The sequence below is a fragment of the Bifidobacterium hapali genome, from assembly GCF_002259755.1.
GTDB lineage: Bacteria > Actinomycetota > Actinomycetes > Actinomycetales > Bifidobacteriaceae > Bifidobacterium > Bifidobacterium hapali.
Genome location: NZ_MWWY01000020.1, coordinates 1 through 105,858, shown reverse-complemented (window position 1 = coordinate 105,858; position 105,858 = coordinate 1). Strand labels below are relative to the sequence as shown.

The window sequence follows — 105,858 nt, the reverse complement described above, 5'->3', positions numbered from 1 at the left end:
CCTGATCGCGTGGCTGCACGAGCGCGACATCGAGCAGACCAGAAGCCGCCCGTACAGGAAGAACGACCAGGCCACCGTCGAGTCCAGGAACAACCACGTCGTGCGCCGCCACGCGTTCTACTACCGGTACACCGCCGACGAGCTCGACCTGCTCAACGAGCTGTGGGAACTGGTGCGTGTCAAGGCCAACCTGTTCACCCCGTCCAAGAAACCCATCGCGCGCGAAAGCACACGGGACGGACGCCCCCGCCGCGTCTACGACAGGCCGCGCACACCATGGGAGCGGCTCAAGGAGTTCGACGACCAAGATAGGGCCGCGGGCGGCCCCGGCTTCATCCCCGACGACAAGCGCGAGGAGATCGAACGCACGCTCGCGACCGTGAACCCCGCCGAACTCGTCCGCCGCATCCACGACATCCAAGACCGGCTCGAGGACATGGCCGCCCCGCGCACCGCGCGGCTGGCCAGACGCTCGGGCCCGGACATGGCATACTTGAACAAGACGCTCGCCCGGATCGCGGGCGTCGAACCGGAAGACAACGAAACCCCACCAGCCGATAAGGACTAGGATTTCGCGCTCACCCTAAGTGAGGCACCACTCCGGATTACGCGCTCACTTTCAAATGAGGCACCTCGCCGGAGAGCTTATTGATAAGCTTCGGATCTCGTGCCGAACCGTGAAACGGACAGTCCGGTGGACTGTCCGTAGGTGAGGGGAGCGGCTTGCCGCGACGGCTACGCGAGGCCGGAGAGCTTATTGATAAGCTCCGGATCTCGTGTAGCACCCTTATCGGCAGAACGTGCAAACGCAGCATACGCCTTCAGTGCTTGGCTCACCTTACGGTCACGATGTGCCACATAGCCGTCGCCAGCCTCCAGCTCAGCGCGGCGCTCAGCCAACTGCTCGTCGGTCAGCTCCACATTTACCGAACGGTTCTCAATATCAATGTTGATGATATCGCCGTTCTTGATCAAAGCAATCGGACCCTTATTCGCAGCCTCAGGCGCAATATGACCAATTGCCAAACCAGACGAACCACCCGAGTAGCGTCCATCGGTCAGCATGGCAACCTGCTTGCCGATGCCCTTACCCTTGACGAACGATGTCGGATACAGCATCTCCTGCATGCCCGGGCCGCCCTTTGGGCCCTCATAACGAATCACCAACGCCATGCCGGGCTTCAACGTGTCGTCAAGAATAACCTTGATAGCCTCTTCCTGTGATTCAACCACCAGAGCAGGGCCACGGAACTTCCAAATCTCCTGTGGCACACCAGCGGTCTTCACCACGCATCCGTCAGGGGCGAGATTGCCGCGCAGCACAGCCAGACCACCCTCATGAATCTCCGGATGATCGATATCATGAATCGCGCCATTCACACGATCCGTATCCAGCGAATCAAACAGCGTCTCATGCGTCCACGGTTCCGGCGACATAATATGACCCGGTGCCGCATGATACATCGTCTTCGCTTCTTCCGTGCAGGTGGAGCGCATGATATCCCAATCATCCAGCTTCGCTTCAAGCGACGGATAATCGACCGAATGCACGTCCTTATGCAACTTGCCCGCACGGTCAAGCTCACCGAGAATACCGCAAATGCCACCCGCGCGATGCACGTCGGAAATCTCCCACTTACCGGAAGGAGCAGCCTTGCAAATGCACGGAACGGTGTGCGAAATACGCTCAATGTCATCCAGCGTAAAGTCCACGTCAGCAGACTGTGCCATCGCCAGAATGTGCAGCACCGTGTTCGTCGAACCACCCATCGCAACATCCATCGTCATCGCGTTCTCAAACGCGTGCTTCGTCGCGATCGAACGAGGCAGAACCGAGTCATCATCCTCGTGATAGTAACGGTTCGCAATATGCACGATCTCACGAGCGGCCTTGCGGAATAGTTCCTTACGGAAACCGTGAGAAGCGAGAATCGTACCGTTGCCCGGCAGAGCCAGACCAATCGCCTCAGTCAAGCAGTTCATCGAGTTTGCGGTGAACATGCCAGCGCACGAACCGCAGGTCGGACACACGGTTTTCTCGTAGTTGAGCAGATCCTCTTCCGACACGTTGTCGTCGGCGGATGCGTACATTACGGAGATCAGATCGGTGTTCTTTTTCACCGTGCCGTCCGCGAGTACCGTCGTACCAGCCTCCATCGGGCCGCCGGAGACGAAGATCGTCGGGATGTTCAGGCGCAACGCGGCCATCAGCATACCCGGAACGACCTTATCGCAGTTCGGGATGCAGATAAGTGCGTCGGCGCAGTGCGCGTTCACCTGATATTCGACCGTATCAGCAATAATGTCACGCGACGGCAGCGAGTACAGCATGCCAGTGTGGCCCATTGCGATACCGTCATCCACAGCCATCGTGTTGAACTCGCGCGGGATGCCGCCGGCTTCCTTAATCGCTTCGGAAACAATACGACCAACCTTGTTGAGGTGTACGTGGCCGGGAAGGAATTCGTCAAACGAGTTAGCGATGGCGATAATCGGCTTTCCGAAATCCTTGCCGTCGACGCCAGCGGCACGGTAGAGGGCTCGGGCGCCCGCGAATACGCGCCCATTCATCAGTTTCGCGGATCTCATTTCTGCCATGTCTCTATTCAAGCCCCTAATCGAGACACGCATGTTGTCAATAGTCGGATAGTGGAATTCACATATCGTTTACGTTCGATTGGGTACTCGATAGGGCAGTGACATCCGCCGCATGATCGCGCATCCACTCAAAGCACATGCGAGTCTGCTCGGCATCGGCCAACGCTCGGTGTTCTTCGACATCTGCAATATCGAATCGCTGGATCAGATCGACCAGCCGATGGTGCCGTTCAGCAGGAAACATTGCGCGACTCATATCGAGCGTATCAATGACACGGTTCGGCACATGCCGATTGAGTAGTCGAGCCGCCGCAATGTCGATGAATTTGATATCGAAGCGGTTGATATTGTGTCCGATCAGCGTATCGTCGCCACACCAGTCAAGAAACGCAGGTAGAACGTCGTCGAGATCAGGCGCGGGGGAGAGCATGTCGTTGGTGATACCGGTTAATTGCGTGATACGCCAATGCAGTGGCCGCATCGGATTAACTAGTTGCTGGAAAGTGGCAACCGGCTTACGATCGCGCACGCGAACTGCGCCGAATTCGATAATCGTGTCACGATACCAGCTAATACCAGTCGTTTCCAAATCAAGTACCACATAGTCGTTTGGTAGTTGCTGCATGGTTATCGTCACCTCGTTATGCGTTCTGGCAAGCTGCGTTCTGACAGGTTCAATCGATCGCGTTGATTGGTCGTTGTATCGTGTGCGAGCGAGCATCTATCATACAGGCACATGCCGATGGGTATGCTAGAGGGATGACGATCGGCCAGTCCCGTCTCGATGCGGGTGTCGAGCTGCACAGCAAGGAGTCGAACACAGGAATGAAACATATCGTTGCAGGTATTCTCGCGCATGTAGATGCGGGCAAAACGACGCTATCTGAGGCGTTATTATATGCCACTGGAACGATTCGTACGCTCGGTCGAGTGGACCACGGCGACGCATTTCTTGATACGAATGCAATGGAGCGTGCTCGCGGCATCACGATTTTTAGTGAACCGGCAGTAATTGAAACCGGCGATCTTGAACTCACGCTGCTCGATACACCGGGACACGTTGATTTTGCAGCGGAAACTGAGCGTACGCTACGTGTGCTGGACTATGCTATTCTCGTAGTTTCTGGCGCGGACGGCGTGCAGGGGCATACGGAAACGCTGTGGCGACTGCTCGCGCAATATAAGGTGCCCACATTCCTGTTTGTCAACAAAATGGATGCGCCGGGCGCGGACCGTACGGCGTTGCTCACGCAGCTTAAGCATCGCTTCGGTGATGGCGTAGTTGATTTTGAGAATCCTGACGTTGCGCCTGAAACAAACGAAGATGTTGCCATGCAAGATGAGCGTGCGATGAACGCGTTCCTTGAGCAGGGGACGATTCCATGTGATGAACTTCGCCGTATGATCGCAGAACGCACGTTGTTCCCCTGTTTTTGGGGTTCAGCATTGCGTATGGATGGAATCAACGAGTTTCTGGCTGGATTTGAAACGTACGCTCGTGAGCCTCTATACGATAGCTCGTCTGCATCGTTCGGCGCGCGCGTATATAAGATTTCGCATGATGCGCAAGGCAACCGGTTGACGTGGCTGAAAGTGACCGGCGGCCAGCTGCGTGCGAAGATGATGTTGACGAATACGCACGATAATGCTGCGAATAAGCCGATGCATCAGGCTGACCAGACTGACCAGCCTGATACCGGGATCTGGAACGAGAAAGCTGATCAGGTCCGTGTATATTCGGGCGCAAAGTTCACGACTGTTGAAACGGTGCCCGCCGGCGCTGTGTGCGCGGTCACTGGTTTGACGCGCACGTTTCCGGGTGAAGGATTAGGTTGCGAGCATAATGCCGAAACGCCGCATCTGATGCCGGTACTCACGTATACGCTACTTCCGGGCGATAATGATGTGCACAAGTGCTTGACTGCGTTACGCCAGCTCGGCGATGAAGACCCGCTGCTGCATGTAGTGTGGGTGCCGCGATTGAGTGAAATCCATGTGCAGCTGATGGGTGCGGTGCAGTTGGAAATCATTCAGCAAATGATGCACGATCGGTTTTCGCTTGACGTTACGTTTGGTCCGGGCGGTATTTTGTACCGTGAGACGATCACGCACGCGGTTGAAGGCGTGGGTCATTTTGAACCGTTGCGTCATTATGCGGAGGCACATATTCTGCTGGAGCCGACCGAGCCGGGCAGCGGCTTGAGTTTTGCGAGCACGGTAAGTGAGGATGTGCTGGCGCGCAATTGGCAGCGGTTGATTGTGACGCATCTGGCCGAGAAGGAACATCTTGGTGTGCTCACTGGCTCGCCGATCACTGACATGCGGTTGACGTTAGTCGCAGGGCGTGCGCACGAGAAGCATACGGAGGGTGGTGATTTTCGTCAGGCTACGTATCGTGCGGTACGGCAGGGGCTGATGATGGCGCAGGCCGAAGGCGACGTGTCCGGCTATGGGGTTGATGACGATGGTGGTGACAACGTTGGAGCTGTCGGTGGTTGTAATACGGGTGTGAACGATGACACGGGGGAGAGTGATACTGCAACCCATCCGGTCAAGCAAGGTTGGTGCGTGCTGTTGGAGCCGTGGTATCGGTTCCGTCTTGAGATTCCGCAGGATATGCTTGGCCGTGCGATGGCTGACGTTCAGCGGATGGCTGGTAGTTTTGAGCCGGCTGAGATTGACGGCGAATATGCGACGTTGACGGGGGATTGCCCGGTCAGTGAGATGCGTGATTATGCGATGGATGTGAACGCGTACACGCACGGACTGGGACGACTGTCGTGCACATTTGGCGGGTACCGTCCGTGTCACAACGCGGATGAAGTGATCCGCGAAGCCGCGTATGATCCTGAATCCGACCTTGATAACACCCCTGATTCAGTGTTCTGCGCCCACGGTGCCGGATATCCAGTCAAATGGTACAAAGTGCCGGATTTCATGCACCTCGACTACGCCACACAGACCGTGGTGAACCGATAACGGCTACTATTAGGAATCTCGGACGTTGGAGAATGCCGCACGTAATCATATGAGTGTGAGTGCATGGACGCGAGCCGTGATGGCTGATCGGCTTTCTAGCCGTGTTGATGCCTGACGCCGGTCGTGTCGCCCAAGAGGAACCGCATGGACCCGGAAAATACGACAGGTTCGATGCCGGTTTCCTTGCCAACCTCCAGCTCGTCCTCATTGCCATCCAACGCAAAACACCATCGAAAACCAACTAGCGTACACACACCCTAGTTTCCTTGTGATGTGTGTTTGGTCGGGTATGCTTTTGGTTTGTTGTAAATGTTTCTGCCGGATATGGGAGACGATCGTGGACATGAGGGCTGACGAGGCAACGCTGTTCGCTCGTATGAACGAGGGACAGTACTTCGATCGTAAGAGTGCGCGCATCAAACCGGAGGATGTGTCTCGACATCTCATCGCGTTTGCGAATGCTTCGGGTGGACAGTTGGTTATCGGCATCGAGGACGATGGAAAGATCACTGGGTTCAAACGGGACAATGCTAAACCAGTCGAGTTGTTTGAACAGATATCGATCACGCAGTGCGTTCCCACGCCTCAGGTGAGTGTGCGTCGTGTTCCCTGTGTGAACGCGGATGGCGAGAGTGATGTGATCCTCGTGTTAGACGTGGCCCCGTCATCGAACCACGTGGTAGCAAAACGGTCAAACGGTGACGTGTATTTGCGCGAGGCAGATCGTAGCGTGCTATTGGATCGCGAGCAGGTGCGCGCTTTAGAGTACGATAAGGGGCAACGCTGGTTTGAGGACGAGCTTGAAAACCGGTCAGGCATCGACGATATCGATCGTGATGTGTTCGACCGGTATAAGAGTGCCATCGGTGCGACGGACATTCCCGATGAGCGGGTGTTGCGCAGTCGTGGTTTTCTCATTGACGGGCATCTGACGAACGCTGGCGTGCTCCTGTTCTCGCAGTATCCGGTCGCGTTCCTGCCATCGGCTCGAGTGCGTGTCATTAAGGTCGATGGTATTGAACTACATACTGGTCGTAGTCTGAACATCGTCAAGGATGTGGAGTTCGACGGACCTTTACCCACGGTTGTGGAACAGTCTAGTCAGCTTATTGGTTCGTTGCTGCGTGAGTTTCAAGTGCTCGGTGATGACGGTCGGTTCCGCACGGTACCAGAGTATCCGCGGTTCGCGTGGTTTGAGGGGCTGGTGAACGCGGTTGCTCACCGTGACTATTCGATCCGCGGCGAGTACACGCGGGTGATGATCTTTGATGACCGGCTGGAGGTCACCAGTCCAGGCGCGTTGCCGAACCGGGTGACGGTGGAGAACATGCGTACTACCCGGTATGCGCGTAACCCGAAAATCTGTCATGTGCTCACCGCGTTCGAGCTGGTGCGTGAGCTTAACGAGGGCGTGCACCGCATGTACGAGGAGATGGAGGAACTTGGCTTGCCTGACCCTGAGTACAGCGAGCCGAACGATTTCAGTGTCCGTCTCGTGCTACGCAATAACATCAGGCAGCGCATCCCCTACCTGAATGGGCGGCATGACGGGCCCATCACTGTCATCAACCAAGCAGAGATCCCTGCTGAGGGTCTGACTCCGACAGAACGTAGGGCCCTTACTCTCGCCATCGACAACGGGAAAGTGACAGTCAGACAGCTCGCGGTCGATGCTGGAGTGCATTCGCGTACGGCGTCGCGGGTACTGAAGCATCTCGTGGAGGAACGGCTGTTGTATTGGCATGGTTCAGGGTCGCATGATCCTAAGCAGTATTATGCGAGGGACTGAGCTTGCTGCGACACAGCATGGACGGAAATGTCGGAGTTCTGTCGGAGTATGTCGGACCTTTGTCAGAGTATGTCGGAGTTCTGTCGGACCTTTGTTGGAGTAACTCCGACATGGTGACACCAGATTATGGTATTTCGTTAATGATGGTGGACGAGAGGGATTTTCATATGGGTATTTTGGAGTTCTGTCGGCGGAGTTATGCCAGATGGGTTGATTAGTTCCTAGTGTTTGGTATTTGCTAGTTGCGTTCCAGTGACGAATCGTCGTTATGGATGTTTTCCAGTGGGTGTGGTCATTTGGCGTGTATTCGAGTGTGAAGTTGAGGATTGTTTCCCAATCGTCGTAACGTAATTCGTGTCCGTCTTCGCGACAGTGTAATCCGATATTGTTTTCAGCGTGGAGGAAGCGCCATACTTGTGCTGCGGCTATCCATGTGACTTGTGTGCCGTACATGTTGCATGGACGCGAGTCGCGATGGCTGATCGGCTTTCTAGCCGTGTTGATGCCTGACGCCGGTCGTGCCGCCCAAGAGGAACCGCACGGACCCGGAAAATACGACAGGCTCGATGCCGGTTTCCTTGCCAACCTCCAGCTCATCCTCATCGCCATTCAACGCAAAACACCATCGAAAACCAACTAGCGTACACACCCTAAGCTTGATGCTAAGTGGATCGTGGAGATCCGGCGTCTTTATGAGTCGAAGACGGTGACCGTCAATCAGATTGCTGCCATGATGGGGGTTGGCGGGGTGAGCGTCTATCGGGTGTTGGAAAGGCATGGCGGCCAGTGACGTACCTTGCCGCAGCCGACGTCCAATTCACGCTGGAGTAGGACTCAGATGCCGCCGGCCAACCCGCGACTACGCGGCAAGGAAAAACCAAAGGTGCCTCATGACCATTCCTACCGAGAACGACGTTACTGCCAGATCCGCCTTCGCCCTTGACGTGCATCCCGTTCCCCGTTGCGACGCCGTCATAGCCGGAGACAAATGGCGCATCACCATGCTCACCGAATCGCTTGTCCGGTTCGAATGGTCCGATGCCGGCCGGTTCGAGGACTATGCCACGCAAACCATCCTCAACCGCGATCTCGGCCGGACGCCGTCGTACCGTGTGACGCATAGCAGGGGATTGACGATTGTCGACACGGCAGCTCTGCATATCGTCTATGACGGCCGACCGTTCAGCAAGGAGGGATTGAGCGTGGTCGTCGGCGGCATGGCCAATAGTCAGAACAACACTTGGCATTACGGCGACGTTCAGCGTGGCAATCTCAAGGGTACCGCGCGCACGCTCGACGAGGCGGATGGGTGCATCCCCTTGGGCGACGGTGTGATCTCCCGCGACGGGTGGGCGGTACTGGACGATTCCCGTTCCAATCTGATCATCGAGACGAACGTGGTCAACGGCACGCCGAACCCGTTTGGGACATGGGTTTCGCTAGGGACCATGATGAGACCGACCTGTACTTCTTCGGCTACGGGCACTGTTATATCGAAGCGGTGCGTGATTTCTACCGACTGACCGGGCCGACGCCGCTGTTGCTGCGGTTCGCGCTGGGCAATTGGTGGAGCTGCTACTACCGTTATTCGCAGGACGAATACTTGCAGCTCATGGATCGATTCAAACGTGAAGGCATCCCGTTCACCACGTCCGTGATCGACATGGATTGGCATCGTGTTGACGACGTTGATCCGAAATACGGATCCGGATGGACCGGTTACTCGTGGAACCGTACGCTGTTCCCCGACCCGGCCGCGTTCCTTCGCGGACTGCACGAGCGCGCCTGAAGACCACGCTCAACGTGCATCCACTGCCTACGAGGTTCCGGACGAGTACCGTTTCGGCACGGAACTGATCGTGTCCCCGATCGTCGCGCCCAACGATAGGGCTGTGCAACGCGGCCGGACGAACGTCTGGCTTCCGCAAGGCGATTGGTTTGATCTGTTTTCGGGCAGGCATTACGAATCCCGGCCGACAGGCGGTCGCCGCATGGAGGTATGGCGACCGATCGACCGGATTCCCGTTTTTGCCAAGGCAGGCGGCATCGTTCCGCTGCAGCCGGTTGCGGAGCGTAGGGAATCGATCAATGACATCGCCAATCCGAGTGCACTGTCGTTGCTCGTTTTCCCCGGTGCTTCGGGCGAATTCACCCTGCGTGAGGATAACGGCCGGTTCGGCTCGCGCAGCATGGACACGTCGATCGAGTTCGCGTGGAAGCCGGACGGCATGAGTTGTCTCACCATACTGGGCGTTAGCTGACTGAGGGGTAGTAACACCGTTGGAACGTTCTGCAGGTGCTGCTACCCCTAGACCGCTTCGCGGATTCGGCTTGCGATTGCCGTAACATCATTCGTTCCATTGCGGCAAATGACGCCGTGGTGTGTCCTGATGTACATGATCTCGTTCTGATGGATTTGGTAAGGCCTGTGGTTGCAAGTGGTGTACAGCGATGATTGTCAGGTGGCGACACACCGCGACAACAGATAATGATAACGAATCTCATTATGGTGTATAGTGTGTGGTTGGTTGAACGAACACCACAAGATATGGCGATTCGTACCAAAGAATGTCAGACGGTTCATGCGCAATCGCCCTAAAGAGGAACATCATACGCGTTTTCCGGAAAAAAGAACAGTCTTGTTCTTCATGAAATGGGTCAATACCATGACTGGTGCGTAGCCATGAATCGCGGCGCAGTCTTGCATGCCAATCGCCATGGCTGGCGGAGAAAGGGGAGCATAATGACGGATACAGGCCCGGCCGCAGAACAAGTGACGGCAAACAAGAAAAACAAAACCAAACAGCGATCCTCGATTGCGCAGCTGCTGGACTACGCAGGTTCATACAAAGCGTTGACCATATTCGGCTGCGCGCTGTCCGCAGTGCATGCGGTGCTGGACATGCTGGTGCTCATCTGCATCTGGTTCGTGGTGCGTGACCTGCTGGCCGTGGCCCCCGACTGGAGCCGCGCAGACAACGTAGGCCGCTACGCTTGGTGGGCCATGGGATTCGCCGCCACGGCGCTCGTCATCTACTTCTTTGCTCTGGCCTGCACCCACTTGAGCGCGTTCCGCACCACCTCGAACATTCGCAAGGCATGTATGCGCCACGTGATGAGCCTGCCGCTCGGCTGGTTCGACTCGCATCCCAGCGGCGAGACTCGCCGCATCATCGACGGCTCGGTCGAGGAGACGCATGCCGTGATGGCGCATCGATTGCCGGACCTGGCCGCCGCAATCACCACGCCGGTGGCGTTCATCGTCGTCTCCTTCATTTTCGACTGGCGCATGGGGATCGCCTGCATCATCCCGATCATCCTCTCCGCCGTGCTCATGGGCATCATGATGGGCACCGGTGCCGGCGCGAATTTCATGGAACGTTACCAGAAAGCGCTTGACACCATGAACAAGTCGGCCGTCGAATACGTGCGCGGCATCCCCGTGGTCAAAACCTTCCAGCAAACCGTGTATTCCTTCCGCGCTTTCAACCAGACCATCAACGAATACCGGCAGATGGCGTTCCGCTATTCGAAGTTCTGCCAACCGGCGCAGGTCGCGCAGCTGGTGGCCATCAACGGCACCTTCGCGTTGCTGGTGCCGTTGTCGATCGTCATCGCCTCGAACGCCGGCGATTTTCGCGGATTCCTGGCCGACTTCCTGTTCTACTGCCTGTTCAGCACCATCACGGTGCCGATGATGACCAAGGTCATGTACTCCACGCAGTCCTTCATGCAAGCCGACGATGCGATGCGCCGCCTGAACGGCATCCTCTCCGCCAAGCCACTGCCGCAGCCCGACGCCGCGCACGCCGGCAAGTCCCAAGACAACAGCGTGGAATTCCGCGACGTGACCTTCTCCTATGACGGTGCCGATCGTCCCGCCCTCAACCGCCTGAACTTCACTGTGCCGCAAGGTTCCACCGTGGCAATGGTAGGCCCCTCGGGCTCCGGCAAGACCACGGCCGCCAGCTTGGTGCCTAGGTTTTGGGATCCGCAATCCGGTGCGGTGCTCATCGGCGGCGCGGACGTGCGCAGCATCCCCGAAAAAGAACTCATGAAACACGTGGCGTTCGTCTTCCAGAACGATCACCTGTTCGCCGAATCGCTGATGGATAACATCCGCCACGCCCGGCCCGAAGCCACGCGCGAGGAGGTGCTGGCCGCCGCGCACGCCGCTCAATGCGACGACATCATCGCCAAGTTCCCCGACGGACTGGACACGATGATCGGTACCGGCGGCGTATATCTGTCCGGCGGTGAGACGCAGCGCATCGCCTTGGCCCGGGCCATCTGCAAGGACGCGCCGATCATCGTGCTCGACGAGGCCACCGCATTCGCCGACCCGGACAACGAGGTGCGCATCCAGAAAGCCTTCGAGCAGCTCGCCAAAGGACGTACCGTGCTGATGATCGCTCACAGGCTTACCACCGTGCGCGATGCCGACAACATCATCGTGCTCGACCGCGGGCAGGTGGTCCAGCAAGGCACCCACGACCAGTTGATTTCCACGAACGGACTGTACGCGCGCATGTGGCGCGACTATGAGACTTCGGTGACGTGGACCGTCGCGGCGGGCGATGCCGCGAACGCCGTCACCGAGACCAGCAAGGAGGCGCAGCGATGAGCACGCGCGACACGAAAACCGCCATTGACCGGTCTATCGACGAAGCGATCAAAACCGCCGCATCGAACGGCACCGATACAGTGACGCCGACCATCGACTACCGACAATTGGTCGGTAGGCCCGCGAAACCGGGCAGCTTCCGCGACCGATTCGCCCTGACCGAAACCGGTGGCAAGGCACTGGTTTCCGGCGCCATCGCCTGCGCGGTCGGCAACTTCAGTCTCATGCTGTCCATGGGCGTGATCTATCTGGCTGTGAACCACTACGTGAACCATCTGAGCGACCCCGGCGCGCCATTGCCTGAATTCTGGCCATTCGTAGCCATGAGCATCGCAGTGCTCATCGTCATGTTCCTTGCGCAATGGTGGCAATACGATTCCACCTATAACGAAATCTACGGCGAATCCGCGCGCACTAGATTGTCGTTGGCCGAAAAACTGCGCATGCTGCCGATGTCGTTCTTCTCCCGACGCAGCATCGCAGACCTGACCACCGCCGTGCTCACCGACTGCGCGTCGCTTGAGCAGCTATTCTCGCACGTCATGCCGGAACTGTTCGGCACCACGGTCTCCACCATCGTGGTATCGGTCGTGCTGTTCATCTACGACTGGCGCATGGCGCTCGCCATGATCTGGGTACTGCCCATCGCCGTTCTGCTGCTGCTGCTCAGCCGCAAGCTGCAGCAATCGCTGACCCGCGCGTTTACCAAGGCGCGCCTGTCCGTGGCCTCCGGCATCCAGGAAAGCCTGGAATGTGCGGCCCAGCTACGCGCCAGCGGGCAGACGGACCGCTATCTGGAAGGCCTGGATCGCAAGATCGATGCCGCCGAACACGCGCAGGTCCGCAGCGAACTGATTCCGGGAACCATCGTCTCCGGCGCACAGATCCTGCTCACGGTCGGCAAGGCTTCGATCATTCTGGTCGGTGCGAACCTCATCGCTGCAGGCGAGACTGACTTCGTGACCTACATGATGTTCCTGCTGTGCGCGGCCCTGATCTACGCGCCCATCGCCGTGATCTTCGAATCGATCGCCGAACTCATGGAAGTGGATATGCACGCCGCACGTCTGCGTGAAATCCACCGCGAACCGGTGCAGCAAGGCAGTGAGCGGTTCGAACCGAACGGCCACGATGTCGTCTTCGCGCACGTCACGTTTTCCTACAAGGGCGATGCGGTTGGGGCAGTCAAGGTCAGCGCGGATGCCGTTGATTCCTCGACCGATGAGGACACCGTACTGTCTGACGTGTCGTTCACCGCGCGTCAAGGCGAGGTCACCGCACTCGTCGGCCCGTCCGGCGGCGGCAAGTCCACGGTGACGAAACTCGCTGCACGCTTCTGGGACGCCGATTCCGGCACGGTTACGGTCGGCGGCGTGGACGTATCCGGTGTGGCGCCGGAAACCCTGCTTACCGATTACGCGATCGTCTTCCAGGATGTGGTGCTCTTCAACGACACGATCCGCGAGAACATCCGACTGGGTCGCCGCGGTGCCAGTGACGCCGAGGTGCTCGCCGCAGCGCAGGCAGCGAATTGCGACGAATTCGTCTCGCTGTTGCCCGACGGATACGACACGGTCATTGGTGAGAACGGTTCGACCTTGTCCGGCGGTGAACGCCAACGCATCTCCATCGCCCGCGCGTTGCTCAAGAACGCGCCGATCGTTCTTTTGGACGAAGCCACCGCTTCGCTGGACGTAGAGAACGAAACCAAGGTGCAGGGCGCGCTCTCCCGCCTGCTGCGTAACAAAACCGTGCTGGTCATCGCCCATCGTATGCGCACGGTGATGAACGCCGACAAGATCGTGGTGCTCGACGGAGGCCATGTTGTGGAGGAAGGTACGCCGACCCAGCTCATCGCTGCCGGAGGCGAATTCGCCCACATGGTCGCCCTCCAATCCGACGCCCAATCCTGGACCCTGCGCAAGCAGTGAATTCAGCCAATAGAAAGGAAACAACACAATGACTCAGTCCTCAACCCCAACCACCTCCCAACAACCATCCTCGCCCAAGCGCAGCCTCGGCCTCAAGCCCAAGGATTGGATTTCCGTCGGCGTGTACGCCGTGATCTATATGGTGCTCAGCTTTGCCGTCGCCATGCTCGGCTACATTCCGGTGCTTATGCCGTTCTCCGGTGTGTTCATCGGCATCGTGTGCCAGACCCCGGTGATGCTGATGGCGCTCAAAGTACGTCACGCCGGCGTATTCACCGTGTTCGGCATCATCACCGCCCTGCTCATGGGCCCCGGCCAGATTCCCACGATGGTATGCTCCGTGGTCGTCGGCATCCTTGCCGACCTGATCTGCCACTTTGGCGGTTTCACGAACAGGAACCTGCTGATTGTGGCCGTTGGTGTGTTCAATATCTGGAGCTGCGGCAAGTACATCCCGTTCTTCTTCACCCGTGACGCATACCTCGCGCAGCTGGCCAAGGGCTACGGCCAAAGCTATGTGGACCAAGTCTCCGGCCTGTTCCCGATGTGGATGGCATGGCTGATGCCCGTCCTGCTGTTCGTTTCCGGTGTAATCGGCGGTTGGATCGCGTCGAAACTGCTTTCCAAGCACTTCGAAAAAGCCGGTCTGGTCTGAACCGATGTCTGGAACACAACTGGAATCCGCATCGGTTTCAGGCATCGGCAACCAACCATATCGAGGTTGGCTGCGATGCGATCCGCGCACCAAAATCGCGCTGGTGTTTACCATCGGCTGCTTCTGCGTGACGCTGATGGGCGGAGACTCGCCCTCGGTGTATGTGATGCGTCTACTGCTCTCCCTGACGCCGATACCGTTGCTACTGTTGACCCGGCATATCGGATCCGGCATCGGCTATGCGCTGTGCGTGGTCGGATTCACCGTGCTCGCGCGTTTTGTTCTGCCGCTGTTGACCGGTGCGGCCAGCTGGCTGCTCTACGCCAGCATCGGCATGATGACGCAGATTCTGCCCGGCGCGATGATCGCCTACTGGATGCTGGCCACCACCACGGCCAGCGAGCTGATTGCCGCCCTGCAACGGATGCACGTGCCGCTGGCCATCACCGTGCCGATCGCCGTGATGTTCCGGTTCTTCCCCGTGGTGGTGGATGAGCAGCGTTCGATTAATGACGCGATGCGCATGCGCGGCGTGCGGTTCGGCGGCGGCAAGATGTCGCGGATGCTCGAATATCGCGTGGTGCCGTTGATGACCAATTCGGTGCGTATCGCCGACGAGCTGACCCAATCCGCACTGACCCGTGGATTGGGATATGCCGACCGGCGGACCAGCATCGCGCAAGTCGGCTTTCGTTTGACCGATGCGGTGCTGCTTGCCCTGTGCGTGGCGTGTTTTGCGGTCTGGGTCCTAAGCGTAGTGGGAGTGCTGCCATGAGCATGATTCAGTTCAAAGACGTGACCTTTTCCTATGGCGGCGAGGAGGGCGATATTGCCGCTGGCAACGGAAACGGTAGGACCGCACCCGGTGTAAGTCATCTCGACCTCACTGTTGAACAGGGTCAGACTGTGTTGCTCTGCGGCGATTCGGGCTGCGGCAAGACCACGGTGACCCGTCTGATCAACGGCCTGATTCCACATTATTTCGAGGGTACGATGTCTGGGCATGTGGAGGTGGACGGGCTTGACATCGAGGCCGTCGAACTGGCCGAAATCGGCCGACATGTAGGCTCGGTGTTCCAGAACCCCAAAAGCCAGTTCTTCACCCTCGACGTGACCGGCGAACTGGCGTTCGGCTGCGAGAACTTCGTCATGCCGCCCGATGAGATTCGCGGCGACATCGCTCGTGAAGCCAGACGGTTCGGCATCGAACGACTGCTGGGCCGGCCGCTCGCCGACCTGTCCGGCGGCCAGAAGCAGAAGGTCGCCTGTGCGTCCGTATGCACCGCCGGACCCGACGTGCTCGTATTCGACGAACCATCCAGCAACCTTGATGCCTCGGCCATCAGTGAACTCGCCAAGGCCATCGGTCTGCTCAAAGCCCAAGGCAAGACCATCGTAATCGCCGAACATCGGCTGTATTGGCTGGCCGATCTGGTAGATCAGGTGTACTACATGCGTGAGGGGCGTATTGAGCGGACGATGGATGCCGCACAGTTCCGGACGTTGACTGACGCCAAGCGGCTGGGGATGGGATTGCGCCCGATCAACGTCGAACAAATCGCCGACGGCACGGATAGGCCGGAGTCCTCTGGCAAACAGTATGTCGTGTCCGGGTTTCGGTATCGGTACCGCCACCAGAGGCATGATTCGCTGGACGTTGAACAGGCCGTGATTCCCGCCGGTCGGGCCACGGCCGTGACCGGGCTCAATGGAGCTGGCAAATCCACGTTCGCTAGGTGTCTGCAAGGGCTGGACCGCCGGTGTGCGGGCGATCTGCTTACGCCGGATGGCACACGGCTGAACCACAAGGCGCGCCTAGGGGACTGCTTCACCGTGATGCAGGATGTCAATTGCGAGCTGTTCGCCGAATCCGTATTGGATGAAATCGAACTTGCTCAACCGGTCGAAAACAAGGACATTGCGCTGGATGTGCTCCGCCGACTTGACTTGGACCAGTTCGCCGACAGGCATCCGCTGTCCCTGTCTGGCGGACAGAAACAGCGCGTCGCCATCGCGGCCGCATTGGCTTCCGAACGGCGCATCGTTATCCTGGACGAGCCGACCAGCGGCCTTGACCTACGGCACATGCGGCAGGTCGCCGATATCGTGCGTTCGCTGACCGCTGCGGGCCGGACCGTTGTCATCGTCACGCACGACCCCGAATTCGCCATCGCCTCCTGCGATGCCAACATCGGCATCGAGCAGGGGCGGATGGTCGAATCCTATGCGTTGGACGCGGCCGGGCGCAGTCGGCTAGCGCGCAAGCTCACGGCATCCGTCTGAACCGTGAGCGAGCCTGCGATCGGCATTGATCGAAGTCCAAACGTCCGTAAGTACGCGGCCTGACGAATCCATCGCATATATAATCGTGTCATTCATCAAAGCCGGAAACATCGCCATAATCGGTACTCCTAACAAACCATGCTGGAGTGAAGCGGCTTGGCTCGCCCGCCAGCCTCTTGCAAGTTCGTCATGCGGATGAACTCGTAAGAGGATGACCGGCTATCGTGGCCGTTCCCAAGTTTTACCCACGGTAAAAACCTGAGCGCAGCAGACTCAAGTTTTTTTTGTCTTGCATTGCTTCGTCCATTGCATCCGTCGCGAGAATGATCTTAACGAGTGGTGTATTGCGATCGTCTGTTCTCAATGTCGTCTTTGGCATACGGACGCATCACATATTCGGTAAACGTTCAGTAAACGAACAGAAACGGTTCGGTGTACGGTTGTGGTACATTCGATCAGTGCTGCATATGTGATGACAATGGCAAAGTAATCGTGAATGTCAGCGATTATATGGTGTCTTTGTCAGCGACAGCGGGGACAATAAAAGCGATGTGCTCGGCATGTTGCTTGGGCTAAGGGCCGTGCAGTCGGCTAGAAAAACGAACCAACCGTGAAGTGCAAGGTATGACGAACGAGAACATCCGACACACTATGAACGATGATATTGAAGACATTGAGGAACTGAGGATCGTGCGCAAAGGCGAACGAGCCGATAATGTAGCGCGCTCACAAACTGATGTAGCCGACTTGTCTGATCCTGAGCATACAGGAAATACTGAGCTTACTGAGGCGAACGATGAGGCCGATAAGCGAGCGGAACGTAACGAACGCCGCTGGTTCAAATTCCGCAGCACGCCGTTTGCTGGATGGATGTACGCAATGTTCTTCGTACTGTTCGATCTTGCAGCGGTCGCCATCTTGCAGTGGGGTGTCTCACTGAAAAGTACGCGCGTCAAACTTTCGAGTCCAACCGTTGGTTGGGGATTCGTTACGAAAATGTGGACTGATCACAATTTCGTTCTTGTTCTCAACTTACTGCTGTGGGGTATTGTTTATCTTGCGCTGCTGATGCTGATTAACCGATTTTGGATTGCTACACCGATTTTTCTAGCGATTGCAATCATTATTGCTGTAGTTGAGCATTTCAAAGTGCAGATTCGCTACGAAGCTGTGTTACCGAGCGACCTCAACTTTCTTAAAGCAGATAAGAGTAATCTACTGAGCTTTATGCCACCGGGAGCCCACTGGACGATTATCTTAGCAAGCGCGATTTTTGTTGGTATCGTGATCATTTGTTATCTGCTGTATCGTATGGATGGTCGTAACGGTCGACTAATTCGATTCGACCATATTGGGCTTGGTATTACTGTTCGACTGTTACTTATCTTGGTGCCCGGCATGTTCTTCACCGTGTACACGATGCAGGTGAGCACGGTCGGCTCGTGGGCAAAATCATTCGCCACAGTAATGGGCGACAAGCCGAGTATGTGGGATTCCGTGTACGACGCGCAGCGTAACGGTCCGCTCGTCTCGTTCACGCGACAGTTGAACCCGCGTATTATGGACAAGCCTGCGAACTACAGTGAAGAGACGATGACCGCGCTTGCGCAAAAGTATGCGGCTGAAGCGGATACGATCAACGAGTCACGATCGGCGAATCTCACTGATTCGACGGTTATCTACGTACTGAGCGAATCATTCTCCGATCCGTCTCGCGTGCCGGGATTGACGGTCAACAAGGATTCTATGCCGAAGATTCGTGCAATTAAGAACAGTACGACATCTGGCCTGATGCTCTCATCTGGTTACGGTGGTGGTACCGCAAATCTCGAATACATGGGATTAACTGGTATGAGTATGGCGAATTTTGACTCGTCGTTGACCAGTCCGTACCAGCAGTTGGTGCCGAGTGAGCATTGGACGCCGACGATTAACCAAATGTGGGGTGCTGCGAGTTTCTCGGAAGCGTTCCATCCGTACGAGTCGTCCATGTATTCGCGTGAAACAAACTATCAGAAGTTTGGCTTCTCGCATTTTTACACGTTGACTGGTGACGGTAAAGGCAATGACATCATCAAGTATCAGGATAAGATTGATGAGTCTCCATATGTGTCTGATGAAGCAACGTATCGATCTGCGCTCGAAGCAATCTCTGCAACTGATGAGAATCAGTTCATCCAAATCATCACGATGCAGAACCATATGCCATATAACGACTGGTATGAGAATAACGACTTTACGGCTACGTCGAGCGATCCGGCGAATCCGCTGGATAGTGATGAAACCAAGTCGATTGAGACGTATCAGAAGGGTGCAAGCCTGACAGATGAGGCGACGGCTGCGTTCTTAGATAAGCTTGACAAACTCGATAAGCCGGTGACTGTCGTGTTTTATGGCGACCATTTGCCGGGCATTTATGAGACGGCGAGCGCGGATACGAATAATTCGTTGGCTTTGCATTTGACGGATTATTTTATTTGGTCGAATAAGGCGAGTACGTCGGCTGGTGAGAAGATTGACGATGCTGCGTATTCGTCACCGAACTTCTTTGTTGCGCAGGCTGCTGAGCATATGAATGCGAAGGTGTCGCCGTATTTGGCGTTTTTGACGCAGATGCATGCGAAAATTGCTGCGATGGAACCGCCAGTGGTGAATTCGATTCAGGGATGGGATCGTATTCCTGAGGGGCAGAATATCTACCTTGATGCCAATGGCCAGCCAATGGCTGAGGCGGATTTCGACGAGGAAACGAAACAACTGCTTGCTGATTACCGGTTGATTCAATACGACATTACTGCCGGTAAGAATTACCTGAAATCCACTGGTTTCATGGATCTGCCGTAGACTGCCAAGTTGCAGGTCGTGCTGTCAGCGAAACAAAGACGCGGCTCCCTGACAAGGGGAGCCGCGTCTCTGTCACTGACAGCACGTCGACCGAGGAGCAACGCAGAAGGCGCTCCGTGCTCACCCATTCAACGCTTTGGCGCCGATATCGTGGCGATAGAACAGTCCACGCGTGTCGAGCTGATCGAGGATTGCATAGACCTTATCCTGCGCGGCCTTGATCGATTCCGCGGAGGTTTCAACAAGGAGCACGCGGCCAGAGTCGGCAACGAGTCCGTGGTTTGCATCGCTGGCAACGCCGGCATAGTAGACATGTGATTCAGTGCCAACATTAATGGTAGGAACGGGTGCGCCCTTGATGACGTGCGTTGGATATCCCTTGGAGGCGAGCACGACGCCGAGGGTTGCGCCATCGGTTTTCCACGTAAAGGTTGGAGCCACGCCATTGAGGATATCGTTGATACCAGCGCCTAGGTCGGAGGTCAAGCGGGGGAGTACTACTTCCGTTTCCGGATCTCCGAAGCGGGCGTTGAACTCGATAACTTTTGGACCATCTTGAGTGGCGATAAGGCCAGCGTAGAGAATGCCGGTGAACGGCGTGCCTTCAGCCGCCATCGCTTCTACGGTGGGTCGCACGATCGTTTCGATAGCCGTGTTCACCACATCTTGCCCGATCTGTGGTACTGGACTGTACGCGCCCATACCACCAGTGTTCGGGCCTTCATCGTTGTCATACGCGCGCTTATGATCTTGCGAGATTGGCATTGGCCAAAATTCAGTGCCGTTGACGAAGCTCATGAGCGAGAATTCTTGGCCTTCGAGATAATCTTCAATCACAACTTTGGCACCAGCATTACCGAACCGGTGATCGATGAAAATATCGTCGAGCGCTTTGATCGCAGTATCTTCATCCATCGCAACGGTAACGCCTTTGCCAGCGGCCAAACCGTCAGCTTTAATAACGATCGGCGCACCATGTTCACGCACATACGCGACGGCCGGTTCTAACTCGCCGAACGTTTCATACTTGGCGGTTGGAATACCGTGACGAGCCATAAGCTGTTTGGCAAAGTCTTTAGAACCTTCGATTTGCGCGGCGGCTTTCGTCGGTCCGAATGCTTTGATACCAGCGGCTGCGAATGCGTCAACAATGCCTTCGATCAGTGGCACTTCTGGGCCGACAAACACCCAGTCGTACCCGTTGTCTTTGACAAAATCGATGAGCGCAGCATGGTTTGAAGCTCCGAGGGAAACAACGCGAATACCGTCAAGCGCCATGCCCGGATTGCCCGGAGCGACGGTGACTTCGTCAACACTGCCGCCGCGAAGTAGCGCGTGTGCAATCGCATGTTCACGCGCGCCCGAACCGATGACCAGAACTTTCTGTCCCATTGTTCGTTGTCCTTTCCGTCACATGTAGTGAAGATGAATGGAAGTGATCACAGGCCGCGATGCAGCTGCACACGCGTGCCATCTACATCCTTGACAATGCGACCAACCGTATAATGCGTCTCCTGCTCAGCGTCGAGAATACGTTCGACTTCGTCTACCTTGTCGGGGGAGACGACGAGTACCATGCCGATACCCATGTTGAAAATGTTGTACATTTCCAGTTCGTCCACATTGCCCAGTCGCTGCAGCACGCGGAAGATAGGCGGCACGCTCCAGCTCGTGATATCGAACGCGGCTGCAAGACCTTCCGGAATAATACGCGGCACTTTTTCAACGAATGCGCCACCGGTGATGTGTGCAACACCGTGCAGCAGATTGTCACCTGAGAACAGCGGCTTGAGCGCCTTGGCGTAGATACGGGTCGGCTTCAAAATTTCCTCGCCGAGCGTTTCGCCACCCAGCTCGTCCAGCTTGGTGTCCACACTCAAATTATTGTCCTTGAACAGGATCTTACGTACCAGCGAATAGCCGTTGGAATGAATGCCAGAAGATGGCAAACCGATGAGCACGTCGCCTTCAGCGATCGTCGTGCCATCAATAATCTTGGACTTTTCAACCACGCCAACCGTAAAGCCAGCCAGATCATACTCGTCAGGAGCATACATGTCTGGCATTTCAGCAGTTTCGCCACCGACCAGCGCTGCGCCAGCTTGCACGCAACCATCAGCTACACCCTTGACAACTTGCTCAAGCAATGCTGGGTCGTTTTTACCGCAGGCGATGTAATCGAGGAAGAACAGGGGTTCAGCACCCTGCGCGAGAATATCGTTGACACACATGGCCACGCAGTCCTGACCAATCGTGTCATGCTTGTGCATCATCTTGGCGACCATGAGCTTGGTACCGACACCATCGGTACCAGAAACCAGTACCGGCTCCTTATATCCGAGTGAAGCAAGATCGAACAGTCCGCCGAAACCGCCGATGCCACCGGCACCCGGGCGAGCGGTACGCGCAACGTGCGCCTTGATACGGTTGACAACCTCGTAGCCGGCTTCAACACTTACGCCAGCGTTCTCATAGGCTGTGGGCATGACGGTCCTTTCTGTACGTTCCGTACTATTTTTCTTAGGAAATTTCAGATACGTGTAATTGAATGCGGATTAATGCGGGTGCCGGCATCATTCGGCCGGCGTAACGGTCGCGTATTCGTTGCCCTCGTACTTGCTCTTGTAGAGCGCGAACTCAGGCAGTCGCACGCGATCTTCAGGCGTGAGCGACTTGAGGAAATCATCCTCATAGTCGTCAAGTGCAGTCGGATAGTCGCCGTTGAAATATGCAACGCACAGACCGCCGTACGGTGCATCAGCGCCCAATCCAATCGACTCAACAAGACCGTCAAGTGAGAGGAACGCAAGCGAGTCCGCACCAATATAGTCACGGATTTCTTCTACGGACTTCTTTGCGGCAATCAGCTCTTTCGTCGTGGAGATATCGATGCCGTAGAAGCACGGGTACTTGAGCGGCGGCGAACTGATACGCATATGTACTTCGGCCGCTCCCGCTTCTTTGAGCAGTTGGACGATACGTTTCGAGGTTGTGCCACGCACGATCGAATCGTCAATAACGATTACGCGCTTGCCTTTAACAACACCGCGCACAGCAGATAGTTTCATGCGTACGCCCTGCTCGCGCAACTCTTGCGTTGGCTGGATGAACGTACGAGCCACGTACTGATTCTTGATCAGACCCATTTCGTTAGGCAGATGCGCGGCTTCTGCATAACCGGACGCGGCCGACAGTGACGAGTTCGGCACGCCGATCACCATATCTGCGTCAACTGGAGACTCAGCGAAAAGACGCGCTCCCATGCGTTTGCGAGCCGAGTGAACGTTCACACCGTAAATATCAGAATCAGGACGTGCGAAATAAATAAACTCCATCGAGCAGATCGCCAGTTGCGTTTTATTCGTGTACTGGATGATCTTGTAGCCATGATCAGAGACGACAATGATCTCGCCAGGACGAATATTACGCACAAGGTCCGCACCGACCACGTCGAGTGCACACGTTTCCGAAGCGAGCACATACGCGCCGTTCTTCATGCGACCGAGCGAAAGCGGACGGAATCCGTTCGGGTCAAGCGCACCGATCATCGCGTTCTCGGTCATGAGTAGGTATGCGAAACCGCCATGCACGGTGTTCAGTGCTTCCTTGAGCTTATCCATGAAGGTTGGCTTGGAGGAACGACGAATGAGGTGCATGAGCACTTCGGTATCAGAGTTGGAGTGGAAAATTGCACCTTCGTCTTCGAGATGGCGACGCAGTGACGGGCAGTTGGTGAGGTTGCCGTTGTGACATAACGCCATGTCACCATCGTGGAAGCGGAAGATGAACGGTTGAATATTGTCGGTAGTGCCAGAGCCGGCCGTGGCGTAACGCACATGGCCGATAGCCTTGTCTCCCTTGAGTCGAGCGATTTCGCGTTCATCGCCAAAGACTTGGGTGAGCAGACCGAGCCCGCGGTGACCGATGAGATGACCGTTATCATTGGAAACGATGCCGGCACCTTCTTGACCGCGGTGCTGGAGTGCATGGAGACCAAAATACGTGAGTCGTGCGGCGTCGGGATGACCCCATACGCCGAAAATGCCGCATTCTTCGTGGATATCTTCGAGTTCAGCCGACAAGCCAAAGCTCCTTCCGAGGCATGGGAGAGAGGGGATTACACTAACGGTCCATCCTACCAATTGCCGGCTACATTGCTTTGGACTCGCATGCCATTTACTGCGCGGCGCTTTGCGCAACGTTTGCTGTTTGCCTCGTGGCAGTCGCAGAGCCGCGGTCAACAAGTTCAGGTGCAATCATGACCCGTTGTGGCGGACGTTCTGGATGCAAATAACGGGCAATCAGCAAATCAACGCAGGCGCGTCCTAACTCTTTATGTGCCGAACGCAGTGCAGTCAGTGGCCTCGAATTCGGCGTGATATAACCATCCACTGAAATGATTGATATATCATCAGGCACCTTCGCGCCATGTCGTTCGAGTGTTTGCGCGAGTGACATGGCCAGCCAATCAGAGTGTACAAGCATCGCTGTTGTACCGGTATCAAGTGCCTGTTTGGCAACAGATTCCACTCCAACTGAATCATATGGCGCAACATTGGTGCGTACGAATGTACCCTCAACGTAATCCAGCCGTCCGGTAATCGAACGCCAACAATCCTCAATGTAATTCGATACTGGCGTATGCGTGAGCGCAAGCGCAAGCCGACGATGACCGAGCGATACGAACAGTTCTACTGCTTGCCTCACACCGGTGCGATAGTCAGTCATCACCATGTCGAGTCCATCAATACCGAACGGTGGCTCACGCTCAGCAATTACCACGGGTACTGGCGCATCAGCAAGCCAATGCCAGATATCTGAACCTTGCATGCGTACGCTTGGCGCGAGAATCAGTCCGATCACTGATGAATCGTTGAGCAAATCTTCTACGATCGCGACTTCATCGCCGTTATCGTAGGTAGTTGAACGTGCTTCAGCCGCAAGATCGTGCACGGACGCTTCTTTCTCAATCGCTTGCGACGTAAGCGGCCAGTTGAAACTCGGTTCGGGGAACATAACGCCGATCGTGCCGCATAATGTTGGCGTTAGCTCGTGTGGTGCGGTTGCATCGTATCGAGAGGCGCGCGATGACGGTACGTTTTGTGTGGATGTCATATCGACCGGTATCGCGCGCAGATCAGGACGCATAATATGACGCGCTGTTGGTGACTGATTGCGCGGCTGACGAGCAATCGCGGGGGTGTGATCAATATAGGCACCGGTCGATATGGCTGATGCTGTCGATGTCACGTCGTCGCCGAGCGCGGTCGCACCTCCGCGTACGCGGCGGATAAGACCGGCATTGGCGAGCGTATTGAGATCGCGACGAACGGTGATCGGCGTCGTATCGAGCGTTCGAGCAAGCTCGTCAACGCGCACGACAATACCGCGTGAAAGCATGCCGAGAATGATATCTTGACGCTCGGCTGGTAAATACTTTTTATCATCAACACTGGTGCCGGCTTCGGGGACGCCAGTGGCGGATTCGGTGAGAACGGTCATCGCTTCTTCGCTTTCCTGCTGCTGCATTGCGCACGACGCACACTATCTTCAGCATGCGTCCATGAGTTAGAGCACACCATAGCACATCTGTGTTCGTTCATGATCGTTGTTGCACTTTTTTGCATTACACTTGATTATTACGAGTCGAGGAGGTTCAACATGGCTCAAGGACGAGTAACGATCAATGACGTCGCGCTCGCGGCTGGAGTGTCTGTGTCTACGGTGTCTCGAGCACTGTCGAAGCCGGGCAGGGTGAATGCTGAAACTGCCAAACGTATTCGTATGATCGCTGATGAGCTGGGATATCGTGCGGAAACAGTTGAGTCGTTTACTCGAGATCAGCCGAGTGGTTTGATTGCAGCGTTTGTGGCCGATTTACGTAACCCGTTGTTTTCTGATCTTGCACACAGTATCCAGCACGAGTGTTTGCGTAGTGGATACGGACTGATGATCGTAGACACGGAAGAAGCCAATGTGCTTGAACGTAAGCTCGCAAGTTTGACTCTGCCGCACGCTGATGGCTTTGTTTTCCTGTCTTCGCGTGTCTCTGATGCGACGATTCGCAAAGTGGCACAGTCGAAGCCGGTATTGATGGTGAACCGTACTGTGCGTGGTATTCAGTCGGTGATTGCTGATGGTGCTAAGGGTATTGGTGAAGCGGTTGATTTACTGGTTGGGCTTGGTCACCGTGAAATTACGTATTTGGCTGGCCCACAAGCTTCGTGGAGTGAGAGCACGAGATGGCAAGTGCTGTATACCAAGTGTGCGGCATCACGGGTGCGGTTACGTCGTATTGATGGGTCGGCTCCGACCGGTAAGGGTGGTGCGAATGCGGTTGAAGCGTTTCTTGCGAACCCGACAACGGCGGTGTTTGCGTACAACGATCTGATGGCGATTGGTTTTATCAATGAGCTGCGTGAGCGGGGTGTAGATGTGCCTGGTTCGGTGTCAGTAATCGGTTTTGACGGTATTGAACTTGGCTCGCTGATTTCGCCGTCGCTGACGTCGGTGGTAATTCCGTGGCGTGAGATGGGTCGGCAGTCAGCTCGACTGTTGATTGATCAAGTGCGCCATCGTAGCGTAGGTATCTCACGGCCGGTTGTGTTGCCTACGCGAATGCTGGTGCGTGAGACTTGTGCGGCGGCGAAATGATCACAGTACAGCAGAGTATTACAGAATAATTGTAACGGTACAGCTGAGCAATGCAGTCACTGTGAACGATCACTACGTTGCTGCTGATCAATGATGATCGATGATCAATACGATGGAAAAATATGGCAAACGCCTATCAGGAACGATCAATCAGTGAATAATCAAAATCAAGCACGGAATGCAAGAGTGATCACTAAGTGGTGATCAAACCAACAACGGTGATTCCGTGGGTTTTCGGCACAGATGCTGAAACGGAAGGAAAGGATACCCACCATGAGGAAAGTCTCTCCGATTTTCAAGGCCGCAGCATTCGCTGGTGCTGCAGTGATGATGCTGGCAGGCTGCGGTTCGAGCAACAACGCATCCGGCGGCAAGACTGAAGAACTTGACGAAAACGCCAAGACTGAGATCACCTTCGCTGGCTGGTCGCTCGACACCACACCGGAGTTCCAGACGCTGGCCGACGGATTCATGGCCGAGCATAAGAATATCACCGTCAAGATCAAGCAGTACTCCGCTGATGATTACGACAAGCAGTTGACTTCTGATATCTCCGGCAAGAGCCAGCCGGATGTCTTCCCGATCAAGAACCTGCAGAAGTACTACACGTATGCTGCAGAATCGGGCGGCCTTGCTGACCTTTCGGATATCGCAGCCAGCTACGACGGTGACAAGAACATTGATGTCTCCTCGTACAAGCTCGAAGATGGCAAGTATTACGCAATGCCATACCGTCAGGATTCTTGGGTGCTCTTCTACAACAAGGACATGTTCGACAAGGCTGGCGTGGCCGCTCCTGACGGTACGTGGACGTGGGATGACTACACCAAGGCTGCTGAAGAGCTCAAAGAGAAGCTGCCTGCAGCAGGCTATGACAAGAACTCGGTCTACCCGCTCTACCAGCACAACTGGCAGTCCGTCGTACAAGGCTTCGCGGTTGCACAGACCGATGGTGCGTACGACGACTTCTTCAAGGGAGACTACAGCTACCTGAAGCCTTACTATGAGCGCGCACTCAAGTGGCAGGAAGAGGGCCTGACCATCGACTGGAACACCTCCAACTCCACTAAGGTCCAGTATCAGGCACAGTTCGGCACCCAGAAGGCTGCTATGCTGCCGATGGGTACATGGTTTGCTGCAACGCTGGTAAGCCAGCAGAAGTCCGGCGATGCTGACAAGTTCACATGGGGTATGGCTCCAATCCCGCAGAACCCGGACGGCGCCACGTCTGACACTCCGGTAACCTTCGCTGATCCGACCGGCTTGGCTGTTTCCGCGAACATCTCCGGTCAGAAGCTCGCCGCCGCCAAGGAATTCGTCAAGTGGGCTTCCGGCGAGAAGGGCTCCGAAGCACTCGCCAAGATCGCTACGACTCCGGCCTACTTCTCTGATTCTGTCGCTGACACCTACTTCGGTACTGAAGGCATGGCCACCGATGACCTGTCCAAGAAGGCATGGACCGATCACAAGACCAACCCTGAGAACCCGGTTGGTAAGGGCACCGATGTTATTCAGGACGTGCTCAAGACCGCTAACTCTTCAATCATGACGAAGACCTCCAGCATTGACGATGCGCTCGCTAAGGCTACGCAGGATGTGAAGGATCAGGGCGTCGTCGAGTAATACGTACTCCTCGAAACTCGATATCGATCTCATTCATAAGCGACTGTACTGAAACGGGGGTCGGGCTGTACCCGCAAGGAAATAGCCTAGGCCCCCGTTCATCATGTCCTTTTTGTTCAACTCATCCGACTTGTTCCATATACGAACATATATATAAAGGAGCACTGCAGCTATGACACAGGCACAATCGGCTGCAACCATTGCGCCGCCAGACCACAGCAAAGCCAATAAAGCTATCGGCCGGCGCAACCTCATCAACGGCATCGCATTCATTGCCCCGAACTTCATTGGCTTCCTCGTACTCGTTCTTATTCCTGTTCTCCAGCTGTTCTACATCGGTTTCTCTAAGTGGAGCGCATTCGGTGACCCGAAGTTCAACGGTCTGACCAACTGGGCGAGACTGACCCGAGACTCAAACTTCCAAGCATCGTTCGTCAACACAATCGTCTACTCGGTTGTTCACATTCCGCTTACACTCGCTATCGCTTTCGCGCTGGCTGTACTACTCAACACGAAGCTCAAGGGCCGCGCGTTCTTCCGCACTGTCGCGTTCTTCCCATACATCACTTCGATCGTCGCAGCCGCACAGGTATGGAACATGTTGTTCGATGCCAAGTCCGGTGTGATCAACCAGATCATTAAAGTCTTCACCGGCGGCTGGGCTCCGGGCTGGATGGGTGACACCAAGTGGGCTATGGTCGCGGTGATCATCGTAGCCACGTGGCGTGAAGTCGGCTACTTTATGATCCTTATTCTCGCAGGTCTACAAACTATTCCAGGCGAACTCTACGAAGCTGCATCCATCGATGGTGCGAACAGCTGGCAGCAGTTCTGGAAGATCACCGTGCCGTGCATGCGACCGACTTTGTTCTTCGTCATGGTTACGTTGACGATTCAGTCCTTCAAGATCCTCGACTTAACACTCGTCATGACCGATGGTGGCCCTGGTACTGCAACCCTCATGCTCGCACAGTACGTCTACCGTGTCGCCTTCGACCGTAGCGACTTCGGCTACTCAGGCACTGTTTCGCTCGTACTATTCGCACTCTGCATGATCGTGACGCTTATCCAGTTCTGGTACAACAACAAGAAGGAGAAGTAAGATGACTGCTGCAAGCATCAGCCCGGTTGCGGGAGCCAAGTCTGCTTCCGCTGATATTCCGTTCAACAAGAAGCCCGTCAGCCCAGCTAAGATTGTCGGTACCATTATCGGCTATATTGCGATGATTGCGATTGCCGCGTTCACGCTGCTGCCGTTCGTTTGGATGCTTTTGGCATCCGTCAAACCGAACAACGAAGTGTTCATGGTGCCGTTCAAGTGGCTACCGAGCGTATGGCATTTCGAGAACTACATCAACATTTGGACCAAGTCTGACATGCTGCTGTGGGTCGGCAACACGGTGTTCTTCGCGATTATCGTGACCTTCCTACAGGTGTTCACCGGCTCGTTCGCCGCCTACGGCTTCTCTCGTATCAAGTTCGCTGGCCGCAACGTACTGTTCCTTATTTATATTGCAACGATGGCCGTACCGTGGCAGTCTTATATGATTCCGCAGTTTAAAATGCTGTCGAGTTGGGGATTGGTTGATACGCGTTGGTCGATCATACTGCTACAGGCATTCGGCGCGTTCGGCGTGTTCATGATGAAGCAGTTCTACGACACGATTCCAGAAGAGCTTGCCGAAGCGGCTCGCCTCGACGGATTAAGCGAGTTCGGTATTTACGCGCGTATTGTACTGCCGCTGTCTGGTCCGTCCATCGCAGCACTCGGTATCATCACCTTCACCAATACATGGAACGACTACATGGGTCCGCTCATCTACTTGCGCGCTCAGAACCTGCAGACCATTCAGCTTGGTTTGAAGACCTTCATCAGCCAGTTCAATGCAGACTATGCAATGATCATGACCGGTTCTGTGCTTTCGATCCTGCCGATTCTGGTGGTCTTCCTCCTCGGACAGAAGCAGTTCATTGAAGGTATTGCCACCTCCGGCATGAAGGGCTGATCTTCCTTCCGGTCGGCTCTTCCTTACACACTCGTTCGGTCGGGGTACCGTCTTGACTTCGGTCTGGCTTTGGCTTGGCTCCGACCTTGCTTCGGCCTAGCTTCGGCCTTGCTTCGGCCGAACGAGTTACTATTCGGTCCGCATGGTGTGCCTGTCACCATGCGGACCTTTTTCTATCGCGACTGTTTGCATCACATCAATATGACGCTGGCTCTCATTGAATCCGTCAGTACGAATCCGCAGTAAGGTAGATTGTATGAACAACGAAGATCGCAGTAATAACAACGCTTCCCCTGATGCGACCAATAAATGGTTTCAAGCTGATGCGTTCATGCATATCGTCAACTCGGTGACGGTCATGATTTTATCGGGCATCTGCTGCCTGATCGGCTCACTGCCGCTCGTGATAGTTATGCTTATGGTCAACGATCTGACATATTGGCCGCTATATTTCGCTGCTGCTGCGATTTCTTCGCCGTCTGTTGCAGCGCTCTATGCAATGTTTCGCGACCACCCGGCTTTACTCGCGCGTGGTTCGCGCGTACGCGTCAAGCGGTTTATGGAAGCTGAAAATGATGCGGAACATCACGGGTTTCCGCCAGACTGGATTGCGGGACTCTACGTGCGGCAGGATGTTGCCGTTGCAATGTTCCGCCCGTATTTTCAAGCATATGCGCGACTGTTTGCACGCGCATTGGCGGTAGGTGTGACGTGCTGCGTGATTGGTTTTGCGTTCACCTATAATATTTTGTTGTTCTCACAGTTGTCGTGGGGCGTGTACGTGACGCCTGCGTTGGCGGTGTGCCTTGTCTTCTTGTTTGCGGCGTTTTCGATCGCAATGGTATTGATTGTGGAATATCCGAAAGCAAAGTATTGGTCGGTGATGCGCAACGCTGTGCTGCTGTGTATTCGTCGCGTATATATTCTGCTTATTGCAGTAGTGGCAATCGTGGCGTACGGCTACGGCTTATTCCACTGGGCGTTGCCGATGATGGTGTTTGGCACCGGCGTGCTGTGGTATCTCATTTGGGGTGCGTCGCGTTGGCAAGCGCAACGTTTATTCACTAAGATGGCCACGGAATCAGGTGACCCGCGCATTGTTGAACTCTACGAAATAGCTCCGTCGTCCTCGTCTGCCGCTACGTCATCTTCATCGTTTGGTGGTTTCTTCTCCGGCACCACCGACTGGCGACAGTAGTTATCGTAGATATGTCTCGTGAGGTAGCTGCTATTCAGTAAAATCTAAAACGGATGCTAGCAGATGGAGTTGAGCGCGTCTTGCGATGATGGGGGAGCGGTGGCATATGCCTGCTCGAATTGCGTGAGCGCGTCGAGGAGTACTTGATCGTAACCAGTGAGCGCGGCGAACGGCATGAATTGGGCTGCTCGATTGTGATGTGACATTGGTGGATGAAATCGCGAAATATGGTGTGGCATATCGATGATGTCATCGTATCGGTGCGTAGTTTGCAGCGCTGACACAGATGTTGGCAATGCAGGCGAGGACTGTGAATCGCGATGATCTGTAGCCTTCTGAAAATCGTGGTTATCACCGCTGCCCCTGTATGCCGGACTACTGCTGCTAGTCTTGCTGGACTGCTGCTCGCGTTGATCTTTATGATCTGCATGATCTGGTTTTTGAGCTGTCTTGGTATCGTCATACCCAGCCGCATGACCGCCGATCTGATTGTTGCGATCGCGACCAGTCGCGTCCGGCTCAAGATTCATGCCCTTAAATACCGCATTTTTTCCGAACCGACGTTTAACTGCAAGCAATGTCTGTTGCATATCATGCTCGCGAAGCTGAGCTGTGTCTGCTTCGTCGCGCTGATATAGAGCATCAGATGACGCAGTATGAGCCGACTCATCTTCGATGGTAGAAAATAAGTCGAGTTGTTCGCCACGCATACTGTGTTTTACTGACGGTACGTCATGTGCAACAGTGAGATCATTCGTGGTATGTGTATACGGTCGCAATCGGCTTACCACGACGGTAATACGCCGCACCCGCATAGCTCGATCAATAATACGATCATACAGTCTCACCATCGCATCGGTAATAATCTTCGTTGACGACGTGTACTCACCTAGATCAGCGGAACCATTAGCTGGTCTCGGCACACGCTTGCCAAATCGATTTGTGGATGTTGGAAACGATCCTTCAAACCCTTCCACACCCTCGTATCCCACATATAATCCAATTTGACCAGCAACTAACCCTTTGTCGACCAGCTCCAACGATATGGCGTCTGCCATCTCACGCACCACCAACCGCGCCGATGCCCACGAATACGGTTGATGTAACACTTGCCCAGAGCTCAGCGAATGATCAGCAGGCTGATATGCCTTAATATCAGCAATGTTGCACGGTTCCCAACCCCATGCATGATCGATCAATAGTTCAGCGTTCACGCCGAACATGCGGTAGAGGAGTTCCTCATTGTAATAGTCATTCGCGCGACCCAGTGAACACCGTGCAATATCGCCCATTGTCAGTAATCCCGCTGATTCAAGTCGACGTACATATCCTCTACCAACCCGCCAAAAATCAGTGAGCGGCCGATGATTCCACAGCAGGCGGCGATATGACGTTTCGTCTAGTTCGGCAACCCGTACTCCATCGCGATCGGCTGGCATATGTTTGGCGACAATATCCATAGCAATCTTGGCAAGATACATATTCGACCCAATACCAGCAGTAGCGGTAATACCAGTTTCTGCAATGATATTCTGCACAATGAGGCGCGCTAACTCGTGCGCAGTGACATGATAGAGCTTGAGATATCGCGTGGCGTCAATAAATACCTCGTCAATCGAATAGACGTGGATATCTTCAGGAGCGGCATAACGCAAGTAAATGGAGTAAATCTGCCCGCTGACCTTGAGATAGTATGCCATGCGCGGCTTAGCGGCAATATAGTCTATCTTCAATTGCGGAGCGTGAGCAAGTTCGATGGCGTTCGATGATGCACCAACGAACTTGCGTCCGGGAGCGCGCAAGCGGCGTTCTTCGTTGGTACGGTTCAGTGTTTCAACAACCTCGAATAAACGAGCGCGACCGGGCAATCCATATGCTTTGAGCGATGGAGAGACGGCAAGGCAAATCGTTTTCTCGGTGCGGCTCGTATCGGCAACCACAAGGTTAGTGGTTAGCGGATCGAGGTCGCGTGCGGCACACTCGGCTGAGGCATAGAACGACTTGAGGTCTATGGCCAAATACGTACGGTTCGCGTCATCACTCATACCACCATTGTCGAACATATGTTCGACAAACGACATACTGAGATAAGATGTCTTGTTATTGCTTTGATGTGAATGTAGTCAAGACCAACGGTGTCTGCGGAATGATGTCGCTGATTGATTGAAATGCGCATAGTGTGTATTATTGAAAAATGAGATTCAAGGAAATTGAAAGAATCCTCCTCAAGGATGGGTGGCGACTGTATTCGCAAAGTGGTAGTCATTGTCAATACACGCATCCCGATAAGTCAGGGCGCGTGACTGTGCCGAAACATAACGGAGACCTTGCTCCTTTTACTGTTAAGTCGATATGGAAACAGGCTGGTATTAACGAAAGGAAAATCAAATGAAACTTGTTTACCCGGTCGTTCTCTACCCTTCTGGTATTCCGGGGGGATATACTGTGCTTTGCCCTGATATGCCGGGTCTCGTCACTGAAGGGCGTAATCTCGCTGAAGCGCTTGATATGGCTCAAGATGCAGCTAGTGGATGGGTGCTCGGTGAGCTTGAAGATGGTCATCATGAACCGCACGCCAGTAATATCGCCGATATCAAGCCTGATATTCCGGATGGTATTGTTACGCTTATTAGCCTTGATATGGACGCATATGCTGAAAAATACGGCAAGAAATCAGTGCGTAAAAATGTGACTATTCCAGCGTGGCTTGATGCCTTCGGTCAACAGCAAGGTATTAACTATTCGCAAGTGTTGCGTGAAGGACTTGAAGACCGTTATCGTTCACTTCAAAATGTGTGAATAAAATAAAGAATGGTGTTGAGTTATTTCAGCAGATAGCGAGATAACCCAACACCATGTCATCGTGTCATTGTGCGCACACCGTAACAACATACCTTAGTTCAGCGCGATCTTGTCGATGGCAGCGAGTTCGTCATCACTGAACTCGGTGTTCTTGAGCGCGCCGATGTTGTCGAGAATCTGCTGTGGTTTCGACGCTCCGGCGAGTACACTGGTCACCGCATCGTCGCGCAGCAGCCATGCGAGGCTCATCTCGGCAAGTGTCTGACCGCGCTGATAGGCGATGTCGTTCAGGGCCACAATCTTGCTGTGCACGCGTTCGACGCTGTCTTCGTGCAGGAAACGAGGATCGTGCGCCACGCGCGAATCGGCGGGGATGCCGTTAAGATAGCGATCGGTCAGCAGACCCTGATCGAGCGGGCAGAAGGTAATAAGTCCCTTGCCGAGGCGCTTGGCAGTGTCCTTCAGGCCATTGCGCTCCACCGTGCGATCGAGAATATTGTACTTGTTCTGATTAATCACGAACGGCACATGCAACTCGTCAAGAATCGCAGACGCACGCTCAAGGCGCTCTCCGTCATAGTTTGACAAGCCAACGTACAGTGCCTTGCCACTCGCTACGATCTGAGCAAGCGCGCCCATCGTCTCCTCGAGCGGGGTGTTGTCGTCCGGACGATGATGGTAGAAAATATCCACATAATCCAACCCGAGCCGCTCAAGGCTCTGATCAAGTGAGGCGATCAAATACTTGCGAGAGCCGCCGTCACCGTACGGTCCTGCCCACATTTCATAACCGGCCTTAGTAGAGATAATGAGCTCGTCGCGATGCTTAGCGAAGTACTGGTGAATGAGACGACCTGCGCTCTTTTCAGCGGCTCCTGGCTCCGGGCCATAGTTGTTGGCGAGATCGAAGTGGGTGATACCGTTGTCGAAGGCGGTGAATACGAGCGATTTCATCTGCTCATACGGCGTGATATCGCCAAAGTTATGCCAAAAACCAAGTGAAATTGCTGGCAATTTCAGTCCGCTGGTACCGCAACGGTTGTATCGCATCGTGTTGTATCGGGTCGTTGCTGGCTCGTAGTCGTGGGTTGGCTCAAACATGATCATCCTTCCTTGGGTTATGCGGCGCTGACTGTTGTCGACCGTCGGCGTCGAGCGGGGCGCAGCACACGCATACTGCTGTGTGCAACGTGCGTGAGATGGCCACTGGTACTATCATTGCGCTTCAAGTGCACTTGAATACAAATCAAGCATGATTGACTGTGCTGCAGCGTGTCGCAACGTTGCGTATTGTGTGTCATGAATGTGTTTGTAAGGAGAATGTGATGTCGGACCACGCAGAAGATGATCCTTGTGAGGAAACATACACAATTCGGCAAATAGCAGATCGGTTCGGTATGGAGCCTTCGACCTTGCGATACTATGAAGAGCAGGGTTTGCTGCCGCACGTTGAACGTAATGCGGCTGGACAACGCGTATATCGACGTGAGCATATTTGGCGACTTGGATCGATTTGTTGTTTCAAGGATGCGGGTATGACTATTGATGAGCTCAAACGGTTCTTTATATATGAAGCGGATGAAGCTGGCCATATTGATGAGATGATGGAGTTGCTTGAGCATCGTCGCGAAGCTATCGAAGCACAACGTCGCGCACTCGATGCGGCTTACGATCATGTGCTACGCAAACTCGATTTTTACAGTGATGTGCGTACGAGTATTCATGAGCATCAACCGCGCCCTGACTGGGGTGTGTATGCGCGTCGTCATTACGTGCAGTGAGCGTCGAATGATGACGAATAGTGGTGAATAGTAATGAAAACACGCAGAGTATGCTTGAAAACTGGCGCAGTGTGCTCAGTATTTCTGAAAATCGTAACGTTGCGATAAAATGCATAGCCAGACAGAGATGACGAAATAGGGACTAGGTAATGGGGCAGTTTGAAATCGTCGTTGGCCAGTTGGTCGGCTTCTTCATTATGCTGATGGTCGGTTACGGTTGCGTGCGAGTGCGGCTATACGGGCAGAAAGCGCTGGATGGCATGTGCTCGCTACTGTTGAGTGTACTTATTCCGCTACTCGTATTCTCCAATGCGGTCGACGGCACCACACGTGAACAGCTGATCAACAATCGTGGTGATATCGTGCTCACGATTATCATGTACGCACTGCTTATTGCCGTGTTTTTCGTTGTTGCCCGTGTGCTACGGTTACGCGGTAATCGCTCGCACATCTTCCAATGCTCGATGATCTTCGGCAACGCCGGCTTTATCGGCATTCCGATCTTGCTATCGCTGTTCGGCAAAGAGGCAGCGTTGTTCGTAGCATTAATGTCGTTTGTAGACCAGACAATTCTATGGACGTATGGTGTGTGGTTGTGTGATCCGGTGCCCGAAAACGGCACGCCTCGCAAATCGGTATCGGCTAGTGAAAAAGTGCCGTTGATCGAGCGGACTCTTGGTCTGTTGCGGCGGTTTATTAATCCTGCGTTCGTGGGCAATATGACCGCTCTCATATTGATTCTGCTTGGCGTGCAACTGCCGTCAATCGTATTAGCTCCGTTGCAGAAAATTGGCGCGATGGCAACACCAATGTCGCTGATCTATCTTGGCGGTCTGTTTGCGCTCACAAAATGGTGGACGGTGCTTAAACGGTACGAATTGTATGTCGGCATGCTCGTCAAGATGATCGCGTTCCCACTTGGATTTTACGCGCTATTGAACGCAATCGCTGGTTTCCTGCCCATGCCGGTTACGCACGACATGATTCTTATGATTACGTTGGTTTCTGCGCTGCCCACCATGACGACAATCGCCATGTTTACAGGACGCACGAACAACATGCCCGAATACGGTGTCGGATTCGTACTCGTCACCACGCTGTGTTCACTAATCACCCTGACAATCGTCTCTGCGGTGGTGCTGTAGTAGCGCGCGTAACAACGCGAAAGCCGATACCAGACGATACCAGACGAAAAAACGAGCATAAGTGCGCGCAATTACCAAGCCCGCGCGCAGTTACGCTCGTTTTCAACGCAAAAATCGAGCGTAACTGCGCGCGAGGCTCGTGATTGCGCGCACTTACGCTCGAATTATTGAGGTGGCATACGATTGCGGACTACTTTCATGACTCGATGAGATCGCCGTCTTCGATGTAGCTGCTAGAGTTGCTTGAACCATTACCAGACTGGCTGTTATCAGATCCGTTCGATGAACCGTTTGACTCACTATTGTCACCGCCGGGCAGGCTTGACGCGCCACCCGTCTGACCGTTGTTTGATTGTCCGTTACCAAACTGACCGCCCATACCGCCGCCCGGCATCTGCATGTACTGGCTGGAACGGTTGCCGCCATTATCGTCGCCTTCAACTGCGTTCACGATTGCAGCCCCTATCGCGCCACCGATCAGGCCGCACACGAGTGAGACGCCAGCGACGATAGCCCAGAACCGCACTTTCGGATTGCCTTGCTTAGGCATCGGTACTTGACCGTTCATCTGCTGGTTGGGCTGATATGGTTGAGCTGGTTGCTGCCCGTACGGCTGTTGATTGTGCTGCGCATATCCTTGCGTGTAAGGCTGACCATACGTTCCGTACTGTTGGTCACCTGCATACTGACCATTGGCAAACTGTCCATACTGATGAGCTTGACCGGCTTGGTTAGCTTGACTGTCCTGACCAGTATACGCTGATTGTGCAGTCTGCGCATGCGTGCTCTCGCTGACTGACTGTTGGGCCGACTGTTGCGTTTGCGCTGTTTCTTGTGCGACATCATAAGTCGGCTGAATCGGCTCAGTTGCCGCAGTATGCTCAACTGTTTGTTCAGTTGAAGTAGTCGATGAAGTTACGTCGGCCTTCGGGGTAGTGGTGTTGTTGCTCATGATCATTCCTTTCGTAGCGTTGCGATGCATGATTGAATATGGGGATAAAGGATGGTTGAAAACTGTGATAATAAATTGGTAATTGAATTGGTACTTGAACTTCTGGCGAGGAATGAAATATCAGGCCATCGTCCAGCTAGTGCTGGTGCCAAACTGACTATCAAACTCAGAACGGTCAATCATTTCATCTGCTAATTGCGTATCTGAGCCAGCATTCACTGTGGTTGAGTATTCGCCTGTCACGGTTACTGTCACGTCACTGTCTCCAGTGACAACAGTTGTACCGTTCGCAACAATCGTCACCGTGTCGCCGTTCTCATCAACAATACGGCCGCCAGATGCAACGTTGAGCGCGGAAATCGTCGTGTCTTCGGTGACCACCCATGTGGACGAACCATCCACGTTTACAGTGATCGGTGCGTCGCTGGTCGAACTGTTACTCGCCGCAGAGTTCTCAGTAATCGATGCTGCGCCCGTCCACGTCGTTCCGTCGAGCAAATACAGGTCGACTGAGGAAATAGTATCGGCAGTCACGTTGCCTTTCAACGTTTGGTTGCGGCCGGTGAATGTGACTGTCGCACCATTCGAGCCAGCTGAACCCCAGTTATTCGCATCGTTGCCGGACGCGTTAATCAGCGTCGCTTTGCTCGTATCAAAATCGAGCGTAGTGTTACTGAGCACTACGTCAGCGGTGGTGTTCGTAAAGTAAAACATAGACCCGGATTTGATTGCTGACTTCAGCGTTGAATCTTTAGCTTGGAATGTGGCATGCTCACCGGTGGATGATTCCGCATCGCCAGACGTGGACTGGTAAATGATCACGCCGTTAGCGATTGGATCGGAACCGGTACGATCGGTATTGGTACTTTCCAGCGTTGAATCGTTGATGAGAATCGTGTTATAGCCTTCCATACCAGCGATTTGCGCGCCAGTGGCAGTGCCAGTGACACCGCTGACTTGAACGTCACCAGTCGAGTACAACAGTGGCGAGCCGGAACCGGCAGTGGAGAGCGTGGAATCAACGACTGACACGTTACCGCCGCCGCGATCAGTTGCTACGGTTGCACTGTGATCGCCTTGCGTATCGGCTGTGACTTTGCCAGCGAGAATCGTACCGGAATAGGTAGCGTCAAGCGCACGCGAATTATCAGATGTGGTACTGATGGTCGTGTTGTACACGAGTGCGGTGCCAGAATCAGTGGCGAATACGCCGTTTGAACCGGAACTGGAAGCGCTGAGCGTGCTACCAGAAATAATAGTCTTGGAATCGTCTCCGACGGCAAGAGCGACCGAATTGGTGCCGTAGAAATTATTGTTATCGGCATTATCGGAATCGCCAGATTTGATGAGTTTACTGTTTGTAATGGTCAGTGTGCCACCGTTCGTGGCGAGCGCTGTGTTCTGATCGGCTGTGGTGGATTCGATAGTTTCGTCATCGGAGGTTTGCTCGGTGGCGTCGGCGGTGAGTGTGGCGGTGTATGAGCCGGTGTAGTCGTAGCTCATGGTGTTAGCGCCGCCGCCCATGCCCATGTTGCTGTTGCCGTTCATGATAATGCCAGTGTTGGTTATCGCGCGAGAGGAGCGATGGATGATATACGCGCTACCAGCTCCTGCCGCGGCGCCGGCTGCGAGTGAGACGGTTGCAGCGATGGCGATGAGACGATAAGTGGCGTCGGTCGGTCGCATAGCAAGAGTGTTGCGAGCTGCTGCCTTGGATTGGTTGCGTCGTGCTGTGGAACGTTGTGTTCTAGTCATGATCGTCATCCTTTCGTTTGGATGACTTCATTACACGTCGTCTTGCGTGGGATGTGCTGGAGTGTTGCGCAAGGTCGGCTGGCGAGTGCGGCAACGGTTTCTGGAACTTGTCTGAACGTCTGCTGGATGCGATAGTGCGTGGCGTACGTGCAACAGTGAACGTACACGGGGTGGATTTGGACGGTTAGTTGGCGAGATTTTCGCGGATACGAGCGATGATCTGGTCGACGGTTAATCCGTATCGTTCGTTGAGCTCAGTGAGTGGCACGCGGTCAGTGAATTCTTTCGTCGCGCCGAAGTTGAGTACGCGCAAAGCGGCGATCGTGGGGTCGCAATGGTTCGCGTACCATGCGGTGACTTTCTCACCCCAGCCGCCTTCGAGTTGACCATCTTCGAGCGTGACGACAAGCTCGTGGCGTTCGGCAAGTGACGCAAGAGTTGTTGCATCGAGTGTAGAGAACTGTTGCGGGTCAATAAGTGTTGCGTCAATTGCTAGCTCAGACGAACCATGAACGGACGCGTTTGTACCATCTGCGGTGTGGTTGGCGAGGGTCGTAATCACACGCAGTCCGAGTGGTAGTTCGTTGCCGAGTGCAAGAATAGCGACTCGTGAACCGGCATGGACGATATGGTAACGTGACCACGGTTGATCGTCGGATATGGTCGATGGCGTATCGGAAACAGGTTGTGATGCTGCTGTGACAGGTTGAGCGACAGTCTGTTTGCGATCACACGGCAGTAGTCCTGTGCGTTCAGCATTGAGAATCGTATCGCCGGGTACGCGAATAACCACAGGTCCCTGATTAGCTGAACTTGTTGACCATGCGAGCATATCGAGGAACATGGTTTGCGATGTTGGTGCAAGACAAGTCAGTCCCGGAATATTGCCGAACATGGCAATATCAAACGCGCCAGAATGCGTGTTGTCACTGCCAGATAATCCACCGCCAAAGTCGAGCAGTGTGGCTGGAGTATGGTTGAGTGACAGTTCTTGCTGAAGTTGATCAAAAGTACGTTGGAAGAATGTGGCAGACGTGGCGAGTACTGGTCTGCCGCCGGCGCGCGCGATACCGGATGCGAACGCAACTGCGTGCTCCTCCGTAATACCAGTATCTACATAATGTTTGCCAGCACGGTCACGAAATGCTCGAGTAATACCGTTCGAGCCGGGAGTTGCGGGGGAGATAACTACGAGTCCAGGCTCGTGATCGAATCGTGACTCAAGTTGAGCCATTGCTAACTGTCCGTAATATTTACGCGCGCCAAGCGGACGGTGAGCGGCACTATCTGGATTAATCCAGTGATTCGCTTCGCAACGGCCTGACGTAGCCACAGACTCATCAACAGGCTGTGCAATATCGTCAGAAGCAGGCAAACCAAGTCCCTTGCACGTATGAATATGCACCACAACCGGATGATCTGTATCACGCACCTCAGTGAACGCGGCGACGAGCGCAGTCACATCGTTACCGTCTTCCACATACCGGTAATCCAAACCGAACGCAGTGAACAAATTCGGTTCCGCAGTCCCGCCCGACGCGCGCAACCGGGCAAGCGAGGCATACATGCCACCCTGATCTTCCGCGATCGACATCTCATTATCATTGACCACAATAATAAGATTGCCACCCTGCGCAGCCGCATTATTCAAACCCTCAAACGCGATAGCCGAGCTGAGTGAACCATCACCAATCACCGCAATAACATGCTCGTGCCCGCCGGCCATATCGCGCATTTTCGCCAGCCCACAAGCCAGAGAAATCGACGTACCCGTATGACCCAGCACAAACTGATCATGCTCAGACTCATCTGGATTCGTAAAACCAGTCACCGTATCCGCTAACGCCGGGTCAAGATACGCGTCCGCGCGCCCAGTCAGCATCTTATGTACGTAACTTTGATGTGACACGTCAAACACAATGCGATCGCGCGGCGAATCAAACACACGATGCAAGGCGACTGTAGCTTCGATCATGCCTAGGTTCGATCCAATATGACCGCCGTGTCGATGACCGTAATCAACTAGCGTGCGACGAATCTCCTCACACAAGGCAGGCAGTTGCGTCGCATCGAGAGCATGCAAATCAGCGGGTCCGTGAATCGTGCGTAACATCCCACCGTTCATAACCCGCGTATCCTTTCCCTTGTCACTTCCAAAGGCGACATCCTAGCGCACTGGGTTCCGTACAACAGTGTTCGCAAGCAAAATACCCGCAACATCTCCGTAAATCAGCATGATGACACGCCGCCGACACAACCGAGACATACCCGCTTTACTTCAAGTACTTACAGTTCGTACGGTAGAAGACGTCAACGATTCCGCTCGCCGGTTATGAGAAACCGACTAGTTCGCATAACCAACAATCGATTGAAGGAGCATACATGAGCGCAACAATGAAAGCTGCAATATTCGTCAAACCGGGCACTATCGCCGTCGAGGAAGTAGCAAAAGCAACCATTGAACGCGACGATGACATTGTTATTCGCGTTGTACGCACCTGCGTATGCGGTTCGGACCTGTGGTTTTTCCGCGGCCTATCTGAACAAACACCGCATTCACAAATTGGACACGAAGCAATCGGCGTAGTTGAGGAAGTCGGTTCCGCAGTTGCTTCGGTCAAACCCGACGATTTCGTGGTCGTACCATTCCCGTACAGCTGCGGAACGTGCCCGGTTTGCAAGGCTGGATTTGAATCAGTCTGCCCTCACGGCGGCTATTTCTCTGCTTGCCAAGCCGAATACTTGCGCGTGCCTGAAGCCGACGGCACAGTGGTCGTGGTGCCCGGTTCGCCAGACGACTACGATGATGCGACACTCGCCTCACTGCTGACGATTTCCGACGTGATGTCGACTGGATATCATGCCGCAGTATCCGCCGAAGTCAAGTCGGGAGATACGGCTGTTGTGATGGGCGACGGTGCAGTCGGCCTGTGCGGTGTGATTGCGGCCAAGATGCGCGGTGCGACACGCATTATTGCCATGAGCCGACATGAAGATCGCGCTGCGCTCGCCCGCGAATTCGGCGCGACCGACATTGTTCCGGAACGCGATCAAGCTGCAATCGACAAAGTACTGTCGATGACTGATGGCTACGGTGCAGACGCGGTACTTGAGTGTGTTGGCTCGAAACAGTCGTTCGACACGGCACTCGGACTTGTTCGTCGCGGCGGTGTGATTGGCCGCGTCGGCTTGCCTCACGATGTGACGATCAGCGCGGAAGGCACGTTCTATGCCAACATTGGTATTAAGGGTGGTCCGGCACCGGTACGTCACTATGACATTGCCGGCGGTCTGCTTGACGCGGTGCTCTCGCATCAGATCAATCCGGGACGCGTGTTCACTGGCGTTTACGATCTTGACCATATTCAAGACGCCTACGAGGCAATGGACCAGCGCAACGTCATCAAAGCCCTCATCACACTGTAATGGCGATGTGAAGTGATGATTGTGGTGGCTCAGGATAAGGCTGAGCCACCACAATCAGCCACCAAAATCAGGAAAGAACCCGCCATGTTCCACGTTTATCTGAACCATCTCGTTCGATGATTCCCGACGTTCGCAGTGTTCGGAGTATTCGTTTTATGGTGGATTCAGATACTAATAATGCTTGTGCGGCTTGCTGATAGGTAATTGACGGGTTCTTTCGAATCACGTTTAGTAGAAGTTGTTCCCGCACTGATAGGTCATTTACTGGGTCATTCACTAGGTCATTTACTGGGTCATGATGAGCTGGTGTATCACTTGCAATGGCAGTACCTTTCAGCCAGCGAACAGGCACGAATGCTTTGAAAATATCTCCATCGTCGAGTTCAGGATCTTTCCCTGAATATGGCTTTGAGTACTTGTTTGTGCTAATAATGTGCTATGCGCATTTATGCGATCATTCAGTACGAGGCAGAACTATCGAAAAGCAATATATACTGAGGATATGGCCACTAATCGCAGCGTAATGCGACGCACCGTATCGCGCGCATTGTCGCTCATCATTGCGCTGACAATGTCAGTCATCATGACAGCCGGTTGCGGTAGTGCGGTACAACCTAACTCGACATCACCAGCTGCGCCGTCCGATACGACGTCGTCGCACAGTATGCCGCCAAACAATAACACCGGCGAAGAAACAATGGCAAAGATCGCACCGTGGAATGTTACTACAGGGCGTAATGACGGTGTCGTGCCGCAGGTCACCGACGATTATGCTGACACTCGCGATGAGAGCGAGGTCACACCATCAACGAGTCTCAGTCATGAACATGACCTGTCAATCAACAGTTACGCAGTCGTCTCAGATGCGACGTTGCGACTGTACTTTATGGGCGGTACCGACAGCTGTTATGGATATCGCGTTGACATACAGGAAACGGATACGCAAGTAGCTGTGCGATTAGTTGAGGGACTCATACCAAGTGCTCCAGAAGCATGTACGATGCAAGCGGTGTACTATACGATGATCGTTACATTGCAACAACCGCTGGGTAATCGTACGGTGATTGATCAATCGGTTCGTAACTAGCTGAGCGATTGCGCTGATTTGTTGGTCTACGATGGCGTGACAAGCAAAAGAGGATGTCTAGCGGTTGATGAGGACCGTTTGGCATCCCCTTATTGTTTGCTATTAGGCTTGGCTTTATATGTTTTCGCGTCGTCTGACAGACTTCGCGATCTTGCAACTGCAACCAGTCACCAGTTCGGGCAATATTTGTTAACGAATAATCGAATTGGCTTGTTATGAAGTGTATCTTGCAGTTCTAGGTTAATCAGCGGGATATCGTGCCGATATTCACTATGATGCGAATAGTAGAAAGCGTGGAATTCCGGGCTTTTCACTATTTCAGTTTTGCTCACAACAAGCGTCATACATGGCTCAGTAACCTAGAACTGCAAGATATACCCCACAACAAGCCACAATCCTCACCGACCATCCCCAATTACACCACAGAAGAGCCTGAACCATACTCAAGTCTCACTAAACACCAGTCTTTACCCATTAACCGATTTTCTTCGACTGTTCTTAGCGGTATGCCTCATTTCAATATATTCAGATAACTTTCAGCTACTATCTACGTAATGTACCGAAACGGGTGGTTATATGACTGTTAGCAGCTGAACAACTGCGAACAACTGAACTTCCTTTCTTCTTCTTCCTTCTCCTCGCTGATGAAGCCCGACCACCTACTGGTCGGGCTTCATTGCGTTAAGCAAGTTTTGCTATTGCTGGGGGTATAGGTTGGTGATGGTTATTGAGGGCTGTCGGCTTGCTTGAAAGGGGCGCCCCCTATTATGATGTCGTACGAATAGGCAGTAGACGACAAGCAAGGGGCCGACGATGCTGAATGACGATTGGACTGCGCAGACCCGTGGAACACAGGATGACGGGCTGCCAGACGTGCCACTTGACGATCTGTCATTCGACGTGGCTCATGAGTCAGAAGCCGAAACAAAACCTATTGACTTTAGTTTCCCACCCATTGAAACAGATTCGCAGCCTACCGTTACGCCCAGTGTCACCGGTGCTAGTCTGCCGAACCCTGACGCTGACGTTCCAGTACCGGATATCGCTGTTACGCCGATTAATGCATCGCCTGTGCCTCAGTCTGTTCCTGTGACTGATGGTGAGACTACACAAGTACTGCCGAGTATGGCTGCGCCCAATCCGGCAGAGCCAGTAGAAACAGGCGCTACGCAAGTATTGCCGGCTACCAAACCAGAGACTGAGTCGGTAGATAGTGGCGCGACACAAGTATTATCGCCTGCTCCACCGGTGCCACCATCACTGAATGCTCTGCCGCTTAACCCGACGATTGCAGCTGAAACTGACCATAGTGCTGGCAAGAGTGCCATTCCAGAGATCAGCGGTAGCAGCAATGTGGTGAGCGCTGATATGGAAGATTTCTCAGAGATCTCACAAACTGGTCCGATCGCACCAATCGGTGCACTTGGTACTGCACCCGCGTCAGTTCCGCCTACGAATGGGGCAGCCCCAGCTGTTGGACGAACTACTGCGTTCAATCCAAAGTTTGTAATTGGTGGAATCGCTGTAGTTGCTGCCGTAGCCGTGCTATCCGCGGGCGGCGCGTTCATGTGGAACAATCGCCAAAGTGATACCATGCGTGCTGACAAACTTATAGCTTGCCAAGCCGCATACAAGAGTTATCAAGATGCGGCTGACGCGTTAAAGACTGCGGTCAGCAAGAGCGCAAGTGCACAGAAAGTGACTACTGATCAGGTCGCTGATGCTGCGACTATTGCTGCGCTGAAGAAAGCGGTGAGCAACGCTAACTCACTCAATGAAGTGAGCGCTTGTGGCGAATCTGCCGGTGTTGACACGCTCACCAAGCAAACTGCTGATGCGAACACTGGTGCTGATCAAGCCAAAGAACTCGCCTCGTCGCTGACTCAAGCTGCGGATGCGGTGACTGCTAGCCAGACGAAGAAAACTGATGCAGACCGTGACAAGGTGAAGCAGCAGCTGACTACTGCTGTGGCCGATGCGCAGACTCGTCTTGACAATACGCTCGGTGCAGTAGCTGATGATGCAACTCGTCAAGCATTGCAGTCTGCGATTGATAAAGCAAACGAATTGCTCGGCCAGTCAAAGCCGGATGTTAAAGCTTTGCAGGATGCGTCCTCTGCATTGCAGACAGCACTTGATGACGTGAACAATTCTGCACAGGAACTCGCTGATCAGAATGCTGCAGCGGCTCAGCAAGCTGAAGCTCAGCGGCTAGCACAGCAACAAGCTGCGGCAGCGGCAGCGGCCGCAGCTGCCCAGCAGAAAGCTGCTGAGGAAGCTGCCGCAAAGGCTGCCGCTGATGCTGCTGCGAAGGCTGAAGCTGAGAAGAAAGCTCAGGAAGAAGCCCAGCAACAGCAGCAACAGCAGCAACAGCAGCAACAGCAGCCACCTACACCGGAAAGATAATACTGATCAGGAGTCAACTGATTCACCTTCTCCTAATACATCCGATCAGCCGGCGCAGTGAGTAACCAGTTGTTGCCGCGACGGCTCATCGCCGGCGATTACGCACCGCACGGATGAGCAGTCGCGGCAGCAGTACCGCAAGATACCCGAGATATCCAGCGACGAGAAACACCACGCCAAACCAGCGCACCTCGTCTACTAGCGATGACCAATCAATGAACCAACTGCCCACTTGCGTACAGATTCCATTGCTTGGACATTCATCGAGATACAGACCAATCGCCGCAAAGGTCTGTACGACACCTATGAGTGCGCTCACCAACGGGAACAATGCAGAGCGTAACGCCAAGCCGATGGACATCGTGGTGGTACTGGCATTGAGCGACTGTTCGCCGAGCGCCGCCGGACGCAACGCGTACAGACCGCACGTCACCAGCATCACTGGCGGTACGACGAAATTGAACATCAATGCTAATGCCATAATGAATTCGCCGCGCAACAGATTCAATACCAGCATCAGTCCATACATGATTGTCATGGTCAGCCAGCAGCCGAAACGCAATGTGTCCCGTTGAACCCACGCCACCATGCGACTGCTCACGCTCCCCGGTTGCGGCGCGAGGAACAGGCGACGAAGCCCGTACCGGCCGATCGCATAACAGGCAAACGCAATCGCTCCGTACAACAGCACTTGCAGCGCACAAGCAACAAGCGTGTTCCCGATCAGTGGCAAACCGTTTGATCGCATAAGATTCAGCCATTCACCCCAATCACGGTAGACATGCCAAGGGGTGAACCGGATATTACACCAGCCGAATCCTAGCGGGCCGATCATCGTACTCACGAGTGGAAACGACAGACTACCGGAGTGTGTTGCGCCGAGTGCAAGATTTGCCGCAGCAAGACCAATCGGCCAGAACGTCACCATACTGTACAGCCATATGAAGTCGGTAGGAGTGGTGAACTTGTCGTCAGGACCGCCGGTGAGCGGCATGAACGCGCCTGTGCCGAGCCCGAGTACAAGCATGAGCACAGCGAGCGTGATGGTGCCAATCCAATGTGCGCGATTCCACGTGAACAGTGGAAGCGATCGGCCATTGTCTCCATTGACTTGGCTTGGACGTGTTGTCGAGGTCATGTCGAACTCCTTTCCTTGAGTGATTCCTTGCTCGCTGTCGTTGAGCTAGTCGCTGATCGTTGCGATTGGGGAGACTAGCTGTGTTAACAGTTAGCGTGTTGCTGATAGTTTCAGCATAGAACGTGTGTGATTGGTGGGATGATAGTTGTCATAGTCACTATGACGTGGCTGTGTGGTGAACGTGATGCCATGATGGAATCGTGATTGATTGGAAGGTCGTGAAATGAGTAGTGTAGCGGAAGACGCGGCGAGTCAATTAGATGGTGCGCGCAGTATGAGTATGCATGATGGCGATGGTGATCGTATTCGTATCGGTATTGTGGACAACGATCCATATGCGGTGGGCGTGTTGGCGACGATGATTCGGCGCATGGATGTGCGATTTGATGTGATCTGGACGTGTACGCTTGGTGCGGTGGCGATCAGTCGATGCTTAGGGCGTGAGCTGAGACCTGATGTGTTGGTGACTGATATGTCGATGAATGATGCGCCTGGTACTGAAGTGTGTCGTGCAATTCGAGTCAAACGAGCGGATGTTGGTGTGGTTGGTGTGACGTCGTATGCGGTGGGCGCGTTTCGTGACGAAGCGGTGCGTTGCGGTATGCAAGCGCTGGTTGGTAAAACTGATTTAGCTGGTATGGTGGTTGCGATTCGACGTGCCGCACAAGGATTGTCGACTGATGGTGACGAGGATGACGATGATCGTGCGGGAGAGGAATCGCAAGTATCGCCACGATTTCTTGACGCTGCCAGTGCGCACGCGCTGTTAGAAGATTGCTCATATGATGCTGCTCGGGGCGCGCTTTCGCCCAAGGAATGCGATGTGTTGCGGCTGTACGCGGAAGGATTGACCACTAAAGAGATTGCTACTCAGCTCAATGTGGGCACGCCTACCGTTGCAACATTTGAACGTCGCGCGCTTACAAAACTCGGCGCTCGCAGCCGCGCTCACGCAATCTCACTATGCGTGCGACGACACATGTTCTAGTGGTCTGCGGCCTTACCAGTCTGCAGACGGAAGTGTAAGGTATGCGATATGGGTGCGATGATCTACCGATGGCGGCAACGTCTCGCTGATGCTGATCAACAGACTAATAATGCATGGCTGCTGATCGCTATACTAATCGTCGCATTAGCATGCACGATGGAAACAATGATATCGGTAGCTTCCAGCAGCATGTCGGTCGTCGACGCACTCTGCGCCTGCGCAAATGTGGCTACACTCATCTACATGGCGTTCCGCCCGGCGAGCGGAGCCCTAATCGCAAGTGCGCTATGGATTGCGCTGTGCTGTGCACCGGTCAAACAACCATCCGCCACATTACTAGCAATACTGGTTGCAATCGGCATACTCGGCTACGCATTCCGTCGCATATCAATACTCGTAACAGTAATCGCACTATCGGTCTGGCTCGTTACACAGGGCAACATCGCCAGCAGCAACATGATGTCCGATCCCAGTGATCACACGTTGTTTGGAACCGTCTCTATGACTGGCGTTACTCCAGTGATCGTACTATTTGCAGCGGCTTTATTCGCCGGCATGGCTGCACGATGGAATCATGAACGGCACACTACGCGCATGGAACTAGCCTATCGACGTAAACAAGCACGCACTGCGCGAGACATCCACGATTATGTATCGAACGATCTCGCATATTTGATCTTGCGACTCGACAAAGCAATCGCTGACGGTCGCAATCCGAGCATCGCCGAACTGCACGAGCTGCGCGACGTGGCATCCGGCGCGCTCGAACGCACGCATGAGGTCATCAACCTGATCGAAGATCGAACCAACAGAACTCGCAATGACGATACGCGCGGCATTCGCAATACTATCGTCCCTAACAGTTCAACAGTCCAGAACAGTAGCCCAGCATCACCAACAGTATCAGTCGACTGTCCTCTCGCAGCACGCGCGCGTATCATCGCGCACAACGGCGACCATCGCCTCGCCGAACTCGGTTTCAACGGACAAACAATCATCTCAAACACGAATACAGACGCCAAACCTGATGATCTCGTATTCGGTCTGTTAGAGGAACTCTACGGTAACATCGCCAAACATGCCGACCCACAAGCCGACTACATCCTCACCATCAGCATCGGCAACGATACCGTAACCATTGCGCTCGCCGACACCGCACTGACATCCGCAACCACGGAATCACCATCCGTTGTATCACACTCTCTTGGCACTGGACTGAGCCGATACCGCAATCTACTCGCCGAACGCGGCGGCACACTAATCATCAACAACCAGTCCGACCGCGAATGGTCCATGCTCGCGCAACTGCCAATCTGATCAAACTATAGATATTTGTCTATACACTCGCCCAATCGCAGCAGCCATTACGCTCAACACATTATGGTGAATGACAATACACAGAACGTAGGTGAGTCGGCGAAGGAGCACATCATGGAACAGCTGAATTTCAAACGCATTATCGCAGCCGCAGCGGCGCTCGCAGTAATCGCGGCAGGCATAGTATGGATGAATCGCGACAGATTAATACTCGCGAATCGGCCGCTGGTCATCGCATATAAACATGATACGGATCGGCAGAATGCGGCCGGTAGCGCATGGGCAAAAACCGTCGCCGAGGCATGCGGTTGCGAGATTGAATGGCATGACGTAACCCCCGACACTACGGAAGGTAAATACGCCTATCACATGGACAGCTACTCGTCGGACGTCCTGCCCGGCGTCAACAAGCCGGATGTGTTCATCAGCTTCGACGGCATTACCGACCGATATTCGACGATTACGCAAGGTACGAAAAACTATTTGAATCTGCGCGATTATCTTGACCAAATGCCGAACGTGAGCGAATACTTCCATGAAGTTCCAGCCGCGTTCGTCGCAGCTCAAGAAGCTGATGGGCATATTCTGTCGATTCCCGGCGATTCTGGTGCGGATTTCGACGGAGCGAGCGCGTACATGTTTATCAACCGAGCATGGCTTGATCGGCTTGGATTGGCAGTGCCTACAACGTGGGATGAGCTGAAGCATACGCTTATCGCGTTCCGTGATCAAGACCCGAATGGTAACGGTAAAGCCGATGAAATACCGTTCGCGATTCGACCTACCATTGCAGACTCCACGCAGTTTGACGATGTGCTCACATCGAGACCGGATAGCTGGCAGCTGCTACTCAATTCGACGGGTATTGTTACGCAACTGAACGAATATCTTGGGCAAATGGGATATACCGTGCACGATGGAACGGTTGATAGTTATTATGATTCCGACAATCTGCGCCGTGTGGCCGCGTATCTGGCTGATCTGGCTAGCGAAAGGTTGATTACGAAGGACTCATTCCTCGCTACGTATACGCGTAAGCAGAGAAACGATCAACTGTCTGAGGAAGCACAGTCGGGCGGGAGTATTGACGATATTGCGTATATGCCGCACGTGACTGATGCTTCTGTTGCGAGTACGAACCGTGACGGTACGCTGCCGGGCGATTCCGGTGCTGCTACTGCTGCGGTGACTTCGCCAGTATCGGCTTCTGTTCGTCTTGCTGATCAAAAGAAGCCGATAGGACTTACTGACGTTGCGTATTACCAACTATTGGCTGGCACAACGCCGACCGTGGGCGTAGCGTTTGCTGCGGATGCGTCAGCGTTCGGCACCAACGCTGACCAGTACGAGGCGATACCAGTGCCGGCTGAAAAGCCCGGAACCACAGTGACCTGGGATCGCAGTAGCCGTGCTCGCTTCAACCTAACTGGCGTCTCAGTGCGTGTCGATACGCGCAAGCGTGAGCAGGCGTTGAAGGCAGTGGATGCGCTATTTCGTGAGGACGTATCGCTCGCGCAATACTATGGTGATCGCAACGTTGATATTAAAAACGCGGGTGATCATTATGAGGTTACGGTTCGCGATGATGATACCAACGGACATGGCTACGCTTTCGCCGGCTGGATTCGACCGGGAACAGTGATTACCGGCGAGACACGTCGCGACTTGCATCGTGCGGCTGACGAACAGTATCACAGCCTGTATCGCAATGTCGCCGATAACGATCTCATGCCGTTGGGATTCAATTTCCGCGCGGAGGATTACTACCGTTCGAGCTATACTTCATCGGACTCGTTAAGCGACGAATATGCTGCAACGGCGATTTTCGAACATAGCGCAGGCGGTGCTGAAGCAGAACCTCTACCCACAGCAAATGACGAAGTTACGCGCATCGTGCAAGAACTATACGACACCTACACCAAGCGTGACCAGACGCTGCAGTGAACTGGTGTGTTTTTTGACGTGACGTATCAGGTGGCGTCTTGGCCCCCTCGGCTGAGGGGGCTTGATCAGGAATGTTTAGCGGGGGAGTTCTATGAATACGCTGAATACGCCGTGATCGGCGAACGTGTCTATTGAGCCGCCACGGCGCTGTATGGTTTTGCGCTGCCGGGCGAGTCCTGTGCCGGAGCTGAGTGCTGCATTATCGAGTATGAGCCGGGTCGCGATATCGTTTTCGCAACGGATACGTAGTTCATGGTCGGCAAGAGTTAGCGTCATCGCATACCATCCACCATCAGACTGACCGTGAGCGGCAATGTTAGCGTACAGTTCGCCCAACAGCGTGCGTATATCAGCATCTTCGATAATATCGGTTAACGGTCGGGTGCCGTTAACCGCCACTGTAGTCTCTCCGTGGAAGCCGAGCGCATGCAAATCGTGATCATGCTGGCGTAAGTATTGAATGAACGTATCCGGCAGATTCGCTGCGTTGTTAGGCTCGTTAGGTTTGGCTGACGATGATACTACAGACTTGGCTGGCGATGACTGCGGTATCGAATCGGCGTCTGCGATCACCTGTGTTGTGCCCGTACTGATTTTCGGTTGTGTCTTTGGCTGATCGGACGACAACAGTTCGATAGCCTTACGCGTGGAAGTGAGCGCTGACACAACATGCTCGTGGATGATAGGGATACGTGGATCGGGCGTGGGTGCGGGAGATTCGGACGTCTCATCAGTCGATGAACTACTGCCGGCTAAGTTATCTGCCTCGTCGCCAAGCTGATATGACGGTCGAGTAATCAGCGCAACATACGTAAGTTCACTCGTCACCGCATCATGAATCATCCGCTGCAATGCAGCATCATGTTGCATGTGCTGCAACTGTTGAGAATCCGCACGTAACTGAGCTGTTTCTCGTTCCAACTGTGCCTGCTGACGCAATCGCTCGTTCAATCGCAACGCGTACCCAGCAGCATAAGCAGCCAGACACATGACCACGCAATCGTAGTCGGGAAACATGAAACCAGCGATAAGAATGAAATGCCAGCGCGGAAGAGCATACGACAGACAAACAATAGTGATGCACGAAACTGAGATAGCCGGCCGCGCTCGTTTCGCCGTGAGCCCCATGGACCATGCGATCGGCCACGTCATGATATACGAGATAAACGGCGACATGCCGATCTTCCAGAACAATGCTATCGATACAGCACACAATCCGGTTATCAGCAGTCCGCCCGTAATAGGCAGTACTGTTGAGATTGCAGTGAAAACGGCAAGGAGTATATACGCCCACTGACGTGCCGTATCCCCGCCGGTCATATGTTGTAATCCATCGTTGGCAAACAGCGAGAACAGCCATATCGCCAGACTTGCACTCATGACCATGTGAATGATGTTGCGACGCAGATACGTTAGGACACGTCGCAGCACATTGAGGTAGGGCTGTTGCGTTGCGTGTTCTTCGGCAGCAAAGTTGGCTGATGATGTTGCAGTTTCGGCAGTGGAGTCGGCTGACGGCGAGGTGATGTGTCGATTTCGGTATGGTGTGAGTAGTCGTTCGATTGGCGACTGCTTGGGCGCGCGATGCTTAGGCATGATCATTGCCTCCCGAATCGTTCCTGCCATGCGATGATGGCTGCCGCCGTACTGGCCGCGCCGAGCTTGGCTTTCGCATGAGCCATCGTGTTGCGCGCCGTCGAATCGCTAATACCAAGCGCTTTCGCAGTAATCTTATACGAACCGGTACGTGCGTAACTGCGCAATACGGCCTGTTCTCGCTCGCTCAACGTTGCCGCATCAGTATTGGCATTGCTGCTGGTGGCAAAGTCATTGACCATGCGAAACGCGTCGATCGGCGTGCGGAATCGCACGGACGGCATGGTCGGGCAGTAGGTTTGATTGTCCGCCACGGCGCGGATACCAGCGAGTAGTTCGGCATTCGCGTCTTTAGTAACGAGTCCTTGCGCACCAGCGGCCGCAAGATCAGCCGCATATTGCGACGGTGGAAACGCAGTAATACCGAGAATACGAATATCGGACAGTTTGCTACGGATTGCCCGGCATACGTCAACCCCAGTCGTATCAGTTAACGACATATCAAGTAACAGTACATCCGGTCGAGTTTGTGGCTGCATAACCAGCCGTTGAGCAACATCCGCGTCGGAACGGTCCCAGATTACTGAATAACGGCCATCTTGCTCGATGATCTGTTTCAACGCCTGCCGTGTGAACCGGTCGTTGTCTACAATCGCCACCGTCGGCTGTGACTGCTCCATCGGCGCCCCCTCGCTATCGCCCTGTTCTGCCAGTGATTCTACCAACTGAATCGTATCAGTACAAGTATGTGCACATTGGCTGGATGCCATACCTGAGATTCGTATAGACGTTTGTCTATTACCGGGATGTATGCGGTGCATGCCGGGCATGGGTTTTCTACGATGAAAGTGTATTTGTAACCGGGGAAGGTGATTGCGATGAGACATATGGCATGGTGGCGTAGGATTTGCGTGATTGCTGTGGCTATGGTGATGGTGTGTGGTGTTGCTGGTTGTGGGGCTGGTGATACGCAGGCTAGTACTGTGGCGGCTTCGGATGATTATATTGATCAGTTGTTTGCGCGTGATCGTGGCCAGAAGATCGCATCATCGTTTGATGAGCGGATTGATCAGACTATTACGGGGGTTGAGCATGATAGTGAGTTGGAGGAGCTTGATCCTACTGGCGAGTATAAGGAGCGTAAGTTGGAGATACTCCGACGTACTAAGCAGGCGGGTTCTATGTCGGCTGCTGATTATGAGAGTATATGGGCGAATTATCGTCAGTGTATGACGGATCGTGGGTATAAGAACATTATTCTGCTCAAGCAAGTGAATGGTGTATATACGGAAGCTGGTCATCGTATTGATCGGAATAATCCGAGGGAGCGTACTTATACGAAAGACATGATGGAGTGTGGCATCATCCATACCGGATACCTGAATAGCTTGTATAAGGATCAGCAGGGTAATCCGAATTTGTTTAAGAATCCTTTTGAGGGTGCGTTGGATTGTATGCATCGTAATAATTATGTGCCTAAGGATTATTCGTTGGATGATCTTAAGCATGATTTGTATGGGGATGTGACTGATAAGAGTCAGTTGAAGGCTGATATTTATGGTGCACAGATTCCGTCGTGTTTAATCGCGAATAATATTACGGTACTTCCAGAAGACGCACCATTAGAGGAGCTCTGATGAAATATCTGTTTGACGTTGTGTTGCCTGTTGCTGTAGTGACGGCAGCGCAACGTCTATTGAACGGGTAAGGATGATTATGTGTTACGTGGATGTGCGCGATGTGGGGCACCGGTTCAACGGGACGGACGTGCTGTTTGAGCATGTGAGTTTCCGGATTGCGGCGGGGGAAACAATGGCGGTGTGTGGTCCGTCTGGCTGTGGCAAGTCGACGTTGTTGTCGATTCTTGCAGGATGGGTAACGCCTATGAGCGGAAGTGTGGAGCGTGTCGGCGTCAAGCGCGTTGGATGGGTGTTTCAAAACCCGTATGGCGTGCCCGAACGAAGTGCGTTAGACCATGTAGCATTTCCGTTGCTAGCGAAAGGCATGTTGCGATCTGCTGCCGAGCGTGAGGCGTTGGATGTGATGGCCATGTTCGACCTGCATGAGGTGGCAGATCGTCCGTTTTCTGCATTGTCTGGCGGCGAGGCTCAACGGCTCATGCTAGCCCGCGCTGTGTGTGCTCATCCCGACATGTTGCTCGTGGATGAGCCTACTGCTCAGTTGGATACGCGTACCGCTAACGGAGTGAGCCATGTGCTCGGTGCGCTCGCCGGACAGGGAATGATTGTGGTCGTGGCTACGCATAATGAGCAGACGCGCGATGCATGTCAGCGTGTGCTTGATCTGGAACGTTATGCGCCTACTGCATAGTGAGTCACCTTATGCATAGACGTTCGTCTATTGCCGGGATGTATGCGGTGCATGGCGAGCATAGGCTTTCTACGATGATGGTATACCTGTTGATCTTTTAGGGAAGGTGATTGCGATGTGGCATCGAACAACTGAGCGCAATACGCAAGGCCATCAACGGGTTGCACGCATCGGTATCGCATGGTTAGTTCTAGCCATCGTCGTATCCGTCGCCCTCACTGCAACTGCATGCGCACTGTTGCTGCCCGACCGCGAACCGGCCATTCTATCCCGCCCGGGCGAAGTCACTACGGTCACGGTATCTACGCAACAGTATTCCGGCAGTCGACAGGTATCAGTCACACCAGTACTCAGCGAAGCACAACAGTTGACCACTACAGCTGTCGGTACCATTACCGAAGTCATGTTCACTGGCGGCACACTCAACAGTGGCACTGCAATCATGCGCGTAGACGACAATCCAGTCGTCGCGTTGCATACAGACGTGCCGCTCTACCGCGATCTTGCACTCGACATGACCGGTGCGGATGTGCAAGCACTCAATCGAGAACTCGGGCGGCTCGGACTGTTCGCTCAGCACGGTGGCGACCCGGAGTCGAACCGATACACGTGGACCACGCAAATGGCCGTGCAATCACTGATGGTCGGTGCTGGTATCGGGGACGGATACGATGGCGCAACATTAGCACTGCGTAATGTGGTATGGCTACCTGATCAGTCCGATACGGTGAGCAATTGGCAACCGAGACGCGGCCACTCGCTTGCGCCAGGCGCTGTAATCGGTACGATTGCGGGAACCTTGACACGGCTTGATGTGGCCGGTATTGCCGCAAGTGCGCAGCCGCGTGTGCTGATCGTCGCTGGCGTAACGGTTACTCTTCCGGCAGAGAAAACCAATATTGAAGACCGCAAAGCACTCGATCAAGTACAGGCGAGCGATCAATACCGTCAACAGATCGGTTCTGCCACTGGTAGCGCGGCATCCTCACCCGACGGTTCGTCAAGTGGCTCTGGCATTCAACCGCTCGCCGCAACGCTAAGCCTCGACAAGCCGATTGAAGTGCTTCGCGTGCCGGCAGCTGCGGTATTTGGCTTGGACGGCACCACGGGATGCGTTGCATCTGCTAGCAAATCGATTCCCGTATCCGTGGTCGGTTCTGAACTCGGCGTCAGTCTCGTCACTCTTGATGGTGGTGCGTCGAATTTCCCCTCAACAGTAGACATCGGTTCCGCAATCACCGGGCATCAATGCAAATAGGTTGGTTTTAACAATTCGGAACACACTGGGCATAAGAGAGGAGGGGCATAATGCGGTTGCGCATATTGTTTTCAGAAAGCTGGCGTAATATCGCCTCCGGTACGAGTCGAGCGGTTGCGTTCATGCTGGCCGTCATGGTGTGTGCGCTGCTCGGCGGCGGATATGATCTGATCACGGTTCTCGGGCAGGAACAAAACGCAGCTACACGTATCGGCGCATTAGCGGACGGCGTCAACATCACCGGTCAAGACAATATTGATGGCGCTGCCTGTGACTCACTAGCCGCCGTATCTCATGGACCATATGCTGCGGGCAGTATGCGCGACGGTACGGCAGTTACCCCACTAGCGGCTCCTGGCAAATCACTTACGCGTTACCAAGTCTCGCCGGGTATGATTACGCTCATCGCCGGCAGTGAGACACCGGTGCAACGTGCGGATACGTCCGGTATCTGGCTGTCCCGCGATTTAGCCACAACACTGGGCGTGCTGCCCGGTAGTGACATGCCAACCGATGTCGGCGTCATGCATGTTGCCGGAATATTCGCATGGCCCAATGATGGGCGAGACACGAGGTTCGCCTACGCGATTATTGAACCGGTAAGCGTTTCCGGAGTATTCAACGAATGTTGGGCGAGGCAATGGCCGACATCTGACCAAACCGAATCATTACTGTTCTCAACGCTCATCATTGCGAACGTGGATGAAGCGTCAACCAACATGAGTGCGGCTGCTGCTACGCGTGCCATCAATGCTAATTACGGGCAAGGCTATGATGCGCTCGCACTGTATCGCGGACGCATAACACATTGGATGCCACTGGTCGGCTGTGCTGCGGGCATGTTGATCGGAATACTTAGCGTGCGACGGCGTCGGCTTGAATATGCTGGCGCTCTACATTGCGGTCAACGCAAAGCTGATCTGCTGTCGGTACTTGGTGTAGAAACTGGCGTATGGGCTGGGGTAGGTGCTCTGGCAGCGGGTTGTGTGCTATCGGTAGTTGCCTTGAGATGGGCAAATGATTCTGCGATTACAGTGCTACTGGGTGTAATTCGCACGCCTGCCGCTGTATTCGGTGGCGTATTACTGGGCGCGTTAATTGCTGGAGGATGTATTCGCGAACGATATCTGTTCCGATACTTCAAGAACCGGTAAGTTGTGGGCATGTACTGACTATGTGGGTATCCACTGTTCATCAAAACGCACAATCATGGCGTTTGATGAACAGTGGATACCCACATAGTCAGAAAGAAAGGATCAGCCAACCGAACGTTGAGCGGTTTCCGCACCGAAGAAGCCGACCACAAGCATCGACAGGATTGCAATCACACTGATCGACACGAAAATCGAGGTCGCGCCGAGCGCGGTAAGCATCCAACCGACCACCATTGGCATCAGCACGTTGAGCAGTTTCGCGATCGCATTCGCTAATCCTACGCAACGGAAGCGTACCTTGGTTGCGAACAGTTCCGGCGCATACACGGCCACAACCGAAGCCATCAGCGTGTACAGGCACATCATGAGCAGGAATCCGACAATAATTGCGCCAACAGTCGAGGTCTGGAACGCATACGCCATACCGAACACGCCAGTAAATAGGAATGCGGGAACAATCGTACGCTTACGACCAATGCGATCAATAAGCAGCGATCCAATCAAGCAACCGACCGGTGCGCCGAGCATCATCAGGGTAGACGTTGTCAGTGATGAGGAGAGGTTAATACCACGCTTGACAAGGATTGTCGGCACCCACGAGGTAAACGCGTATGAGCATACGTTGGTTGCGCCAACAGCCACGATCGCCACAAACAAGCAAATACCGAGTGAGCGGCCACCGGCATTACGGTTCTGGGCTGCGGCATCGCTGGCCGCAGCTGTAGTTACAGGTTCGGAACCGTTGACTTCCATCTGTTTGACGATCGCGTCGGCCTCATCATACCGGCCGTGCACGGCCAGCCAGCGCGGAGATTCAGGAATATCACGACGCAGCCACCAAATCACGGCTGCAACCACGCCGATGCCAATAAACAGCGGGCGCCAGCTCCACCGCGGAATAATGAACGCGCACAGCAACATGGCGATCGGTACGCCGCAGTTTGCAACGAGGGAAACAATCGCGCACCAGTGACCGCGACGGTTCATCGGAGCAAACTCGTTAACCATTGCGAATCCGGTCACGATTTCCGCGCCGAGGCCAAGACCTGCGCCAAGTCGACACAAGGAGAGCACGGCCATATTCGGTGCGAACGCGCCGAGGAATGTGAAACCGCCGAACAGGAGCAGGTTGATTTGGTAAGCAACGCGCCGGCCTTTAAGATCGCCAACAAAACCGGCCAGCAGGGAACCGATCAGCAGGCCAAGGAATCCAGCTGACATAAACGTAGAATTCTGCGCAACAGTAGACCAGCCAGTGGCCAGTGCGCTCGATGCGACCGCAGACCCGATATAAACGTCAATACTATCCATCAGCATGCCGGCTGCAACCAGTGCAACAATGCGATGGAACATGGGAGTTTCATGTGCGCGATCTACGCGCGAAATAATATGGTGAACCTGCTCCTGATCAACGGTGGCTGCACTCGCGGGAGTGCTGGCGGCCGTTGCGGTGGTGATCTGCTGTTCGGCAGCAGTCATGATGGAACCTCTACTTGTTGACTCTTGGCTGGCGAATCGCGGTGGTTGCGTTCCCATTGTGTGGGAGGCAACGGCGTCGATTCGGCATACAGCCTTGAATCGTGTTCGTCTACCCGTTGTGCGGATTGATAAACCTTGTCGAATAGATTAGGTGAGTGCTGAAAGAATGCGGGAGAGTGGTCACATAATGGACTGTTTTCGGCGTGTTGCGACAATGTGCGATGCCGCTGTGGTTCTGCGATAGCTTATGTGTAGCGGTACAATTATGGTTGCGTTATTATGGAATCGCGTGTGTAACTTGTGCTGTAATCTCAACGACGATAGCATGTATACCGATACATATAGCTTGCGATTGATCTCTGCGCGGCACTAGACGTAGAGATCAGTAATAAGTCATGGCTTAATGACGGAGGAACAGCAACGATGACGTGCAGCGAGCATTCCACAATCACCAGTCAAATCACCGGTCAGTTAAAAACCCAGTTGCCAATACAATGGCAAGCACAGATGATCGGTGGGTCAGACGATACCGTGGCAGTAGATCCTGATCATATCGGTGCGCGGATGCGTCGCCCGCCAGTCATTCGTTGTGATTTCTCAGTTACTGGTACGCCGGTCGCTGCACGGTTAATCGTCACTGCTTGGGGACTGTTCGAGGCGCAGATCAACGGTAGTCGAGTAGGTGACGACGTCCTTGCACCGGGCTGGACTGTGTACGATACGCGCTTACCGTACTGGACATACGACGTAACTGAGTTGGTTCATGATGGCACGAATGTAATGGGCTTCTGGCTCGGCGACGGTTGGTATCGCGGTCGTATCGGATTCGGCGGTGGCAAGGAAGACTGCTATGGCAGTCGTCTTGGACTATTCGCACAGCTAGAAATCACCAATGCAGACGGCACCATCACGACGATCGCATCAAACGCTGACGATGGCGCATGGCAGGCTGGTTACGGGCCAATCCTCGCCAGCGGCCTGTATGAAGGCGAAATTTTCGATGCGCGCGAAGGTGCGGACCCGTTCGTGCCAGTCGCAGATGAAACGATCGAGTCCTCAGCTGAACCCTCAGCCGCCGTAGCATCATCGGCAAACGCAACGACCACTCTCACCAATCGTGAGTGGCATCCCGTCGAGCCACTTGACTTTGACCAATCGGTCCTCTATCCAGCCGTCACATCCACTGCAGTACACTGCGTCGGCGAACATCATCCGACCTCGATCACGCAGCTTACAGACGGCCGTTGGCTCGTCGACTTCGGCCAAAACTGTACGCAACGCGTCGTCCTGAACATTCCAAAAGTCGAATCCGGTCACGAAATCGACATTCAACATGTCGAAGTCATCAACCCAGACGGCACGCCAGCCACGCGTCCGCTACGCCGCGCAGTCCAGCACGACCGATACATCAGCGACGGTAACCCAGCCGTGTGGGAGCCACGATTCACTATGCACGGCTTTAGATACGCAGTCATCGGCGGCTGGCCTGCAGATCGACCGCTCACAGCCAACGACCTCTACACGCACGTCTACAGTTCCGCAACCCACCGCATCGGCTGGTTCTCCTGCTCAAACTCGCGCGTCAACCGACTCGCCGAAAACGCGCGCTGGTCAATGCTATCCAACTTCGTATCGATTCCCACCGACTGCCCACAACGCGACGAACGATTCGGCTGGACCGGTGATATTGCCGTATTCGCGCCCACTGCAACATACCTGTACGACGTTGCCGACTTCCTCGACAGCTGGCTCGATGACGTGGCGATCGAAACCGAGCATTGGGGAACCGTGCCATATTACGTGCCGTATCCGTATCCGGGATGGGGTAAGCCGAGCGCGGTCGCATTGTGGAGCGATGCGGTAACAATGGTGCCGTGGGCACTATACGAGGCGAGTGGCAACGTTAACATCCTGCGCCGGCATATTGCACTTGCACGGCGGTGGATGGATGAAGTCGCAGGACTACTCGCCGCAGATGGCGTGTGGGATAAGAAGCCCGACGTGTGGTGCGGTCAGCTTGGCGACTGGCTCGACCCGACTGCGCCGCCAGACGATGCAGCTCGCGCGATGACTGAAAAACCGCTTGTCGCTACCGCGTTTGCCGCGCATTCGGCTACGCTTATCGCACGTATGCTGCGGGTGATTGCGGGTGCGGTTGCCGCTGGCGATAGCGGTGCGACTGCTACGGACAAACTTGCGCAGGATGATTTGCAAGATGCTCTACGGGATGCCGAACACTACGAATCGCTAGCCGCGCATATTCGCGCCGGATTCCGTGCCCGGTTCGTACATGGCGACGGCACCATGACCTCAGATACACAGTGCGCATACGCGTTACTCATCGCGCTCGATTTACTCGCCGGGGACGCGGACCGTGATCGGCTGGTTGCGGCGGCTGGCGAGCGCTTGGCAGCACTCGTGCGCGAGCGCGGATTCGTGGTTGGTACCGGATTCGCCGGCACGCCGTTCGTACTGCCTGCCTTATGTGCGACTGGTCATGCAGATGAGGCGTTTTCGCTGTTCTTGTCTGATGCGTGTCCGTCGTGGCTGTATCAGGTGCGTATGGGTGCGACAACCACATGGGAACGTTGGGATTCAATGCTGCCGAACGGCGAAGTCAATCCTGGAGACATGACCTCGTTCAACCATTACGCATTCGGGTCGGTGCTCGATTGGATGCACACGGCGATCGGCGGATTGCAATTGGCTGACGCTGGATGGCGGCGCGTACGTGTCGCGCCGTGTCTTGCGGCAGCGTTCGCACACGGTATTACCTCCGGTTCTGCTGCACATGATACGCCGTTTGGCAAGGTGTCGGTTGCGTGGAGTGTGGATGATCGAGCGGCGACTGATGGTGCTACTGATGGTACTGGACAGTCGACGGTTCGTTTAACCGTTGATATTCCGCAAGGTGTGGTTGCCGAACTTGGTGTTGCTGCGGTTGACGGTACTGGCCGTCGCCTATCTGCGGGAGACACGCTCAGCGCGGGCAAGCACGAGCTTGCTGTCACCCTCTGATCGCACGTGTGTGAGTGTTGCGGTGTGGGTGATTCATCTCATGGTGTGGTAAACCTCCCATGATGCGGTATTTTTCTCATGGTGCGGTAAACCTCCCATGATGCGGTTTGTGAAAACGGCTTGTTTTCAACGTTTTTGCCAAATGTACGCTCATGGGTTTACCGCATCATGGGAGAATTACCGCACTATATGCGCGAGGTCGGGTGTCGCAGCAACGCCTTCGGGCCCGGTGCTCGAGTACACTGGGGAGCATTATGGCACAAGATAATGCGAATTATGGTTCACTGGGGGCGCTGGCGCCGAGCTGGGATGGCGGTTATGACGGCGAGCGCAATATTGATTCGGATGAGATTTATGAGCGGTTTTTTGGTTGGGTTGCGGATGTGAAGCATATTGAGCCGTGGCCGCATCAGGAGGAAGCTATTTTGGACTTGCTTGCTGGTGATCATGTGATTTTGAATACGCCTACGGGTTCGGGTAAGTCGTTGGTGGCGCTTGGTATGCATTTTGCGGCGTTGTGTACTGGTCGGCGTTCGTATTATACGGCGCCGATTAAGGCGTTGGTGTCTGAGAAGTTTTTTGATTTGGTTGAGGTGTTTGGTCGTGACAATGTTGGCATGATTACGGGGGATACGCATATTAATGCGGATGCGCCGATTATTTGTTGTACGGCTGAGATTTTGGCGAATCAGGCGTTGCGTGAGGGTCGTCATGCGGATGTGGGTTGTGTGGCGATGGATGAGTTTCATTATTTTGGGGATCCGGAGCGTGGTTGGGCGTGGCAGGTGCCGTTGTTGACGTTGCCGAGGACGCAGTTTTTGTTGATGAGTGCGACGTTGGGTAATGTTGATGCGATTGCTGACAAGCTTGAGGATATGACTGGTGCGGATGTGGATATTATTGCGGATGCGCCGCGTCCGGTGCCGTTGACGTATGAGTATACGTTGGATCCGTTGGAGAAGACGGTTGAGCTTGCGTTTCGTGAGGGTTCTACGCCGATTTATGTGGTGCATTTTTCGCAGGATGCAGCGTTGGAGACGGCGCAGGCGCTTGCATCGACTGGTGTGTCGAGTAAGGAGCAGCGTGCGGCGATTGCTGATGCGATTAAGGGTGTGAAGTTTACTACTGCGTTTGGTAAGATTTTGCAGCGGTTATTGAGGACTGGTGTGGGTATTCATCATGCGGGTATGTTGCCGCGGTATCGTCGTCTTGTTGAGCAGCTTGCGCAGCAGGGTTTGTTGCCGGTGATTTGTGGTACGGATACGCTTGGTGTGGGTATTAATGTGCCGATTCATTCGGTGGTGTTGACGGCGTTGACGAAGTTTGATGGTACGCATATGCGTCGTTTGCGGGCTCGTGAGTTTCATCAGATTGCGGGTCGTGCGGGTCGTATGGGGTTTGATACTGAGGGGCTTGTGATTGCTGAGGCTCCTGAGTTTGAGATTGAGAATGCTAAGGCGGTTGCTAAAGCTGGTAATGATCCGAAGAAGTTGAAGAAGGTGAAGCGTAAGAAGGCTCCTGAGGGTTTTGTTACGTGGAATCAGGCTACGTTTGATAAGTTGATTGATGCGGCTCCGGAAACGTTGGTGCCGCATATGAAGATTACGCATTCGATGGTGCTCAATGAGGTGGCGCAGGGTGGTGATGCGCGTCGGCGTGTGGATCGTTTGATTGATGATTCTGCGCAGAATCCTGATCAGAAGGAGCAGTTGCATCAGCGTACGGATGAGATTTTTCAAACGTTATTCGATACGAAGGTTATTGAAACTGAGGACCGTGATGACGGGGGTAAAGACTATTTTCTGGATGTGGATGTGCCGGATGATTTCGCGCTTGATCAACCTTTGTCCCCGTTCTTGCTGGCTGCGTTGGAATTACTTGATCCGGAGTCGGATACGTATGCGCTCGATGTGATTTCGATGGTTGAATCCACGCTCGAAGATCCTAAACAGGTATTGCGTGCGCAGGAGCGTCAGGCGCGTGACAAAGCGTTGATCGAGATGAAAGAAGATGGTCTCGACTACGACGAGCGTATGGATAAACTGCAGGAAATCACGTATCCCAAACCGTTGGAAGATATGCTGCAAGCTGCGTTTGATCAGTATCGTGCTGATGTGCCGTGGGCAAATGATTACTGGTTGTCACCGAAATCCGTGGTACGTGACATGGTGGAAACCGCGTCTGATTTCACTGGTTATATCGCGCGTTACGATATTGCGCGTTCGGAAGGCACGTTGTTACGCTATCTGTCTGACGCGTACCGGGCGTTGGCTCGTACGGTACCGGTTGAGAAACGTAATGAACAGTTGGATGATATTATTTCGTGGCTGCGCGTAGTTGTTCGTTCGATTGATTCGAGTCTTGTGGATGAGTGGGAGCATGCAGGTTCTGAATCTGATGCACAAGCTGAAGCTGCGGCTAACCTTGCGGCTCCTGGCGCACGCACGACTGTGGTGGAAGATCGTCGCGGTTTGATTGTGCTCATTCGTAACGCGATGTTCCGTCGTATTCAACTCATGGATCTTGACAAGCCGGAAGAACTGGGCGCGCTCGACAAAGACTGGGGTTACGGCGTACACGAATGGGAAGACGCGCTCGATGACTACTACGACGAGCACGAGTATGTTGGTATCGACGCGGCTGCGCGTTCTGGCAAGCTGTTTATCCTCGACGATTCGCTTGAACAGAAGGAACACGCGTGGAAAGTGAGGCAGATTATCGACGATTCCGATGGAGATCATGACTGGGCTATCACCGGTACAGTTGACCTCGATACCACGCAGGAAAGCGGTGAAGTGGTCTTCTTTGACTATCACGTTGGTGCAGCCTGACAGTCGGATGACCTACATGACCGTAGTTGAGCGTTGACCATCGATAGTGCGGATGGGCGAGGCGAAGGGGTGCGTGGCGGTTTTCTCTCACTGAGTGGCGCTCAGTGAGAGAAAACCGCCACGCACCACAACAGCTATCGAACGAATGTTCGAGTAGTGGAGTATGATGGGATGTCATGAGCGACAACGATCTGTTTGAGGCGAGCGCCAATGGCGACGAGGCGATGACCCGGCCGCTTGCGGTGCGTATGCGACCAAACACTATCGATGAAGTGGTAGGTCAGTCGCAAGTGTTGGGGGAGGGGTCGCCATTGCGGCGACTGGCAAATCCAGCATCGCGAGGTTCGCTCACTGCACCGAGTTCAATCATCCTGTTTGGGCCTCCTGGCGTGGGTAAAACCACGCTTGCGTATATTGTTGCCAAACAGTCTGGTCGCGCGTTTGAAGAACTTTCTGCAGTAACATCGGGCGTCAAGGATGTACGCGATGTGCTAGCGCGCGCTCGGCAACGACTGATATCCGAAGGCCGTGAAACAGTACTGTTTATCGACGAGGTGCATCGGTTTTCAAAATCACAACAGGATGCGCTATTACCGAGCGTAGAAAATCGTGATGTAACCTTCATCGCTGCCACCACGGAGAATCCGAGTTTTTCTGTGATTAAACCATTGTTGAGTCGATCAGTGGTTGTCAAACTCGAATCGTTAGAACCGGACGATTTGAAAACGCTAATTAGTCGCGCTGTCGAAGATCAGCGAGGACTCAAAGGCGAAGTGAAAATTACTGATGATGCAGTAGATGAGATTATTCGCCTCGCTGGCGGGGACGCGCGTAAAACATTGACGATTCTCGAAGCGGCAGCAGGCGCGGCTACCGGTGATCAAATGCGCAAGAAAGGTGCGCGTCGGCCGATGATCACCCCTGATATCGTCAGTCGCGTCATGGATGTGGCAACCGTGCGCTATGACAAAGACGGCGATGATCATTACGACGTTATCTCAGCGTTTATTAAATCAATGCGCGGCTCCGACCCAGATGCAGCTATCCACTATCTCGCCCGCATGCTGAGAGCGGGCGAAGACCCACGTTTTATTGCCCGGCGTATTATGATCGCTGCTGCTGAAGAAGTCGGTATGGCTGCTCCTCAAGTATTGCAGGTTACTGTCGCGGCTGCGCAAGCGGTCGCAATGATCGGCATGCCTGAAGCGCGTATTATTCTCGCTGAAGCTACCATCGCAGTAGCAACCGCTCCTAAGTCAAACGCTAGTTACAATGCGATTAATGCGGCGCTCGCTGATGTTGATGCTGGGCTAATCGGTCAAGTACCGTTATATTTGCGTAATGCTCCTACCAAGCTCATGAAAGAGTGGGGTAATCACGAAGGCTATAAATATGCGCATGATTGGCCGGGCGCAGTCGCTCCACAAGAGTATCTGCCTGAAGAGTTGCGCGGTCGCGAATATTATCATCCCAACGATCGCGGTTACGAGCATGAGGTAAAACCGCGACTAGAGAAAATCCGTAAAATTCTACACTCCGGTGAATGAAACGGTGTCCCATTAACATGGTGCCCTAGTTAAGGAACCGCGGTTGTAACTTGGATTTCGAGATGTGATAGCCGTTCCTAGTACTTTATCGTAATCAATAACGATTATGATCGATTCTTAAGAGCAAATCGATATAGAAATCGATTATAATCGATTTCTATAGAATATCTTAATGAAAAATCGTTTATACTGTGATTTATTGGCCTGAAGGGAGCGTCCTATGATCGACCGACCCATATATATGGATCAGATACGCCCGTTCATGGGGAAGAACATCATCAAGGTCCTTGTGGGCGCTCGACGTTCTGGCAAATCGACACTGCTTAAGCTCATCCGCGAACGTTTGCTCGCTGACGGAGTCCCGGAAAATTCCATGCTCCACCTCAATTTTGAGTCGAGTGCGACTGCCGACATCACGAACGATAGTGACCTCGTGCAATATGTTCGGGAACGCATGAACGGAAGTAAAGGACCTATCCGACTCTTCCTCGATGAAATTCAGGAAGTTGAACATTGGGAAAAAGCCGTGCGATCCTTCATGGTCGATTACAACGCTGACATTTACTTGACCGGTTCAAACGCACGCATGCTCTCCAGCGACTTGGCTACCTATATCACCGGGCGATACGTGACCATTAACGTGTACCCCTTCTCGTTCGCAGAATTTTCTGATGCATACCATCATTTCAATGAAGCTATTGATAAGCGTGAAATACTCCGACGATATGTAGTTCAAGGCGGATTCCCCTTCCAAACCGATCTGGCATTTGACCAAACAGCTTCAATGCAATACCTCAACGACCTGTTCTCAACCATTCTGTTCAAGGATGTTGTTCGTCACGCAGGTATCCGAGACGCTGACGCACTGGAACGCGTTATACGCTACGTCATCAGCGAGGAAGGTCATCTTATTACTGTGGCAAATATCGCCGCATATATGAAAAGTGAACAGCGTAAAGTATCTGCAGAAACGATCGCCAACTATCTCGATGTGGCAAGTAAAGCCTTTCTGATTTATCGTGTTCCGCGAGAAGATGCCGTAGGCAAGCGCGCGTTGAAAATCAACGAAAAATACTACGTGGTTGATCAGGGGTTACGCAGTGCTATCGGATTCGATAATGCAGACGCGATAGATCAAGTTTTGGAAGGCATCGTCTACATGGAACTTCGCAGGCGAGGATACGACGTGCACGTAGGTAGGGTAGGCGACCGAGAAATTGACTTTATTGCTCGTCGCGGGGGTGAAACTTCCTACTATCAAGTCTCCTACTTGATCGGATCGCAGCAGACTGCGGACCGTGAGTTCGGTGCATTCGACGGCATACATGATAACTGGCCTAAGTTTGTGCTGAGCATGGACGAATTCCCGCGCACACGCGACGGTATCCGAGGCATGAACATCATCGACTGGCTACTTACTCGTGAAGAATAACTCCGTACAGCTGTCCTAGCAAGGGGAGCCTAGATAAAACACCCGCTGGACGGCGGTTGCTTGCCGAGGATGCAAAGTGGGTTGTCCAGTGTGATCGGCTAAGGTGTGCGGTGGTCTTGGCTGGACAGTCATGTATGAAGAGAGTTTTCCATGTGCGCCGAGACGAACATTGAGATAATTGAATGGTTGGGAAGCCGAATTCCAGAATGTGCAATCACCATTGTGGTGCGTCTGATGTAGGGAAAGGAACGGTGGCACCCATGCCCGAGCGTATGCCACACGATATCAAGAAGACGGGGAACGATAATACAACCGTGACGACTACAACTGATCAGCATGCATCACCTGCCGGCAATAGCCCGGTTGCAGACGAACGCATTCCATTGAGCTTGATCGGCTCAATTATTGCGGTCGGATCGCTCGCATTCGTTGGTATTCTTACCGAAACCGTGATGACGGTGCTCTTCCCCGAGCTCATGGTCGAATTTAACGTTGACACGGCTACTGTTCAGTGGATTACCACCATCTATCTATTGGTTGTTGCTGCGACTATGCCGCTGTCGTCGTTCTTGAATCGTCGATTCCGTCTCAAAACATTGTTCGTAGCAGCGGTCGTACTAGCAGTGACCGGTTCATGTATTATGATTGTCGGCCACTCGTTTGCGCTGATATTGCTTGCTCGTGTGATTCAAGGCATTGGCTCAGGCATTGCCGCGCCGCTGATGATGAACATTATTCTCGAACAGTCGCCGCGTTCCAAGGTCGGCCGTCTGATGGGTGTGGGTTCGCTCGTGATTACTGTCGCCCCGGCAATCGGACCGACGGTCGGAGGCGCAATTTCCAGCGTTCTGCCGTGGCGTGCGATTTTCGTGATTGTTGTTCCAATCGTGCTTATTGTCTCGTTACCGGTTGGGCTGAAGTGTATTCGTCAAAGCCGCCCGACTGAGGAAGCACAGTTGAACCCGCTTCAGTTTGTGGCGATTGTGCTCGCCTTGTGCGGTCTTATTTTCGCGCTTAACCAAGCTGGTATCGCGATTAGTGCTAGCGTTGATGGCACTGGTTCGGCCCTGCGTCCGGCGATTATTGCAGTGATCAGTTTGATTATTGGCGTTGGTTCGCTGATATTCTTCGGCTGGTCAAGTAGCCGTTCATTCTCGCCACTGATTCGACTCGGTTGGATGCACGACCCAGTAGTACTCCTGCATCTGATCGCATACTTAGTGTTGCCGATTGTTGGTATTGGATTTGGTTACGTGATTACTAATGTGGCGCAGCTTTCGCTTGGTACGTCCGCGTTTACTGCTGGTGCGCTCGTGCTGCCGGGTGCGTTGATTGGCGCATTTTTCGCACCGGTTGGCGGTATGCTGTACGACCGGTTTGGTGCTCCTCGCCCAGTACTTGCTGCTATTGGTATTGCGACGCTCGGCCCGGTGTTACTGCTCGTGTTCTCAATGCATTTGACACCGGCACTGCTCGCTGGATTCTACTTTATTTTCGGCTTGTGTTATGCGCTTGGATATTCGAATATTATGACTAGCGCGTTGAGTGGTATTGATCACGAGTTCACGCCGGATGGCAATGCGGTATTTCAGACGTCGCTGCAGTTTGGTGGAGCGGTGGGTACTGCACTGTTCTCTACGATTCTCGGCGTGGCGCAAGCCGGTTCCGGTGAAGAAGGCACAGCTGCATTCCGTCATGCAACTGCGGTTGGCGGCGCATACGTGTTTGCCACGATGACTCTTATCTGCATTATTGCACTGTGCGCGCTGATCGCCGCATTCCGCATCCGCGCTTCGCGCCGATAACGGCTTATCAATTATTCGAGCGTGTGGCTCCCACATGAGGGGAGCCACACATGTTATGCGGCGAGCGCTTTTTTGACGCGGTTGAGACTGACGGGCTTTGGTGTGCCGAGTTCTTGTGCCCATAGGGACACATAAAACTCTTCGAGCATCCAGCGTGCTTGTGTTGCTTTATGCATTAACGCTTCATGCCGTGGCCCAGCTGGTTCAGCTTTCGCTTGTGCGAGTGCTTTATCAACGAGTTGCTTGGCCTCATCAGCTTCCCAAGCCCAGCGAACATCACGATTCTTATCGCTCTTTGCTTTCGTCAAACGCATGCGATCCGCCTGTAGATAGCGTGGAATCTGCGCTAACGCATCTGGGGGAGTAGCGCCGATAAATCCGGGGAATACGAGCGTCGCAATATGTTCACGTACTGATTGCAACACGGACAGCATCGGCAAATCAGCTTTACCGCTCGTTGCCTTATCCACTTCAGCATAGCGTTGCAGAATCGTAATCACATCATGCGCTACCGCATACACGGTGTCTTCAAACACTTGTGTCACACCCAACACTGCATCAGCTAACGCATCATCATTTGGCAATGTATCAATCGCAGGTAGGAGTCGTTTCACTGCCGCCAACTGTAAATCTTCCACCAAATCTTTCGTCGACGAATACGGTGCAGCCGCCAACATGAGTGCTTCCGTACCCAGCCAACGAGACGAAATACGCTCCGATGGCAGTCGCAACGCATCCAACGCGCCACGCCACAGCATCGTCGCACGCGATTCAGTAGTCGCACCAGCCTTATGCAACAGATTCGCATGCTCTACCAGTCGACCCTCATCAGCCGCACGATCAGCTTGCTTCTTGACCATCTGACGTGCCGACGCTTCCGCTTGCGCTGCAAACCGACGCTGCAACTCAACCAACGACTTGCTAGAACCAAGCACCTTCACCGGACCACGTCCACCGCGCCGGCTGCCACGAGCATTCTTCGGTGCAGGTAACTGCTGTTCAACTACAAACGTCATCCGCAGATACGGGTTCAGTTTCTCCCACAAGTCACCAGTAAGCACTTCAGGATGAATCTGTGCGCCAATCGTCTCAATTGCTGCACGAGTAAACGCATGCGGTAAATCAGGCCAACGCGTCTGACCATCCGTGTCGACCGGTGGCAACTGCGGATGCCCACGATCACCGGAACCCGGCAACGCTTCATAATGCTCGTCAATCCACGCACGAATACGACGCGCATTGTCTGGAGCTGGCACAAACTGCACGCGCAACGATTTAGGCAACGCTTTAATCATGCCCACAATCAGCTCGTTCAACAAGCCCGGCACATTCCACGTAAACTGTTCCGGCGTCAGGCGAGACAAGACTTTCAACGGCACATGCACGGTCACACCGTCGGCAGGATCATGCGGGTCGTAGACGTAGCTTAACCGCAAGTCAATCGGCTGACCGTCCGTGCCAAGCGTATGCCAATGATCCGGATAATCCGCCAACGACACCGACTCAGTCGAACTCAAACGCTCAACTTTATCCGGGTCAAAATCCAACAGATGCGGATGCTCATCGTGCTCGCGCTTCCACCATTTCGCTAAATCCGCCACCGACGTCACGTCACTGGGAATCACCGACTGATAAAAGTCAAACAAATCCTCGTCACTCACTGTTTGCGCGATTTGACGCGTGCGACTCGCATCATCAGCAGCATCTTCGAGAATGTCACGATTACGGCCGATAAACTCGTCGTAACTAAACCGCTGCTGTATATCACCCTCGACTAAACCCTGTCGAATCAGAAAATCACGCGCTTCAGGCGGGTTAATACGACCCCACTGCACAGTACGATCCTGCACAATCGGCAAGCCATACAACAGTACTTTTGCACTCGCCACCGCAGAGCCGCGCGAACCTGACCAATGCGGTTCCGCATACGTGGTACGCGTCAACTGGCCAGCCAACGGTTCCGCCCACGCCGGGTCAATCGCCGCTGAATACCGTGCCCATAAACGACTCGTTTCCACCAGTTCGGTACTCATCACCCATGCTGGCGTCGATTTAGCCACACTGGAGGCTGGAAACAGTGCGAAGTGTGTGCCGCGTGCACCCTGATAATCGTTTTTTGCCATCTTCTGCGCGCGTTTGATCGCTTTCGCACGAGCCGCACCCTTCAGACCCGTAAAATCAGACGCTTTCGGCTCACGCACCACCTGCATACCCATCATTGACAGCAGACCGGCAAGCATCGAGGTATGAATCCCGCGATCATCCCACGAACAACGCAACGAGCCCGCTGCCTGCTGATTGATTGGCAATTGACGAATCGCAAGCTCAGGACGAGACGCAGGCTGCGGCGAGCCGACAGTGAACTTGAGCTCATGGCACATGTCCGTCAGCTGATTCACCAAATCTTTCCACTGACGCACGCGTAGCCAACTGAAATACTCGTTTTTACAGATACGTCGCAACGCCGAATTACTCGGCTCACCATCCGCTTGGAATATACGATCCCATATATTCAACGCGGTTAAATAATCACTCGTCGGGTCGGCGTATCGGTTATGAATACGATCAGCCTCGTCACGCGCCTCGTCTGGCCGCTCACGCGGATCTTGCAAACTCAAAAACGCGACAATCACCAACACTGCCGCCAACGTATCCGGTGTCGTTGAACGCGCAGCTTCAATCACCATGCGACCCAAGCGAACATCAATCGGAATACGCGCCAATTGGCGGCCAATATGCGTAAGCGTCACCTCACCATGCCGCCGAGCAACCGCTTTCAGCTCGGTCAGCTCATTAAAACCATCCGACACAGCTCGCATATCTGGCGGATCAATAAAGCCGAACGTCGTTACATCCTCAGCCGTGCGAGCCACACCAACAGACAACATATGCAGTACAACCGCGCCCAGTGATGTACGCAAAATCTCCGGTTCAGTAAACCGAGGTCGTGTCTCATAATCGTCACGAGAATACAAGCGAATCGCAATACCATCTGCAATACGACCACAACGACCACTTCGCTGGTCGGCGCTTGCTTGCGAAATCGGCTCAATCGGCAGTCGCTGCACTTTCGCAGTCTTTGAATAACGCGAAATACGGGCAGTACCAGGATCAACCACGTAACGAATACCCGGCACAGTGAGCGACGTTTCCGCCACATTCGTTGCAATCACAATACGCTGATGCGTATGCGGTTCAAACACACGATGCTGATCTTTCGCAGACAATCGCGCAAACAACGGCATAATCTCAATTGCATCCGGCCGACGCATATCGTCAACACGCGGCCCATAATGACGACGCAACGCGTTTTCAAACTCATGAATATCGCGCTCGCCAGACGCGAACACGAGAATGTCACGCGCGCCGCGCTCATGACTTGAATGAATCACCAATTCAGCACAAGCGCGAGCCACAGCCGTCGGCATGTCCATATCTGTGTCCGTATCGCGAGCATTATTGCGACTGTTCTCACTCGGAGCAGCCGACAGACGCTCATACTCCTCATCGCCGGGCATCGCACCAGTTTCAAAACCGGGAACCGTTCGCATTAATGCAGGCGCAGTACCAAGCGGCTCATACACCACTTGCACAGGGAACGTACGGCCAGAAACTTCAATCACCGGCACTTTCGCATGCAACGCATGCTCAAAATGCTCACGAAACTTCACCGAATCAATCGTTGCTGACGTGATAATAAGCTTCAAATCACGCCGCTGCGGTAACAGAGCCGTCAAATAACCAAGCAGAAAATCGATGTTCAGACTGCGCTCATGCGCCTCATCAATCACAATCGTATCGTACTGGTTGAGCTGAGGATCACGTTGAATCTGCGCAAGCAGAATACCATCCGTCACTACGCGCAACCGTGTTTTCGGAGAACTCTCGTCAGTAAACCGCACTTGATAACCGACCTCGTCGCCCAAGCGCACATCCATTTCTGTAGCAATACGCTCGGCAACAGTACGCGCGGCAAGACGACGCGGCTGCGTATGCACAATCTGCTTACCATGCGTACCACGGCCAATTTCAAGCAGAATCTTCGGCAACTGCGTCGTTTTACCTGAGCCAGTCTGACCGGAAACGATCACAACCTGATGATGACGCACCGCATCAGCGATCTCCTCGCGCGCGGCAGACACTGGCAGTTCAGACGGATATTCAAATTTCATGAAAGTAACAGTTTCCTGACTTAAGTACGTTGATACTAGTGATACTGAAACGTGAGAAACGACAATGATGCGCTGTATTTACACCAACTACCAGCTACCCGCGTACCACTTCGATCACACGATAACCCTTCGCAGAATGATACTTTGACACGGCATACTCATCGCCAAGCGCTTGCGCAAGCCACGGGATCAGCGAATCCGCACCGAGATTCTTCTGTACCACCAAATACGCGGCACCACCCTGCGGTTTCAAACGCGGCAACCACGTCATGAGCAACGTGTGCAGCGCCTCCTTGCCAACACGAATCGGTGGATTTGACCAGATATAATCAAACACGAGATCATCCGGCATAGTCTTGCAACCTGCGACCGATTGCTGCGGCAGGGGAGCGCCAGAGTCATCACACTGCGTCGCATACACATGATCGCAACCATTGTGTCCTGCATTCGCAGCCGTCAGTTCGAGCGCACGCGCATTTACATCCACCGCCCACACATCAGCCGACGGCGAAGCCAACGCCATCGCCAACGACACAGGACCCCAACCACAACCGAGATCAAGAAACGTGCCAGACTGAGGTAGCTGCGGCACTTCACGCAACAACACCGACGTGCCCAAATCCAAACGAGACCCAGAAAACACGCCATTCGACGTTTCAACCTGCACCTCATGGCCTTGCAACGTGACCGTCAACGTGCGACGCACATCCTCAGACTCAGGATTGGCGGAAAAATACTGCTCGACCATACAACTCCTTACACCACTTAACATGCGGTCATCGCTCGTTCATCTCTAGCTGGGCACAAGCCATGCTGTGCGGGACATCCCGTGTCCGTGAGGGTCCTCCCATAGAGTCATGTCGCCCAAAACGATGATAATAAAGACCACCATAGTTCAATCGTGAGTCAAGAGGTCAGCCAAGAGGTGCCATTGAGCGAGCAGAATCCGCAATCCGCCATCGACAAAACCGTCACACACCAGATCGATACGCATCACAATGCAGACAGTCTGACGGCAGACGAGCCATCGTTAACCGGCGTACTGGCCGAACAGTCTGATGTATTGCTCGACGAGTCCATGCAGTCGGAGCAATGGAATGAAAGTCATGATGAGGCTTGGCAAGAACGTGAGTCACGCAACCAGCTCAAGCATGTCACCGGTCTCGGCGAGCTAGAAGACGTCACTGAAGTTGAATACCGTAAGGTACGACTCGAACGTGTCGTACTCGTTGGCGTATGGTCAAGCGCAACTACGACAGCTGCAGCGGCTGAAGAATCGTTACGAGAGCTTGCTGCGCTCGCTGAAACTGCTGGTGCTGTGGTGTGTGATGGTTTGCTGCAGCACCGCTATCGTCCAGATGCAGCTACGTATGTTGGCTCGGGTAAAGCGAAAGAAATTGCTGACATTGTGGCGCGAGAAGAGGCGGATACGATTATCGTGGACGATGATCTGCCGCCGAGCCAGCGACGTGCGCTCGAAGATGCGACCAAAGTGAAAGTTGTCGACCGTACTGCGGTGATTCTTGATATTTTTGCCCAGCATGCTACGAGCCGCGAAGGCAAAGCGCAGGTAGAGTTGGCGCAGCTTGAATACATGCTGCCGCGACTGCGCGGTTGGGGTGGTTCACTGTCTCGTCAGGCCGGTGGACGTGCAGCTGGCGCGGACGCTGGTATTGGTTCGCGAGGACCAGGCGAGACGAAGATTGAGATGGACCGTCGCGTAATTCGTACGCGTATTGCTCGATTACGGCGTCAGATTAAGCAGATGGCTCCTGCACGTGAGGTTAAGCGCGGTTCGCGTCGCCGATTTGGGTTGCCGACGGTTGCGGTAGTCGGTTACACGAACGCTGGCAAATCGTCGCTGACGAATCGACTCACTGGCTCAACTGAGCTCGTAGAAAACGCGTTATTTGCAACGCTTGATACTGCTGTACGACGCGCGCGAGCTAAGGACGGGCGACTCTACGCGTATGTTGACACGGTTGGATTCGTGCGGCGACTGCCTACGCAGCTGATTGAAGCGTTCAAGTCAACTCTTGAAGAAGTGGCTGACGCTGATCTTATTGTGCACGTGGTGGACGGTTCCCATCCTGACCCGTTCTCGCAAATTGACGCGGTCAACGATGTGCTTGCGGATATTGAGGGAGCGGCTGAAATTCCGCGCATTCTCGTGTTTAATAAAGCGGACCGTATCGATGAGACCACTCGTGAACGGTTATTGGCATTGGAACCGGATGCTCATATCGTATCTGCATACGATGGTGAAGGTATTGAAGCGCTTCGCGAGCAGATTGAGCGTATGTTGCCGATGCCGAACGTGCATGTCCATGCGTTGCTGCCGTATGCATCTGGCTCGCTGCTGTCGCGAATTCGCGAATACGGGCATGTGACAGACGTGCAATATCGTGACGACGGCATGATGATTGACGCGGAGGTGGGCAGTCATTTAGCGGCTCAAGTGATGGAACAGGCGATTGATTAACGGCTGAGGGCGTGTGTTGTATCGCCTGGATTTCACAATATGAACGTCGTTTTTGGACAGGGAATGTGAGCGCTCTCATATGTGACGAAAATCACTTATAGTTCTTGCGGCACGTGCGTCAGAAACGTCATCGTGTGTGGATAGAGTGAATGTGTTGTTTGGATGAATGCCGACACAATCGGCAGAATTTTCAAGAGAGGTCGCTAACAACATGGCTGAATTAAGCGTCAAGCCCACTAAGCTCGCAGTCGTCGGTGCCGGTGCAGTCGGCTCCACCCTCGCTTTCACCGCCGCTCAGCGTGGCGTTGCTCGTGAGATCGTCCTCGAGGACATTGCCAAGGAACGCGTTGAAGCTGAAGTGCTCGACATGCAGCACGGCTCCAGCTTCTACCCGGCCGTCTCCATCGACGGTTCCGATGATCCGGAGATCTGCCGCGATGCCGACATGATCGTCATCACCGCTGGTCCTCGTCAGAAGCCAGGCCAGTCCCGTCTTGAACTCGTTGGCGCAACCGTCAAGATCCTGCAGGCCATCATGCCGAACCTTGTCAAGGTTGCTCCGAACGCCATCTACATGCTCATCACCAACCCGGTTGATATCGCAACCCACGTTGCACAGCGCATCACCGGCCTGCCAGAAAACCAGATCTTCGGCTCCGGCACCAACCTCGATTCCGCTCGTCTTCGCTTCCTGATCGCTGAGCAGACCGGCGTCTCCGTCAAGAACGTTCACGCCTACATCTGCGGTGAGCACGGCGACTCCGAAGTCCCGCTGTGGGCTTCCGCCACCATCGCTGGTGTTCCAATGTGCGATTGGACCCCGCTGCCGGGTCACGAGCCGCTCGACGCCGCCAAGCGTGAAGAGATCCATCAGGAAGTCAAGAACGCTGCTTACAAGATCATCAACGGCAAGGGCGCAACCAACTACGCCATCGGCATGTCCGGCGTTGACATCGTTGAAGCCGTACTCTCCGACTCCAACCGCATCCTCCCTGTTTCCTCCATGCTCAAGGACTTCCACGGCATCTCCGACGTTTGCATGTCTGTCCCGACCCTCCTCAACCGCTCCGGCGTCAACACCCGCATCAACACCCCGGTCTCCGACCGTGAGCTTGCGGCCCTCAAGCGCTCCGCTGAGACGCTGAAGGAAACTGCCGCCCAGTTCGGCTTCTGACAATATCAGTGAGTGACGGAGCGTATACCGCCTTTCCTCAGCCTCGACGTGCCTTTGCACGCCTTCGGCTTCGCACGGCGGTCTCCGCACGCGTCACTCACTGATATGACAATATGGCGAACGACGGAGCGCCCGCTGCGTTGCTCCTCGGTCGCTGTACTGAGTAAAGCTTCCCTTGGGTAGGTTTGCGGTCGCACGCGTCGTTCGACATATTGTGTGCATGGCGAATGATGTAGTATTGTTTGTCTGAGAACTTTTGAGAAACCCCGGCATAATGCCGGGGTTTCTTGCATTTTGGGACTAATGAGAATGGTTGTGAGAAGCGGTTTCAGCAGCTGACAGCCACGGAAAGATAGAACATATGGCGCATAATCACGAGTCTGTATCAACTAGTGCAACAGATGGGCGAGCACATCAGCAACGGCTAACCATGACATTAGCGCTCACCGGAACCGTATTCATAGCCGAAGTAGTTGGTGCCATCATTACTGGTTCGCTAGCACTACTCGTTGATGCTGGACACATGCTTACCGACATGTCAGTGCTCATCGCCGCCACCATAACCGCCATTCTCATGCGGCGCAAGCCCAGCAATACTCGCACATGGGGTTGGGCTCGACTTGAAGTGATCACAGCTGGTGTCGGAGCACTTATTCTTCTTTTCGTAGGTATTTACGCACTTGTTGAATCCGGAATGCGTCTTTTTGGCCCATCCGAAGCGGACGTGCGTGATCCTAGACTGCTATTGTTCTTCGGCATACTTGGATTAGCGGCAAACGTGGGATCAATAGCTATCCTTGCTTCTCAAAGCAAAGATAACATGAATATGAAAGCCGCATTCCTTGAAGTCATGAACGACGCATTAGGTTCAGTTGCAGTCGTTATTTCCGCTATCGTCATGATGAGTACCGGTTGGACTGGATTTGACGCTGTAGCCGGCGGTATTATCGCACTTCTCATGATTCCACGAGCCATAGCATTACTGCGCAATGCAGTCAAAGTACTTCTTGAAGAAACGCCCGACGGGCTAGACCTTGATGCCGTACGTGAGCATCTCGAAGGGGTACCACATGTCGTTGCTGTACACGACTTACACGCCAGTACAGTCTCCACCGGCATGCCCATTCTAACTGCACACGTTGTTGTTGAACCCGGGCTCACCATGCAGCAGGCGGCCGAAATTCTCGAACAGTTACAAGATTGCCTACGCGATCATTTTCCGGTATCGGTACCGCACACAACATTCCAACTCGAACCACAAGGATATCAATCTGTTAGCGGTGAGCGTGTACACCGCTAACAGATTGGCTCTGTTAAATCAGAATTGACATTGATTCTTTCCTTGGCTCTCCTTGCTAGGGGAGCCAAGCGAAGCTGACTGAGGGGTAGTCTCCATGCATATGTCAAAGCTGGTTTAACAAAGCGATTAAATTTTTCGCAGTACAGTGACTACTCGACCCATGATTTGTGCGTGAGTGCCGTCAATGGGGGAGTACGCAGGATTATGCGGCATGAGCCACACATGACCATTGTCATTGCGGAATGTTTTAACCGTTGCTTCATCGCCGAGCAAAGCTGCCACGATATCCCCGTTGACTGCTGTATGCTGTTCACGCACTACCACAAAGTCGCCGTCACAGATCGCAGCGTCAACCATAGAATCGCCATGCACTTCAAGCATGAATAAATTACCGGTACCAGTCAATCGCTCCGGCAACCTCATAACATCGTCAACATGCTGTTCTGCGGTAATCGGTACGCCAGCCGCAATGCGACCTACTAACGGCACATCATGAGACTGCTGAATAGCAATACTGGCATTATCTGGGAACGGCAACACCGTAGCTGCCGTTGTTGCAGAGTCTTTCGCCCGAGGTGCTGGTGAAACTGAAGACTCCACCAATTCAATGGCGCGGCCCTTATTGGCATTCATACGAATAAAGCCTTTTTCCTCTAACACCTGCAACTGATGTTTTACCGAGGAAGGGCTTTTTAATCCAGCAGATTCGCCAATTTCACGGAATGATGGCACAAAGCCTCGTTCTGCGACATGAGTTCGGATCGCATCGAGCACTTTGCGCTGGCGCTCAGTCAATGCACTTTCCTGAGGCGGTTCGTTTGACCGTTTCGGAGTAAATGGGATAGTGCTCACGGTTGGCTCCTTTCATGTCCCCATTAGCATACCGTGAAATCAACAATAAATCAAACATCTGTTCGCATGTCGTGTTGCGCTTGTCGAACATATGTGCCACAATCAGAACTATTGTTCGACAGAACATACGTTCGAAAGGATGTGGTCGTTATGGTATTCGCAACAATGGAGTCCGGGGCGATGGCGGCATCTCATAAGATGGCAGCTGCTGGTAGAACGCGTTGCGCCGAGCCAATGCATGTGCATGTTCCGTTTCGTCTTAATCTTCGTGGTCGTGTTGTTGCTGCACTGCTCTGTGCGCTGTTGACTTGGGTTGCTTATTCATGGGTTCTTCCTCAGCAAGCTGATTCAGCGCCAACACCTATGCAGGTAACAACCTATACCGTTCAGCCTGGCGATACACTGTGGTTTTACGCTGAGATGATTACTCCGCAAGGGGGAGATGTGTCACAGCGTGTTGAGGAACTAATCCGTCTCAACCATCTTGATTCTTATATGCTTGAGGCAGGGCAGAGCATTGTTGTGCCGCAACAACAAGAATGATTGGGTGACGTTTTGCGTGTCAGACATGACTCACGCTATTGTTATGGGCATGCATTGCCCTTTTTGTCAACAACCAGATACCAAGGTCGTAGATACGCGTATCAGTGAGGACGGTTTTTCTATTCGTCGTCGTCGTGAATGTTTGAAATGCCATAAACGTTTTACGACGGTGGAGACTACTATGCTTCTGGTCACTAAACGTTCTGGCAATAGTGAGCCGTTTGATCGTAACAAGGTCATTTCCGGTGTGCGCAAGGCATGTCAAGGTCGTCCTATTAAAGAAGAGGACCTGAAACGACTTGGTCAGCAGGTGGAGGAGGATCTGCGCTCTCGAGGCTTGGCGGAAGTCAAGTCGGAAGATGTCGGCAAGGCGATTCTCACTCCGTTAAAGAAGCTTGACAAGGTTGCTTATCTACGTTTTGCAAGCGTGTATCAAGACTTCGATGGACTTGAAGACTTCCAACGAGCTATCGATGAACTGAAGAGTGAATGAATTATCGCTCCAATTGCGCATGCGATGATCGCAATAACATGAGTAGTTGGTATTGCGTTGATGTGCTAGTCGTTAATAGGTGGCAATAAGAAGAGCTCAATACAGCAAACGGGTGATCACAAGCAATGCAGCTTATAATCACCCGTTAGTGTGTATCACAATGATCTCAGCTAATCACTCGCATGCGAATGGTTCCTTCGATACGACGCAGTGCGTCCAAAGCGGCCTCACTCGGCGCCTGAGACACATCGGTGACCACATAACCGAGTTCACCTTCGGTACCGAGGGCCTGTGCCGCGATGTTAATATTTTCCTCGCCAAGCACATGGTTAACCTTGGCAAGCACACCAGGCAGATTGGCGTGCAGGTGGGCAATACGAGCCGTACCGGGTAACGAGCTCAACGTGATCTGTGGCAAGTTCACTGAGAGCATGGTAGAACCCTTCTCCCAGTAATCTTCAAGACGTTGTGAGACAAAGTGTCCAATAGCCTCTTGAGCTTCTAGCGTTGAACCACCGATATGTGGCGTGAGAATCATATTGTCTTCATCAGCCAGCGGCGTTGAGAACGGGTCCCCGCTCTTCTTCGGTTCAACAGGGAACACATCAACTGCAGCACCAGAGAGATGACCAGAATCAAGATGCTGTTTGAGCGCATCCAAATCAGCCACAAAACCACGCGACAGGTTGATAAAAATTGCACCCTGCTTCATATGCGCGAACTGATCTTTACCGAAAAATCCGGTGTTCGACTTACGCCCATCCACATGAATAGTCACGGCATCAGATTGCTCAAGTAACTCGTTCAACGTGTCGCAACGATGAGCATTGCCCATCGCCAGTTTTTCCTCAGTGTCATAAAACACTACGCGCATGCCCAATGCTTCAGCCAGCACCGACAATTGCGAGCCAATATTGCCATATCCAATAATGCCCAGTGTTTTGCCGCGCACTTCATGCGACCCAGACGCTGACTTATCCCACACGCCACGCTTCATATGATGTGTATGCGCAGGAATACGGCGCATCAGGCAGATGATATCGCAAATCACCAATTCCACAACAGAACGAGTATTCGAATAAGGAGCATTAAACACCGCAAGTCCGTGGCGCCCTGCATAGTCGAGATCTACTTGATTGGTGCCGATGCAAAAGCAGCCAACAGCTGTCAGCTCAGGGCGTGCGTCAATCACCTTGCGTGTGACACTTGTCTTCGATCGGATTCCTAACAGATCAACGCCATCAAGTGCGTCAATAAGCTCGTCTTCGCTCAATGCACCACTGCGTGTTTCAACCTCGAAACCGTGGTTACGCAACGATTGCACCGCAAAAGGATGAATATTTTCCAGTAGCAAAGCTTTAGGCATAACTCCACCTTAGATGGTTAGATCGTTTTCGTCTTGCTTTGTCCGCACTATAAGCAGTCGTTGTGTCGGACGGGTCATGGCAACATACAAATCAGATGCGGCCACTAAACGGGAAGGCGCCTCTTGTTCAATCAATCCCGGCTCCACAACAATCACAGCGTCATATTCCAGACCCTTGACTTCTTGAATGCTGCATACGCTGACTTGCTCATCCCAAGCGCTTTGCTCACGCAAACGAGCATAACGGTCAGCCGGAAGCGCTCGCTGAAGCGCTTGCCGCACATGTTCAAGTACTGCATCATGCAACGAATCCGGTGTCAACACTGCAACACGACCCGTACCATCATCGCTCACGAATTCACGAGTCAACTCAACCGTGCGAGCAGCAACATCCTCAAGCAGTGCTTCTTGATCTTCTACGCATGAGCGTCGCACCGAATCAGGAAGAGCGCGAACTGCTTTAACTGTGGAAATATAGAGTCCTTCACGCTCAGCAAATTGCGACGCGAGATCAGAAACTTCTTGAGGGTTACGATAATCAATCGTCAGTTCGTTCAGGCTCCAATGAGCTTCACCAAAGAGACGATCCATAACACGTTTCCACGAACGCGTACCGCCTAGTGACGAGGTTTGTGCAACATCGCCAACAATAGTGAATGAACGAGATGGACAACGTCGCAAGAGCATGCGCCAATCCATAGCAGTCAATTCCTGTGCCTCGTCCACAACGATATGCCCGTATGTCCATTCACGGTCAGAAGCAGCACGTTGCGCGGTCAATTCAGTGTCGGCACCGTTGATATTATCAACCAACATTTGTGCGGTAACAATACCTGAACCAATACCATTTTGCGCAAGCGTATCGCGCGCAAACTGTTCTTCTTCGGCGCGCGCGGCATCCTTAGCGCTGACACGGCCAGCGGCTTTCGGGTCGGGGCCGAGCAATTCCATAGCCTCATCGAGCAGCGGAATATCAGAACGAGTCAGCGGCGAGCCTTTCGGACGAGCCAACGCACGAATCTGATCGGCTGTAAGCCACGGAGCAAGTCGGTGCAGTCGTTCAGGATGCGACCATAACTGGTCAATTAACCACGGTGCATTCATCGGCAGCCACGCGAGATTAATAGTCTTACGCACCTTATCGTCCATACGCAGTAGTGACGTGACGCGATTTAACTCTGTTTCATCAGGCGTGTAATCCAATTGTTCGGCATATCGCGTGCGCATTGCGGCAAGAATGCTACGCACGAACGTTTCACGAGCTTTATTATGCGGTTGCCTCGTGCGCCGTGCATCAGCTTGTGCCTGCTCAATATCAACGGCCAACATCGGTACAGCAAAACCGTTAACGCGCGCAGTTGGCAAATCGGCAGGAACGCGCACGCGAGCGGTGATTGCATCAGCAATCAGTCGAGCCATACGCCGATCGCCTTTCAACATAGCTGCTACTGGTGAGTCAGTCACAGTTGCTGAAAATCCGGGGACAAGATCACCGATTGTACGACTGACCACGCCAGTTTCACCGAGCGAAGGCAACACTTGGTCAATGTAACGCAAGAATGTTGAACTCGGCCCGACAACAAGCACACCAGAACGTTCGAGCGTGCGTCGATGCGTATACAACAAGTAGGCGGCACGATGCAGCGCAACCGCAGTTTTACCAGTGCCTGGACCGCCTTGCACTACAACAGCCTGATTCATATCTGAACGGATAATGCGATCCTGCTCGGCCTGAATCGTGGCCACAATATCAGTCATTTTGCCGGTTCGACGAGAACTCAACGATGCAAGCAACGCACCTTCACCGGTGAGTGTGCCGGAAGCTGCTGCCTGATCAACTTGATGCGAATCAATATCAAGCACTTCGTCTTCAATACCAACCACTTCCCGGAATCGCAACGTCAAGTGGCGGCGCATCACGATGTCACCATGATTCGACGGAGTCGCCTCATAAAACGGGCGAGCGGCTTCAGCACGCCAGTCAGTCAGAATTGGCTCATGATTGTCGTCGGATAAACCAATGCGACCGATATAACGCCGATCAGCCTTGACATTGTCAAGCCGACCGAATACGAGACGATCTTCAACGGCGCGCATTTGCGTAAGCCGGTCTTCGTACATGGTGGCGAATGAGTCACGCTCGGTGCGTTGAGTGGGTGAACCGTGCGAGCCTGCAGCGCGTACGGTATCGAGGCGTGATTTCACCTGCGCACGCAACGCATCAAGTCGGCCATACGCACGGTCTACAGCCTGCTGCTCCTCGTGAATTTGCGCCGCATACTCCGACATACCCCTGCTCTCCTTGATCGGTGTGATCTGTGATCGCTGTGATCGTTGTGATCAGTGTTGCTGAAAACTCAGGCATTCCAATTTACTCCAAGGACCCTACGACCACTATCACAGGTGAACTCGCCAGATGAATTCTTTATGAACTACCCCCGTACAAATGGATGTATAGACGGGGTGCATCATGCCCCAACGCACACGTGATATCCAAACATGACGTTACCGAGTGGGGAATGTGATCGAAAAAGCATGGAAAATGTGAAAAAGTGGGGTTTTATGGTGATCAGTGGGGTAAAGTGGTGAACCAGCTGTGGCATCAGTATCGGTGACGGCAAATCGACAACTGAACTCAAGGAGGTGGAAATGGACGATCAGCAAACCATGCCGAACGTTCAGAGCACCTCTGCGAACCAAAATTCGGGCAATTCGGGCGTCGGCGCGCCTGCATTCGACCCGATGGCCGGCATGCCGCCACTGCTACTGGGAACGTACACTCCCAAAATCGACGCAAAAGGTCGCCTTGCCTTACCAGCTAAGCTGCGCGGTCAGCTTGGCCCGGGCATGGTGATGGCACGCGGTCAAGAACGCTGTATCTACCTGTTACCGCAGGTCGAGTTTCGCCGGATAGCTATGCAAATCCAGCGCACATCGATGGGTAACAAGGCAGCACGTGATTATTTGCGTGTGTTCTTGTCTGGCGCAGTCGATCAGGAGCCTGACAAGCAGGGGCGCATTCTGGTGCCACAGATGCTGCGCGACTACGCAAACCTCGGCACGGACGTAGTTGTGATTGGTGTAGGAACGCGAGCCGAGATTTGGAACAAGCAGGCGTGGGAGGAATACCTTGCTGCACAAGAGCAGGGATATTCCGATATCGCAGACGACGTACTACCGGCGGTGGAATTCTCATGATTGATGTAACAGCCATTCACCAGCCCGTACTGCTCAAGCAGTGCGTGGACTTGGTCGCGCCCGCGCTTGTGCGACCGGGATCAGTAGTCGTTGACTGTACGCTCGGACTTGCCGGTCACGCTGTGAATTTCCTCAAAGCCGCGCCGAACGCTCGTCTCATTGGTATTGACCGCGATGCTGAAGCGCTGGCGCTCGCTACTGAGCGTATGCGCAACGATGGTTTATCAGATCGTTTTACACCAGTGCATGCGGCATTTGATGAATTTGCTGCGGTACTCGATGATTTGCAGATTGACACGGTGAACGCTGTGTTCATGGACTTGGGATTGTCGAGTTTGCAAATTGACGAGACAGATCGTGGATTTTCTTATTCGCATGATGCGCCGCTTGACATGCGTATGGATGTCAGTCAACCGTTGACTGCTGAACGTATCGTCGCAACGTATTCTGTCGACGATTTGACTCGTATTTTCCGTGACTATGGTGAGGAACGATTCGCGCGTCAAATAGCGCGTGAAATCGTCAAGCGGCGTGACCTTGAGCCGATCACGTCTTCGGCTCAGCTCAGTCGTCTGGTCGACGAGGTTGTACCGCAAGCGCATCGCCCTGCCGGCAATCCAGCAAAACGCGTATTCCAAGCACTACGTATTGAAGTCAACGGTGAGCTAGATAAGCTCGCGCGCACACTGCCGCAGATCGCCGCGCATTTGGCTGTGGACGGTCGGATCGTGGTCGAGTCGTACCACTCACTTGAAGATCGAACAGTCAAAACATTCATGACGCAGGGATTGAAGATTGATGCACCTGCCGGTTTGCCGATGATTCCGCCGGATGCTGAACCGTTCTTTGAGGAGCTTACGCGCGGCGCGATGAAGGCAGACGAGACAGAAATCGCAAGCAACCCGAGATCTGCTTCGGTGCGTCTTCGTGCGGTGCGGCTGACTCGTCCTATTCCTGAACGGCGCATGCGCGCGATCAACGAAGACGGTGAACGTTATATGCAAGGTAGCCGTGATGGACAGAATCGTGGCCGTGGCCGCAATCATGCTGCCAATCATGCCGGCAATCGGAGTCGGACAAGTCGGACAGGAAAGGATCGTCGATGAGCAACCGAGCACGAACAGTACGCTCTGGCGACATGCGATCCAATGCTGTACCTTCGACGAGTCGACGTCCACAGTCAGTAACCGCATCGCCTCGGCCGCAACTGCACGTTGTCTCCGATACAGGCAAACAGCGTAACGCAGTAACCGGTGGTTTAACCAGACTCGTTGTGTGGACTCGTTCACGCAGCACGTCACTGTTTCACATTGTGATCGCGGCCCTATTCCTTGCCGCTACGCTAGTGGGCGCATTGGTTTTACGCACGCAGATGGTGGAGAACTCGTTTGAAGCTGCATCGGTACAAGCGAACATCACTCAGCTCACGCAAGATGTTGAGGAAGATCAAGCGAAACTCGACGCGCTCGAAGCCTCCCTGCCAGATAAGGCAGAACAACTTGGCATGGTACTGCAACAAGGCTCGCTATCTATCGACTTGAACGGGTACAAACCTGCTGAATCATCCAATACCGCTTCTCATAACTCAAATAAGACAAACGAGGCAACCAACAGCGAAAAGGCAGGTGAGGGACAGTGAATACCACGCGCAGAGTGGATCGGGCGCGTTCGTTCACCGCTCGATGCATCGCGGTTGCAGCCGTGCTGGCACTTGTTGCCTCAATCTGCCTCATCCAACTTGCGAATCTACAGTTACTCGGCAAAAACACGGCTATCGCAGCCACGCAAGGCCGCACTACAAAAGTCGCGGTCAACGCGAAGCGCGGCCGAATCCTTGATGCCAACGGTACTGTTCTCGCTCAGAGCGTTGAACGATACAATATCGTTGTCGACCCGCAACTTGCTACCGAATTCAAGCCGACTGATTGCACAAGCAAAACGAAGAATTACTGTCAGCAGATTGACGGTAAACCAGTCGGTGCGACTGGTGCCGCAGGCGTTGCTCGTCTGCTTGCGAGCGTACTCGAAGGCACAAGCGCTATGGAGTTGGGCGGGCGCATCAGCGAAGCCAATAACCGGTACTTGGTCATAGCGAAAGATGTCACGCCTGAGGTTAAGCGTAAAGTTGACGCGCTCGGACTCGGCGGCATTGTATACGGCGAATTGACCAATGAGCGTGTCTATTCAGGTGGCACTATGCTCGGCCCTATCCTTGGCGGTGTGGATGCTGAAGGCACTGGCGTGGCTGGCCTTGAGCAGATTCTTGACAAGAAGCTGACCGGTACCGATGGTTATGAGGTTTACCAGCGGGGCAACGGTGGCTCTGAGATGATTCCTGGCACGCTTACTGACTCCCAAGATGCCGTTAACGGTTCGGATGTAACGCTCACTATCGACTCGAATGTTGACTGGTATGTCAAGAAAGCGTTGACCGATGGTGTGAAAGAACATGATGCCGAGTGGGCGCTCGGAGTTGTGTACGATCTGAAAACCGGTGGTGTGCTCGCGCTCGAAGATACTGACCAGTATGAGGCTGGCAGTAGCGATGCCAAACTCAACGCGTCGCGCGTTGTCAGCGAAACTTTTGACCCTGGTTCGATCGGCAAAGTGTTCACGATGTCCGGAGAACTTCAGGAAGGCATACATAAAGCTACCGATAAGTTCACGGTGCCAGACACTATTACTGTGGACGGCCAATCGTATAAGGACGCGTCTAATCACGCTGCTAAGAATTGGACATATGCCGGTATTCTCAAGAACTCGTCAAACGTTGGCATGATTATGGCTGCCACGAATTACAGTGACGAAAAACGCTACGAGTATTTGAAAAAGTTCGGCATAGGTGAGGAAAGTGGTCTTGGCTTAAGTGGTGAATCTCCAGGCTTGCTGTACAGTTGGCGCAACTGGGATTTGCGTACGCGCAACACGGTGCTGTTCGGCCAAGGCTACACGATGAATGCTTTGCAAATCACGCGCGCTATCGCCACGATTGCCAATAAGGGCGTCATGCCGTCAATGAAAATCATTGATACCGTCACCGATGCGAACGGACACACTACAGCTGTTCCTTCCGGCGACGCGACGCGCGTAGTCGACGAGTCCGTTGCCAAAGACGTACTCAATGCGATGGAATCAGTCTCCGACCTGTACTCGCGTATCGTTTCGGTACCCGGATATCGGATTGCTGCAAAATCGGGTACGGCTGAAGTCGCTGGTGCTGACGGTCGACTCACCTCAATCGTCAGTGACTGGGTAGGTATTATTCCCGCTGATAATCCACGGTTTGTCGTCACTGTCGTCATGAAGGACGCTAAGGTCAACGCTCTCGGTGGTCTGAGCGCTGGCCCAGTGTTCGCTAAGATCGGTGAATTCCTTATGCAGAAATACAACGTATCTCCCTCACCTGCACGTACGGATGCTATTCCAGTGGAATGGTAGGCGGGCAGTGACAGAGAACGGAAAGGCGATGCGATGAGTGCGGTAAGTGAAGGCGTGTCTCGGCGTGTGACGCTCGGTTATCTCGCAGATCATTATGGGCTGGAATTAGTACCGTCATTCGCGACGAACGTTACGGTTACCTCGATATCAGATGATGTTGCATCGGTGACGCCGGGCACACTGTTCGTTCCGCGAAACCACGCCGATGCGAACGCGATCGAACAAGCGGCAGAAGCTGGTGCGTATGCGGTACTCGTATCCGCTGACCAACGTGGCGCGGCAACAAGCGCTGAATTGCCGCTACTGGTTGGCGATCTGAGCGCGGAACGGTTCGGTGAGATGGCCAGCGATATGGCAGGCGCTCCCGCGAGCCTACTGGCAGTGTTTGCACTCGCATCTAGCTCGTCGAACGCAAGTAAGGATGATATGCGCAGCAATGTGACGCGTCTGTCTCGTTTGCTGCACATGCTTGGCAATCCGGTCAGTGTGATTGATTCTGCTGGTTCGCAGTCACTGGAACGTTCGCTGCCGCTTGATTATCCGCTTGGCTCTCTTGATATTCAACGTACGCTTGGCGTATGCCAAGAGGATGGTTCTGCCGCAGTAGTGATTGCTTTGGACGAGCAAACGTTACGTGACGGGGCACTGAGCGGTGTGAACGTGGACGTGCTGGGGGTTGACGGCATGGACAGTGATCCGCGCAATCGTGATATTGCGCGTCGAATGAGGGACCGGTATGGGTTCATTATGGATGCGCAAACTCATCTGACTGGTCGCACGATTGAATCTGATCAGATTGCTATGCAGTTCCCGTCGTCGCAGGACGGTGGCATTGGCGATGTGAAACGTTCATCGTTATCGATCGCAATGGTGATGGCGGCGGGCGTGCGACGCAACAATATTCGCAATGCGTTGCGTGTCAGCCATGATTTAGGCAAGTGATCGTCTTGCACTGGTGGATGAATCACCGCGGCAGATAACAGCAGATAACAGTAACAACAGCAGCGATAGTCGGATATACGCGGGTATACAAGAGGAGCAATAGGGATATGACAGTGGACCAAACAGGCCATACAACAGGCATGATGCCGATGACCTTGACACAGATCGCCAACGCTGTTGACGGTCGGCTGACGCGTGCAGATGGTGTGGATGTGAACGCGCCAATAGCGCATTCGGCGGTAAGTGATTCTCGTCAAGCGGGTAGCGGATCAGTATTTATTGCGATTGCTGGCGAGCATGTTGACGGTCATGATTTTGTGGCATCTGTAGTTGAACAGGGTGCGGTTTGCGCACTAGTAGATCATGAAGTTGACGCACCGCTGCCACAGATCGTTGTAGCCGACACGGTTGCGGCCCTTGGAGCTCTCGCGCGGTACAACATTGAACGTCGTCGTGCCGGATCTCAGCCGTTCTCTATTATCGGTATCACCGGTTCGGTTGGTAAAACAACGACGAAGGACTTGCTCGCTTCGCTGCTGAGCGAGTTGGGACCGACGATTGCACCGTTTGGATCATTTAACAATGAGATCGGACTGCCATTAACCGCGCTAAAGGTGAATGCCGAAACACGATTCTTGGTAGCTGAGATGGGCGCGAATCATATTGGTGAAATCGCTCATTTGACTACTATCGCACCGCCTGATCTGGCTGTGGTTTTGAAGGTCGGTGTCGCTCATTTAGGTGAGTTCGGTTCAGTGGAACGTATTGCGCAAGCGAAGAGTGAGATTATTCGCGGCCTGCTACCGGGTGGTGTGAGCGTATTGAATGCTGACGACTCGCATGTGGCGGCAATGGCTGATATTGCTCCAGGTTTAGTTCGTTGGTTCGGTATTAACACCGATCAGAAGAACGGTCATGCGGCTGGCGAAACGTTGATCGCGCGCAATATTACGCAAGATGACACTGGTCATCCGCATTGTGACTTTATTCCAGTCGCTGCCGATGGCACGTATGGTGAGGCGACACCGGTAACGCTTGCTATTCGCGGCCGGCACAATGTGATGAATGCACTAGCTGCAGCGAATGTTGCCATGTATTTTGGTATGCAGCCGACTGCTATTGCGGATGTTCTCGCACGTAAAGATCACATCAGCGCGCATCGTATGGCTGTGTCTACAGTCAGCCGCAATAATGTGACGTTTACGCTGATTGATGACTCATTTAACGCGAATCCTGATTCAATGCGCGCCGGCCTTGACGGTTTAGCCGCATGGCATGCGGGTGAGCGACCTCGGCGTGTTGCGGTTCTCGGTGCGATGCTTGAACTCGGTGGTAATGAAGACGAGTTGCACCGTGCGATGGGACGGTATGCGGTTGAGATTGGTGCTGACGCAATTATCGCAGTTGGCGGCGCAGACGCGCATCTTGATGAACTCGCTGGCTCCCTAGCCGATGGAGCACGTACGGCGGCGCAACAAGGGGTTTCACCGAATGGCACAGTCCCATCGGTAGACTGGGTGCATACCGTTGATCAGGCAGACGCAAAGGTCATGGAACTGGCTGCAGGTCAAGGCGAGACGGTGGTGTTGCTCAAAGGTTCGCATGCATCGGGCTTGAGTGCTCTAGCATCTCGCTGGACGCCGCAACACTAACGTGGCGAGTAGTTGAGTAGTAGCGTGTTGCATCGCCGGGTGTGACCTATACGAACGAGTCAGGAACTGAGAGGAAATCATGATTGCACTCATCATCGGCATGCTGGTGTCGCTGGCCGTGACCATGATCGGCACACCATTGCTGATCCGTCTGGTCCATAAACTGCATTATGGGCAGTATATTCGCCAAGACGGTCCGAAATCACATCAGGTTAAGCGCGGTACGCCTACGCTTGGCGGCGTAGTGATTAACTTCGCGGTACTGCTCGGCTGGGCGGCCTCCGCATTATACCGTTATCTCAACTCGGGCAGCATACCATCATGGTCCGCAGTACTGGTGCTTTTTGCCATGTTGTCAATGGGCTTCCTCGGCTTCATTGACGATTTTGCGAAAGTGCGCAAAAAGCAGAATGAAGGTTTGACTGTTGAAGGCAAATTCATCGGCCAGTTCATTCTCGCCACCATTTACGCGGTACTTGCACTCATCGTGCCTACCAAGTCTGGTTTTCCTAGCGCACAGGCTGGTATGAGTTTTATCGAAACACCGTTCCTGAGTTTCGAGTTTGCTGGACGAATTGTCTCGATTATTCTGTTCGTGATTTGGGTAAACTTCCTGATGACCGCGTGGACGAACGCAGTGAACCTCACGGATGGACTAGACGGTTTGGCGGCCGGTTCATCCATGATTTCGTTCGCAGGCTATGCAATGATCGCGTTCTGGGAGTCCTACCACATCAAGGGTGGTGGCCATCAAGGCTTCTCCTACGCAGTTTCTGACCCGCTCGACTTAACTATTATCGCGGTGTGCGCAGCCGTTGCCTGCTTCGGATTCCTATGGTACAACTCGAACCCGGCCACGATTTTCATGGGCGACACCGGCTCGCTCGCACTCGGCGGCTTGTTTGCCGCGCTGTCGATCGCCACGCATACCGAATTCCTCGCTGTTATTCTTGGCGGACTGTATGTGATCGAAGCGATGAGTGACGTGATTCAAGTTGGCTACTTCAAGATGACACACAAACGCGTATTCAAGATGGCACCAATCCACCATCATTTTGAACTGTGCGGATGGACTGAAACGAAAGTCGTCGTACGCTTCTGGATGGTGGAACTGCTGTTCGTTCTGTGCGGTCTTATGGTGTTCTATGCGGATTGGGTAGCACGCTCTGGTCTGCTGATGTGACCTGTGCTTGGCTTGTGACCGAGCACAGATGTATAACGTGAATATAAGGTCACGGCGCGGCGCACATGCAATAAGTGGTACTTGACAACGCGCCAGTGCCGCGCAGGTAGATGAATGGAAGGCCAATATGGCAGCGAATGATGTGAACGATCTGAGTGACAAAACAGTGATGGTTGCTGGACTTGGTGTGTCCGGTCGCGGCATGGTTGAAGTGTTGCGCTCGCGAGCTGCGAACGTGTTCAGTGTTGACGAGCGTAACGAAGCTGCTGACTTGCATTCGTTCGACGATGTCGACTGGGATCACGTTGACCTTGTATGCACGTCACCTGTGTTTAACCCGCGCACGCCATTTATTCTCGAAGCACAGCGTCGCGGTATTCCAGTGATCAGCGAAGTAGAACTGGCATGGATGCTGCGCGCTGACCGCGACGGCAAAGGCGCTCACGCTGGTTGGATTGGCATCACCGGTACGAACGGTAAGACATCCACCACGGAAATGACGTCTGAAATGCTTACGGCATGCGGTTTGAACGCGCCTGCTGTCGGCAATATCGGCAAGTCCGTCTCCCACGCCGCTGTTGACCCTTCACACGACGTACTATGCGTCGAATTGAGCTCATTCCAACTGCATTTCACGTACTCACTCGCGCTTGATTGCGCAACTATTACGAATATTGCCGACGACCACCTTGACTGGCATGGTGGTATCGAAAACTACGCGGCCGACAAGTCCAAGGTATTTCACGGCGTGACACGTACGCTCGTCTACAATGCTGATGATGCACGCGTTACTGCGCTCGCCAAAGCCGCTCAAACCGGCGAAGGATGCCGCAAAGTGGGCTTTACGCTACACGAGCCAACGAACGGTCTTATCGGTGTCAAAGACGGTTGGATTGTTGACATGAGTGGCGTCGCCGGTGGTGTGCCTGGTGAAGAAGAGCGTATCGCACAGGTTGCCGAATTTACTCATTTGCGTGAACCGGATGGCACTGTTTACCCCCATCTGCTCGCCGATGCCTTGACTGCTTTGGCGCTGGTCCTCGGCTATGGTGCGGATCGTGCTACGGCCGTGCGTGCGCTGCAAAGTTTTACGCCGGGCGGTCACCGTATTCAAACGGTTGCTACGGCAACGCTTCAAGATGGTGGCACGGTACGATTCGTCGACGATTCTAAAGCTACGAATGCGCATGCAGCAAATGCATCATTAAGCAGTTTTGCAGCTAAGTCTGTAGTGTGGATTGCCGGTGGCTTAGCGAAGGGTAGTCGGTTTGAGCATTTGGTAGCCGACCAAGCGCACACGATTAAAGCAGCGGTTATTATCGGCAAAGATCAGCATCCGATGCTTGATGCGTTCGCTGCCAGCGCTCCGGATATTCCGATTACGGTTATTGATCCCGCAGATAACAGCACGGTTATGGCGCGCGCGGTTGAGGCGGCTGGTGTATATGCAACTGCCGGTAACGTGGTGCTGATGGCTCCTGCTTGCGCGTCTATGGACCAGTTTGTGTCATACGCTGACCGCGGTAATCAGTTTGCTGCTGCGGCACAACGTTGGGTGGAAGCGCATGGCGAACGGTAAACGACGCATCGCATCCGGTTCAGCGGATACGTCAGACAGTTCGTCTACCACGCGCGGCGCGAGCAATACTCGCGTCACGCGTGGTAGACGTACAACTGAGCAACGTGGACGAACGACAAGTGGCCGTTCGTCTGTTGACCGTACACTGGACGGTGTTGATCGCGGCGATTTTGCCGAGTTTACTGGCATCCGCTCGTTTTTTAATCCGCTGTGGTGCTATCACGGGTTTATTGTCGCTGTGCTCGTGTTGTGCGCGTTCGGCGTGATTATGGTGTTCTCTAGCTCGTCGGTCAACCTTGTGGCTGCTGGGCAATCGCCGTGGTCTCGTGCCATTAATCAAGGCGGCTACTGTGCTATCGGATTAGTTGGCGCATTCATTTTTTCCCGTATTAGTGTTAAACGGTATATGCGCCATGCTTCGGGGTTTATGCTGTTCGCCATGCTCGTGCAGGCGTTAACGCTAACACCGTTAGGTACGGGCGAGGAAGAAACTGGTAACAACGGTTGGATTGTGCTCGGCCCGGTTTCTCTTCAGCCTGCAGAAATGACTAAACTCGCATTATGCTTATGGTTGCCATTCGCGTTGCGCAAAGCGTCTCGACAGTATGCGTTAGAAGGCATTAAAGCGTATATGATGCCGGGGCTCATGTATGCCGGTGCGCTTGGATTGGTCATGCTAGGCAAAGATTTGGGTACTGGCTTGATCATTGTGTTCATTGGTGTTGTAGCGTTCATGATCAGCGGTTTTCCGCTCAAATGGATGGCTGCTGGCGCTGGCGTGCTCGCGGCTCTCGTCGGCGTGCTAGTCATCAGCAGTCCGAACCGTCTTAATCGCGTACTTGCCGCGTACCAACCGTGTACTGATCTGCAAGGCGTGTGTTTCCAGTCAACGCACGCCAAGTATGCGCTTGCCGAAGGCGGTCTCTTGGGCGTTGGACTCGGCAATTCGCGTGAAAAATGGAATTATTTACCCGCGGCACACACGGATTTTATTTACGCAATTATCGGTGAAGAAACGGGATTCGTTGGCGCACTAACGGTATTGCTGCTGTTTATTGTAATCGGCTGGTGCCTGATCAGCGTTGCATTGCAGGTGCAAGAACGCTACGTGGCGATGACATTAGTGTGTATTGCAGTCTGGCTTGTTGGCCAAGCACTCGTCAACATTGGTGTTGTTATTGGCGTGTTTCCAGTCCTCGGTGTGCCAATGCCGTTCGTGTCGTCAGGTGGTTCGTCAATGATCATGTGCTTGTGCGCGGCTGGTGCGGCAGTCGGTATGATGCGAGCGCAACCGCAGATCAATGCTGAACATACGCGGATATGATGGCAGCTCGCATGTGCTACGCATGTTTGCGTGCTCGCCGCCGATAGACTTGTGCCGCAGAGTGTTGCGGCCGTGGACTAAGCTGAGGGAATTATGAGTACAGGAGTTTGCAACGTCGTTCTGGCTGGCGGAGGCACTGCCGGCCATGTCAATCCACTGCTTGCGGTTGCCGCATCGATTCGTCGCATTGACCCGAATACGCACGTTAGTGTGATCGGTACCGCTGTTGGATTGGAGCATGATCTCGTACCACAGGCTGGCTATGAACTGGACACTATTGAAAAAGTGCCGTTCCCGCGCCGTCCTAATCTTGACGCTTTGCGATTCCCTAGTCGTTGGAAGCGTGAAACCGCTAAGGTACATGACATTCTTGAACGTCGACATGCTGACGTGGTTGTTGGATTTGGCGGATATGCGTCTGCGCCCGTATATGCTGCAGCGCATAAGATGGGTATTCCGATTGTTATTCATGAGCAGAATGCTCGCGCTGGTATGGCGAACAAGCTCGGTGCTCGTTGGGCTACGTTTATTGGCACTGCGTATGCCGATACGGGACTTAAAGCTCGTCCCGGTGCCACGATTGAACGTGTCGGCCTGCCGTTGCGTCCGGCAATAGCCGAGCTGTGCGCGCGATTTGAAGATGATCGTGTTGCTGCGCGAGATGAAGCTGCCTCTGAACTCGGTATTGACCCGAATCGTCCGCTCGTACTCGTCACAGGTGGTTCTCTCGGTGCGCTTAGTTTGAACCGTGCTGTTTCCGGTGCGGCCGCTGACCTGCTTGCTCATGCGCAGGTTATTCATCTAACTGGGCGTGGCAAAATCGATCAGGTACGCGCTGATGTTGCCGCACAAGTCGGTGAACAAGCTTTGTCGGGACTGTTTGACGAAGCGAACGGCGGCGACTATCACGTTGCGGAATATCTTGAACGGATTGATCTTGCATTCGCATGTGCGGCACTGGTCATTTGCCGCGCTGGCGCAGGTTCAGTATCTGAGCTTGCCGCACTCGGATTGCCAGCCGTATACGTGCCTCTGCCGATTGGTAACGGTGAGCAGCGATTCAACGCGCAGCCGGTCGTCGAAGCTGGCGGCGGCCTTATGGTAGCTGATAAAGATTTGACCAGCGCATGGGTGCGTGATCATGTGCCTGCATTGCTGTCTGACCCGATCAAATTACGCCAGTTTGGTGAGCGAGCATGGCATTACGGTATTCGTGATGCAGCAGATGTGATGGCTCGTACCGTACTGGAACTGGCGAAATAATTCCAAGGAATATAGGAGCATACCGTTGAGTGATACCAACGACAACGAAGTAATCCAGCTTGATCCGACTCATGCTGCGTTTACTGCAACCGATAACGTAAACACGCTCGGTCGTACACATTTTATCGGCATTGGGGGAGCGGGCATGAGCGTGCTCGCGGAAATGCTACACGAACAGGGCGTTGACGTTGACGGTTCAGACCGCGAACGCAGTGCGAAAACCGACCGACTCACCTCCCTCGGTATCAATGTCGAATTTGGTCAGCGTGCGGAAAATATCTCCGGCGCGCATACGGTGGTGTATTCGAGCGCAATCAAACCTGACAATCCTGAAATCGTTGCCGCACATGCAGCTGGAGCGCATATTGTGCACCGCAGCGATATTCTCGCCCTGCTCATGCACGGTCGTCGTGCAGTAACCGTGGCCGGTGCACACGGCAAAACTACAACAAGTTCAATGATCGCGCATATTCTCACCCACGCTGGTACTGGAACGCTCGCCGATCCTAGCTATGCGATCGGCGGTTCAATTCAAGGACCAGACGGCAGCACGTTGGACGGTGGTCACGCCGGTCACGGCGATGTGCTCGTTGCGGAAGCGGACGAATCCGACGGTAGTTTCGAAAAATACCAGCCGACAATCGCCGTAGTCACGAACGCTGAACCTGATCATCTTGACCATTACGGTACTGCGGAACGCTACCATGCAGCGTTCGTTGAACATGTTGGTCACGCGCTCAATCATGTGGTGATGTGCGCGGATGACGATGGCGCACTCACCGTGCTGCGCGCGCTCGAACCGGCTGTTGCAGCACGCACAATCGTCTATTCAACACGCTGCGCGAACGAAATCGGCGATCTCAACGGTGCGACGCTCGTGCGTATCACCTCGGAAAGTGAACACGTAGGCAGCGGTGCAGAACGATTCACGATCGATCTGCCGGCATCCGTAATCGGCGGCAATGAGAGCCTGTCACTGCCAGTGCAACTCGTGATTCCGGGATTACACAATGCGCGCAATGCTACTGCAGCGATTATCGCAAGCGTGCTGCTCGGCGTGGACCCGCATGCGGCAGCCGATGCAGTATCTAGCTTCCTCGGTGCTGCACGACGTTTCCAAATCCGCGGCACCGTTGCGCAAGTGAGCGTCGTAGACGATTACGCACATCATCCCACCGAAATTGCCGCGCTGCTCGACGCTGCGCGACGTCGCTATCCGCAAGCCACACTTCACGTACTATTCCAACCGCACCTATTCTCGCGTACAAAGTTCTTCGCACACGAGTTTGCTCAAGCGCTCGCAAAAGCTGACGATGTGATCGTCACCGGTATTTTCCCCGCGCGCGAAAAGCAGGAAGATTTTCCTGACGTGACCGCGCGCACGATCGTAGATGCGGCTACTGATATTGCGCACGAACCGGCAGAACAGTGGATTACAGCCGTTGACGACATGCGTACCGCTGCGCAAATGCTTGCAATGCGAGCCCATCACGGCGATGTAATTTTCACGGTTGGCGCCGGTGATATCACGACAATGGATGATGTACTCCTGCATGCGCTCGCCGCGCATCGTTTCGACTGCCCGACTGGCGAAGAATCGCAAAATACGACTACTGCGGTCAACGATTCGACGAGTTCGGTAAATAGTCCGTCAAGCGACTCAGTGAACGGTCGCTAATGGGTCGTCGCATCGTCAGCTCGCACGAAAGCGCAGATACACCGCACTCGTCGAACGCGTCAAGACAGTCGCGTTCGACGAGTGCTGCCAGTTCGTCCGTCTCAACAGGGAATACAACCGGTCGTAAGATCAGCTCATCCAAAGAACGTCGCAATACCGGTGAAACAAACACTGGTATGACTCGTACACGTACCGCGCGTGCAGTTGCCTCGCATACGGTTACAGCCGATGGTGACACGGTACGTCACGGATTCGTTGACGCTCGACGCATGCCAAGTGAAGATGCGCTCGCCGCAACATTGAACGAGACTGCTGGTGCGCTGGGACTGCCGGTACGGCCGAAAATCGTCGATTTTGACGCGCGTCTTAAAGAACGTCGGCGCGCTGGTCGGCGTGTTCTTGCACTGCGCATAACGGCTATTATTGCATCGCTGGTTGCGATATGTGCGCTGGCATGGTTGTTGTTCCTGTCTCCAGTGTTTCGTCTTGAAACCTCGCAAATCAGTGTGACTGGCGGCAATGCGTGGGTGAGTCGTGACGATATTCTTGCGATTGCAGACAAGCAGTCTGGTAAATCGCTGTTTCTTGTCTCATCGAAAGACGTGGTAACGCAGTTACAGAACATTCCCGGTGTGACTGAAGCACAGGTGAGTAAGAAGTTTCCTAAGTCGCTTTCGGTGTCTGTCAAAGCTCAACAGCCAGCTGCCATGTTGAAGACTGCTTCTTCTGGTTTGGTTGCGGTTGACGATCAAGGTCGCATACTCAATACGGTTGGGGATGCGTCAACCGAAGGTATTCCAGTTATTGAAGTTAAGGATGTTACCCGAAGCCTCGATAACAAGGCTATTCAGGAAGCGCTCAAAGTACTCGGTAGCTTGTCGTCGTCAATGCGCGGGTCTATTACGAAAGTCACCGCTGCTACGCAGGATTCCATTACGACCGAACTCAACGGTGGTGAGCATGTGGTGGTCTGGGGAGACTCGTCCGATTTAGAGTTGAAGAAAGCGATTGTTGACAAAATACTGTCTGACCCGAATGTGATCGGAGACAAAACGCAGGTTGACGTTTCTGCTCCTTCGCGCCCGATCATTAAGTAGCCGATTGCATAGCCGATATGTGTGTTGTTGCGCGGCGGTATGCATACAATGGAACGCATGAGCGAAAAGCATGCCGCAAAGAAAACCATCGACAAATTGGCGATCGTTGTCGTCACATACAAGCGTCAGCAGCTGTTAGCGAAGCTGTTTGATTCGATCGAACAGTTAACTGTTGCACCGTGGCGTATTGTGATTGTCGACAATGAAGCCTCTGATGAGACGAGTGACATGGTAGACGAGTTTGCTACGCGTGTCACCAAGCAGTGGGGGCAAACGGTAGCTGATGCGAGCGGCAACGAGCGTCGCGTAGTGTATGCGCCCCAGACTGACAACTTGGGTGGTGCCGGCGGTTTTTCTGCCGGTGTGAAAAAGGCATATGAGCTTGGCGCCGAATGGTTTTGGGTTATGGACGACGACGTTGCCGTTGAACCTGATGGTATTGAAAAGCTCGCCAAGTGGACGCCGCGTCACGATGTGATTCAAGGCAGCCGTTACGATTTCGACGGCGGTCCGTTCTACTGGCAGTATGATTTCATCGTGCCGCTCGGTATTCCTAACCCGATTGCTCCAGCCGCATTCGGTCGCGCCGGTTACCGTGTGATGGACACGCTGTGCTTTGAAGGTGGTCTGTTCCGTCGCCGCATTGTTGAGAAGATTGGTTTTCCGGACCCGCGATTCTTTATTTACTGGGACGACACGATTTACGGATATCTTGCGAGCAAGGTTACCAATCCGATTGTCGTGCCTGACGTAGTGTTGCGGCGCACGCGTGAAATTGGCAACTGGGATATTGCTGGGTTGCGTCAGCTCAATTCGACGTCTGACATGAACCGGTATCATATTATGCGCAATCGCGGGTTTATGGCTCGCTACTTTATGGTGCACGGTGATTTTCGACCGTTCCTGTTTGGTCTTGGCACGATCGCAACCGCTGCGAAGGAAGTTATTCGCTTAGTGATGGTTGATCGTGAACATGTTGCAACCGGTCTTGTGCAGATTGCTAAAGGTTGGTGGGATTCACGCGCTCTCATGCACGACCCCACTTGGAAGCCAATGCCCCCACTCAAATAGCGCTATAGTCCATAATTGCAGGACGAGCTGTCAGCGAAGCTGACTGAGGGGTAGTCACACCTTTCGACGCATAACCCGTAACTACCCCTCAAACAGTTACCCTAACAAGAGGCTGACTCGCATCACTTACGCGTGAACCGACCCCCGTCGCCCCACGTCCACTCGCCAGTGCCGGCACCGATCTGGAAGTGTAACTTCGCAATCCCCAAATCATTGAGCGTTTCACGATATGTTTCACGCGGATCAAGTCGTGCAATCGCGCTGTCAGTCACCGCATCATACGTAAACGTCACCGGCTGCTTATTCATCGCGCTCGGTGCTTTCATCGCAGTCTCAACGCCAGCGGTAAACCAGTCCGGTGCGGCAGCTCGTTCAGTATCACTCATCTCAGCTGTAAACTGTGCAAACGTTTTCGTCGGCCGATGCGACCGCTGGAACTCTACAAGCTCATCATATGACTTCGCCTGATACGACAAGTGATGCTCAGGGTAACCGATCACAACGCACAAATACAGTTCCTCGCCGTGTTCAATACGGCAGTGACGAGCCGCTTCATCGCGATCCCAGCTACCACCAACCCACAGTGTGCCAAGTCCTCGCAACGTTGCGGTAAGCACCGCACGCTCCGCATAGAATCCAGCGCGTTCCCGGGCTTCAAGATCATCGTTCGGCTCGACAAGTGCAATATAGTTCGCAGCATTGGTCAAGTGTCCAGACTCGTTAGCAGCAGCGAATACTTTCGGCTGATTCAGTACGAGCTGCATATGCGTGCCGGCAAGCGTATTAATCGCGTCTAACGTCATCGAGAGCTGTCGTGCCGTATCGTCGTCGATTGGCTCATTATCATAAGCGCGTACCGCAGTGCGAATATTGACTGCATCAATCAATTGTGTATGTTCCATACTCTCGTATTATTGCACGATTCAACAGTCAAAGTACAAGTAATTCCGCAATAACGTAACTGACTACTCCTAGTAGTGGGATGAGTGTGCATGTTGGCTCGCCGACGTTATACAATGCCCCTACCAAGGTGATATAAGTTCCAGACTTTGGAACATGTTGAAAGAGAGGTCAACGATGATTGTAACAGCGCAAGCGTTCGGCGTGGATATCGGTGGTTCTGGTATCAAGGCAGCTCCAGTCGATCTTGAAAAGGGCGAGTTTGCTGAACCGCGTCTGAAGATTCTCACCCCGGAAGTGTCGACGCCGCAAGCGGTTGCTGCGATCGTGCGTCAGCAGCTCGACCATTTTGAAGTGCCGGATTCTGTGCCGGTTGGTATTGCCTTCCCGGCTCCAATTAAGCCCGGTCAGAAGCTCGATTTTATGGCAAACCTCGACCAGTCGTGGATTGGCGTAGACGTTACCGAAGTATTCTCCGAAGCGTGCGGTCGTCCAGTTATTGTGGTCAACGATGCGGATGCCGCAGGACTGGCTGAACAGCAGTACGGTGCGGCTCAAGGACAGAACGGTCTGGTGATCGCGACGACACTCGGCACGGGTATTGGCACTGCACTGATTTATAACGGTGTACTCGTGCCGAATACTGAGCTCGGTCATATCGAACTTGCTAAGGGCAAGGGGGATGCTGAAAAGTACGCGTCTTCTGCTGTGCGTGAGCGTGAGGAACTCGGCTACAAGAAGTGGGCAAAGCGTTTGACGAAGTATTACGGTCTGATGGAGAAGTATTTCAACCCGGACCTGTTCGTGGTCGGTGGCGGTGTGAGCCGTCAGAGCGAGCGTTTCCTGCCGTACATTGAGATCAAGACGCCGATTGTACCGGCCAAGCTGCGCAATGAAGCTGGCATTATCGGTGCCGCCTACTACGCGAGCACGAAGTAGGGTTATCTCTTCGCTCTGTTGGAGAGGCAAAGCATGTAACGGTCGTGGTTCATGTCTGATTGCTGTGTGATCAGACATGAACCACGACCGTTACGATATGTGGGGGATGGGCGCAGACTACACTGGCCTTCATGCGGTTTTCCTCACGAGTTGATATTAGTGCGCCTAATCCGATTGCGGCGGCCGAGGCAGCATGTAAGCGCTGCGGTGTAACGCTTGGCAAGCTCAACGATTCCAACCCGACGCGGCATGGTTTGGCACCGGCGCTGGTACCGGAAATCTACACGGCTGACCCGCGAGGTCCTCGTGCAGCGCGCGAAGCATTAGCAGCGTTTCTGACGCGTGATGGTCAGCAGGAACATGCTGTTGACCCAGATCGTCTGTACATTTTAAGTTCTACGTCTGAAGCCTACTCGTGGCTGATGAAACTGCTGTGCGATGCTGGAGACGCGGTACTCGCTCCTAAGCCCGGTTATCCGCTGATTGAATCGATTGCGCGACTTGAATGCGTGGACGCGATCGAATACCAGTTGCAGTTTGATGGCTCGTGGATGATTGATATCGCCGAATTGGAGTCGTTACTTAGTGATCCGGTTAACGGCAAGCGAATTCGTGCGCTCGTGCTTATTAATCCGAATAATCCGACTGGTTCATACGTTAAACCTGCTGAACGGCAACGCATTATTGACTTGTGTCGTGCGCATGATATTGCGATTATTGCCGACGAAGTATTTTATGATTACTCGCTCGAACCGTTTGACGGTAACGCGCGGCTTGCGGGGGAGACGGGCGTGCTCACGTTCGCGCTTGACGGGTTTTCGAAAATGCTTGCTGCTCCGCATGCTAAGGTCGGTTGGATTTACGTATCAGGACCGGATGACGATGTTGTGGAAGCGCAGCGTCGGCTTGACGTGATTGCTGACGATTATCTGCCGATGAGTGACATTATTGCACGCGATATTCCAGCATTGTTGGACGCTGCGTCCGAACAAACTGCTCACGTACAACAGCGAGTTCGCGGCAATCTTGCGTTGTTGCACCAGCTGCTTGATGCTGACCAGTACGGTTTGGTGAGCGTACTGCGTGCCGAAGGCGGATGGAACGTATTGTTGCGTGTACCGAGCGTGATCGACGAAAACGAGCTGGTATTAACCATGATTAACCGTCACCAGCTCACCGGACAACCCGGTTACTTCTTCGACATGACCTCCAACGGATATCTCGCAATCTCCTTACTGCCTGAACCCGATGAGTTCGCCAGCAACGTGCAAGCCATCCTAGACACAGTCAACACCCTACTGTCCTGACAAGGGGAGCCGCGATCAGGCGGCCGTAACTGAGCATTATCACCAATTTAATGTTGAGTTACGGTCTTCTAGAGCCCTGTAGACGGCCGTAACTCAATGATAGTGTCCGTAGTACTGCTCAGTTAGAGTCTCCTGCGCCCTCAACAACGGCCGTAACTGAGCACTATCACCAATTTAATGCTGAGTTACGGTCTTCTAGAGTCCTGTAGACGGCCGTAACTGAGCACTATCACTAATCTAATGTTGAGTTATGGCCTCCTAGAGCCCTGTAGGCGGCCGTAACTGAGCACTATTGTCAGTCTCCTGTTGAGTTACGGCCTCCTAGAGCCCTGTAGGCGGCCGTAAGTCAATGACAGCGTCGTAGTACTGCTCAGTTAGAGTCTCCTGCGCCCTCAACAACGACCGTAACTGAGCACTAATACCAATTTAATGCTGAGTTACGGCCTCCTAGAGCCCCGTAGACGACCGTAAGTCAATGACAGCGTCGTAGTACTGCTCAGTTAGGGTCTTTCAACACCTGTAGTCGCTTCTGCAATTACGGGTGCGCTACGCGCGTAGTTTGTTGGCTCGCCTGTCGGCGTACCTACAAACAGTGTTGCTGTTTGCTGAACGGTGTTGTCCTGACAAGAGGAGTCGCGATTATATATGGGAAAGGGGCGGGTATCGTTACGATATCCACCCCTTGAGAAGGTTATGTGTCTAGGCGTGTATTACGCGCGGCGACGGTGCATGACTACTATGCCAGTAGCGGCAAGTGCAGCCATTACTGCGATGACTGCGATGATGCTGGCACCACCCTTAGGTAGTGTCTGCTTCTTCGTATCAGTCTTCGCAGGCTTCTGCTCCGGCTTCTTATCCGTGTCAGGCTTCGTCGTATCAGTATCAGCCTTATTACCCGACTCATCCTTGCTTGGCGTCTTCTCAGCCTTCTTCAACGCAGCCTGAGCGTTCACAAGCGCCTTAGCTGCGGCATCGACCTCAGCCTGCTTGACGTCAGCCTTACCGGCGACCGTCTTCGCTGCTTCAAGTGCCTTCGCGAACGGTGCCCATGATGCTTGCGTGTAATCCGTTTTCACGAGCTTGCTCGCGGCAGTAATCGCCTTGTTCAACGCAGTCTTGTCAGCAGGTGTCGGGGTTGGTGTTGGGGTTTGCTCTCCGACGGTTACGTCAGTCCAGCCTTGAATATTGCCCTTTTCATCCTGCAATGCGATCTTATGAGAGCCTGAATAGTTGGCTGGGATGAACGCATCGTAATAATACTTACCGTTCTTATCCTTCTTGATTGTCACATACGGGGAGCCGTCTGGACCGGTCAAGCGTACTGGGTTACTGTAAATGTATGAATACCAGAAGCAATCCTCACCCGCATCAACCTTGGCAGCACACTCTTGAGCAAGCTTGTTCACGTAAATACGCGCAACACTACCAGCCTTCACCGTGTTATCAGGAACAGTGACACTACCCTTATTCTGCTCAGTCAAATCCGGAGAAGTCGGCTTGGACGCGGGTTCAGCAGTCGTCGTCAAATC

Annotated in this window: 76 protein-coding genes and 5 pseudogenes; 56 read left to right on the top strand and 25 right to left on the bottom strand. The window is 53.7% G+C overall.

Annotation, left to right across the window (positions count from 1 at the left end):
- Positions 1-568: pseudogene (locus BHAP_RS04580) on the top strand (integrase catalytic domain-containing protein); the annotation flags it as partial.
- A 167-nt stretch (positions 569-735) separates the two neighbouring features.
- Here the strand turns inward: BHAP_RS04580 and ilvD are convergent.
- Together ilvD and BHAP_RS04570 are read right to left on the bottom strand one after the other, a co-directional pair.
- Positions 736-2,598, bottom strand: coding sequence for a dihydroxy-acid dehydratase (gene ilvD / locus BHAP_RS04575; RefSeq protein ID WP_094729566.1), 1,863 nt, complete (start codon positions 2,596-2,598; stop codon positions 736-738).
- A gap of 58 nt (positions 2,599-2,656) precedes the next feature.
- Positions 2,657-3,223 carry a 3'-5' exonuclease gene (locus tag BHAP_RS04570; protein WP_094729565.1) on the bottom strand — a complete coding sequence of 189 codons (567 nt, stop codon included), beginning with the start codon at positions 3,221-3,223 and terminating at the stop codon, positions 2,657-2,659.
- Between the two features lie 200 nt (positions 3,224-3,423).
- Between BHAP_RS04570 and BHAP_RS04565 the strand changes: the two genes are divergently transcribed.
- The 10 genes and pseudogenes from BHAP_RS04565 to BHAP_RS04525 all read left to right on the top strand — a co-directional run bounded on the left by BHAP_RS04565 (position 3,424) and on the right by BHAP_RS04525 (position 16,859).
- Positions 3,424-5,577: an elongation factor G gene (locus BHAP_RS04565; RefSeq protein ID WP_094729564.1), complete on the top strand. Its 2,154-nt coding sequence runs from the start codon at positions 3,424-3,426 to the stop codon at positions 5,575-5,577.
- 343 nt (positions 5,578-5,920) lie between these two features.
- Positions 5,921-7,366: an ATP-binding protein gene (locus BHAP_RS04560; RefSeq protein ID WP_094729563.1), complete on the top strand. Its 1,446-nt coding sequence runs from the start codon at positions 5,921-5,923 to the stop codon at positions 7,364-7,366.
- A 451-nt stretch (positions 7,367-7,817) separates the two neighbouring features.
- Positions 7,818-8,006 carry a hypothetical protein gene (locus BHAP_RS11455; RefSeq protein ID WP_143248735.1) on the top strand — a complete coding sequence of 63 codons (189 nt, stop codon included), beginning with the start codon at positions 7,818-7,820 and terminating at the stop codon, positions 8,004-8,006.
- A gap of 21 nt (positions 8,007-8,027) precedes the next feature.
- Positions 8,028-8,156: pseudogene (locus BHAP_RS12040) on the top strand (hypothetical protein); the annotation flags it as partial.
- 100 nt (positions 8,157-8,256) lie between these two features.
- Positions 8,257-9,582 (top strand): annotated as a pseudogene (locus BHAP_RS04550) (TIM-barrel domain-containing protein); the annotation flags it as partial.
- Positions 9,583-10,109: 527 nt separating this feature from the next.
- Entirely contained in the window at positions 10,110-11,990 is a 1,881-nt protein-coding gene (locus BHAP_RS04545; protein ID WP_094729561.1) for an ABC transporter ATP-binding protein, read from the top strand.
- The gene (locus tag BHAP_RS04540) at positions 11,987-13,921 is read left to right on the top strand and encodes an ABC transporter ATP-binding protein (protein WP_094729560.1); all 1,935 of its coding nucleotides are present in this window, start codon (positions 11,987-11,989) and stop codon (positions 13,919-13,921) included. Before BHAP_RS04545 ends, BHAP_RS04540 begins: the two co-directional genes overlap by 4 nt.
- Positions 13,922-13,949: 28 nt before the next feature.
- Positions 13,950-14,576, top strand: coding sequence for an MptD family putative ECF transporter S component (locus BHAP_RS04535; RefSeq protein WP_094729559.1), 627 nt, complete (start codon positions 13,950-13,952; stop codon positions 14,574-14,576).
- Positions 14,577-14,580: 4 nt separating this feature from the next.
- On the top strand, positions 14,581-15,351 hold the full coding sequence (locus BHAP_RS04530) for an energy-coupling factor transporter transmembrane component T (RefSeq protein WP_094729558.1): 771 nt from the start codon (positions 14,581-14,583) through the stop codon (positions 15,349-15,351).
- Entirely contained in the window at positions 15,348-16,859 is a 1,512-nt protein-coding gene (locus tag BHAP_RS04525) for an ABC transporter ATP-binding protein (RefSeq protein WP_211279687.1), read from the top strand. Before BHAP_RS04530 ends, BHAP_RS04525 begins: the two co-directional genes overlap by 4 nt.
- Here BHAP_RS04525 and BHAP_RS11625 read toward each other — a convergent pair.
- Positions 16,830-16,976 (bottom strand): hypothetical protein, encoded by a 147-nt coding sequence (locus tag BHAP_RS11625; protein WP_158216433.1) that lies wholly within the window; start codon positions 16,974-16,976, stop codon positions 16,830-16,832. The two genes, BHAP_RS04525 and BHAP_RS11625, sit on opposite strands and share 30 nt — an antisense overlap.
- Positions 16,977-17,729: 753 nt before the next feature.
- On the opposite strand from BHAP_RS11625, the gene BHAP_RS04520 reads away from it, so the two are divergent.
- Positions 17,730-19,703 (top strand): LTA synthase family protein, encoded by a 1,974-nt coding sequence (locus BHAP_RS04520; protein WP_244569300.1) that lies wholly within the window; start codon positions 17,730-17,732, stop codon positions 19,701-19,703.
- Between the two features lie 120 nt (positions 19,704-19,823).
- Here the strand turns inward: BHAP_RS04520 and purD are convergent, their stop codons facing one another.
- The 4 genes from purD to BHAP_RS04500 all read right to left on the bottom strand — a co-directional run bounded on the left by purD (position 19,824) and on the right by BHAP_RS04500 (position 25,232).
- A complete protein-coding gene (purD, locus tag BHAP_RS04515) occupies positions 19,824-21,095 on the bottom strand; it encodes a phosphoribosylamine--glycine ligase (protein WP_094729556.1) in 1,272 nt (423 codons plus the stop codon).
- 47 nt (positions 21,096-21,142) lie between these two features.
- Positions 21,143-22,189, bottom strand: coding sequence for a phosphoribosylformylglycinamidine cyclo-ligase (gene purM, locus BHAP_RS04510; protein ID WP_094729555.1), 1,047 nt, complete (start codon positions 22,187-22,189; stop codon positions 21,143-21,145).
- Positions 22,190-22,276: 87 nt separating this feature from the next.
- Positions 22,277-23,785 carry an amidophosphoribosyltransferase gene (gene purF, locus BHAP_RS04505; protein WP_094729554.1) on the bottom strand — a complete coding sequence of 503 codons (1,509 nt, stop codon included), beginning with the start codon at positions 23,783-23,785 and terminating at the stop codon, positions 22,277-22,279.
- Between the two features lie 94 nt (positions 23,786-23,879).
- A complete protein-coding gene (locus tag BHAP_RS04500) occupies positions 23,880-25,232 on the bottom strand; it encodes a substrate-binding domain-containing protein (RefSeq protein WP_094729553.1) in 1,353 nt (450 codons plus the stop codon).
- A gap of 132 nt (positions 25,233-25,364) precedes the next feature.
- Between BHAP_RS04500 and BHAP_RS04495 the strand changes: the two genes are divergently transcribed.
- The 5 genes from BHAP_RS04495 to BHAP_RS04475 all read left to right on the top strand — a co-directional run bounded on the left by BHAP_RS04495 (position 25,365) and on the right by BHAP_RS04475 (position 31,184).
- Positions 25,365-26,357, top strand: coding sequence for a LacI family DNA-binding transcriptional regulator (locus tag BHAP_RS04495; protein WP_158216432.1), 993 nt, complete (start codon positions 25,365-25,367; stop codon positions 26,355-26,357).
- A 273-nt stretch (positions 26,358-26,630) separates the two neighbouring features.
- A complete protein-coding gene (locus BHAP_RS04490; RefSeq protein ID WP_158216431.1) occupies positions 26,631-27,980 on the top strand; it encodes an ABC transporter substrate-binding protein in 1,350 nt (449 codons plus the stop codon).
- A gap of 172 nt (positions 27,981-28,152) precedes the next feature.
- On the top strand, positions 28,153-29,082 hold the full coding sequence (locus BHAP_RS04485) for a carbohydrate ABC transporter permease (protein WP_094729550.1): 930 nt from the start codon (positions 28,153-28,155) through the stop codon (positions 29,080-29,082).
- 1 nt (position 29,083) lies between these two features.
- Positions 29,084-29,986 carry a carbohydrate ABC transporter permease gene (locus BHAP_RS04480; RefSeq protein WP_094729549.1) on the top strand — a complete coding sequence of 301 codons (903 nt, stop codon included), beginning with the start codon at positions 29,084-29,086 and terminating at the stop codon, positions 29,984-29,986.
- 256 nt (positions 29,987-30,242) lie between these two features.
- Positions 30,243-31,184, top strand: a complete 942-nt coding sequence (locus BHAP_RS04475; RefSeq protein ID WP_094729548.1) for a hypothetical protein — start codon at positions 30,243-30,245, stop codon at positions 31,182-31,184.
- Between the two features lie 56 nt (positions 31,185-31,240).
- Here the strand turns inward: BHAP_RS04475 and BHAP_RS12105 are convergent, their stop codons facing one another.
- Both BHAP_RS12105 and BHAP_RS04470 read right to left on the bottom strand, forming a co-directional pair.
- Complete coding sequence (locus BHAP_RS12105) at positions 31,241-31,423, bottom strand: hypothetical protein (RefSeq protein WP_420807710.1); 183 nt, start codon at positions 31,421-31,423, stop codon at positions 31,241-31,243.
- Between the two features lie 228 nt (positions 31,424-31,651).
- A pseudogene (locus BHAP_RS04470) lies at positions 31,652-33,247 on the bottom strand (Y-family DNA polymerase); the annotation flags it as partial.
- Positions 33,248-33,378: 131 nt separating this feature from the next.
- Here BHAP_RS04470 and BHAP_RS04465 point away from each other — a divergent pair.
- Together BHAP_RS04465 and BHAP_RS04460 are read left to right on the top strand one after the other, a co-directional pair.
- Entirely contained in the window at positions 33,379-33,576 is a 198-nt protein-coding gene (locus BHAP_RS04465; RefSeq protein ID WP_094729547.1) for a type II toxin-antitoxin system HicA family toxin, read from the top strand.
- Positions 33,573-33,983, top strand: a complete 411-nt coding sequence (locus BHAP_RS04460) for a type II toxin-antitoxin system HicB family antitoxin (protein ID WP_094729546.1) — start codon at positions 33,573-33,575, stop codon at positions 33,981-33,983. The genes BHAP_RS04465 and BHAP_RS04460 overlap by 4 nt, the downstream gene beginning before the upstream one ends.
- 96 nt (positions 33,984-34,079) lie before the next feature.
- On the opposite strand, the gene BHAP_RS04455 is transcribed toward BHAP_RS04460, so the two are convergent.
- Positions 34,080-35,087 carry an aldo/keto reductase gene (locus BHAP_RS04455; protein ID WP_094729576.1) on the bottom strand — a complete coding sequence of 336 codons (1,008 nt, stop codon included), beginning with the start codon at positions 35,085-35,087 and terminating at the stop codon, positions 34,080-34,082.
- Positions 35,088-35,311: 224 nt separating this feature from the next.
- On the opposite strand from BHAP_RS04455, the gene BHAP_RS04450 reads away from it, so the two are divergent.
- The gene (locus tag BHAP_RS04450) at positions 35,312-35,767 is read left to right on the top strand and encodes a MerR family transcriptional regulator (protein WP_094729545.1); all 456 of its coding nucleotides are present in this window, start codon (positions 35,312-35,314) and stop codon (positions 35,765-35,767) included.
- Between the two features lie 149 nt (positions 35,768-35,916).
- Complete coding sequence (locus BHAP_RS04445) at positions 35,917-36,912, top strand: AEC family transporter (RefSeq protein ID WP_094729544.1); 996 nt, start codon at positions 35,917-35,919, stop codon at positions 36,910-36,912.
- 196 nt (positions 36,913-37,108) lie between these two features.
- Here BHAP_RS04445 and BHAP_RS04440 read toward each other — a convergent pair whose 3' ends face one another.
- From BHAP_RS04440 to BHAP_RS04430, 3 genes are all read right to left on the bottom strand, one after another.
- On the bottom strand, positions 37,109-37,864 hold the full coding sequence (locus BHAP_RS04440) for a hypothetical protein (RefSeq protein WP_094729543.1): 756 nt from the start codon (positions 37,862-37,864) through the stop codon (positions 37,109-37,111).
- A gap of 120 nt (positions 37,865-37,984) precedes the next feature.
- Complete coding sequence (locus tag BHAP_RS04435; RefSeq protein WP_244569296.1) at positions 37,985-39,619, bottom strand: adhesin; 1,635 nt, start codon at positions 39,617-39,619, stop codon at positions 37,985-37,987.
- 184 nt (positions 39,620-39,803) lie between these two features.
- Positions 39,804-41,744 carry a 1-deoxy-D-xylulose-5-phosphate synthase gene (locus BHAP_RS04430; RefSeq protein ID WP_094729542.1) on the bottom strand — a complete coding sequence of 647 codons (1,941 nt, stop codon included), beginning with the start codon at positions 41,742-41,744 and terminating at the stop codon, positions 39,804-39,806.
- A 257-nt stretch (positions 41,745-42,001) separates the two neighbouring features.
- On the opposite strand from BHAP_RS04430, the gene BHAP_RS04425 reads away from it, so the two are divergent.
- Complete coding sequence (locus tag BHAP_RS04425) at positions 42,002-43,045, top strand: zinc-dependent alcohol dehydrogenase family protein (RefSeq protein WP_094729541.1); 1,044 nt, start codon at positions 42,002-42,004, stop codon at positions 43,043-43,045.
- A gap of 67 nt (positions 43,046-43,112) precedes the next feature.
- Here BHAP_RS04425 and BHAP_RS12100 read toward each other — a convergent pair whose 3' ends face one another.
- A complete protein-coding gene (locus tag BHAP_RS12100; RefSeq protein WP_420807709.1) occupies positions 43,113-43,295 on the bottom strand; it encodes a winged helix-turn-helix transcriptional regulator in 183 nt (60 codons plus the stop codon).
- Positions 43,296-43,547: 252 nt separating this feature from the next.
- Here BHAP_RS12100 and BHAP_RS04415 point away from each other — a divergent pair, with 252 nt between their 5' ends.
- Together BHAP_RS04415 and BHAP_RS04410 are read left to right on the top strand one after the other, a co-directional pair.
- Positions 43,548-44,132, top strand: a complete 585-nt coding sequence (locus BHAP_RS04415) for a hypothetical protein (protein ID WP_094729539.1) — start codon at positions 43,548-43,550, stop codon at positions 44,130-44,132.
- An 813-nt stretch (positions 44,133-44,945) separates the two neighbouring features.
- Complete coding sequence (locus BHAP_RS04410; protein ID WP_094729538.1) at positions 44,946-46,538, top strand: hypothetical protein; 1,593 nt, start codon at positions 44,946-44,948, stop codon at positions 46,536-46,538.
- Positions 46,539-46,623: 85 nt separating this feature from the next.
- Here the strand turns inward: BHAP_RS04410 and BHAP_RS04405 are convergent, their stop codons facing one another.
- Positions 46,624-47,676, bottom strand: a complete 1,053-nt coding sequence (locus BHAP_RS04405; RefSeq protein ID WP_094729537.1) for a hypothetical protein — start codon at positions 47,674-47,676, stop codon at positions 46,624-46,626.
- Between the two features lie 223 nt (positions 47,677-47,899).
- On the opposite strand from BHAP_RS04405, the gene BHAP_RS04400 reads away from it, so the two are divergent.
- The 3 genes from BHAP_RS04400 (at position 47,900) to BHAP_RS04390 (ending at position 51,925) form a co-directional block, all read left to right on the top strand.
- Entirely contained in the window at positions 47,900-48,664 is a 765-nt protein-coding gene (locus tag BHAP_RS04400; RefSeq protein ID WP_244569295.1) for a response regulator transcription factor, read from the top strand.
- A 48-nt stretch (positions 48,665-48,712) separates the two neighbouring features.
- Entirely contained in the window at positions 48,713-49,981 is a 1,269-nt protein-coding gene (locus tag BHAP_RS04395) for a sensor histidine kinase (RefSeq protein ID WP_244569294.1), read from the top strand.
- A 114-nt stretch (positions 49,982-50,095) separates the two neighbouring features.
- A complete protein-coding gene (locus tag BHAP_RS04390; RefSeq protein WP_094729536.1) occupies positions 50,096-51,925 on the top strand; it encodes a type 2 periplasmic-binding domain-containing protein in 1,830 nt (609 codons plus the stop codon).
- A gap of 75 nt (positions 51,926-52,000) precedes the next feature.
- Here the strand turns inward: BHAP_RS04390 and BHAP_RS04385 are convergent, their stop codons facing one another.
- Together BHAP_RS04385 and BHAP_RS04380 are read right to left on the bottom strand one after the other, a co-directional pair.
- Positions 52,001-53,551 (bottom strand): hypothetical protein, encoded by a 1,551-nt coding sequence (locus BHAP_RS04385; RefSeq protein ID WP_143248734.1) that lies wholly within the window; start codon positions 53,549-53,551, stop codon positions 52,001-52,003.
- Positions 53,524-54,291 carry a response regulator transcription factor gene (locus BHAP_RS04380; protein WP_158216429.1) on the bottom strand — a complete coding sequence of 256 codons (768 nt, stop codon included), beginning with the start codon at positions 54,289-54,291 and terminating at the stop codon, positions 53,524-53,526. The genes BHAP_RS04385 and BHAP_RS04380 overlap by 28 nt, the downstream gene beginning before the upstream one ends.
- A 108-nt stretch (positions 54,292-54,399) precedes the next feature.
- Here BHAP_RS04380 and BHAP_RS04375 point away from each other — a divergent pair, with 108 nt between their 5' ends.
- The 4 genes from BHAP_RS04375 (at position 54,400) to BHAP_RS04360 (ending at position 58,264) form a co-directional block, all read left to right on the top strand.
- Entirely contained in the window at positions 54,400-55,158 is a 759-nt protein-coding gene (locus BHAP_RS04375; RefSeq protein ID WP_143248733.1) for a hypothetical protein, read from the top strand.
- A gap of 73 nt (positions 55,159-55,231) precedes the next feature.
- Positions 55,232-55,852, top strand: a complete 621-nt coding sequence (locus BHAP_RS04370; protein WP_094729532.1) for an ABC transporter ATP-binding protein — start codon at positions 55,232-55,234, stop codon at positions 55,850-55,852.
- 115 nt (positions 55,853-55,967) lie between these two features.
- On the top strand, positions 55,968-57,110 hold the full coding sequence (locus BHAP_RS04365) for a hypothetical protein (RefSeq protein WP_094729531.1): 1,143 nt from the start codon (positions 55,968-55,970) through the stop codon (positions 57,108-57,110).
- A 50-nt stretch (positions 57,111-57,160) separates the two neighbouring features.
- The gene (locus BHAP_RS04360) at positions 57,161-58,264 is read left to right on the top strand and encodes a hypothetical protein (RefSeq protein ID WP_094729530.1); all 1,104 of its coding nucleotides are present in this window, start codon (positions 57,161-57,163) and stop codon (positions 58,262-58,264) included.
- A gap of 102 nt (positions 58,265-58,366) precedes the next feature.
- Here BHAP_RS04360 and BHAP_RS04355 read toward each other — a convergent pair whose 3' ends face one another.
- Positions 58,367-59,743 (bottom strand): MFS transporter, encoded by a 1,377-nt coding sequence (locus BHAP_RS04355; protein WP_094729529.1) that lies wholly within the window; start codon positions 59,741-59,743, stop codon positions 58,367-58,369.
- A 423-nt stretch (positions 59,744-60,166) separates the two neighbouring features.
- Here BHAP_RS04355 and BHAP_RS04350 point away from each other — a divergent pair, with 423 nt between their 5' ends.
- The 5 genes from BHAP_RS04350 to BHAP_RS04330 all read left to right on the top strand — a co-directional run bounded on the left by BHAP_RS04350 (position 60,167) and on the right by BHAP_RS04330 (position 70,376).
- Positions 60,167-62,761, top strand: coding sequence for an alpha-L-rhamnosidase (locus BHAP_RS04350; protein ID WP_094729528.1), 2,595 nt, complete (start codon positions 60,167-60,169; stop codon positions 62,759-62,761).
- A 254-nt stretch (positions 62,762-63,015) separates the two neighbouring features.
- Positions 63,016-65,592 carry a DEAD/DEAH box helicase gene (locus tag BHAP_RS04345; protein ID WP_094729527.1) on the top strand — a complete coding sequence of 859 codons (2,577 nt, stop codon included), beginning with the start codon at positions 63,016-63,018 and terminating at the stop codon, positions 65,590-65,592.
- 176 nt (positions 65,593-65,768) lie between these two features.
- Positions 65,769-67,139 carry a replication-associated recombination protein A gene (locus BHAP_RS04340; RefSeq protein ID WP_094729526.1) on the top strand — a complete coding sequence of 457 codons (1,371 nt, stop codon included), beginning with the start codon at positions 65,769-65,771 and terminating at the stop codon, positions 67,137-67,139.
- 220 nt (positions 67,140-67,359) lie between these two features.
- Positions 67,360-68,571, top strand: coding sequence for an ATP-binding protein (locus tag BHAP_RS04335; RefSeq protein WP_094729525.1), 1,212 nt, complete (start codon positions 67,360-67,362; stop codon positions 68,569-68,571).
- 260 nt (positions 68,572-68,831) lie between these two features.
- The gene (locus BHAP_RS04330; RefSeq protein ID WP_244569292.1) at positions 68,832-70,376 is read left to right on the top strand and encodes an MFS transporter; all 1,545 of its coding nucleotides are present in this window, start codon (positions 68,832-68,834) and stop codon (positions 70,374-70,376) included.
- A gap of 53 nt (positions 70,377-70,429) precedes the next feature.
- On the opposite strand, the gene BHAP_RS04325 is transcribed toward BHAP_RS04330, so the two are convergent.
- Entirely contained in the window at positions 70,430-74,548 is a 4,119-nt protein-coding gene (locus BHAP_RS04325; protein ID WP_094729524.1) for a DUF3418 domain-containing protein, read from the bottom strand.
- A 94-nt stretch (positions 74,549-74,642) separates the two neighbouring features.
- Positions 74,643-75,296: a class I SAM-dependent methyltransferase gene (locus BHAP_RS04320; RefSeq protein ID WP_094729523.1), complete on the bottom strand. Its 654-nt coding sequence runs from the start codon at positions 75,294-75,296 to the stop codon at positions 74,643-74,645.
- Positions 75,297-75,626: 330 nt separating this feature from the next.
- Between BHAP_RS04320 and hflX the strand changes: the two genes are divergently transcribed.
- The 3 genes from hflX to BHAP_RS04305 all read left to right on the top strand — a co-directional run bounded on the left by hflX (position 75,627) and on the right by BHAP_RS04305 (position 79,504).
- Positions 75,627-77,030, top strand: a complete 1,404-nt coding sequence (gene hflX / locus BHAP_RS04315) for a GTPase HflX (protein WP_094729571.1) — start codon at positions 75,627-75,629, stop codon at positions 77,028-77,030.
- Between the two features lie 211 nt (positions 77,031-77,241).
- Positions 77,242-78,204 (top strand): L-lactate dehydrogenase, encoded by a 963-nt coding sequence (locus BHAP_RS04310; RefSeq protein WP_094729522.1) that lies wholly within the window; start codon positions 77,242-77,244, stop codon positions 78,202-78,204.
- A 361-nt stretch (positions 78,205-78,565) separates the two neighbouring features.
- Complete coding sequence (locus BHAP_RS04305; protein ID WP_094729521.1) at positions 78,566-79,504, top strand: cation diffusion facilitator family transporter; 939 nt, start codon at positions 78,566-78,568, stop codon at positions 79,502-79,504.
- A 126-nt stretch (positions 79,505-79,630) separates the two neighbouring features.
- Here the strand turns inward: BHAP_RS04305 and lexA are convergent, their stop codons facing one another.
- Positions 79,631-80,356 carry a transcriptional repressor LexA gene (lexA, locus tag BHAP_RS04300; RefSeq protein ID WP_094729520.1) on the bottom strand — a complete coding sequence of 242 codons (726 nt, stop codon included), beginning with the start codon at positions 80,354-80,356 and terminating at the stop codon, positions 79,631-79,633.
- A 150-nt stretch (positions 80,357-80,506) separates the two neighbouring features.
- On the opposite strand from lexA, the gene BHAP_RS04295 reads away from it, so the two are divergent.
- Together BHAP_RS04295 and nrdR are read left to right on the top strand one after the other, a co-directional pair.
- Positions 80,507-80,899, top strand: coding sequence for a LysM peptidoglycan-binding domain-containing protein (locus tag BHAP_RS04295; protein ID WP_169713165.1), 393 nt, complete (start codon positions 80,507-80,509; stop codon positions 80,897-80,899).
- A gap of 49 nt (positions 80,900-80,948) precedes the next feature.
- On the top strand, positions 80,949-81,392 hold the full coding sequence (nrdR, locus tag BHAP_RS04290) for a transcriptional regulator NrdR (RefSeq protein ID WP_094729569.1): 444 nt from the start codon (positions 80,949-80,951) through the stop codon (positions 81,390-81,392).
- A gap of 166 nt (positions 81,393-81,558) precedes the next feature.
- Here the strand turns inward: nrdR and serA are convergent, their stop codons facing one another.
- Positions 81,559-82,758, bottom strand: a complete 1,200-nt coding sequence (gene serA / locus BHAP_RS04285) for a phosphoglycerate dehydrogenase (protein WP_094729519.1) — start codon at positions 82,756-82,758, stop codon at positions 81,559-81,561.
- A gap of 9 nt (positions 82,759-82,767) precedes the next feature.
- A complete protein-coding gene (locus tag BHAP_RS04280; protein WP_094729518.1) occupies positions 82,768-85,047 on the bottom strand; it encodes a HelD family protein in 2,280 nt (759 codons plus the stop codon).
- Positions 85,048-85,500: 453 nt separating this feature from the next.
- Between BHAP_RS04280 and mraZ the strand changes: the two genes are divergently transcribed.
- The 13 genes and pseudogenes from mraZ (at position 85,501) to BHAP_RS04215 (ending at position 101,183) form a co-directional block, all read left to right on the top strand.
- Complete coding sequence (mraZ, locus tag BHAP_RS04275; RefSeq protein WP_094729568.1) at positions 85,501-85,956, top strand: division/cell wall cluster transcriptional repressor MraZ; 456 nt, start codon at positions 85,501-85,503, stop codon at positions 85,954-85,956.
- A complete protein-coding gene (gene rsmH / locus BHAP_RS04270; RefSeq protein ID WP_094729517.1) occupies positions 85,953-87,062 on the top strand; it encodes a 16S rRNA (cytosine(1402)-N(4))-methyltransferase RsmH in 1,110 nt (369 codons plus the stop codon). The genes mraZ and rsmH overlap by 4 nt, the downstream gene beginning before the upstream one ends.
- A 32-nt stretch (positions 87,063-87,094) precedes the next feature.
- Positions 87,095-87,595, top strand: a complete 501-nt coding sequence (gene ftsL / locus BHAP_RS04265) for a cell division protein FtsL (RefSeq protein WP_244569291.1) — start codon at positions 87,095-87,097, stop codon at positions 87,593-87,595.
- Positions 87,592-89,394, top strand: a complete 1,803-nt coding sequence (locus BHAP_RS04260; protein WP_094729516.1) for a peptidoglycan D,D-transpeptidase FtsI family protein — start codon at positions 87,592-87,594, stop codon at positions 89,392-89,394. The genes ftsL and BHAP_RS04260 overlap by 4 nt, the downstream gene beginning before the upstream one ends.
- Before the next feature lie 33 nt (positions 89,395-89,427).
- Positions 89,428-90,336: a hypothetical protein gene (locus BHAP_RS04255; RefSeq protein WP_094729515.1), complete on the top strand. Its 909-nt coding sequence runs from the start codon at positions 89,428-89,430 to the stop codon at positions 90,334-90,336.
- Between the two features lie 140 nt (positions 90,337-90,476).
- A complete protein-coding gene (locus BHAP_RS04250) occupies positions 90,477-91,988 on the top strand; it encodes a UDP-N-acetylmuramoyl-tripeptide--D-alanyl-D-alanine ligase (protein ID WP_094729567.1) in 1,512 nt (503 codons plus the stop codon).
- A gap of 79 nt (positions 91,989-92,067) precedes the next feature.
- Positions 92,068-93,171, top strand: a complete 1,104-nt coding sequence (mraY, locus tag BHAP_RS04245; protein ID WP_094729514.1) for a phospho-N-acetylmuramoyl-pentapeptide-transferase — start codon at positions 92,068-92,070, stop codon at positions 93,169-93,171.
- Between the two features lie 127 nt (positions 93,172-93,298).
- Entirely contained in the window at positions 93,299-94,750 is a 1,452-nt protein-coding gene (murD, locus tag BHAP_RS04240) for a UDP-N-acetylmuramoyl-L-alanine--D-glutamate ligase (RefSeq protein ID WP_094729513.1), read from the top strand.
- Complete coding sequence (locus BHAP_RS04235) at positions 94,737-96,074, top strand: peptidoglycan glycosyltransferase FtsW (protein ID WP_094729512.1); 1,338 nt, start codon at positions 94,737-94,739, stop codon at positions 96,072-96,074. The genes murD and BHAP_RS04235 overlap by 14 nt, the downstream gene beginning before the upstream one ends.
- A 93-nt stretch (positions 96,075-96,167) precedes the next feature.
- Complete coding sequence (locus BHAP_RS04230) at positions 96,168-97,337, top strand: UDP-N-acetylglucosamine--N-acetylmuramyl-(pentapeptide) pyrophosphoryl-undecaprenol N-acetylglucosamine transferase (protein ID WP_094729511.1); 1,170 nt, start codon at positions 96,168-96,170, stop codon at positions 97,335-97,337.
- Between the two features lie 25 nt (positions 97,338-97,362).
- Positions 97,363-98,907, top strand: a pseudogene (gene murC / locus BHAP_RS04225) (UDP-N-acetylmuramate--L-alanine ligase); the annotation flags it as partial.
- 107 nt (positions 98,908-99,014) lie between these two features.
- Positions 99,015-100,112 carry a cell division protein FtsQ/DivIB gene (locus tag BHAP_RS04220; protein ID WP_094729509.1) on the top strand — a complete coding sequence of 366 codons (1,098 nt, stop codon included), beginning with the start codon at positions 99,015-99,017 and terminating at the stop codon, positions 100,110-100,112.
- A 57-nt stretch (positions 100,113-100,169) separates the two neighbouring features.
- Positions 100,170-101,183, top strand: a complete 1,014-nt coding sequence (locus tag BHAP_RS04215; protein ID WP_094729508.1) for a glycosyltransferase family 2 protein — start codon at positions 100,170-100,172, stop codon at positions 101,181-101,183.
- Positions 101,184-101,305: 122 nt separating this feature from the next.
- On the opposite strand, the gene BHAP_RS04210 is transcribed toward BHAP_RS04215, so the two are convergent.
- Complete coding sequence (locus tag BHAP_RS04210) at positions 101,306-102,085, bottom strand: nitroreductase family protein (RefSeq protein ID WP_094729507.1); 780 nt, start codon at positions 102,083-102,085, stop codon at positions 101,306-101,308.
- A 175-nt stretch (positions 102,086-102,260) separates the two neighbouring features.
- Between BHAP_RS04210 and ppgK the strand changes: the two genes are divergently transcribed.
- Positions 102,261-103,022, top strand: a complete 762-nt coding sequence (gene ppgK, locus BHAP_RS04205) for a polyphosphate--glucose phosphotransferase (protein ID WP_094729506.1) — start codon at positions 102,261-102,263, stop codon at positions 103,020-103,022.
- Positions 103,023-103,153: 131 nt separating this feature from the next.
- Complete coding sequence (locus tag BHAP_RS04200; RefSeq protein ID WP_094729505.1) at positions 103,154-104,329, top strand: pyridoxal phosphate-dependent aminotransferase; 1,176 nt, start codon at positions 103,154-103,156, stop codon at positions 104,327-104,329.
- A 710-nt stretch (positions 104,330-105,039) separates the two neighbouring features.
- Here the strand turns inward: BHAP_RS04200 and BHAP_RS11620 are convergent.
- Positions 105,040-105,858: hypothetical protein (locus BHAP_RS11620; RefSeq protein WP_094729504.1), on the bottom strand; the 819-nt coding region annotated here is incomplete at its 5' end.

What these genes read in the sequence shown, in the direction of transcription:
- mraY (WP_094729514.1), top strand. Translation starts at nt 92,068, where the DNA reads ATGATTGCACTCATCATCGGCATGCTGGTGTCGCTGGCCGTGACCATG.
- BHAP_RS04220 (WP_094729509.1), top strand. Translation starts at nt 99,015, where the DNA reads ATGGGTCGTCGCATCGTCAGCTCGCACGAAAGCGCAGATACACCGCAC.
- mraZ (WP_094729568.1), top strand. Translation starts at nt 85,501, where the DNA reads ATGGCCGGCATGCCGCCACTGCTACTGGGAACGTACACTCCCAAAATC.
- BHAP_RS04350 (WP_094729528.1), top strand. Translation starts at nt 60,167, where the DNA reads ATGACGTGCAGCGAGCATTCCACAATCACCAGTCAAATCACCGGTCAG.
- BHAP_RS04525 (WP_211279687.1), top strand. Translation starts at nt 15,348, where the DNA reads ATGAGCATGATTCAGTTCAAAGACGTGACCTTTTCCTATGGCGGCGAG.
- BHAP_RS04390 (WP_094729536.1), top strand. Translation starts at nt 50,096, where the DNA reads ATGGAACAGCTGAATTTCAAACGCATTATCGCAGCCGCAGCGGCGCTC.
- BHAP_RS04545 (WP_094729561.1), top strand. Translation starts at nt 10,110, where the DNA reads ATGACGGATACAGGCCCGGCCGCAGAACAAGTGACGGCAAACAAGAAA.
- purM (WP_094729555.1), bottom strand. Translation starts at nt 22,189, where the DNA reads ATGCCCACAGCCTATGAGAACGCTGGCGTAAGTGTTGAAGCCGGCTAC.
- BHAP_RS04370 (WP_094729532.1), top strand. Translation starts at nt 55,232, where the DNA reads ATGATTATGTGTTACGTGGATGTGCGCGATGTGGGGCACCGGTTCAAC.
- BHAP_RS04210 (WP_094729507.1), bottom strand. Translation starts at nt 102,085, where the DNA reads ATGGAACATACACAATTGATTGATGCAGTCAATATTCGCACTGCGGTA.
- BHAP_RS04435 (WP_244569296.1), bottom strand. Translation starts at nt 39,619, where the DNA reads ATGACTAGAACACAACGTTCCACAGCACGACGCAACCAATCCAAGGCA.
- BHAP_RS04570 (WP_094729565.1), bottom strand. Translation starts at nt 3,223, where the DNA reads ATGCAGCAACTACCAAACGACTATGTGGTACTTGATTTGGAAACGACT.
- BHAP_RS04360 (WP_094729530.1), top strand. Translation starts at nt 57,161, where the DNA reads ATGCGGTTGCGCATATTGTTTTCAGAAAGCTGGCGTAATATCGCCTCC.
- BHAP_RS04400 (WP_244569295.1), top strand. Translation starts at nt 47,900, where the DNA reads ATGAGTAGTGTAGCGGAAGACGCGGCGAGTCAATTAGATGGTGCGCGC.
- murD (WP_094729513.1), top strand. Translation starts at nt 93,299, where the DNA reads ATGGCAGCGAATGATGTGAACGATCTGAGTGACAAAACAGTGATGGTT.
- ilvD (WP_094729566.1), bottom strand. Translation starts at nt 2,598, where the DNA reads ATGGCAGAAATGAGATCCGCGAAACTGATGAATGGGCGCGTATTCGCG.
- BHAP_RS04425 (WP_094729541.1), top strand. Translation starts at nt 42,002, where the DNA reads ATGAGCGCAACAATGAAAGCTGCAATATTCGTCAAACCGGGCACTATC.
- BHAP_RS04480 (WP_094729549.1), top strand. Translation starts at nt 29,084, where the DNA reads ATGACTGCTGCAAGCATCAGCCCGGTTGCGGGAGCCAAGTCTGCTTCC.
- BHAP_RS04385 (WP_143248734.1), bottom strand. Translation starts at nt 53,551, where the DNA reads ATGGCAGGAACGATTCGGGAGGCAATGATCATGCCTAAGCATCGCGCG.
- BHAP_RS04280 (WP_094729518.1), bottom strand. Translation starts at nt 85,047, where the DNA reads ATGTCGGAGTATGCGGCGCAAATTCACGAGGAGCAGCAGGCTGTAGAC.
- purD (WP_094729556.1), bottom strand. Translation starts at nt 21,095, where the DNA reads ATGGGACAGAAAGTTCTGGTCATCGGTTCGGGCGCGCGTGAACATGCG.
- BHAP_RS04465 (WP_094729547.1), top strand. Translation starts at nt 33,379, where the DNA reads ATGAGATTCAAGGAAATTGAAAGAATCCTCCTCAAGGATGGGTGGCGA.
- BHAP_RS04520 (WP_244569300.1), top strand. Translation starts at nt 17,730, where the DNA reads ATGTACGCAATGTTCTTCGTACTGTTCGATCTTGCAGCGGTCGCCATC.
- BHAP_RS04540 (WP_094729560.1), top strand. Translation starts at nt 11,987, where the DNA reads ATGAGCACGCGCGACACGAAAACCGCCATTGACCGGTCTATCGACGAA.
- BHAP_RS11455 (WP_143248735.1), top strand. Translation starts at nt 7,818, where the DNA reads ATGTTGCATGGACGCGAGTCGCGATGGCTGATCGGCTTTCTAGCCGTG.
- BHAP_RS04345 (WP_094729527.1), top strand. Translation starts at nt 63,016, where the DNA reads ATGGCACAAGATAATGCGAATTATGGTTCACTGGGGGCGCTGGCGCCG.
- BHAP_RS04455 (WP_094729576.1), bottom strand. Translation starts at nt 35,087, where the DNA reads ATGTTTGAGCCAACCCACGACTACGAGCCAGCAACGACCCGATACAAC.
- BHAP_RS04355 (WP_094729529.1), bottom strand. Translation starts at nt 59,743, where the DNA reads ATGACTGCTGCCGAACAGCAGATCACCACCGCAACGGCCGCCAGCACT.
- BHAP_RS04530 (WP_094729558.1), top strand. Translation starts at nt 14,581, where the DNA reads ATGTCTGGAACACAACTGGAATCCGCATCGGTTTCAGGCATCGGCAAC.
- BHAP_RS04250 (WP_094729567.1), top strand. Translation starts at nt 90,477, where the DNA reads ATGATGCCGATGACCTTGACACAGATCGCCAACGCTGTTGACGGTCGG.
- BHAP_RS04405 (WP_094729537.1), bottom strand. Translation starts at nt 47,676, where the DNA reads ATGACCTCGACAACACGTCCAAGCCAAGTCAATGGAGACAATGGCCGA.
- BHAP_RS04305 (WP_094729521.1), top strand. Translation starts at nt 78,566, where the DNA reads ATGGCGCATAATCACGAGTCTGTATCAACTAGTGCAACAGATGGGCGA.
- hflX (WP_094729571.1), top strand. Translation starts at nt 75,627, where the DNA reads ATGCAGTCGGAGCAATGGAATGAAAGTCATGATGAGGCTTGGCAAGAA.
- BHAP_RS04200 (WP_094729505.1), top strand. Translation starts at nt 103,154, where the DNA reads ATGCGGTTTTCCTCACGAGTTGATATTAGTGCGCCTAATCCGATTGCG.
- BHAP_RS04230 (WP_094729511.1), top strand. Translation starts at nt 96,168, where the DNA reads ATGAGTACAGGAGTTTGCAACGTCGTTCTGGCTGGCGGAGGCACTGCC.
- BHAP_RS11625 (WP_158216433.1), bottom strand. Translation starts at nt 16,976, where the DNA reads ATGGCGATGTTTCCGGCTTTGATGAATGACACGATTATATATGCGATG.
- BHAP_RS04450 (WP_094729545.1), top strand. Translation starts at nt 35,312, where the DNA reads ATGTCGGACCACGCAGAAGATGATCCTTGTGAGGAAACATACACAATT.
- BHAP_RS04330 (WP_244569292.1), top strand. Translation starts at nt 68,832, where the DNA reads ATGCCCGAGCGTATGCCACACGATATCAAGAAGACGGGGAACGATAAT.
- BHAP_RS04440 (WP_094729543.1), bottom strand. Translation starts at nt 37,864, where the DNA reads ATGAGCAACAACACCACTACCCCGAAGGCCGACGTAACTTCATCGACT.
- BHAP_RS04490 (WP_158216431.1), top strand. Translation starts at nt 26,631, where the DNA reads ATGAGGAAAGTCTCTCCGATTTTCAAGGCCGCAGCATTCGCTGGTGCT.
- nrdR (WP_094729569.1), top strand. Translation starts at nt 80,949, where the DNA reads ATGCATTGCCCTTTTTGTCAACAACCAGATACCAAGGTCGTAGATACG.
- rsmH (WP_094729517.1), top strand. Translation starts at nt 85,953, where the DNA reads ATGATTGATGTAACAGCCATTCACCAGCCCGTACTGCTCAAGCAGTGC.
- ftsL (WP_244569291.1), top strand. Translation starts at nt 87,095, where the DNA reads ATGCGATCCAATGCTGTACCTTCGACGAGTCGACGTCCACAGTCAGTA.
- BHAP_RS04320 (WP_094729523.1), bottom strand. Translation starts at nt 75,296, where the DNA reads ATGGTCGAGCAGTATTTTTCCGCCAATCCTGAGTCTGAGGATGTGCGT.
- BHAP_RS04500 (WP_094729553.1), bottom strand. Translation starts at nt 25,232, where the DNA reads ATGCAGCAGCAGGAAAGCGAAGAAGCGATGACCGTTCTCACCGAATCC.
- BHAP_RS04310 (WP_094729522.1), top strand. Translation starts at nt 77,242, where the DNA reads ATGGCTGAATTAAGCGTCAAGCCCACTAAGCTCGCAGTCGTCGGTGCC.
- BHAP_RS04380 (WP_158216429.1), bottom strand. Translation starts at nt 54,291, where the DNA reads ATGGCATCCAGCCAATGTGCACATACTTGTACTGATACGATTCAGTTG.
- BHAP_RS04475 (WP_094729548.1), top strand. Translation starts at nt 30,243, where the DNA reads ATGAACAACGAAGATCGCAGTAATAACAACGCTTCCCCTGATGCGACC.
- BHAP_RS04535 (WP_094729559.1), top strand. Translation starts at nt 13,950, where the DNA reads ATGACTCAGTCCTCAACCCCAACCACCTCCCAACAACCATCCTCGCCC.
- serA (WP_094729519.1), bottom strand. Translation starts at nt 82,758, where the DNA reads ATGCCTAAAGCTTTGCTACTGGAAAATATTCATCCTTTTGCGGTGCAA.
- BHAP_RS04415 (WP_094729539.1), top strand. Translation starts at nt 43,548, where the DNA reads ATGGCCACTAATCGCAGCGTAATGCGACGCACCGTATCGCGCGCATTG.
- BHAP_RS04395 (WP_244569294.1), top strand. Translation starts at nt 48,713, where the DNA reads ATGGGTGCGATGATCTACCGATGGCGGCAACGTCTCGCTGATGCTGAT.
- BHAP_RS04215 (WP_094729508.1), top strand. Translation starts at nt 100,170, where the DNA reads ATGAGCGAAAAGCATGCCGCAAAGAAAACCATCGACAAATTGGCGATC.
- BHAP_RS12105 (WP_420807710.1), bottom strand. Translation starts at nt 31,423, where the DNA reads ATGCCACACCATATTTCGCGATTTCATCCACCAATGTCACATCACAAT.
- BHAP_RS04460 (WP_094729546.1), top strand. Translation starts at nt 33,573, where the DNA reads ATGAAACTTGTTTACCCGGTCGTTCTCTACCCTTCTGGTATTCCGGGG.
- BHAP_RS04325 (WP_094729524.1), bottom strand. Translation starts at nt 74,548, where the DNA reads ATGAAATTTGAATATCCGTCTGAACTGCCAGTGTCTGCCGCGCGCGAG.
- BHAP_RS04255 (WP_094729515.1), top strand. Translation starts at nt 89,428, where the DNA reads ATGAGTGCGGTAAGTGAAGGCGTGTCTCGGCGTGTGACGCTCGGTTAT.
- BHAP_RS04445 (WP_094729544.1), top strand. Translation starts at nt 35,917, where the DNA reads ATGGGGCAGTTTGAAATCGTCGTTGGCCAGTTGGTCGGCTTCTTCATT.
- ppgK (WP_094729506.1), top strand. Translation starts at nt 102,261, where the DNA reads ATGATTGTAACAGCGCAAGCGTTCGGCGTGGATATCGGTGGTTCTGGT.
- BHAP_RS04295 (WP_169713165.1), top strand. Translation starts at nt 80,507, where the DNA reads ATGGTATTCGCAACAATGGAGTCCGGGGCGATGGCGGCATCTCATAAG.
- BHAP_RS04375 (WP_143248733.1), top strand. Translation starts at nt 54,400, where the DNA reads ATGAGACATATGGCATGGTGGCGTAGGATTTGCGTGATTGCTGTGGCT.
- BHAP_RS04430 (WP_094729542.1), bottom strand. Translation starts at nt 41,744, where the DNA reads ATGAACGGTGGGATGTTACGCACGATTCACGGACCCGCTGATTTGCAT.
- BHAP_RS04335 (WP_094729525.1), top strand. Translation starts at nt 67,360, where the DNA reads ATGATCGACCGACCCATATATATGGATCAGATACGCCCGTTCATGGGG.
- BHAP_RS04235 (WP_094729512.1), top strand. Translation starts at nt 94,737, where the DNA reads ATGGCGAACGGTAAACGACGCATCGCATCCGGTTCAGCGGATACGTCA.
- BHAP_RS04560 (WP_094729563.1), top strand. Translation starts at nt 5,921, where the DNA reads ATGAGGGCTGACGAGGCAACGCTGTTCGCTCGTATGAACGAGGGACAG.
- BHAP_RS04485 (WP_094729550.1), top strand. Translation starts at nt 28,153, where the DNA reads ATGACACAGGCACAATCGGCTGCAACCATTGCGCCGCCAGACCACAGC.
- BHAP_RS04410 (WP_094729538.1), top strand. Translation starts at nt 44,946, where the DNA reads ATGCTGAATGACGATTGGACTGCGCAGACCCGTGGAACACAGGATGAC.
- BHAP_RS04340 (WP_094729526.1), top strand. Translation starts at nt 65,769, where the DNA reads ATGAGCGACAACGATCTGTTTGAGGCGAGCGCCAATGGCGACGAGGCG.
- BHAP_RS04565 (WP_094729564.1), top strand. Translation starts at nt 3,424, where the DNA reads ATGAAACATATCGTTGCAGGTATTCTCGCGCATGTAGATGCGGGCAAA.
- BHAP_RS04495 (WP_158216432.1), top strand. Translation starts at nt 25,365, where the DNA reads ATGGCTCAAGGACGAGTAACGATCAATGACGTCGCGCTCGCGGCTGGA.
- BHAP_RS04365 (WP_094729531.1), top strand. Translation starts at nt 55,968, where the DNA reads ATGTGGCATCGAACAACTGAGCGCAATACGCAAGGCCATCAACGGGTT.